Origin of the sequence: Variovorax terrae (genome assembly GCF_022809125.1) — a bacterium.
Lineage (GTDB): Bacteria > Pseudomonadota > Gammaproteobacteria > Burkholderiales > Burkholderiaceae_C > Variovorax_A > Variovorax_A terrae.
Genome location: NZ_JALGBI010000001.1, coordinates 1,179,596 through 1,293,093, shown reverse-complemented (window position 1 = coordinate 1,293,093; position 113,498 = coordinate 1,179,596). Strand labels below are relative to the sequence as shown.

The 113,498-nt window shown below is 69.2% G+C and carries 98 protein-coding genes (1 of these 98 cut by a window edge); 54 read left to right on the top strand and 44 right to left on the bottom strand.

Annotated features, from left to right (window positions below):
* From MMF98_RS06070 to MMF98_RS06045, 6 genes are all read right to left on the bottom strand, one after another.
* Window positions 1-758, bottom strand: partial view of an ABC transporter ATP-binding protein gene (locus MMF98_RS06070; protein WP_243305318.1) — the 5' portion only. 10 nt of this gene lie to the left of the window's left edge; 758 of the gene's 768 nt are visible here — the first part of the coding sequence; its start codon is at window positions 756-758; the stop codon falls past the left edge of the window.
* Window positions 755-1,723: a branched-chain amino acid ABC transporter permease gene (locus tag MMF98_RS06065; RefSeq protein ID WP_243305316.1), complete on the bottom strand. Its 969-nt coding sequence runs from the start codon at window positions 1,721-1,723 to the stop codon at window positions 755-757. The genes MMF98_RS06070 and MMF98_RS06065 overlap by 4 nt, the downstream gene beginning before the upstream one ends.
* A gap of 2 nt (window positions 1,724-1,725) precedes the next feature.
* Window positions 1,726-2,598 carry a branched-chain amino acid ABC transporter permease gene (locus MMF98_RS06060; protein ID WP_243305315.1) on the bottom strand — a complete coding sequence of 291 codons (873 nt, stop codon included), beginning with the start codon at window positions 2,596-2,598 and terminating at the stop codon, window positions 1,726-1,728.
* Window positions 2,599-2,707: 109 nt separating this feature from the next.
* Entirely contained in the window at window positions 2,708-3,877 is a 1,170-nt protein-coding gene (locus MMF98_RS06055; RefSeq protein WP_243305313.1) for an ABC transporter substrate-binding protein, read from the bottom strand.
* A gap of 62 nt (window positions 3,878-3,939) precedes the next feature.
* A complete protein-coding gene (locus MMF98_RS06050; RefSeq protein ID WP_243305310.1) occupies window positions 3,940-4,134 on the bottom strand; it encodes a hypothetical protein in 195 nt (64 codons plus the stop codon).
* A 33-nt stretch (window positions 4,135-4,167) separates the two neighbouring features.
* Window positions 4,168-4,932 (bottom strand): GntR family transcriptional regulator, encoded by a 765-nt coding sequence (locus MMF98_RS06045; protein ID WP_243305308.1) that lies wholly within the window; start codon window positions 4,930-4,932, stop codon window positions 4,168-4,170.
* Between the two features lie 259 nt (window positions 4,933-5,191).
* Between MMF98_RS06045 and MMF98_RS06040 the strand changes: the two genes are divergently transcribed.
* The 3 genes from MMF98_RS06040 to MMF98_RS06030 all read left to right on the top strand — a co-directional run bounded on the left by MMF98_RS06040 (window position 5,192) and on the right by MMF98_RS06030 (window position 8,444).
* Window positions 5,192-6,265 carry an aromatic ring-hydroxylating dioxygenase subunit alpha gene (locus tag MMF98_RS06040; RefSeq protein ID WP_243305307.1) on the top strand — a complete coding sequence of 358 codons (1,074 nt, stop codon included), beginning with the start codon at window positions 5,192-5,194 and terminating at the stop codon, window positions 6,263-6,265.
* A gap of 5 nt (window positions 6,266-6,270) precedes the next feature.
* Complete coding sequence (locus tag MMF98_RS06035) at window positions 6,271-7,227, top strand: PDR/VanB family oxidoreductase (protein ID WP_243305305.1); 957 nt, start codon at window positions 6,271-6,273, stop codon at window positions 7,225-7,227.
* Between the two features lie 101 nt (window positions 7,228-7,328).
* Window positions 7,329-8,444: a 5-methyltetrahydropteroyltriglutamate--homocysteine S-methyltransferase gene (locus MMF98_RS06030; RefSeq protein ID WP_243305304.1), complete on the top strand. Its 1,116-nt coding sequence runs from the start codon at window positions 7,329-7,331 to the stop codon at window positions 8,442-8,444.
* A 102-nt stretch (window positions 8,445-8,546) separates the two neighbouring features.
* On the opposite strand, the gene MMF98_RS06025 is transcribed toward MMF98_RS06030, so the two are convergent.
* From MMF98_RS06025 to MMF98_RS05990, 8 genes are all read right to left on the bottom strand, one after another.
* Window positions 8,547-9,893: a serine hydrolase domain-containing protein gene (locus tag MMF98_RS06025; RefSeq protein ID WP_423837572.1), complete on the bottom strand. Its 1,347-nt coding sequence runs from the start codon at window positions 9,891-9,893 to the stop codon at window positions 8,547-8,549.
* A gap of 72 nt (window positions 9,894-9,965) precedes the next feature.
* Window positions 9,966-10,109, bottom strand: coding sequence for a hypothetical protein (locus MMF98_RS06020; protein ID WP_243305303.1), 144 nt, complete (start codon window positions 10,107-10,109; stop codon window positions 9,966-9,968).
* 210 nt (window positions 10,110-10,319) lie between these two features.
* Window positions 10,320-11,762: an aldehyde dehydrogenase family protein gene (locus tag MMF98_RS06015; protein ID WP_243305301.1), complete on the bottom strand. Its 1,443-nt coding sequence runs from the start codon at window positions 11,760-11,762 to the stop codon at window positions 10,320-10,322.
* 18 nt (window positions 11,763-11,780) lie between these two features.
* Entirely contained in the window at window positions 11,781-13,115 is a 1,335-nt protein-coding gene (gene gudD / locus MMF98_RS06010) for a glucarate dehydratase (protein ID WP_243305300.1), read from the bottom strand.
* Window positions 13,116-13,135: 20 nt separating this feature from the next.
* Window positions 13,136-14,092, bottom strand: a complete 957-nt coding sequence (locus tag MMF98_RS06005; RefSeq protein WP_243305298.1) for a Bug family tripartite tricarboxylate transporter substrate binding protein — start codon at window positions 14,090-14,092, stop codon at window positions 13,136-13,138.
* Between the two features lie 37 nt (window positions 14,093-14,129).
* A complete protein-coding gene (gene kdgD, locus MMF98_RS06000) occupies window positions 14,130-15,041 on the bottom strand; it encodes a 5-dehydro-4-deoxyglucarate dehydratase (RefSeq protein WP_243305296.1) in 912 nt (303 codons plus the stop codon).
* Window positions 15,042-15,118: 77 nt separating this feature from the next.
* The gene (locus MMF98_RS05995; protein ID WP_243305295.1) at window positions 15,119-16,087 is read right to left on the bottom strand and encodes a Bug family tripartite tricarboxylate transporter substrate binding protein; all 969 of its coding nucleotides are present in this window, start codon (window positions 16,085-16,087) and stop codon (window positions 15,119-15,121) included.
* 90 nt (window positions 16,088-16,177) lie between these two features.
* Window positions 16,178-17,008, bottom strand: a complete 831-nt coding sequence (locus MMF98_RS05990) for a FadR/GntR family transcriptional regulator (RefSeq protein ID WP_243305293.1) — start codon at window positions 17,006-17,008, stop codon at window positions 16,178-16,180.
* Window positions 17,009-17,085: 77 nt separating this feature from the next.
* Between MMF98_RS05990 and MMF98_RS05985 the strand changes: the two genes are divergently transcribed.
* The 10 genes from MMF98_RS05985 to MMF98_RS05940 all read left to right on the top strand — a co-directional run bounded on the left by MMF98_RS05985 (window position 17,086) and on the right by MMF98_RS05940 (window position 28,757).
* Entirely contained in the window at window positions 17,086-17,898 is an 813-nt protein-coding gene (locus MMF98_RS05985; protein WP_243305291.1) for an NAD-dependent epimerase/dehydratase family protein, read from the top strand.
* A 23-nt stretch (window positions 17,899-17,921) separates the two neighbouring features.
* Window positions 17,922-18,806 carry an SMP-30/gluconolactonase/LRE family protein gene (locus MMF98_RS05980; RefSeq protein WP_243305289.1) on the top strand — a complete coding sequence of 295 codons (885 nt, stop codon included), beginning with the start codon at window positions 17,922-17,924 and terminating at the stop codon, window positions 18,804-18,806.
* A gap of 40 nt (window positions 18,807-18,846) precedes the next feature.
* Window positions 18,847-19,821, top strand: a complete 975-nt coding sequence (locus MMF98_RS05975; protein ID WP_243305288.1) for a TRAP transporter substrate-binding protein — start codon at window positions 18,847-18,849, stop codon at window positions 19,819-19,821.
* A 66-nt stretch (window positions 19,822-19,887) separates the two neighbouring features.
* Window positions 19,888-20,376: a TRAP transporter small permease gene (locus MMF98_RS05970; protein ID WP_243305286.1), complete on the top strand. Its 489-nt coding sequence runs from the start codon at window positions 19,888-19,890 to the stop codon at window positions 20,374-20,376.
* 3 nt (window positions 20,377-20,379) lie between these two features.
* Window positions 20,380-21,666, top strand: coding sequence for a TRAP transporter large permease (locus tag MMF98_RS05965; RefSeq protein ID WP_243305284.1), 1,287 nt, complete (start codon window positions 20,380-20,382; stop codon window positions 21,664-21,666).
* Between the two features lie 10 nt (window positions 21,667-21,676).
* The gene (gene garD / locus MMF98_RS05960) at window positions 21,677-23,257 is read left to right on the top strand and encodes a galactarate dehydratase (RefSeq protein ID WP_243305282.1); all 1,581 of its coding nucleotides are present in this window, start codon (window positions 21,677-21,679) and stop codon (window positions 23,255-23,257) included.
* A 41-nt stretch (window positions 23,258-23,298) separates the two neighbouring features.
* Window positions 23,299-24,300, top strand: coding sequence for a Bug family tripartite tricarboxylate transporter substrate binding protein (locus tag MMF98_RS05955; RefSeq protein ID WP_243305279.1), 1,002 nt, complete (start codon window positions 23,299-23,301; stop codon window positions 24,298-24,300).
* Window positions 24,297-26,030, top strand: coding sequence for a hypothetical protein (locus tag MMF98_RS05950; protein ID WP_243305278.1), 1,734 nt, complete (start codon window positions 24,297-24,299; stop codon window positions 26,028-26,030). The genes MMF98_RS05955 and MMF98_RS05950 overlap by 4 nt, the downstream gene beginning before the upstream one ends.
* Window positions 26,027-27,670: a hypothetical protein gene (locus MMF98_RS05945; protein ID WP_243305276.1), complete on the top strand. Its 1,644-nt coding sequence runs from the start codon at window positions 26,027-26,029 to the stop codon at window positions 27,668-27,670. Before MMF98_RS05950 ends, MMF98_RS05945 begins: the two co-directional genes overlap by 4 nt.
* Before the next feature lie 94 nt (window positions 27,671-27,764).
* Window positions 27,765-28,757, top strand: a complete 993-nt coding sequence (locus MMF98_RS05940) for a Bug family tripartite tricarboxylate transporter substrate binding protein (protein ID WP_243305275.1) — start codon at window positions 27,765-27,767, stop codon at window positions 28,755-28,757.
* A gap of 79 nt (window positions 28,758-28,836) precedes the next feature.
* On the opposite strand, the gene MMF98_RS05935 is transcribed toward MMF98_RS05940, so the two are convergent.
* On the bottom strand, window positions 28,837-29,706 hold the full coding sequence (locus MMF98_RS05935) for an amidohydrolase family protein (RefSeq protein ID WP_243305273.1): 870 nt from the start codon (window positions 29,704-29,706) through the stop codon (window positions 28,837-28,839).
* Between the two features lie 116 nt (window positions 29,707-29,822).
* Here MMF98_RS05935 and MMF98_RS05930 point away from each other — a divergent pair, with 116 nt between their 5' ends.
* From MMF98_RS05930 to MMF98_RS05835, 20 genes are all read left to right on the top strand, one after another.
* A complete protein-coding gene (locus MMF98_RS05930) occupies window positions 29,823-30,596 on the top strand; it encodes a crotonase/enoyl-CoA hydratase family protein (RefSeq protein ID WP_243305271.1) in 774 nt (257 codons plus the stop codon).
* Between the two features lie 33 nt (window positions 30,597-30,629).
* Window positions 30,630-32,516, top strand: a complete 1,887-nt coding sequence (locus MMF98_RS05925; protein ID WP_243305269.1) for a feruloyl-CoA synthase — start codon at window positions 30,630-30,632, stop codon at window positions 32,514-32,516.
* Complete coding sequence (locus MMF98_RS05920) at window positions 32,513-33,277, top strand: SDR family NAD(P)-dependent oxidoreductase (RefSeq protein ID WP_243305267.1); 765 nt, start codon at window positions 32,513-32,515, stop codon at window positions 33,275-33,277. The genes MMF98_RS05925 and MMF98_RS05920 overlap by 4 nt, the downstream gene beginning before the upstream one ends.
* Window positions 33,278-33,337: 60 nt before the next feature.
* Entirely contained in the window at window positions 33,338-34,471 is a 1,134-nt protein-coding gene (locus MMF98_RS05915; protein WP_243305265.1) for an ABC transporter substrate-binding protein, read from the top strand.
* 98 nt (window positions 34,472-34,569) lie between these two features.
* Window positions 34,570-35,610, top strand: coding sequence for a branched-chain amino acid ABC transporter permease (locus MMF98_RS05910; RefSeq protein WP_243305264.1), 1,041 nt, complete (start codon window positions 34,570-34,572; stop codon window positions 35,608-35,610).
* A 1-nt stretch (window position 35,611) separates the two neighbouring features.
* Complete coding sequence (locus MMF98_RS05905; protein WP_243305263.1) at window positions 35,612-37,399, top strand: branched-chain amino acid ABC transporter ATP-binding protein/permease; 1,788 nt, start codon at window positions 35,612-35,614, stop codon at window positions 37,397-37,399.
* A gap of 1 nt (window position 37,400) precedes the next feature.
* Window positions 37,401-38,135, top strand: a complete 735-nt coding sequence (locus tag MMF98_RS05900) for an ABC transporter ATP-binding protein (RefSeq protein ID WP_243305261.1) — start codon at window positions 37,401-37,403, stop codon at window positions 38,133-38,135.
* 51 nt (window positions 38,136-38,186) lie between these two features.
* Window positions 38,187-39,899 (top strand): acyl-CoA dehydrogenase family protein, encoded by a 1,713-nt coding sequence (locus MMF98_RS05895; protein ID WP_243305259.1) that lies wholly within the window; start codon window positions 38,187-38,189, stop codon window positions 39,897-39,899.
* Window positions 39,900-39,952: 53 nt separating this feature from the next.
* Window positions 39,953-41,710, top strand: coding sequence for a tannase/feruloyl esterase family alpha/beta hydrolase (locus MMF98_RS05890; protein ID WP_243305257.1), 1,758 nt, complete (start codon window positions 39,953-39,955; stop codon window positions 41,708-41,710).
* A 59-nt stretch (window positions 41,711-41,769) separates the two neighbouring features.
* Window positions 41,770-42,240 (top strand): MarR family winged helix-turn-helix transcriptional regulator, encoded by a 471-nt coding sequence (locus MMF98_RS05885; RefSeq protein ID WP_243305255.1) that lies wholly within the window; start codon window positions 41,770-41,772, stop codon window positions 42,238-42,240.
* A gap of 168 nt (window positions 42,241-42,408) precedes the next feature.
* Entirely contained in the window at window positions 42,409-42,717 is a 309-nt protein-coding gene (locus MMF98_RS05880; protein ID WP_243305253.1) for a winged helix-turn-helix transcriptional regulator, read from the top strand.
* A gap of 108 nt (window positions 42,718-42,825) precedes the next feature.
* Complete coding sequence (locus MMF98_RS05875) at window positions 42,826-44,001, top strand: fumarylacetoacetate hydrolase family protein (RefSeq protein WP_243305250.1); 1,176 nt, start codon at window positions 42,826-42,828, stop codon at window positions 43,999-44,001.
* Between the two features lie 79 nt (window positions 44,002-44,080).
* Window positions 44,081-44,431, top strand: coding sequence for an FKBP-type peptidyl-prolyl cis-trans isomerase (locus MMF98_RS05870; RefSeq protein WP_243305247.1), 351 nt, complete (start codon window positions 44,081-44,083; stop codon window positions 44,429-44,431).
* Between the two features lie 160 nt (window positions 44,432-44,591).
* Entirely contained in the window at window positions 44,592-45,152 is a 561-nt protein-coding gene (gene grpE / locus MMF98_RS05865; RefSeq protein WP_243305246.1) for a nucleotide exchange factor GrpE, read from the top strand.
* Window positions 45,153-45,222: 70 nt separating this feature from the next.
* Complete coding sequence (gene dnaK, locus MMF98_RS05860) at window positions 45,223-47,157, top strand: molecular chaperone DnaK (RefSeq protein WP_243305244.1); 1,935 nt, start codon at window positions 45,223-45,225, stop codon at window positions 47,155-47,157.
* A gap of 107 nt (window positions 47,158-47,264) precedes the next feature.
* Window positions 47,265-48,407, top strand: a complete 1,143-nt coding sequence (gene dnaJ, locus MMF98_RS05855) for a molecular chaperone DnaJ (protein ID WP_243305243.1) — start codon at window positions 47,265-47,267, stop codon at window positions 48,405-48,407.
* Between the two features lie 160 nt (window positions 48,408-48,567).
* Entirely contained in the window at window positions 48,568-49,674 is a 1,107-nt protein-coding gene (locus MMF98_RS05850; RefSeq protein WP_243305242.1) for an S-(hydroxymethyl)glutathione dehydrogenase/class III alcohol dehydrogenase, read from the top strand.
* 125 nt (window positions 49,675-49,799) lie between these two features.
* The gene (fghA, locus tag MMF98_RS05845; protein ID WP_243305240.1) at window positions 49,800-50,669 is read left to right on the top strand and encodes an S-formylglutathione hydrolase; all 870 of its coding nucleotides are present in this window, start codon (window positions 49,800-49,802) and stop codon (window positions 50,667-50,669) included.
* A 36-nt stretch (window positions 50,670-50,705) separates the two neighbouring features.
* A complete protein-coding gene (locus MMF98_RS05840) occupies window positions 50,706-52,397 on the top strand; it encodes a phosphoethanolamine transferase (RefSeq protein ID WP_423837571.1) in 1,692 nt (563 codons plus the stop codon).
* A 21-nt stretch (window positions 52,398-52,418) separates the two neighbouring features.
* Window positions 52,419-52,904 (top strand): MarR family winged helix-turn-helix transcriptional regulator, encoded by a 486-nt coding sequence (locus MMF98_RS05835; protein WP_243305238.1) that lies wholly within the window; start codon window positions 52,419-52,421, stop codon window positions 52,902-52,904.
* Window positions 52,905-53,682: 778 nt separating this feature from the next.
* Here the strand turns inward: MMF98_RS05835 and MMF98_RS05830 are convergent.
* The 4 genes from MMF98_RS05830 to MMF98_RS05815 form a co-directional block, all read right to left on the bottom strand.
* A complete protein-coding gene (locus MMF98_RS05830) occupies window positions 53,683-54,888 on the bottom strand; it encodes an aromatic ring-hydroxylating dioxygenase subunit alpha (RefSeq protein ID WP_243305236.1) in 1,206 nt (401 codons plus the stop codon).
* 1 nt (window position 54,889) lies between these two features.
* Window positions 54,890-55,177 carry a 2Fe-2S iron-sulfur cluster-binding protein gene (locus MMF98_RS05825; RefSeq protein WP_243305234.1) on the bottom strand — a complete coding sequence of 96 codons (288 nt, stop codon included), beginning with the start codon at window positions 55,175-55,177 and terminating at the stop codon, window positions 54,890-54,892.
* Between the two features lie 6 nt (window positions 55,178-55,183).
* On the bottom strand, window positions 55,184-56,188 hold the full coding sequence (locus MMF98_RS05820) for a Bug family tripartite tricarboxylate transporter substrate binding protein (RefSeq protein WP_243305231.1): 1,005 nt from the start codon (window positions 56,186-56,188) through the stop codon (window positions 55,184-55,186).
* Between the two features lie 66 nt (window positions 56,189-56,254).
* Window positions 56,255-57,343, bottom strand: coding sequence for a PA0069 family radical SAM protein (locus MMF98_RS05815; protein WP_243305229.1), 1,089 nt, complete (start codon window positions 57,341-57,343; stop codon window positions 56,255-56,257).
* A gap of 280 nt (window positions 57,344-57,623) precedes the next feature.
* Here MMF98_RS05815 and MMF98_RS05810 point away from each other — a divergent pair, with 280 nt between their 5' ends.
* Complete coding sequence (locus MMF98_RS05810; RefSeq protein ID WP_243305228.1) at window positions 57,624-57,971, top strand: DOPA 4,5-dioxygenase family protein; 348 nt, start codon at window positions 57,624-57,626, stop codon at window positions 57,969-57,971.
* Between the two features lie 108 nt (window positions 57,972-58,079).
* On the opposite strand, the gene cydX is transcribed toward MMF98_RS05810, so the two are convergent.
* The 10 genes from cydX to MMF98_RS05760 form a co-directional block, all read right to left on the bottom strand.
* Window positions 58,080-58,202 (bottom strand): cytochrome bd-I oxidase subunit CydX, encoded by a 123-nt coding sequence (gene cydX, locus MMF98_RS05805; RefSeq protein WP_243305226.1) that lies wholly within the window; start codon window positions 58,200-58,202, stop codon window positions 58,080-58,082.
* A 68-nt stretch (window positions 58,203-58,270) separates the two neighbouring features.
* Window positions 58,271-59,425: a cytochrome d ubiquinol oxidase subunit II gene (gene cydB / locus MMF98_RS05800; RefSeq protein ID WP_243305224.1), complete on the bottom strand. Its 1,155-nt coding sequence runs from the start codon at window positions 59,423-59,425 to the stop codon at window positions 58,271-58,273.
* A 4-nt stretch (window positions 59,426-59,429) separates the two neighbouring features.
* Window positions 59,430-61,016, bottom strand: a complete 1,587-nt coding sequence (locus MMF98_RS05795) for a cytochrome ubiquinol oxidase subunit I (RefSeq protein ID WP_243305221.1) — start codon at window positions 61,014-61,016, stop codon at window positions 59,430-59,432.
* 63 nt (window positions 61,017-61,079) lie between these two features.
* Complete coding sequence (gene cydC / locus MMF98_RS05790; RefSeq protein WP_243305219.1) at window positions 61,080-62,783, bottom strand: thiol reductant ABC exporter subunit CydC; 1,704 nt, start codon at window positions 62,781-62,783, stop codon at window positions 61,080-61,082.
* Window positions 62,780-64,441: a thiol reductant ABC exporter subunit CydD gene (gene cydD / locus MMF98_RS05785; protein ID WP_243305216.1), complete on the bottom strand. Its 1,662-nt coding sequence runs from the start codon at window positions 64,439-64,441 to the stop codon at window positions 62,780-62,782. The genes cydC and cydD overlap by 4 nt, the downstream gene beginning before the upstream one ends.
* Window positions 64,442-64,673: 232 nt before the next feature.
* Window positions 64,674-65,789: an acyltransferase family protein gene (locus MMF98_RS05780; RefSeq protein ID WP_243305213.1), complete on the bottom strand. Its 1,116-nt coding sequence runs from the start codon at window positions 65,787-65,789 to the stop codon at window positions 64,674-64,676.
* Window positions 65,790-65,855: 66 nt separating this feature from the next.
* Complete coding sequence (locus MMF98_RS05775; RefSeq protein WP_243305212.1) at window positions 65,856-66,806, bottom strand: NAD(P)H-dependent flavin oxidoreductase; 951 nt, start codon at window positions 66,804-66,806, stop codon at window positions 65,856-65,858.
* A 91-nt stretch (window positions 66,807-66,897) separates the two neighbouring features.
* Window positions 66,898-68,688, bottom strand: a complete 1,791-nt coding sequence (locus MMF98_RS05770) for an acyl-CoA dehydrogenase (protein ID WP_243305210.1) — start codon at window positions 68,686-68,688, stop codon at window positions 66,898-66,900.
* 57 nt (window positions 68,689-68,745) lie between these two features.
* Window positions 68,746-69,678 carry an electron transfer flavoprotein subunit alpha/FixB family protein gene (locus tag MMF98_RS05765; protein ID WP_243305208.1) on the bottom strand — a complete coding sequence of 311 codons (933 nt, stop codon included), beginning with the start codon at window positions 69,676-69,678 and terminating at the stop codon, window positions 68,746-68,748.
* A complete protein-coding gene (locus MMF98_RS05760) occupies window positions 69,679-70,428 on the bottom strand; it encodes an electron transfer flavoprotein subunit beta/FixA family protein (protein ID WP_243305207.1) in 750 nt (249 codons plus the stop codon).
* A 333-nt stretch (window positions 70,429-70,761) separates the two neighbouring features.
* On the opposite strand from MMF98_RS05760, the gene MMF98_RS05755 reads away from it, so the two are divergent.
* The 4 genes from MMF98_RS05755 to MMF98_RS05740 all read left to right on the top strand — a co-directional run bounded on the left by MMF98_RS05755 (window position 70,762) and on the right by MMF98_RS05740 (window position 75,561).
* Entirely contained in the window at window positions 70,762-71,865 is a 1,104-nt protein-coding gene (locus MMF98_RS05755; RefSeq protein ID WP_243307321.1) for an ABC transporter substrate-binding protein, read from the top strand.
* Window positions 71,866-71,930: 65 nt separating this feature from the next.
* Complete coding sequence (locus MMF98_RS05750; RefSeq protein WP_243305206.1) at window positions 71,931-72,986, top strand: branched-chain amino acid ABC transporter permease; 1,056 nt, start codon at window positions 71,931-71,933, stop codon at window positions 72,984-72,986.
* Window positions 72,983-74,815 carry a branched-chain amino acid ABC transporter ATP-binding protein/permease gene (locus MMF98_RS05745; protein WP_423837570.1) on the top strand — a complete coding sequence of 611 codons (1,833 nt, stop codon included), beginning with the start codon at window positions 72,983-72,985 and terminating at the stop codon, window positions 74,813-74,815. Before MMF98_RS05750 ends, MMF98_RS05745 begins: the two co-directional genes overlap by 4 nt.
* The gene (locus MMF98_RS05740) at window positions 74,812-75,561 is read left to right on the top strand and encodes an ABC transporter ATP-binding protein (RefSeq protein WP_243305204.1); all 750 of its coding nucleotides are present in this window, start codon (window positions 74,812-74,814) and stop codon (window positions 75,559-75,561) included. Before MMF98_RS05745 ends, MMF98_RS05740 begins: the two co-directional genes overlap by 4 nt.
* Here the strand turns inward: MMF98_RS05740 and MMF98_RS05735 are convergent.
* The 3 genes from MMF98_RS05735 to MMF98_RS05725 are packed head-to-tail and all read right to left on the bottom strand — an operon-like array spanning window position 75,537 to window position 78,648.
* Window positions 75,537-76,844: a mechanosensitive ion channel family protein gene (locus tag MMF98_RS05735; protein ID WP_243305203.1), complete on the bottom strand. Its 1,308-nt coding sequence runs from the start codon at window positions 76,842-76,844 to the stop codon at window positions 75,537-75,539. The two genes, MMF98_RS05740 and MMF98_RS05735, sit on opposite strands and share 25 nt — an antisense overlap.
* Complete coding sequence (locus tag MMF98_RS05730; RefSeq protein WP_243305201.1) at window positions 76,841-77,665, bottom strand: enoyl-CoA hydratase; 825 nt, start codon at window positions 77,663-77,665, stop codon at window positions 76,841-76,843. Before MMF98_RS05730 ends, MMF98_RS05735 begins: the two co-directional genes overlap by 4 nt.
* Window positions 77,666-77,694: 29 nt before the next feature.
* Window positions 77,695-78,648 (bottom strand): histone deacetylase family protein, encoded by a 954-nt coding sequence (locus MMF98_RS05725; protein WP_243305199.1) that lies wholly within the window; start codon window positions 78,646-78,648, stop codon window positions 77,695-77,697.
* A 65-nt stretch (window positions 78,649-78,713) separates the two neighbouring features.
* Here MMF98_RS05725 and MMF98_RS05720 point away from each other — a divergent pair, with 65 nt between their 5' ends.
* From MMF98_RS05720 to MMF98_RS05700, 5 genes are all read left to right on the top strand, one after another.
* Window positions 78,714-79,634 (top strand): AAA family ATPase, encoded by a 921-nt coding sequence (locus MMF98_RS05720; protein WP_243307317.1) that lies wholly within the window; start codon window positions 78,714-78,716, stop codon window positions 79,632-79,634.
* Between the two features lie 74 nt (window positions 79,635-79,708).
* Window positions 79,709-80,674 (top strand): DUF58 domain-containing protein, encoded by a 966-nt coding sequence (locus tag MMF98_RS05715; protein WP_243307315.1) that lies wholly within the window; start codon window positions 79,709-79,711, stop codon window positions 80,672-80,674.
* Window positions 80,675-80,801: 127 nt separating this feature from the next.
* The gene (locus MMF98_RS05710; RefSeq protein WP_243305196.1) at window positions 80,802-82,796 is read left to right on the top strand and encodes a transglutaminase TgpA family protein; all 1,995 of its coding nucleotides are present in this window, start codon (window positions 80,802-80,804) and stop codon (window positions 82,794-82,796) included.
* A complete protein-coding gene (gene mltB, locus MMF98_RS05705) occupies window positions 82,793-83,875 on the top strand; it encodes a lytic murein transglycosylase B (RefSeq protein ID WP_243305194.1) in 1,083 nt (360 codons plus the stop codon). The genes MMF98_RS05710 and mltB overlap by 4 nt, the downstream gene beginning before the upstream one ends.
* Window positions 83,876-83,880: 5 nt before the next feature.
* Complete coding sequence (locus MMF98_RS05700) at window positions 83,881-84,807, top strand: LysR family transcriptional regulator (protein WP_243305192.1); 927 nt, start codon at window positions 83,881-83,883, stop codon at window positions 84,805-84,807.
* Here the strand turns inward: MMF98_RS05700 and MMF98_RS05695 are convergent.
* Window positions 84,804-85,571: an alpha/beta hydrolase gene (locus tag MMF98_RS05695; protein ID WP_243305190.1), complete on the bottom strand. Its 768-nt coding sequence runs from the start codon at window positions 85,569-85,571 to the stop codon at window positions 84,804-84,806. The two genes, MMF98_RS05700 and MMF98_RS05695, sit on opposite strands and share 4 nt — an antisense overlap.
* A gap of 137 nt (window positions 85,572-85,708) precedes the next feature.
* On the opposite strand from MMF98_RS05695, the gene MMF98_RS05690 reads away from it, so the two are divergent.
* Both MMF98_RS05690 and MMF98_RS05685 read left to right on the top strand, forming a co-directional pair.
* Window positions 85,709-86,683, top strand: coding sequence for a Bug family tripartite tricarboxylate transporter substrate binding protein (locus MMF98_RS05690; RefSeq protein WP_243305189.1), 975 nt, complete (start codon window positions 85,709-85,711; stop codon window positions 86,681-86,683).
* A gap of 38 nt (window positions 86,684-86,721) precedes the next feature.
* Window positions 86,722-87,213, top strand: a complete 492-nt coding sequence (locus MMF98_RS05685) for a cupin domain-containing protein (RefSeq protein ID WP_243305187.1) — start codon at window positions 86,722-86,724, stop codon at window positions 87,211-87,213.
* A gap of 35 nt (window positions 87,214-87,248) precedes the next feature.
* On the opposite strand, the gene MMF98_RS05680 is transcribed toward MMF98_RS05685, so the two are convergent.
* From MMF98_RS05680 to MMF98_RS05670, 3 genes are read right to left on the bottom strand one after another with little or no spacing between them, the layout of a single operon-like run.
* On the bottom strand, window positions 87,249-88,208 hold the full coding sequence (locus MMF98_RS05680; protein ID WP_243305186.1) for an alpha-E domain-containing protein: 960 nt from the start codon (window positions 88,206-88,208) through the stop codon (window positions 87,249-87,251).
* 3 nt (window positions 88,209-88,211) lie between these two features.
* Entirely contained in the window at window positions 88,212-89,735 is a 1,524-nt protein-coding gene (locus MMF98_RS05675) for a circularly permuted type 2 ATP-grasp protein (protein ID WP_243305183.1), read from the bottom strand.
* A 58-nt stretch (window positions 89,736-89,793) separates the two neighbouring features.
* On the bottom strand, window positions 89,794-92,196 hold the full coding sequence (locus MMF98_RS05670) for a DNA internalization-related competence protein ComEC/Rec2 (protein ID WP_243305182.1): 2,403 nt from the start codon (window positions 92,194-92,196) through the stop codon (window positions 89,794-89,796).
* Between the two features lie 124 nt (window positions 92,197-92,320).
* Here MMF98_RS05670 and MMF98_RS05665 point away from each other — a divergent pair, with 124 nt between their 5' ends.
* Both MMF98_RS05665 and MMF98_RS05660 read left to right on the top strand, forming a co-directional pair.
* Window positions 92,321-95,833: a transglutaminase family protein gene (locus MMF98_RS05665; RefSeq protein ID WP_243305180.1), complete on the top strand. Its 3,513-nt coding sequence runs from the start codon at window positions 92,321-92,323 to the stop codon at window positions 95,831-95,833.
* Between the two features lie 3 nt (window positions 95,834-95,836).
* On the top strand, window positions 95,837-96,589 hold the full coding sequence (locus MMF98_RS05660; protein WP_243305178.1) for a type 1 glutamine amidotransferase domain-containing protein: 753 nt from the start codon (window positions 95,837-95,839) through the stop codon (window positions 96,587-96,589).
* Window positions 96,590-96,613: 24 nt separating this feature from the next.
* Here MMF98_RS05660 and MMF98_RS05655 read toward each other — a convergent pair whose 3' ends face one another.
* Window positions 96,614-97,618 carry a PI-PLC domain-containing protein gene (locus MMF98_RS05655; RefSeq protein WP_243305176.1) on the bottom strand — a complete coding sequence of 335 codons (1,005 nt, stop codon included), beginning with the start codon at window positions 97,616-97,618 and terminating at the stop codon, window positions 96,614-96,616.
* Between the two features lie 15 nt (window positions 97,619-97,633).
* Entirely contained in the window at window positions 97,634-98,725 is a 1,092-nt protein-coding gene (locus tag MMF98_RS05650; RefSeq protein ID WP_243305174.1) for a lactonase family protein, read from the bottom strand.
* 349 nt (window positions 98,726-99,074) lie between these two features.
* On the opposite strand from MMF98_RS05650, the gene MMF98_RS05645 reads away from it, so the two are divergent.
* The 3 genes from MMF98_RS05645 (at window position 99,075) to MMF98_RS05635 (ending at window position 103,175) form a co-directional block, all read left to right on the top strand.
* Window positions 99,075-101,678: a circularly permuted type 2 ATP-grasp protein gene (locus MMF98_RS05645; RefSeq protein WP_243305171.1), complete on the top strand. Its 2,604-nt coding sequence runs from the start codon at window positions 99,075-99,077 to the stop codon at window positions 101,676-101,678.
* Between the two features lie 19 nt (window positions 101,679-101,697).
* On the top strand, window positions 101,698-102,612 hold the full coding sequence (locus MMF98_RS05640) for a transglutaminase family protein (protein WP_243305170.1): 915 nt from the start codon (window positions 101,698-101,700) through the stop codon (window positions 102,610-102,612).
* A 107-nt stretch (window positions 102,613-102,719) separates the two neighbouring features.
* Complete coding sequence (locus tag MMF98_RS05635) at window positions 102,720-103,175, top strand: RidA family protein (RefSeq protein ID WP_243305168.1); 456 nt, start codon at window positions 102,720-102,722, stop codon at window positions 103,173-103,175.
* Between the two features lie 109 nt (window positions 103,176-103,284).
* Here the strand turns inward: MMF98_RS05635 and MMF98_RS05630 are convergent, their stop codons facing one another.
* The 6 genes from MMF98_RS05630 to MMF98_RS05605 all read right to left on the bottom strand — a co-directional run bounded on the left by MMF98_RS05630 (window position 103,285) and on the right by MMF98_RS05605 (window position 110,358).
* Window positions 103,285-103,470, bottom strand: coding sequence for a hypothetical protein (locus MMF98_RS05630; RefSeq protein ID WP_243305166.1), 186 nt, complete (start codon window positions 103,468-103,470; stop codon window positions 103,285-103,287).
* Window positions 103,467-105,833, bottom strand: coding sequence for a DNA topoisomerase IV subunit A (parC, locus tag MMF98_RS05625; protein WP_243305164.1), 2,367 nt, complete (start codon window positions 105,831-105,833; stop codon window positions 103,467-103,469). The genes MMF98_RS05630 and parC overlap by 4 nt, the downstream gene beginning before the upstream one ends.
* An 80-nt stretch (window positions 105,834-105,913) precedes the next feature.
* Window positions 105,914-106,771: a lytic transglycosylase domain-containing protein gene (locus MMF98_RS05620; RefSeq protein WP_423837568.1), complete on the bottom strand. Its 858-nt coding sequence runs from the start codon at window positions 106,769-106,771 to the stop codon at window positions 105,914-105,916.
* A complete protein-coding gene (locus MMF98_RS05615) occupies window positions 106,768-107,301 on the bottom strand; it encodes a GNAT family N-acetyltransferase (protein ID WP_243305160.1) in 534 nt (177 codons plus the stop codon). Before MMF98_RS05615 ends, MMF98_RS05620 begins: the two co-directional genes overlap by 4 nt.
* Window positions 107,298-108,353 (bottom strand): histone deacetylase family protein, encoded by a 1,056-nt coding sequence (locus MMF98_RS05610; protein WP_243305158.1) that lies wholly within the window; start codon window positions 108,351-108,353, stop codon window positions 107,298-107,300. The genes MMF98_RS05615 and MMF98_RS05610 overlap by 4 nt, the downstream gene beginning before the upstream one ends.
* A 22-nt stretch (window positions 108,354-108,375) precedes the next feature.
* A complete protein-coding gene (locus tag MMF98_RS05605) occupies window positions 108,376-110,358 on the bottom strand; it encodes a DNA topoisomerase IV subunit B (RefSeq protein WP_243305155.1) in 1,983 nt (660 codons plus the stop codon).
* 113 nt (window positions 110,359-110,471) lie between these two features.
* Here MMF98_RS05605 and MMF98_RS05600 point away from each other — a divergent pair, with 113 nt between their 5' ends.
* The 4 genes from MMF98_RS05600 (at window position 110,472) to MMF98_RS05590 (ending at window position 113,477) form a co-directional block, all read left to right on the top strand.
* A complete protein-coding gene (locus MMF98_RS05600) occupies window positions 110,472-111,689 on the top strand; it encodes an MFS transporter (RefSeq protein WP_243305154.1) in 1,218 nt (405 codons plus the stop codon).
* A gap of 228 nt (window positions 111,690-111,917) precedes the next feature.
* Window positions 111,918-112,043 (top strand): hypothetical protein, encoded by a 126-nt coding sequence (locus MMF98_RS23610; RefSeq protein WP_279343527.1) that lies wholly within the window; start codon window positions 111,918-111,920, stop codon window positions 112,041-112,043.
* 55 nt (window positions 112,044-112,098) lie between these two features.
* Window positions 112,099-112,911 (top strand): SDR family oxidoreductase, encoded by an 813-nt coding sequence (locus tag MMF98_RS05595; protein ID WP_243305152.1) that lies wholly within the window; start codon window positions 112,099-112,101, stop codon window positions 112,909-112,911.
* Window positions 112,908-113,477 (top strand): class I SAM-dependent methyltransferase, encoded by a 570-nt coding sequence (locus MMF98_RS05590; RefSeq protein ID WP_243305150.1) that lies wholly within the window; start codon window positions 112,908-112,910, stop codon window positions 113,475-113,477. The genes MMF98_RS05595 and MMF98_RS05590 overlap by 4 nt, the downstream gene beginning before the upstream one ends.
* Window positions 113,478-113,498 lie beyond the last annotated feature (21 nt).

Here is a 113,498-nt window from a genome sequence, read left to right as displayed (position 1 = left end):
GCTTCTTCTCCATGCCCCAGGTACACCGCCTTGACCTGCGGGTCGTTGGCAATCTGCTCGGGGTCGCCCTCGGTCAGCACCGTGCCGTTGACCAGCACCGTCATGCGGTTGGCAAAGCTGAACACCAGGTCCATGTCATGCTCGATCAGCAGCACCGACACATCGGCCGGCAGCGCCGCCACGGTCTGCAGCAGCTCCTCGCGCTCGCCCGCGGGCACGCCGGCCACGGGTTCGTCGAGCAGCAGCACGCGCGGCTCGCAGGCCAGCGCGATGGCGATCTCCAGCAGCCGGCGCTTGCCGTAGGCCAGCACGCGGGTGGGCTGGTTCATCACGTCGGTGAGGTGGAACTGCTCGAGCAGCACCTCGCAGCGTTCGGCCACGGCCTGGTTGGAGCCCAGCGAGGGCCACCAGCGCGTGCCCAGGCGGCGGTGCTGCGAGACCGTGAGCGCCAGCGTCTGCAGCGGCGTGAGCGTGTCGAACAGCTGGTTGATCTGGAAGGTGCGCACCATGCCGCGGTGCACCCGCTGGTGCGGCGCCAGGCGCGTGATGTCCAGGCCTTCGAGCGTGATGCTGCCTTCGGTCGGTTCGAGCACGCCGGTCAGCAGGTTGATCAATGTGGTCTTGCCGGCGCCGTTGGGGCCGATCAGCGCATGGCGCGCGCCCTTCTTCAGGTCCAGCGTGACGTTGTTGGTGGCGGTGATGCCGCCAAAGCGCATGACCAGGCCGCGCGCGGACAGAACGGTGGGTGCGGCGCTCATGATTGCTTCGCCTTCTTGCCGAACCAGGTCCAGGGGCGCAGCAGCCGCTCGCGCCCGACCAGCACCAGGATCACCAGGAACAGGCCGATCCAGAACATCCAGTACTGCGGCGTGATGGCCGACAGCGTGTCCTGCAGCAGCTTGAACACCACGGCGCCCGCGATGCCGCCGTACAGCCAGCCGGTGCCGCCGATCACCAGCATCAGCATCACGTCGGCCGAGCGGTCGAACGCGAACACGTCGAGCGAGGCAAAGCCCGTGGTCTGCGCCAGCAGGCCGCCGGCGATGCCGGCCACGCCGGCGGAGATGGTGTAGATCACGCCCAGACGCGCCGTCACCGGAATGCCGATGGCCATGGCGCGCAGGCGGTTGTCGCGCACGGCCATCAAGGTGGCGCCGAACGGCGAGTTCACCAGCCGGCGCATCAGCACGAACAGCACGAACGCCACCACCAGCGAATACCAGGCCGCAACCTGGCCCTGCAGGTCGAACTCGAACTTGCCGAGCACCGGGCCCATGACCACGCCCTGCAGGCCGTCGGCGCCGCCGGTCAGCCAGTCGAGCTTGTTGGCCAGCTCCAGCAGGATCAGGCCCACGCCCAGCGTGACCATCAGCCGCGTGAGGTCGGTGCCGCGCATGATGGTCAGGCTGCAGGCCGCGCCCAGCACGGTGGTGGTGGCCGCGGCCACCAGCAGGCCCAGCGTCGGGTCGGGGTTGATGTGCTTGGCGAACAGCGCAGCGCTGTAGGCGCCGAAGCCCAGGAAGGCCGCATGGCCCAGCGAGACGATGCCGGTGAAGCCGAGGATCAGGTCCAGCGACATCGCGAACAGCGCGACGATGGCGATCTCGTTGACGATCAGCGAGTGCTGAGCGACCAGCAGCGGCGCGGCAAAACCGATCAGCCAGACGGCCGGCTCCCAGGCCTTCCAGCGCGAGCCTTGCAGCAATGATTTCTGCGCATTCATGCTCATTTCCCTCCCTTGCGCACGAACAGGCCCTGCGGGCGCCAGATCAGGATCACGATCATGAGGCAGTAGACGATGAAGGCCCCGAGCTTGGGGATGTAGTACTTGCCGGCCACGTCGGCGATGCCCAGCAGCAGCGCCGCCAGCAGCGGCCCGGTGATGGACGAGGTGCCGCCCACGGCCACCACGATCAGGAAGTACACCATGAACTTGAGCGGGAAGGTCGGGTCCAGCCCCAGCACCTCGATGCCCAGGGCGCCGCCCAGGCCGGCCAGGCCCGAGCCCACGGCGAAGGTGGAGAGGAACACCATGTTCACGTTGATGCCCAGGCCCGCGGCCACGCGCTGGTCGTCCACCGAGGCGCGCAGGCGGCTGCCGAAGCGCGTCCTGGCCAGGATGTACTGCAGCCCCACCGTGAGCGCGGCGCAGACCACGATGATGAAGATGCGGTAGTGGCCCATGCCCAGGGTCCAGGGGCCCGAACCGATCTCGGTGCGGCCCTTGAGCCATTCGGGCAGCTGCATGATCTGCTGCGTGGAGCCGATGAAGTAGTCGAAGCCGGCCACGGCCATGAACACCAGGCCGATGGAGAACAGCACCTGGTCCAGGTGCGGACGGCGGTACAGCGGCCGGTACAGCGTGCGCTCGAGCACGGCGCCCAGCAGCGCGGCGCCCAGGAAGGCCAGCGGCAGGCACACCAGGAAGGGCACGCCGGCACGCTGCATCAGCAGCACGGTGATGTAGCCGCCCACCATGGCGAAGGCGCCGTGCGCGAGGTTGATGAAGTTCATCAGCCCCATGGTCACGGCCAGCCCGACGGCGAGCACGAAGAGCAGCATGCCGTAGGCGATGCCATCAAAGAGTATGGTCAGCATGAGTGAAGCGGGATTTCAACGGGGAACACCGTGGAACCGGCTCCGCCGGGCCACTGGTGTTGCCCCCTGCAAGGGGGGAGGCGCAGCGCAGCGGAGCCTGGGGGTGGGCTTACTTTGCCTTCCCGGGATCCTTCACATCCTTGATGACATCGAACTCCACGTTGTACAGCTGGCCGTTCTTCCTCTCGACCTTGCGCAGGTACACGTCCTGCACGATGTCGCGGGTCTGCGCATCGATGAAGATCTTGCCGCGCGGGCTCTCGAAGATCTGGCCCTTCATGGCCGCCAGCAGCGCATCGCCGCCGCCCTGGCCCTTGGTGGCCTTGAGCGCTTCGTAGATCACGCGCATGCCGTCGTAGCCGCCGACCGCCATGAAGTTCGGGCGCATGCCCTTGTTGGCTTTCTCGAAGGCTTCGACGAATTTCTTGTTCATGGCCGAGGGATGGGCCGCCGAGTAGTGGTGCGAGGTGACCACGCCCAGGGCGCCGTCGCCCATGTCGTTGAGCTGGTCGTCGTCGGTGACGTCGCCGGTGGCGATCAGCTTGATGCCGGCCTTGTCCAGGCCGCGCTCCAGGAACTGCTTCATGACGGCCGCGCCCGCGCCCGAGGGCACGAAGACGAACAGGGCGTCGGGCTTGATGTCGCGCACCTTTTGCAGGAAGGGGGCGAAGTCGGGGCTGCGCAGGGGCACGCGCAGTTGCTCCACCACCTGGCCGCCGTTGAAGGTCAGGCGGTCCTTGAAGTATTTCTCGGCGTCGATGCCGGGGCCGTAGTCGCTGACCAGGGTGACGACTTTCTTGATGCCGTTCTTGGGCGCCCAGTCGGCCAGGGAGACCGAGACTTGCGGCAGCGTGAAGCTGGTGCGCACGATGTAGGGCGAGGCTTCGGTGATGCTGGAGGTGGCAGCGGCCATGACGACCAGCGGGGTCTTGGACTGGGTGGCGATGGGGGCGGCGGCCAGGGCGGCCGGGGTGACGCCGAAGCCGCCGAGCACGTTGACTTTCTCGTTGACCACCAGTTCCTGGGCCAGGCGCTTGGTCTGGTCGGGGGTGGCGGCGTCGTCCTTGATGATGAGTTCGATCTTCTTGCCGGCCACGGTGTCGCCGTTCTGGGCCATGTACAGGCGAGCCGCCGCTTCGATCTGGCGCCCCGTGGAGGCTTGCTGGCCCGTCATCGGCAGGATCAGGCCGATCTTGAATTTGTCTTGCGCCAGCACAGCGCCCGACGACAACACCATGGCTGCCAGGGCCGTTGCGCTGAGGAATACTCTTTTCTTCATGGGTGTCTCCAGGATGGTGAATGAACGAGAGGGAAGGATTCGTCGTTGCTTGAACGAGCCCGTCAAACCAGCATGCCGGCGCGGTCAAATACTAAACCCCCGGCACTGTGACCGCAAATGCGCCCCTGCGCAAGTCTGAAATCAGACTGTTTGATATAGCAGTTTGCGATAACCGAATGACCGGTCGGCCGGGTCAGGAATTCACGCGCAGCTGCACTCGCTTCAGCCTGCGCCGCGGCTGGATCGGTGAGCGCCATGCGCGGCGATGAGGGTTGCACCGTCGGCAGCCTTCAGCTTCGCTTGCGGATCAGCCGCACGCCGGGCATCTGGTCCAGGTGCTGGCCCCGCACGGCCTCGCGCAGGTTGCGCTGGGCGATGCGCGAGTGCTCGCGCATGATGGCCTCGGCGCGCGAGCCTTCGCCGTGCTCGATGGCGTCGAGCACCTGGCGGTGCTGGTCCTGCGCCACGATGAGCATGTCGCGCGCCTGGGGCGAGTTGGCCTGCACCACGACGAAGCCCGAGGGCGAGGCGAACGGCAGGCGGGCCACGCGCTCCAGTTCGCGCACGATCACGGCGCTGCCAGCCATCTCGCCGAGCAGGTTGTGAAAGCGCTGGTTGAGCGCCACGTAGCGGGAGAACGCCTCGTCGTTGAGCGCCGGCTGGCGCAGCACGCCGTCGATCCCGTCGAGGCAGGCGCGCGCCTCGCCCAGCAGCACCGCCGCCGCGCCGCGCTCGGCGGCCAGCCGCGCGAGCAGCCCTTCAAGGGTGCCGCGCAGCTCGATCGCCTCGGACACATCGCGCTCGGAGAAGGTGCGCACCGCATAGCCGCCGTTGGGCAGGGTTTCCAGCAGGCCCTCCTGCTCCAGCCGCATCAGGGCGGCCCGGATCGGTGTGCGCGAGACGCCCAGCCGCTCGACGATGGCCAGCTCGGCGATGCGCGTGCCGCCCGGCAGCTCGCCCGCCAGGATCATTTCGCGCAGGCGCAGCTGCGTCTTCACGGCCTGCGAAGCCCCTGCTTCGGGGGCTTCGGCATTGAGCGGGGTGGCGGCGTCCATGGGGTGGTTTTTAACACATTGCTGCATTCCATATGTATACACAACTCAACTAAAAATCAACAAATATTCGACGTTTCCTCTCAAAATTAGCTCTAAAACCCCTATTTCCTGGTCAGTTTTTGAGTTATCGGGATTCTTGATGTATACATTAATTCGGATTTTTTGCATAATCGGCTCGCGCGCCAAGGTGGACAACCCGCCAAAGCCCGCCCAGATTCCGATTCGCCCCCTGCCCTTCATGCGCCCCTAGGAGATGAACATGTTCCCCAAAAATACCTGGTACGTTGCCTGCACCCCCGACGACATCGCCGACAAGCCGCTGGGCCGCCAGATCTGTGGCGAGAAGATCGTGTTCTTCCGCGGCGCCGAAGGCCGGGTCGCCGCGCTCGAGGACTTCTGCCCCCACCGCGGCGCCCCGCTCTCGCTCGGCAAGGTCTGTGACGGCCACCTCGTGTGCGGCTACCACGGCCTGACCATGGGCTGCGAGGGCAAGACCGTCTCCATGCCCGGCCAGCGCGTCGGCGGCTTCCCGCGCATCCGCAGCTACCCCGTGGCCGAGCGCTACGGCTTCATCTGGGTCTGGACCGGCGATGCCGCGCTGGCCGACCCGGCCAAGATCCACCACCTCGAATGGGCCGAGAGCCCCGACTGGGCCTATGCCGGCGGCCTGTACCACGTGAAGGCCGACTACCGCCTCATGATCGACAACCTGATGGACCTCACGCACGAGACCTACGTGCACGCCAGCAGCATCGGCCAGAAGGAGATCGACGAGGCGCCGGTCACGACCAAGACCGAGGGCGACCACGTCATCACCAGCCGCTTCATGGACAACGTGATGGCACCGCCGTTCTGGCAGGCCAACCTGCGCGGCAACGGCCTGCCCGACGACCAGCCGGTGGACCGCTGGCAGGTCTGCCACTTCTCCCCGCCGAGCCACGTGATGATCGAGGTGGGCGTGGCGCTGGCCGGCAAGGGCGGCTACCACGCCGACCCGAAGGACAAGGTCTCCAGCATCGTGGTGGACTTCATCACGCCCGAGACCGAGAAGAGCATGTGGTACTTCTGGGGCATGGCGCGCAACTTCAACGTGAAGGACCAGGCGCTCACCGCCGAGATCCGCGAAGGCCAGGGCCAGGTGTTCGCCGAAGACACCGAGGTGCTGGAAGCGCAGCAGCGCAACCTCGACCTGCACCCCCAGCGCAAGCTGCTGATGCTCAACATCGACGCCGGCGGCGTGCAGTCGCGCCGCATCCTCGACCGCCTGCTCGCGCAGGAGCAGCTCCCGCAACAGCCGCCCGCGCAGGCGGCAGCCCTGGCGCGAGCCGCCTGAACGCCATGAACACACTCCAGGTCCGGGTCGTCCGCAAGATCCAGGAAGCGCAGGACATCTGCGGCTTCGAGCTCGCCAGCCTCGACGGCAAACCGCTGCCCGCTTTCAGCGCGGGCTCGCACATCGACGTGCAGGTGCCCGGCGGGCTGACGCGGCAGTACTCGCTGTGCAACGCCTCGACCGAACAGCACCGCTACCGCATCGCCGTGCTGCGCGACGCGGCCTCGCGCGGCGGCTCCACCGGCATGCACGACGCGGTGCATGAGGGCGACCTGCTGCAGATCAGCGAGCCGCGCAACCACTTCCCGCTCCAGCATGCCCAGCGCACGCTGCTGTTCGCGGGCGGCATCGGCGTCACGCCGCTGCTGTGCATGGCCGAACGGCTGGCCGAGATCGGCGCCGACTTCCGGCTGCACTACTGCACGCGCTCGGCCGAGCGCACCGCGTTCCACGCGCAGATCGGCGCCGCCGCCTATGCGGACCGCGTGCAGTTCCACTTCGACGACGGCCCGGCGGCGCAGAAGCTCGATCTCGCGCGCGAGATCGCGCAGCCCGAGGCCGGCACCCAGCTCTACGTCTGCGGGCCGGCCGGCTTCATAGAGCATGTGGTCGGCACGGCCAAGGCCCTGGGCTGGGGCAGCGAACAGATCCACCTCGAATACTTTGGCGCCGCGCCGCGCGACACGGCGGGCGACGCCGGCTTCGAGGTCAAGATCGCCAGCACCGGCAAGGTCTACGCCATCGCGCCGGACCAGACGGTGGTGCAGGCGCTGCAGCAGCACGGCATCGAGATCCTCACCTCTTGCGAGCAGGGCGTGTGCGGCACCTGCATCACGCGCGTGCTCGAAGGCGAGCCCGACCACCAGGACATGTACTTCACCGACGAGGAGCGCGCGAAGAACGACCAGTTCACACCCTGCTGCTCGCGCGCCAAGAGCCGGCTGCTGGTGCTGGACCTGTGATCCATACAAAAGCATTCCTCGGGTTCGGCACGCAGGCCGCACCGGAAAAGATGCTCTAACATCATCGCCCGAACCGACCGACCACCCAACGGAGACCTCGCATGACCCAACAACTCCCCGCCCGCTACGACCATGTCGGCAGCTTCCTGCGCCCCAAGTACCTGCTCGAGGCGCGCGAGCAGAAAGCCCGCGGCGACATCACGCCCGAGCAGCTGCGCGCCGTCGAAGACAAGGCCATCACCGAGATCGTGAAGTTCCAGGAGGACGTGGGCCTCAAAAGCATCACCGACGGCGAGTTCCGCCGCACCTATTTCCACATCGACTTCCTCGAACAGCTCGGCGGCGTGAAGACCGACATCCCGGTCACCATCCGCAAGCCCGACGGCACCGAAGAACTGGCACCGCCCGTGATGCGCGTGATCGACAAGGTGCGCCACGCCAAGGACATCCAGCTCGCCGACTTCCAGTACCTCAAGAGCCAGGTCGGTGCCGGCCACACGCCCAAGGTCACCATCCCCTCGCCCACCATGCTGCACTTCCGCGGCGGGCGCGCCGGCATCAGCAAGGACGCCTATCCCGAGCTCGACCCTGTGTTCTACGACGACGTGGCCAAGGCCTACGGCGACGAGCTGCGCAGCTTGGCCGCCGCCGGCTGCACCTATGTGCAGATGGACGACACCAACCTGGCCTACCTGTGCGACGAGAAGATGCGCGAGGCCGCCCGCCAGCGCGGCGACGACCCGAACGAGCTGCCGCACCGCTACGCCGCCTTCATCAACAAGGTGGTGGCGCAGAAGCCCGCCGGCATGCTGCTGGCCATGCACCTGTGCCGCGGCAACTTCAAGAGCACGCACGCCGCCGCCGGCAACTACGAGCCGGTGGCCGAGGCCCTGCTCAAGGAAATGGACCTCGATGCCTACTTCCTCGAATACGACGACGACCGCAGCGGCGACTTCAAGCCCCTGCGCTACCTGCCCAAGGGCAAGACCGTGGTGCTGGGCCTGGTGACCACCAAGTTCGGCCAGATGGAAGACAAGGACGACCTCAAGCGCCGCATCGACGAGGCCGCGCGCTACGCGCCGCTGGAGCAGCTCGCGCTGTCGCCGCAGTGCGGCTTCTCCAGCACTGTGCACGGCAACGACATCGCGGTGGAAGCCCAGCGCGACAAGCTGCGCCTGGTGATCGAGACCGCGCGCGAGGTCTGGGGCACGGCCTGAGCCTCCGATAGTCGCTATAGATTCAATAGCAAGAAACGACCGCAGGACCTGGACCTGCGGTCGTTTTCATTTGCAAATCCGATTCGAGAGCGCCAAAATGCCTCAGCGCGGCTTCGACATCAGGTGCCGGGCCAGGGCCTCGAACGCCGGCAGCGTCGTCGGGTCGTTGGCGGCGTTGCTCGCCACGGGGTGCGAGGCGTAGCGCGCGATCACCATCTCGGCCTTCGGGTCGACGTAGATGCGCTGGCCGTGCACGCCGCGCGCCATGAAGGCGCCGTGGTCGTTGTGCGTGACCCACCACATGTCGCGGTAGCTCCAGCCCTGCAGCAGCTCGTAGCCGGCCTTGGCGAAGGCGGCCTTGTCGCCGCCGCCGCGGATGTCGTCCACCACCGCCTTGGGCAGGATCTGCTGCCCGCGAAAGCGACCGTTGTTGCGCAGCATCTCGCCAAAGCGCGCCAGGTCGCGCAGGCCCGTGTTCAGGCCGCCGCCAGCGAACGGGGTGCCGATGGAATCGACCGTCATGTAGGCATCCTGCTCGGCGCCCAGGCGCTGCCAGATGCGCTCGGACAGCAGCTCGGCCACGCTGCGGCCGGTCACGCGCGAGATCACCCAGCCCAATACGTCGGAGTTGACGGTCTTGTAGGCAAAGGCCTCGCCGTGCTGCCCCTGCGGCTGCACCGTCTGCAGGTACTCGTAGTAGCTGCGCGGGCCGGTGTAGTCCTTGGGCTTGGGCAGGGGGCTGCCGGCCTGCGAATAGGCCCAGACCTCGGCCTTCGGGTCGGCGTAGTCCTCGCTGTACTGGAGCCCCGTCGTCATGTCCAGCACCTGGCGCACGGTGGCGTTGCCGAAGGCCGACGCGGCCAGCTCGGGCACGTAGTCGGCCACCCGCCTGGCGGGGTCGAGCCGGCCTTCGGCCACCAGCATCGCGCCCAGCGTTCCGGTCACCGACTTGGTGACCGACATCGCGCCGTGCTGGCCGTCCGCCTTCAGCACGCCGGCATAGCGCTCGTAGACGATGCGCCCGCGGTGCAGCACCACGATGCCGTCGGTGTAGTTGGCGGCCAGCGACTCGGCCCAGGTCATGGGCGCGCTGGCACCGATCGGCGTGAAGCGCACCGCGTCGATGTCGGTGCGCAGCGCGCGGGGCAGCGGCACCGGCGCGCCCAGCCCGCGCGAGACGTTGACCGTGGGCATGAGCTGGCGGAAGTTCGACACGCTCCAGCGCATCGCCGGAAACTGGAAGTAGCTGCCGTCGTCGAAGCGCAGCGTGCGGTCGGCCGGCGGCGGCGAGCCGACCATCCAGCCCAGCTTCGCGGGATCGCTGGCCGTGGCATCGGGGTAGCTGGCGGCGGGGCCGGCCGCCCGGGCCTCAGGCACCATGGCGCCCGAGGCCAGCGCCAGGCAGCAGGCCGCGTGGACCAGGCGCCGGGAGAAAGGAAAACGGTTCATGGCGGGCTTCTCCTTGGGAGGGGGGATGGGTCGGAGGGAACGGCGGGCGGCGCCTCGGATGGCGGCTGCGCATCAGAACACCCGCACCAGGTTGGCGAACCAGCCGGTCCGGATCGGGGCCTTGCCGCCGGGCAGCCGGTCGATGCCCGCGCCCGGAAAAGAGGCGCTGCACCCCGCCGTGCGGCGCACGCCATCAGCATCCCCGTGTATTGCCACGTCGGCCTCCCTGGTGTCACCAGACGAAACCAGTCTAACCCGTTGCCCTCCCGCCGACCACTCTGGCCGTTCAAGCGCCTGTTGTCGCGCCGGTCCCCGCCCGCGGATGGAGCGAGCCGCCGAGGCCGCGCCGGCTGAGGCAAGGCATGGCGCCATGGCTCTGCCAAGCCCCCGCCCGCCAGCCGGCCGTCCAGGGGCCCGACCGCCGCTTCAAGCCTGCGTGTAGGCCGTCTTCACCGTGGTGTAGAACTCGGCCGCGTAGCGGCCCTGCTCGCGCGCGCCGTAGCTCGAGCCCTTGCGGCCGCCGAAGGGCACGTGGTAGTCCACGCCCGCGGTCGGCAGGTTGACCATCGCCATGCCGACCTGGGCATGGCGCTTGAAGTGCGTGGCGTGCTTGAGCGAGGTGGTGGCGATGCCGCCGGCCAGGCCGAACGGCGTGTCGTTGGCGAGCGCCAGGGCCTCCTCGTAGTTCTTCGCGCGCAACACGCTGACCACGGGGCCGAAGATTTCCTCGCGGTTGATGCGCATCGCGGGCGTGGTCTCGCTGAACAGCGCCGGCGCGAGGTAGAAGCCCGGCGCGCCGTCGGCGTTGTGCGCCTGTGCCTGGCCGCCGGCCACCAGCCGCGCGCCCTCGCCCTGGCCGATGGCGATGTACTCCAGGTCCTGCGCGAGCTGCCGTTCGTCCACCACCGGGCCGATGTCGGTGCCGGGCTTGCGCGCATCGTCCACCTTCAGCGTCTTCATGCGCTCGGCCATGGCGGCGACGAAGCGGTCGTGGATGCCTTCGGTCACGATCACGCGCGAGGACGCGGTGCAGCGCTGGCCGGTGGAGAAGAAGCCGCTGTTGACGGCGCAGTTCACGGCCACGCCGAGGTCGGCATCGTCGAGCACCACGAACGGGTTCTTGCCGCCCATCTCGAGCTGGAACTTGGCCAGGCGCGCCACGCAGGCCGCCGCCACCTTCTGCCCGGTGGCGACCGAGCCGGTGAAGCTGATGGCGTCCACGCGCGGGTCGTCCAGCAGCACGGCGCCCACCTCCGAGCCGCGCCCCATGACGAGGTTGAACACGCCTGGGGGCAGCCCGGCGCGCTGCAGGATGTCGGCCAGCGCCCAGGCCGAGCCGGGCACGAGGTCGGCCGGCTTCATCACCACGGTGTTGCCACAGGCCAGCGCGGGCGCCAGCTTCCAGGCCGGAATCGCGATCGGGAAGTTCCACGGCGTGATCAGGCCGACCACGCCGAGCGCCTCGCGCGTCACCTCCACGCCCACGCCAGGCCGCACGGACGGCACGACCTCGCCGCCCAGGCGCAGCGCCTCGCCGGCGAAGAACTTGAAAATGTTGCCGGCACGCACGACCTCGCCGATGGCCTCGGGCAGGGTCTTGCCCTCCTCGCGTGCCAGCAGGTCGCCCAGTTCCTGGCGCCGCGCCAGGATCTCGCTGCCGGCGGTGTCGAGGATGTCGAAGCGCTGCTGCGGCGTGCTCTGCGACCACGCGCCGAAGGCCGCGCGCGCGGCCGCCACGGCCTCGCGCGCCTGGGCGGCATCGGCCTGGGCGTACTCGCCCACCAGGTCGCGCGTGTCCGAGGGGTTGATGTTGCGCGTGGTACGCGCGCCATCGGTCCATTCGCCGTTGATGAGGTTCTTGAACGTCATTGTTTGCTCCATCCAGTCTCAGCGCTCCATGCAGGGGCGCTTGTTGTCAAAAGTCCAGCCCGGAATCAGGTACTGCATCGCCGCCGCGTCGTCGCGGGCACCAAGGCCGTGCTGCAGGTAGAGCTGATGCGCCTTCTCCACTTCGGCCATGTCGAGCTCGATCCCCAGGCCCGGCTTGGCCGGCACCTGCACGTAGCCGTCCACGATCTGCAGCGGCTCCCGGGTCAGGCGCTGGCCGTCCTGCCAGATCCAGTGCGTGTCGATCGCGGTGACGCGCCCGGGCGCGGCGGCGCCGACCTGGGTGAACATCGCCAGCGAGACGTCGAAGTGGTTGTTCGAGTGCGAGCCCCAGGTCAGCCCCCAGTCACGGCAGGTCTGCGCCACGCGCACCGAACCGGCCATGGTCCAGAAATGCGGGTCGGCCAGCGGAATGTCCACGCTCTGCAGCGACAGCGCGTGCGCCATCTGGCGCCAGTCGGTGGCGACCATGTTGGTGGCCGTCGGCAGGCCGGTGGCGCGCCGGAATTCGGCCATCACCTCGCGGCCGGAGAAGCCGCCCTCGGCGCCGCACGGGTCCTCGGCGTAGGCGACCACGCCGCGCATGTCGCGCATCAGGCGGATCGCGTCCTGCAGCAGCCAGCCGCCGTTCGGGTCGAGCGTGATGCGCGCTTCGGGAAAGCGCTCGTGCAGCGCAACGATGGCCTCCACCTCCTGCTCGCCGCGCAGCACGCCGCCCTTGAGCTTGAAATCCTGGAAACCATAGCGCGCCTGGGCCGCCTCGGCCAGCCGCACGATGGCCTCGGGCGTGAGCGCGGCCTCGTGGCGCAGGCGCTGCCAGGCATCGGAGGCCTCCGGCTCGCTGCGGTAGGCCAGGTCGGTGCGGCGCCGGTCGCCGATGTAGAACAGGTAGCCGAGCATCTGCACGCGCTCGCGCTGCTGGCCTTCGCCGAGCAGCGCGGCCACCGGCACGCCGAGAAACTGGCCAAGCAGGTCGAGCAGCGCGCTCTCCACCGCGGTCACCGCATGGATGGCGACGCGCAGGTCGAAGGTCTGCAGGCCGCGGCCGCCGCTGTCGCGGTCGGCAAAGCGCGCCTGCATCGCCTGCAGGATGCGCTGGACCTGCCCGATCGGCTGGCCGACCACCAGTTCGGCGGCATCCTCCAGCGTGGCGCGGATCTTCTCGCCGCCCGGCACCTCGCCGACGCCGGTCCGGCCGGCGTTGTCGGAGAGGATCAGGAGGTTGCGGGTGAAGAAGGGGCCATGCGCGCCCGACAGGTTCAGCAGCATGCTGTCGTGGCCCGCCACGGGAATGACGCGCAGGCCGGTGATGACCGGTGTCGCGGAAGCAGTCATGGGTTGCATCTCCTGGGGTTTCAGTCTGCGCTGATCTTGCGCTGCTCGATGATCTGCTTCCAGCGTGCCGACTCCTGCTGCTGGAACGCCGCGAACTGCTCGGGCGTGCTGGCCACGATCTCGAAGCCGACATCGACGAACTTCTGCCTGAGCTGCGGGTCGTTCAACGCCGCCACCAGCGCGGCATGCAGCCTGGCCTTCACCTCCGGCGGCAGGCCGCGCGGCGCCACCACGGCCTGCCAAGAATAGACCTCGACGCCCTTGACGCCGGCCTCGGCCATGGTCGGCACCTGCGGCAGCAGCGGCGAGCGCTTGTCGCTGGTGATGGCCAGCACCCGCAGCTTGCCGGCCTTGATGTGCGGCAGCACCGCGTTGATGTTCTGGAACGAGGCGTTCACCTGCCCGCCCAGCAGGTCGGAGATGGCCGGCGCGCCGCCCTTGTAGGGCACGTGCACGCCCGAGGCTCCGCTTTGCAGCCAGAACAGCTCCGCCGTCAGGTGGTCCGACGAGCCGTTGCCCGAGGAGGCAAAGGTCAGCTTGTCCGGCGTGGCCTTTTCGGCGGACACCAGCTCGGCCAGCGACTTGTAGGGCGACGCGGCCGGCACGACCAGCACGTTGGGCGCCTGCACGGCCACCGTGAGCAGGTCGAAATCCTTGCCCGCGTCGTAGGCCAGGCCCTTCATCAGGTGGGGCGCGATCACCAGCGGCCCGAGCGAGGTCACCAGCAGCGTGTAGCCGTCCGCCGGAGCGCGCTTGACCTGGGTGGCACCGATGGTGCCGGTGGCGCCCGCCCTGTTGTCCACGATGAAGGTCTGGCCGAGCTTCTCCTGCAGCTTGGGTGCGAGCGAGCGCGCCAGCGTGTCGGTGGAGCCGCCGGGCGGGAACGGCACGATCAGGGTCATCGTCTTGTCCGGCCAGGCCTGGGCCGGCGCGGCCAGGGCGGCGCCGAGCGCCAGCACTGAAAGCAGCTTTTTCATGGGTGTTTCCTTGATGGAGATTCTGCGAGTGCGCGCCCTACTGCGGGCCGAGCTTCTGGATCAGCGCGGCCAGTTGTTCCATCTCGGCGGGCTTGAGGTCGGACAGCGGCGCGCGCACCGGGCCGGCGCCATGGCCGACCAGCTTGGCCCCGGCCTTCACGATGCTCACCGCGTAGCCCTGGCCCTTGTTGCGGATCGCCAGGTAGGGCATGAAGAATTCGCGCAGCAGGCGGTGCTGGGTGGCCATGTCGTCGCGGGCCACGGCATGGTAGAAGTCCATCGCGGTCTTCGGGATGAAGTTGAACACCGCCGACGAGTACACCGGGGTGCCGAGCGCCTTGTAGGCCGCGGCATAGACCTCGGCCGTGGGCAGGCCGCCCAGGTAGGCGAAGCGTTCGCCCATCTTCATGTAGATCGAGGACATCAGCTCGATGTCGCCGATGCCGTCCTTGAAGCCGACCAGGTTCGGGCAGCGCTCGGCCAGGATGGCCAGCGAATCAGGGCCCAGCCGGCAGGCGTTGCGGTTGTAGACGATCACACCGAATTTCACGCTGCGGCAGACCTGCTCGACGTGGGCGATCAGGCCTTCCTGGCCCGCCTCGGTCAGGTAGTGCGGCAGCAGCAGCACGCCATGCGCGCCGGCACGCTCGGCGGCCTGGGCGCACTGGATCGCGAAGCGGGTCGGGCCGCCGGCGCCGGCGATGATCGGCACCTTGCCTCGGCAGGTGTTGACCGCGGTCTGGATGATCTCGGGGTATTCGTCGCCCGTGAGCGAGAAGAATTCACCGGTGCCGCCCGCGGCGAACAGCGCACTGGCGCCGTAGGGAGCCAGCCATTCCAGGCGCTCGGCGTAGCCGCGCGGGTTGAAGTTGCCCTGGGCATCGAAGTCGGTCAGCGGGAACGACAGCAGGCCGTGGGACATGATGGATTTGAGTTCTTGAGGCGTCATGGTGAATGAGGGTTGCGTAATTTGAAAAAGAAGATGAGGTGAGGAACTGAGAGGGCGCGCGGCCGCAGACCCCTGCCCTAGTCGAGCCGGATCTGCGCCTGCGCCACCACCTGGGCCCAGCGTGCGCGCTCGGCGCCGAAGAAACGGTCCTGCTCGGTGGGCGCCATGGTCACGACCTCGGCGCCCTGGCCGGCCAGCCGCGAGCGGATCTCGGGACTGCGGATGATGCGGATCAGCTCGGCGTTCAACCTAGCAATCACCGCGGCCGGCGTGCCGGCCGGCACCAGCGCGCCCTGCCAGGTGCCTGACTCGAAATCGGGCACGCCCTGCTCCGCGATCGTCGGCACGTCGCCGATCAGCGGCATGCGGGTGCGCTTGGACACGCCCAGCACCTTGAGCTTGCCGCCCTGCACCTGCGGCAGCGTGGCCAGCATGCCGTTCATCAGCACCTGGGTCTGGCCCGCCACGGTATCGGAGACGGCCTGCACGCCGCCCTTGTAGGGCACGTATTGCCAGCGCGCGCCGCTGGCGCGCTCCAGCGCCACGCCGGCCAGATGCGGCGCGCTGCCGGTGGCGGTGACGGCGAAGTTGAGCTCGGTTTTCTTCGACAGCGCCACCAGTTCCTTGAGGTTGCTGGCGGGCACCGAAGGATGCACCACCAGCAGGTGCGGCGAATAGGCCAGCATGGTGACACCGCGCAGGTCCCGGCCCGGATCGAACGGCAGCCGCGTGTAGACCGAAGGGCTGATGGCCAGCGCGCCCACATCGCACAGCAGCAGCGTGTAGCCGTCGGGCGCGGCCTTGGCCACCAGCTCGGCACCAACGTTGCCATTGGCCCCGGCCTTGTTGTCCACGATGACAGGCTGTTTCAGCGCTTCGGACAGCGGCTGGCTGATGGCGCGCGCAATGATGTCGGAAGACCCGCCCGGCGGGTACGGCACGACGATGCGCAGCGGCCTGGCCGGCCAGGCCTGAGCCAGCGCCTCGTGCCCGAACGGACCCAGGGCCAGCGAGCCCGCCAGCAGCTTGCGACGATTCAGGTTCATGCGGGAGTCTCCTGTTTGGTCGATATGTTGTACGTCATCATACAACACGAAATCAGCCAAAGGCAAGTCCAACCACCACCCGCCCCGCTGCTAGACCGGGGCGCCGCCCTGCCGCTCTGCCGCCTCGGAGGCCTCCTGCGCCCGGCGCAGGCGCTCGCGGCTGTTGGTGAGATGGATGCGCATGGCGGCGCGCGCCGACTCGGGATCGCGGCGCGCAATCGCCTCGTAGATCTCCTCGTGCTCGCGGTTCACGCGGCGCAGGTACTGCGACAGATGCTCCATCGCAAGCTTCGACGAATTGATGCGGGTGCGCGGAATCAGCGTGGCCCCGAGGTGGCTCATGATGTCGGCAAAGTAGCGGTTGCCGGTGGCATTGGCGATCTGCAGATGGAACCGGAAGTCGGGCGACACGGTATCGCCCGCATCGCCCACATGGGCCTCGAAGGCATCGAGTGCGCGGCGCATCTCGGCCAACTGCTCATCGGTGCGGCGCAGGGCCGCCAGCCCGGCGGACTCGGTCTCCAGGCTAATGCGCAATTCCAGCACCGCCAGTACGTCGACCGCCGTGGCGATGTCGGCCGGATCGATGCGGAAACTCGTCGTGGGCCGCGCCTCCAGCACGAACGTGCCGATGCCGTGATGCGTCTCCACCAGCCCGGCCGCCTGCAGCCGCGACAGCGCCTCGCGCACCACGGTGCGGCTGACGCCGTAGGCCTGCATGATCTCGGACTCGGTGGGCAGCTTGTCGCCCGGCCGCAGCACCTGCGACTGGATCTGGCCGCCCAGGCCCTCGACCAGTTCGTGTGCAAGGCTGCGCGAGCGCCTGCGCGGGCGCTCGGCCAGGCGCCCCGCGGGCCCCGCCGGGGCGGCGGCCGCCACCTCGGGAATATCCGGAGCCGATGCTGTTGACAGATTTGCCATGGACTGATGATAATGACTTTCATGTTGTACGACAACCGATAACATACCTCCAACCCCTCCACCATGGATTGCGAAGAATGACGACGGGACAATCACTCGGCCGGCTCCTGCTCACCGGCGCCGCCGGCGGCCTGGGCCAGATCCTGCGCGACAGCCTCAAGCCCTATGCCCGCACCCTGCGCCTGTCGGACATCGCCGGCATGGCGGCCGCGGGCGCCCACGAGGAAGTCGTGCCCTGCGACCTGGCCGACAAGGCCGCGGTGGATGCGCTGGTCCAGGGCTGCGACGCCGTCGTGCACCTGGGCGGCGTCTCGGTCGAGCGCCCGTTCGAGGAGATCCTGGAAGCCAACATCAAGGGGGTGTTCCACCTCTACGAAGCGGCGCGCCGGCACGGCGTGCGGCGCGTGGTGTTCGCCAGTTCCAACCACGTGACCGGCTTCTACCGCCAGGACGAGACGATCGACGCCGGCGCCGCGCGCCGGCCCGACGGCTACTACGGCCTGTCCAAGTCCTATGGCGAGGACCTGTCGCGCTTCTACTTCGACCGCTACGGCATCGAAACCGTGTGCATCCGCATCGGCTCGTCGTTTCCCGAGCCCAGGGACCGCCGCATGATGTCCACCTGGATGAGCTACCGCGACCTGACCGAACTGGTGCGCCGCAGCCTGTTCACGCCGGGCGTCGGCCACACCGTGGTCTATGGCATGTCGGCCAACCGCAACCTCTGGTGGAACAACCATCTGGCCGCGCACCTGGGCTTCGAGGCCCGGGACAGCTCCGAGGCCTTTCGCGGCCAGGTGGAGCAGCAGCCGCTGCCGGCGCCTGACGCAGCCGTCGCCGTCTACCAGGGCGGCAACTTCGTCAAGGCCGGCCCGTTCGAGACGCTCTGACATCACCCACCGCGAGCATCCCCATGCAGGCCGAACTGGTTGTCGACGCACGCAACGCCACCGGCGAGAGCCCGGTCTGGCGCCCGGATGAGCAGGCGCTCTACTGGGTGGACATCCCGGCGCGCCGGCTGCACCGCTGGCACACCGCCAGCGGCGGGCTCAGCGCCTGGGCCACGCCGGAGATGACCGGCTGCATCGCGCCGCATGCCCAGGGCGGCTGGCTCGCGGCAATGGAGTCGGGCCTGTTCCACCTGGCCCCGGGCAGCGCCGGCGCGCTGGCCGCCCAGCCTCTGGCGGTGGTACGGCACGCCCAGCCCGGCATGCGCTTCAACGACGGTCGCTGCGACCGCCAGGGCCGCTTTTGGGCCGGCACCATGTTGCTCGATATGGCCGCAGGTCGGCATGCCGGGGTGCTTTATTGCTATCAAAACAATAGCGATCTGGCGCCGCGGCTGGACGGCTTCATCGTGCCGAACGGCCTGGCCTTCAGCCCGGACGGCCGCACCATGTACCTGTCGGATTCGCACCCCTCGGTGCAGAAGATCTGGGCATTCGACTACGACACCGCCAGCGGCACGCCCTCGCGTCGCCGCCTGTTCGTGGACATGGCCCCGCTGCCCGGCCGGCCCGACGGCGCCGCGGTGGACGAGGACGGCGGCTACTGGATCTGCGGCAACGACGCCGGGCTGGTGCACCGCTTCACACCCGCCGGCCAGCTCGACCGCTCGCTGCCCGTGCCGGTGAAGAAACCCGCCATGTGCGCCTTCGGCGGCCCTGGCCTGGACACGCTGTTCGTCACCTCGATCCGGCCGGATGGCATCGACCTGTCGGACCAGCCGCTGGCCGGCGGCGTGTTCGCGCTGCACCCCGGCGTGCGCGGCCTGCCGGAGCCGGCGTTCGCCGGCTGACCCCCTTTCCCTTGCCACACCACCAACCTGAGAGGAAGACATGACACTCCAACAAACGCTCCGACATGGCCTCGTGGGCCTGGCTGCCGCACTGGCATTCAGCGCCCACGCCACCGAATTCCGCTCCTCCGACATCCACCCCGACGGCTATCCCACGGTCGATGCCGTCAAGTTCATGGGCGAGCGCCTGAAGGCGCTGACCAACGGCAAACACAGCATCAAGGTGTTCAACAACAGCGCCCTGGGCAACGAGAAGGACACCATCGAGCAGACCAAGATCGGCGCGCTGGCCATGACGCGCGTGAACATCGCGCCGATGAACAACATCTGTGCCTCGACGCAGGTGCCGACCATGCCCTTCCTGTTCCGCTCCAAGGAACACATGCGCCATGTGCTCGACGGCCCGATCGGCGAGGAGATCCTGGCCTCCTGCGCGCCCCAGGGCTTCATCGGCCTGGCCTACTACGACAGCGGCTCGCGCTCTCTCTACACCGCCAAGAAACCGGTGCGCACCCTGGCCGACGCCAAGGGCCTGAAGATCCGCGTGCAGCAGTCCGACCTGTGGGTCGCGCTGCTCGAAGCCATGGGCGCCAACGCCACGCCCATGCCGTTCGGCGAGGTCTACACCGCGCTCAAGACCGGCCTGGTGGATGGCGCCGAGAACAACTACCCGTCCTACGAAAGCTCGCGCCACTTCGAGGTGGCCAAGTACTTCTCGGTGACCGACCACTCGATGGCGCCCGAGATGCTGCTGTTCTCCAAGCGCGTGTGGGACACGCTCGGCCCCGACGACCAGAAGGCGATCCGCCAGGCCGCCAAGGAATCGGTGCCCTACATGCGCAAGCTGTGGGACGAGCGCGAGGAGAAATCGCTGGCCATCGTGAAGGCCGGCGGCGCCCAGATCATCGAGGTCGACAAGGCCTCGTTCCAGTCCGCGATGAAGCCGGTGTATGACAAGTTCATCACGGACGCCAAGCTCAAGGACCTGGTCAAGCGCATCCAGGACACGAAGTAACACCTCCTTCCGCTGCCGTCCGGGCCTGCCGCAGGCCCGGGCCCGGCGGATGCACGACGCTTCACCATGTACACCACCCTCTGCCGCCGGCTCGCCCGGGCCTGCATGTGGCTGGGCATCGCCGGCATCGTGGCGCTGATCTGCGCCGTGTCCTGGCAGGTGTTCGGCCGCTACGTTCTCAACAACACGCCCACCTGGGCGGAGAGCCTGGCCCTGCTGCTGGTGCTCTACGTCACCATGCTGGGTACCGCCGTCGGCGTGCGCGATGCGGGCCACATCGGCCTGGAGTCGCTGCTGATCCTGGCGCCCGAGCGCATCCGCCTGCGGATGGAATACCTGATCCACGCGCTGGTGCTGCTGTTCGGCGCCGCCATGGCCTGGAACTGCGGCTACCTCGCCCTGTCCGTCTGGTCCTACCGCCTGCCCACGCTGTGGATTTCCGAGGGCTGGAAATACATTCCCGCGGCCGTCGCGGGCGTCCTCATCGTCCTGTTTTCGATCGAACACCTGATGGCCCTGGCCCAGGGGCGCGAAGTGGAACCCTCCTGGAATTGATTCATGGCTCTCACCATCCTCTGCGTCAGTTTCACGCTGTTCCTGCTGCTGGGCGTGCCGGTGGCGTTCGCCATCGGGCTGTCAGCCCTGTCCACCCTGCTCTACGAAGGGCTGCCGCTGGCCGTCGGCTTCCAGCAGATGACCTCCGGCATGGGCATCTTCTCCTTCCTGGCGATTCCGTTCTTCATCTTCGCCGGCGAGCTGATGATGTACGGCGGCATCGCCGACCGCATCGTCGCGCTGGCGAAGAACCTGGTCGGCCACGTGCGCGGCGGCCTGGGCATGTCCAACGTGGTGGCCTGCACGCTGTTCGGCGGCGTCTCGGGCTCGCCGGTGGCCGATGTCTCGGCCATGGGCGCCGTGATGATCCCGATGATGAAGAAGGAGGGCTACCACGCGGACTACGCCGTCAACGTGACCACGCACGCGGCCCTGGTCGGTGCGCTGATGCCCACCAGCCACAACCTCATCATCTATTCGCTGGCGGCCGGCGGCAAGGTGTCGATCGCGGCGCTGATCCTGGCCGGCCTGCTGCCCGCCCTGATCCTGACCCTGAGCAACCTGGCCGCCGCCTACCTGGTGGCCGTCAGGCGCGGCTACCCGGCGGGCACGTTCCCGGGCTGGAGCATCGTGGCGCGCTCGTTCGCCGCCGCCCTGCCCGGCCTGTTCGTGGTGGTGCTGATCCTGGGCGGCATCCTGAGCGGCGTCTTCACCGCCACCGAGTCGGCCGCCGTGGCCGTGCTCTACGCCCTGGCCTTGACGATCTTCGTCTACCGCACCCTGAAGTGGGAGCATTTCATCAAGGCTGCGGCCAAGGCGGTGCGCACCACCGGCGTGGTGCTGCTGCTGATCGGCATCTCCAGCACCTTCGGCTACCTCATCAGCCTCTATGGCGTGGCCGAGCTCACGGGGCAGATGCTGTCCAGGATCACCACCGAGCCGTGGATGATCTTCCTGCTCATCAACGTCATCCTGTTCGTGCTGGGCACCTTCCTCGACATGGCGGCCACCATCCTGCTGTGCACGCCGATCTTCCTGCCGATCGCCCAGCACTACGGCATGAGCTCGGTGCAGTTCGGCATGGTGATGCTGATCAACTGCGCGCTCGGCCTGAACACGCCGCCCGTGGGCACGACCCAGTTCGTCGGCTGCGCCATCGGCGGCGTGTCGGTCGGCTATGTGATGCGCACGATCTGGCCGTTCTACGGCGCGCTGATCGCGGCGCTGATGCTGGTGACCTTCGTGCCGGCGTTCTCCATGTGGCTGCCCGGCCTGTTCATGGGCAAATGAGGACCGCCCGATGAATGCCCCGCCGCCGCACCAGCCCCCGCTGCTCATCCGCATGCACGAGGGCGACAACGTCGCGATCGTCGCCAACGAGGGCGGCCTGCCGGCTGGCACCCTGCTGCCCTCGGGCCTCGCCCTGCGCGAGCCGGTGCCGCAAGGCCACAAGGTGGCGCTGGCCGACCTGCCCGCCGGCGCCCCCGTGCTGCGCTACAACGTGGCCATCGGCCATGCGGCAAAAGACATCGCGGCCGGCAGCTGGGTGCATGAACGCCTGCTGAAGATGCCCGAGGCGCGCGAGCTGGACGGCAGCCTGCCCATCGCCACGCGGCGGCCGCCCGCGATGCCGCCGCTGGAAGGCTACACCTTCGAGGGCTACCGCAATGCCGACGGCTCGGTCGGCACGCGCAACATCCTGGCCATCACCACCACGGTGCAATGCGTGGCCGGCGTGCTCGACTTTGCGGTGCGCAGGATCAAGTCGGAACTGCTGCCGAAATACCCGAACGTCGATGACGTGGTCGGGCTGGAACACACCTATGGCTGCGGCGTGGCAATCGACGCCCCGGGCGCCGAAATACCGCAGCGCACGCTGCGCAACATCAGCCACAACCCGAACTTTGGCGGCGAGGTGATGGTGGTGAGCCTGGGCTGCGAGAAGCTGCAGCCCGAGCGCCTGCTGCCGCCCGGCTCCTTTCCCATCGTGGATCAGCGAGAGCCCGCGCTGGACGTGGTCTGCCTGCAGGACGAGGCGCATGTGGGCTTCATGTCCATGATCGACGCCATCATGGACAGCGCCCAGGCGCACCTGCGGCGCCTTGACGCGCGCCGGCGCGAGACCGTGCCCGCCAGCGCGCTGGTCGTGGGCGTGCAATGCGGCGGCAGCGATGCGTTCAGCGGCGTCACGGCGAATCCAGCGGTGGGCTTTTGCACCGACTTGCTCGTGCGCGCGGGCGCGACCGTGATGTTCAGCGAGGTGACCGAGGTGCGCGACGGCATAGACCAGCTCACTTCGCGCGCGGCAAGCCCCGGCGTGGCCCAGGCGATGATCCAGGAGATGGCCTGGTACGACGCCTATCTCGACAAGGGCAAGGCGGACCGCAGCGCCAACACCACGCCCGGCAACAAGAAGGGCGGCCTGTCGAACATCGTCGAGAAGGCCATGGGCTCCATCGTCAAGAGCGGCACCGCACCGATCACGGGCGTGCTGTCGCCGGGGCAAAGGCTGGCGGACCGCCGCATAGACCATGGCCTGGTGTACGCCGCCACGCCGGCCAGCGATTTCATCTGCGGCACCCTGCAGCTCGCAGCCGGCATGAACCTGCATGTCTTCACCACCGGCCGCGGCACGCCCTATGGCCTGGCCGCTTGCCCGGTCATCAAGGTGGCCACGCGCAGCGAGCTGGCGCGCCGCTGGCACGACCTGATGGACGTGAACGCCGGCCGCATCGCCGACGGCACGGCAAGCATCGAAGACGTGGGCTGGGAGCTGTTCCGTCTGATGCTGGACGTGGCCAGCGGCCGCAAGAAAACCTGGGCAGAGCATTGGAAGCTGCACAACGCGTTGGTGCTGTTCAATCCGGCACCGATTACCTGACGGGGCCCCGAGAGCCCCATAACAACGAAGGAGACATAGACATGACACCCATCCAACGAAGACGAATTCTGGCCACCGCCCTCGCGGCGGCCTGCGCGGGCCTCACCGGCCCCGCGGCCTGGAGCCAGGACTACCCGAACCGGCCGGTCAAGATGATCGTCCCGTTCGGTCCGGGCGGCAGCTCGGACCTGGTGGCCCGGCTGGTCGCGCGCGATCTGGAAAAGCAGCTCGGCCAGGCCGTGGTAGTCGAGAACAAGCCCGGCGCCGCCGCCATGATCGGCCTCAATGAACTGGTGCAGGCCAAGCCCGACGGCTACACCATCGGCATCACGAACAGCGGCATGGTGACGCAGCCGCTCTACGGCATTGCGCGCCACAACTACGCCACCGATCTGGACGCCATCGCCCAGGTCGGCGAGGTGCCTTTCGTGCTGGCCGTCAGGGGCGACGCGCCCTGGAAGACCTTCGAGGAATTCGCGGCCTACGCGCGCGCCAATCCGCAGAAGACCAACTACGGCATCACCGGCATCGGCAACACCTCGCACATCGGCCCGGCCCACCTGCAGCAGTTGGCCAAGATCCCGATGGAGCCCGTCAACTTCGACGGCGGCGGCAGCCTGATCACCTCGCTGCTGGGCGGCCACATCCAGGCCGGCGGCATCAACCCGGTCGACATCAAGGAACAGGTCAAGGCCGGCAAGATCCGGGTGCTCGTGGTGTTCGGCGAGCAGCGCCTGGCCGACCCACTGTTCAAGGACGCACCTACCGCGCGCGAGAAGGGCTATGACGTGGTCGTGACCCTCTGGCAGGGCATCGGCGCGCCGAAGAACCTGCCCGAGCCCGTGAGGAAGAAGCTCGCCGACGCTCTCGACAAGGCGCTCAATACGGCGGCGATGCAGGATTCGATCCGCCAGCTCGGGCTGGAGCCCGTCTACATGGGGCCGGCCGCGTTCGCGCGCAAATGGACCGACCAGCAGGCCCACTACAAGCAGGTCGTCACCCAGACCGGCATCCTCCAGATGGTGAGGCAGCAAGTCAAATGACGTTCGACAGCAAGACGCCCTCGGCGGGCGCCAGGGCCGGTGCCCGCGGCTTTGCGGTTCGCGCGCTCGAATTCCACTCCAGCCGCATGTGGCAATGGGCACAGGTCGAGCAGGCGCTGAGCTTCATGCACCAGTTCGACATGAATGCGCTCGTGTTCCATCAGAACGACATCGTCGAGCACCTGGTGTTCCCCGAGGCCTTCTTTCCCGACGAGCTCATGTGGAAGCGCTGGCCGGTGCGGCTGCACTCGATCTACCAGAACCGCCACTACATCAACAAGGTGGCGCGCGAAGCCAAGGCGCTGGGCATCCGCCTGTACCTGCAGATCAAGGAGATCTGGTTCGCCGATGCGCTGCTCGAGATCGTGCCGGGCCTGCGCGGCGCCGACGGCTCGGTCTGCCCGAGCGATCCGTTCTGGTGGAAGTTCCTCGACATCAAGATGTGCGAGCTGGTGCAGGCCGTGCCCGATCTGGCGGGCGTGATCGTCAGCCCGGGCACGCGCGAGAGCAAGGTGTCGATCTCGGCCAACAGCTGCCGCTGCGAACGCTGCGCCGCGCTGTCGCCGGCGGACTGGTACGCCGACCTGCTCGGCGCGATGGAGCGGCCGCTCGCGGCCGCGGGCAAGACGCTCGCGGTGCGCGACTTCTCCTACTCGGCCGACCAGCAGAGCCACATGCTCGACGCGGCACGCCGCTGCTCGCCCGACATCGTGATCTCGCTGAAGAACACGCCGCACGACTACTACCCCACCTTCCCCGACAACCCGCGCATCGGCCACACCGCAGGCCTGCGGCAGTGGATCGAGTACGACACCTGGGGCCAGTTCTTCGGCCTCGGCTTCTTCCCGCTCAGCGTGGTCGAGGACATGCAGCGGCGCATGCGGCACGCGCTGGCCAGCGGGGCCGAGGGCATCTCGCTGCGCACCGACTGGGAGGTGATCACCGACGCGGGCAGCTTCAACAGTCCGAACATCCTCAACGTGATCGGCGGCGCGATGCTGGCGCAGGACGTGGAGCGCGACCTGGACGGCATCTACGCGGCCTGGGCCCGGCACGGCCTGTACTCGCCGATGCGCTCGGCCTCGGAGATGGCGCCGCCGCAGGTGCCGGCGCATCCGCAGGCGCCGGTCTGGCTGCGCGACTACATGCGGGCGTCGTGGCAGGTCATGGAAAAGGCCGCCTACGTGCGCGGCCACCTGTTCCACGAGGATGACCAGTACCCCGAATCGCTGGCCAAGGCCTTCGACATGCTGGTCCACATCCATGGCCGGGACGACTGGGAGCCCGGCGCCTCGCGGCTGCTGGAGCCGACCGACGAGAACCTCGAGATCATCTTCGCGGAAAAGGAGCAGGCGCTCGCCGAGGTGCGCCGGCTCGGCGCCCTGCTGCGGCCGCGCGAACTGGGCCTGCCACCGGCGGTGGCCGCGGAGCTCGAGACCATGCTCGGGCTGTACGAGCACTATGTGCAGGGCTACATGCTGTGCGCGCGGGCGGTGTTCTCTGCCGACCGCGCCCGGCGCTCGGGCGAAGCGGCCTGGATCGAGGCGGCCGGCGCGGCCGTGCCTCCGCTGCGCGAGTTCGCCCGGCAGATCGATGCCGTGCTCGCGGGCACGCACTACCCGCACTATGCCTACTGGCTGCTCGACGTCTCGCGCGTCCGTGCGCTGGCGCTGGACATCGAAGCCCAGCTTGCGCGCCTGGCGGCGCCCACCGAAGAGGTGACGGCATGACGCTGGCGATGCGCGCCGTCGAGATGCATGGCCAGCGCATGTGGGAGCGCGAGCGCGTGCAGCGCGTGCTCGCCTTCATGCAGCGCCACGGCATGAACACGCTGGTGCTGCACGAGTCGGACCTGGTGCACCAGCTCGTCTACCCGCGCGCCTACTTCGATCCCTATGCGCTGTGGAGCGACCTGCCGTCGCGCCGCGGCGAGAACGCGATCTTCAACCGCCGCGCCTACTTTGAGCACCTGCTCGCCATGGCCGGCGCTGCCGGCGTGGCGGTGTGGGTCAACGTCAAGGAGATCGGCTTTTCCGACGAGGTGTTCGCCCTGCACCCCGAGGTGTTCAAGAATGGCGCGATCTGTCCCTCCGAGCCCTTCTGGACGGAGTACCTCGGCCACAAGATGGACGAGCTGTTCGGCGACTTCCCGGCCCTCGCGGGCCTGATCGTGAGCTTCGGCTCGCAGGAAAGCCGCGCCTCGCGTGTGCAGAAGACCTGCCGCTGCGCGCGCTGCCAGGAGGAGCCGCTGGTCGATTGGTATGCCCGCATGATCGCCTGCCTGCACGCACCGATCGCGCGGCACGGCAAGCGGCTCGCGGTGCGCGACTTCGCCTATAAGCCGGCCGACCATGCGCCGCTGATCGAGGCGGTGGACGCCGCGCCCGAGGACGTGATCTTCTGCATCAAGGCGACGCCGCACGACTTCTACCTGGGCTTCCCCGACAACCCGGCGATCCGCCAGGTGCGGCGCACGCAATGGGTCGAGTACGACGTGATGGGCCAGTTCTTCGGCTGGGGCTGCATGCCCTGCCTGGTGCTCGACGACCTGCGCCGGCGCATGGCGCACTGGCAGGCCCATGGCGTCGAAGGCGGCATCTTCCGCATCGAGTGGGAGCGCATCAACGACCTCGACGCACTCGACACGCTCAACGAGATCAACCTCATCGGCGCGGCGGCGCTGGCGCGCGGCCAGGACATCGACGCCGCACAGGCCTGCCGGCGCTGGCTGGCCGAGCGTGGCTGGGATGAAGGCGCCGCCGGCTGGCTGGCCGCCCTGCTCGAACGGACCGAGCCTGTGGTGCGGCGCGCCGCCTACATCGACGGCTTCGTGTCCGCCGACAACAGCATGCTGCCGCGCAGCATCGAGCGGGCCTGGTGGGGCATGGAGAACCGCGACAGCCTGGCCGTCTGGGCCCCCGAGCGGGCCGGCGACCTCCAGCTCGACCGCCGCCGCCTCGAGCGCGCGCTGGCCGAGAAGGACGAGGCGCTCGCGCTGGCGCGCGCCCTGGTGGCCGACGTGCGCCGCGCGGCGCCAGCCGTGGACACCCGGGTCCAGGCCTTCGTCCAGGCGGGCTTCGCGCATTTCGACACCTGGGTCGAGGGGCTCGAGCTGTGCGCCAAGGTCTGCCTGTATGCGCGCTGGCTTGGCGATCCGCAGGCCGGGCACCGCGAGGACGACCACAAGGCGCTGTCCCGCCTGCTCGAAGCCCTTGAACGCCATGCCGACACGGTGCAGGCGCTGGCCCGGACCGGCAGCGTGCCGCACCAGTACATCATGCTGATGGACCCGCGCCGCGCGCACGACATCATCCGCGACGGCCGCCGGATCGAGGCGCAGGCCCTTGCGGTGCTCGGGAGCCCAGCATGAACGGCCGCCAGGACACAGCCCAGCCCACCGGCCGCGCGCGCCCCGCTGGCGCGGCCGGGCTCATGCCTCATTCAACACCCAAGGAGACAACCCCATGCAACGCCGCGCCCTGATCCACACCGCCATGGCCGCCCTGGCCACCCCGCTTGCCGCCCTGCCCGCCCGGGCCCAGGGCGGCTGGCCGACGGCCAAGGCCATCACCTACCTCGTGCCGTTCCCGGCCGGCGGCACCACCGACACGCTGGGCCGGCTCATCAGCCAGCAGCTCGGCACCACGCTGGGCACCAGCGTGGTGATCGACAACAAGGGCGGCGCCGGCGGCAGCGTGGGCTCGGAGATCGCCGCGCGCGCCGCGCCGGACGGCTACACGCTGCTGGGCGGCACCATCAGCTCGCACGCCATCAACGTGAGCCTGTACCCGAAGATCGGCTACGACCCGATCAAGTCGTTCGCGCCCGTCACCTTGATCGGCACCAATCCGGTGGTGCTGGTAGTCAACGCCAACAGCCCGTACAAGAGCCTGAAAGACGTGCTGGCCGCGAGCAAGACGCGCAACGGCGGCCTGTCGTCGGCCTCGGCCGGCACCGGCACCTCGCAGCACCTGGCGCTGGAGCTGCTGGCCTACAAGTCGGGGGTGAAGTTCACGCACGTGCCCTACAAGGGCAGCGGCCCGGCGATCCAGGACGTGATCGGCGGCCAGGTCGACATGATGTTCGACACCACGGTGGTGGCGGCGCCGCACATCCAGAGCGGCAAGCTGCGCGCCATCGCGGTCACCTCGGCGCAGCGGCTGAGTTCGCTGCCCGACGTGCCCACGGTGGCCGAGTCGGGCGTGGCCGGGCTGCAGGACTTCGAGGTGGTGTCGTGGCAGGCCATCTTCGTGCCGGCCGGCACGCCCGCGCCCGTCATCGACCGCCTGCACGGCGAAATTCGCAAGATCCTGGCGCAGCCCGAGATGCAGGCCAGGATGAAGGGCTTCGGCATGGAGCCGGCCGACCTCAGCACCACGCAGATCGCAGCCTTCCAGAAGGCCGAGGTCGAGAAATGGGCCCAGGTGATCAAGGCCGCGGGCATCAAGGCCGAGTGAGTGCCGTTTTTCAGGCGAAAAGCGCCTGATGTCCTCGTCGCCTGGTCGTTTGTTGCTATATTTTCGATAGCAACCGGGATCAGGCCGCCTCCAGCCCCAGCAGCCGCACCGCATTGCCCTTGAGGATGCCGGGCATCACCTCGGGCTTGAAGCCGGCCTCCTCGAAATCCTTCATCCAGCGGTCGGGCGTGATCAGCGGGTAGTCGCTGCCGAACAGGATGCGGTCCTTCAGCAGCGTGTTGGCGTACTGCACGAGCTGCTTCGGAAAGTACTTGGGGCTCCAGCCCGACAGGTCGATCCACACATTGGGCTTGTGCGTGGCCACGCTCAGCGCCTCGTCCTGCCACGGGAAGCTCGGGTGCGCCATGACGATCTGCATGTCGGGGAAGTCGATCGCCACGTCGTCCAGGTGCATCGGGTTGCTGTACTCCAGGCGCAGGCCGCCGCCGCAGCGCATGCCCGAGCCGATGCCGCTGTGGCCGGTGTGGAAGATGGCCGGCAGCTTGTGCGCGTTGATCACCTCGTAGATCGGCCAGGCCATCCTGTCGTAGGGGTGGTAGCCCTGCACCGTGGGGTGGAACTTGAAGCCCTTGACGCCGTGCTCCTTGATCAGGCGCTCGGCCTCGCGCGCGCCCATCTTGCCCTTGTGCGGGTCGATGCTGGCGAAGGCCATCATCATGTCGCTGTTCTTCTGCGCGGCCTCGGCGATCTCCTCGTTGGGGATGCGGCGGCGGCCGAGCTGGGACTCGCTGTCCACCGTGAACATGATCAGGCCGATCTTCTTCTCGCGGTAGTAGTCGATCGTCTCCTGGATCGTGGGGCGCCGGCTGTTGCGGAAGTACTTGTCGGCTGCGCGGTCGTATTCCTCACCGTAGTTGTCGAACGGGTTCCAGCAGCTCACCTCGGCGTGGGTGTGTATGTCGATGGCAACGAGGTTCTTGTGGTCCATGTCAGTCTCCTGGGAGCGGCCCAAAGCTTAGGGTAAACACTGATGAAATGCGGCTACGGCGGCATTGAGTTGGTTATATTTCATAACGATAATTCATTCGACCCTGAAAAGCAACCATGACCAGCAAAGACATCCAACTTGACATGCGCGGCGCCATTGCCGTGATCCGCCTGAGCCGCCCCGCCAAGCGCAATGCGCTGAACGACGGCCTGATCCTGGCCCTGCGCAAGCTGTTCGAGAACCTGCCCGACACCACCCGCGCCGCCGTGCTCGCCGGCGAGGGCGAGCATTTCTGCGCCGGCCTCGACCTGGGCGAACTCCAGGAGCGCGATGCCGGCCAGGGCCTGCACCATTCGCGCATGTGGCACAGCGCGCTGGAGCGCGTGCAGTACGGCCCGGTGCCGGTGATCGCCGCGCTGCACGGCGCCGTGGTCGGCGGCGGGCTCGAGCTGGCCAGCACCTGCCACATCCGCGTGGCCGACGAAACCACCTTCTATGCGCTGCCCGAGGGCTCGCGCGGCATCTTCGTGGGCGGCGGCGGCTCGGTCCGCATCCCCAAGCTGATCGGCGTGGCCCGCATGACCGACATGATGCTCACCGGCCGCGTCTACAACGCGCAGGACGGCGAGCGCGCCGGTTTCGCGCAGTACCTCGTGCCGCCCGGCCAGGCTTTCGACAAGGCGCTGGAACTGGCCGAGCGCGTGGCGCAGAACGCGCCGCTGACCAACTACGCGCTGATGCACGCGCTGCCGCGCATCGCCGAGCAGCCGGCCGACCAGGGCTTCCTCACCGAAGCGATGATGGCGGCCATCGCGCAGAGCGCCCCGGAGGCCAAGGAGCGCGTGCGCGCCTTCCTCGAAGGCCGCGCCGGCAAGGTTGCCAAAGGCTGATCCGCCGCCCACCGAGATTCACCCAGAAGAACCATGAGCGAGACGACCCAACCCCGATACCGCCCGCTGACCTTCGGCGTCACCCGCGTCCTGCTGCGCGAAGGCGCCAACGGCGCGCGCTACCTGCAGGCCGACCAGGCCCTGTCGGATTACGCCCTGCGCATGACCGACCGGCTGCTGTACTGGGCCCAGGCCGTCCCCGGGCGCACCTTCATTGCCCGCCGCGAACGCCAGGCCGACGGCAGCACCGGCGACTGGCGCCACATCTCCTACGGCGAGGCGCTGGCCAGCGCGCGCAGCATCGGCCAGGCCCTGCTGGACCGCGGCTTGAACGCCGAACGGCCGGTGGCCATCCTCAGTGAGAACAGCCTCGAGCACGCGCTGCTGGCGCTGGGCTGCCTCTATGCCGGCGTGCCCTACTGCCCGGTGTCGCCGGCCTACTCCACGGTCAGCCAGGACTACGACAAGCTGCGCCATGTGCTGAACACGCTGACCCCCGGCCTGGTGTTCGCGAGCGATGCGGCGCGCTACGGCCGGGCGATCGCCGCCACGGTCGGCGCCGACGTCGAGGTGGCCGTCCATTCGGGCACCCTCGAAGGCCGCTCCGCCACCGCCTTCGCCAGCCTGCTGGCCACGCCCGCCACCTCGGCCGTGGACGCGGCGATGCAGGCCACCGGCCCCGACACCATCACCAAGTTCCTGTTCACCTCGGGCTCGACCAAGTTGCCCAAGGCCGTGATCAACACGCATGGCATGTGGTGCGCCAACCAGCAGCAGATGCGCCAGTCCATGCCGGTGCTGACCGAGGAGCCGCCGGTGCTGGTGGACTGGCTGCCGTGGAACCACACCTTCGGCGGCAACCACAACGTCGGCCTCACGATCTACAACGGCGGCACGCTCTACATCGACGACGGCAAGCCCACGCCCGCGCTGATGGGCGAGACGCTGCGCAACCTGCGCGAGATCGCGCCCACGGTGTATTTCAACGTGCCGACCGGCTTCGAGGCCATCGCCCACGCAATGAAGAGCGATGCGCAGCTGCGCCAGACGCTGCTGTCGCGCGTGAAGATGTTCTTCTACTCGGGCGCCGCGCTGGCGCAGCCGATCTGGGACAGCCTGCACCAGACCCAGGAAGCCGAGGTCGGCGAGCGCATCGTAATGGGCACGGGCCTGGGCATGACCGAATCGGCCCCGTTCGCGATCTTCGTGACCAGCCCCAACGTGAAGGCCGGCGACATCGGCGTGCCGTCGCCCGGCATCGAGCTCAAGCTGGTGCCGGTGGACGGCAAGACCGAGGTGCGCTACCGCGGCCCCAACATCACGCCGGGCTACTGGCGCTCGCCCGAAGCCACGAAGGAAGCCTTCGACGAGGAAGGCTTCTTCGCCACCGGCGACGCGGTCCGGTGGATCGACGAGCAGGACATCCACCAGGGCCTGAAGTTCGACGGCCGCATCGCCGAGGACTTCAAGCTCGCCACCGGCACCTTCGTCAGCGTGGGGCCGATGCGCGCGAAGATCATTGCGGCCGGCGCCCCCTACATCCAGGACGCCGTGCTGACCGGCATCAACCTCAAGGAAGTCGGCGCGCTGCTGTTCCCGACGGCGGCCTGCCGCGCGCTCAGCGGCCTGGGCGCCGATGCCACGCTGCCGCAGGTGCTGGAAAGCGCACCGGTGCAGGCGCATTTCCAGAAGGTCGTCAACCAGCTCGCCGCGGCCGCCACCGGCAGCGCCAACCGCATCGCGCGCGCTCACCTGATGGCCGAGCCCCCTTCCATCGACAAGGGCGAGGTCACCGACAAGGGCTCGATCAACCAGCGCGCCGTGCTCAAGCACCGCGAGGCCCTGGTCAACGCGCTGCACGGCGGCACGCTGCCTTTCACCCTCATCCCGCAAGACACCCCGCAAGGAAACAAGCCATGAACATCCAGGGACAAGCCGCCCTCGTCACCGGCGGCGCCTCCGGCCTCGGCGAGGCCACCGCGCGCGAGCTCGCCCGCCTGGGCGCGAAAGTCGCCGTGCTCGACGTGAACCTGGCGCTCGCCGAGAAGGTCGCGGTCGACATCGGCGGCGTGGCCTGCCAATGCGACATCACCAGCGCCGACAGCGTGACGGCGGCTCTGGCCCAGGCTGCCGCCGCGCACGGCCCGGCCCGCATCCTCATGAACGTCGCCGGCATCGGCACCGCCAAGCGCGTGGTCGGCAAGGACGGCAGCGCCGCGCCGCTGGAAGACTTCGCCCGGGTCGTCAACGTCAACCTGATCGGCACCTACAACATGACACGGCTGTTCGCCGCCGAGTGCGCGAAACTGGCTCCGCTGGAAGACGGCGAACGCGGCGTGATCCTGTTCACGGCCTCGGTGGCGGCCTTCGACGGCCAGGTCGGCCAGCAGGCCTACAGCGCCTCCAAGGGCGGCCTCGTGGGCATGACGCTGCCGATGGCGCGCGACCTCGCGCAGCACGGCATCCGCGCCTGCACCATCGCACCGGGCCTGTTCGCCACGCCGCTCATGAAGCAGCTGCCCGAGCCGGTGCAGGCCTCGCTGGCCGCGTCCATCCCGTTCCCGCCGCGGCTGGGCAAGCCCGAGGAGTTCGCCCAGCTCGCCGCGCACATCGTGGCCAACACGCACCTCAACGGCGAGGTGATCCGGCTCGACGGCGCGCTGCGCATGGCGCCGCGCTGAAGCGCGCCACACGGCACGCGCCCCCTTTTTTCCGCCCTCAATCCACCAGGAGACATCACCATGAAAATTGCCAAGACCTTGATCACCGCCGCGATTGCCACCCTCGCCGCAGGCGCCGCCATGGCCGACCTCACCATCGGCGTGGTGCTGCCGCTCACCGGCCCCGCCTCGGGCCTGGGCATCCCCATGAAGAACGCCATCGCGCTGTGGCCCCAAAGCATCGCCGGCGAGAAGCTCAAGGTCGTCGTGCTCGACGACGCGACCGACCCCACCACCGGCGTGAAGAACACGCAGCGCCTGATCACCGAGGACAAGGTGGACGTGATCATCGGCTCCGCCGCCACGCCGGTGGCGATCCCGATGGCCGACATCGCAGCGGAATCCGGCACGGTCCAGCTGGCCGCCTCGCCCGCCGGCCTGCCGCCCGGCAAGGACAAGTGGACCTTCCGCCTGCCGCAGTCCAACGGCGTCATGGCCTATGCCATGGTCGGCCACATGAAGAAGCAGGGCATCAAGACCGTCGGCTTCCTCGGCTACACCGACGCCTACGGCGAACTCTGGCTCAAGGACTTCACGGCCGAGGCCGAGAAGAACGGCATCAAGGTCACCGGCGTGGAGCGCTTCGCGCGCGCCGACACCAGCGTCACGGCGCAGGCCCTGAAGCTGACCGCGGGCAACCCCGACGCGATCCTGGTCGTGGCCTCGGGCAGCGGCGCCGCCATGCCGGAGAAGGCCATCGTCGAACGCGGCTACAAGGGCAAGATCTATCAGACGCATGCCGCTGCCACGCGCGACCTGATGCGCATCGGAGGCAAGGACGTGGAAGGCACCTTGGTGGTGTCCGGCCCGGCCGTGATCGCGGAGCAGCTGCCCGACAGCCACCCGTCCAAGAAGCTGGCGATCGACTTCGTGCAGAAGTACGAGAAGGCCTACGGCCCGGGTTCGCGCAACCAGTTCGCGGGCCACAGCTATGACGCGATGATCGTGCTGGAAAAAGCCGTCCCGGTGGCGCTGAAGAAGGCCAAGCCCGGCACCAAGGAGTTCCGCGCCGCACTGCGCGATGCGTTCGAGGGCATGGGCCGCACTGTCGTGGCGCACGGCGTGCTCGACTGGACGGCGCAGGACCACTGGGGCTTCACCAACGAGACCGGCGTGATGCTGAAGGTCGTCAACGGCGACTGGAAGGTCGAATAAGCCTCCGCGCTCCCGCCCCCGGCGGGCCGGCCTTTCGCTTCGGCGATCCGGGGCCGGCCCGCTGGTTTTCCACCTGAGCCCTGCCCACCCTTTCGCCCATGGACATTTCAATCGCCAGCATCCTGATGCTCGATGGCCTCACCAACGGCGCCATCTACGCGCTGCTCGGGCTGGCCATCGTGCTGGTGTTCGCCGTCACCCGCGTCATCTTCATCCCTCAGGGCGAGTTCGTGGCCTACGGCGCGCTCACCCTGGCCATCTTCCAGACCGGCCAGGTGCCGGGCACCGTCTGGCTGCTGCTGATCCTGGCGGCCGTGGCCGCGCTCATGGACCTGGCCACCGCCTGGCGGCGCCACCACCGGGCCGCACCGGCGCTCCAGGCCGCCGGCCGCACCCTGCTGATCCCGCTGGTGGTCTGCGGTCTCTCGTTCTGGGCCGCGCCGCACCAGCTGCCCCTGCTGCTGCAGGCCCTGCTGACGATCTGCATCGTCACCGCCTTCGGGCCGCTGGTCTACCGCGTGGCCTACCAGTCGCTGGCCGGCGCCAGCACCCTGGTGCTGCTGATCGTGTCGGTCGGCGTGCATTTCGCCATGACCGGTCTCGGCCTGCTGTTCTTCGGCGCCGAGGGCTTTCGCAACCCCTCGTTCTGGGACGTCCGCTTTGCCATGGGCCCGCTCAACATCACCGGCCAGACCGTCATCATCGGCGCGGCCTCGCTGGCGCTGATCGTGCTGCTGTGGCTTTTCTTCGAGCGCAGCCTCTACGGCAAGGCGCTGCGCGCCACCGCCGTGAACCGCCTGGGCGCGCGCCTGATGGGCATCTCCACCCAGACCGCGGGCCAGCTCACGTTTGCCATGGCCGGCCTGATCGGCGGGCTGTCGGGCCTGCTGATCGGCCCCACCACCACCGTGTTCTACGACTCGGGCTTCCTGATCGGCCTCAAGGGCTTCGTGGCCGCGGTGATCGCGGGCCTCTCCAGCTACCCGGGCGCGGCCATCGGCGCGCTGTTCGTCGGCGTGATCGAGGCCTTCGGCTCGTTCTGGGCCAGCGCCTTCAAGGAGGTGATCGTGTTCACGATCATCCTGCCGGTGCTGCTGTGGCGTTCGCTGCGCAGCGGCCATTCCGATGAGGAACACTGACATGGCCTCCTCGTCAAGCAAGTTCTCCCTGCGTGCCGCCGGCCTCGGCCTGCTGCTGGCAGCCCTGGTGCTGATCCCGCTGCTGCCGCTGCCCGATTTCTGGATCATCCAGCTCAACTACATCGGCCTGTACAGCCTGCCGGTGCTCGGCCTGGTGCTGCTCACCGGCGTGGGCGGCCTGACCTCGTTCGGCCAGGCGGCGTTCGTCGGCATCGGCGCCTACACCACGGCCTACCTCACGGTGAACACCGGCCTCTCGCCCTGGCTCACGCTGTTCATCGGGCTCGGCATCACCTCGCTCAGCGCGCTGGTGATCGGCTCGATCACGCTGCGCATGTCGGGCCACTACCTGCCGCTGGCCACCATCGCCTGGGCGCTGTCGCTGTACTACCTGATGGGCAACCTCGAAGCCCTGGGCAAGTACGACGGCATCCTCGGCGTCAAGGGGCTCTCGCTGTTCGGCTGGGACATCGGCCAGCGCCGCGTGTTCTTCGTGCTGACCTGGCTGATCGTGCTGCTGGCCGCCTTCGCGCTGGTGCGCCTGCTCGACTCGCGCACCGGCCGCGCCATCCGCGCGCTCAAGAACGGCTCGCAGATGGCCGAGGCCATGGGCATCGACACGCTGCGCCACAAGGTCGGCATCTTCGTGCTGGCGGCGCTGCTGGCCTCGGTGTCGGGCTGGCTGTTCGCGCACTTCCAGCGCACCGTCAACCCCTCGCCGTTCGGCCTCAAGATGGGCATCGAGTACCTGTTCATGGCCGTCATCGGCGGCGCCGCCCATGTCTGGGGCGCGCTCACGGGCTCGGCGTTGACCAAGGTGCTCGAAGACCAGCTCCAGGTGCTGCTGCCCAAGCTCATCGGCACCAGCGGCAGCTACGAGATCATCGTGTTCGGCATTGTGATCGTGCTGGTGCTCAAGTACCTGCCCGACGGCCTGTGGGACTTCATCGATCGCCGGCTACCGCGGCGCCAGCGCGCCGTGGACTGGCAGCAGGCCGCCGCGCTGCCCGGCACGCCCCAGCCCGCGCACGGTGAACTGGTGCTCGAGGTCGAGGCCATCCGCAAGCAGTTCGGCGGGCTGGTGGCGGTCAACGACATCAGCTTCCAGATCCGGGCCGGCCAGATCGTCGGGCTGATCGGCCCCAACGGCGCCGGCAAGTCCACCACCTTCAACCTGATCACGGGCCTGCTCTCGCTCAGCGGCGGCGGCGTGCGCTTTCGCGGCGAAACCATCAGCGGCCTGCCTTCGCGCCAGATCGCCCGGCGCGGCATCTCGCACACCTTCCAGCACGTGAAGATGATCCCCGACATGACCGTGCTCGAGAACGTGGCACTGGGCGCCCACCTGCGCGGCCACCGGGGGGCGCTGTCGGCCATGCTGCGGCTGGACCGCGCAGAGGAACAGCAGCTGTTCAAGGAGGCGCAGCGCCAGCTCGAGCGCGTGGGCCTGGGCGATGCGCTGCACGAGCTCGCCGGCAACCTGGCCATGGGCCCGCAGCGGCTGCTGGAGATCGCGCGCGCGCTGTGCGGCAACCCGGCGCTGCTGCTGCTGGACGAGCCGGCCGCCGGCCTGCGCCACAAGGAAAAGGAAGCGCTCGCCGGCGTGCTGCGCCAGCTGCGCAGCGAAGGCATGAGCATCCTGCTGGTGGAGCACGACATGGGCCTGGTGATGGACGTGTGCGACCGCCTCGTCGTCATGGAATTCGGCACGCACCTGATGGAGGGCACGCCCGCCGAGGTGCAGCAAAGCCCGCAGGTGCGGGCCGCCTACCTGGGCACGGAGCATTGACATGAATACCCCTCTCCTTCGCGTCCAGGGCCTGCGCGCCGGCTACGGCCGGGCCGAGGTCCTGCACGGCATCGACCTGCACGCCGACAAGGGCAGCGTCATCACCGTGATCGGCCCCAACGGCGCCGGCAAGTCCACCCTGCTCAACACCCTGATGGGCGTGCTGCCCGGCCAGGGCGCGGTCGAGTACCAGGACCAGTCCATCGCCACCCTGTCGCTCGAAGAGCGCGTCATGCTGGGCATCGCCCTGGTGCCCGAGAAGCGCGAGCTGTTCGGCACCCTGCCGGTGGAAGACAACCTGGTGCTCGGCGCCTTCCGCCAGGTGCGCCTGGGCAACCGCCAGTGGCGCGACGGGCTGGAACAGGTCTACACGCTGTTCCCGCGCCTCAAGGAGCGCCGCGCGCAGCTCGCCGGCACGCTCTCGGGCGGCGAGCGCCAGATGCTGGCCGTGGGCCGCGCGCTGATGTCGCGCCCGCAGCTGCTGATGCTCGACGAACCCAGCCTGGGCCTAGCGCCGCTGGTGGTCAAGGAGATCTTCCGCACCATCGACGCGCTACGCCAGACCGGCGTGACCATCCTGCTGGTGGAGCAGAACGCGCGCGCCGCACTGGAGGTGGCCGACCACGCCTACGTGCTGGAAATGGGCGAGGTGGGCCTGCAGGGGCCGGCCACCGAACTGGCCACCGACCCGCGCGTGATCGACACCTACCTGGGCGCGGCCCGGGCCGCCGCCTGACCCGTCCTCCCCCGGCCGGCACTCGCCCGCCGGCCCACCCCGACCCCGACGATGACCTACCAGCCCCCGCTCGCCGACATCCGGTTCATCCTGCGCGATGCGCTGCAGGCGCCCGCCCAGTTGCAAGCGCTGGCGCCGTTCGCCGAGGCCGACGAAGAACTGCTGCTGCAGGTGATGGAGGAGTCGGGCAAATTCGTCGCCAGCGCCGTCGCGCCGCTGCAGCGGGTGGGCGATGAGGCAGGCTGCCGCTTCGAGCAGGGCCGCGTCACCACGCCGCCCGGTTCGCGCGAGGCCTACCAGGCGTTCTGGCAGGCCGGCTGGCCCGCGCTGGCCTGCGCGCCCGAAGACGGCGGCCAGGGCCTGCCCTGGGTGCTGGAAGGCGTGCTCTACGAGATGCTGAGCGCCGCCAACCATGGCTGGACCATGGCGCCCGGCCTGCTGCACGGCGCCTACGAATGCCTCAGGCACCACGGCAGCGGCGAACTCAAGGCGCGCTACCTGGCCCGCATCGCCAGCGGCGAGTGGCTGGCCACCATGTGCCTGACCGAGCCGCAGGCCGGCAGCGACCTGGGCCTGGCGCGCACGCGCGGCGCGGCGCAGGCCGACGGCAGCTACCGCGTGAGCGGCACCAAGATCTTCATCTCAGGCGGCGAGCACGACCTGACCGACAACATCGTGCACCTGGTGCTGGGCCGCCTGCCCGAGGCACCGGCTGGCCCCAAGGGCCTGTCGCTGTTCCTCTGCCCCAAGCTGCTGCCCGACGGCGCGCGCAACGCGGTGCACTGCGAGCGCATCGAAGAGAAGATGGGCCTGCACGGCAGCCCGACCTGCGTGATGCGCTTCGACGAGGCCACGGGCTGGCTGATCGGCGAGCCGCATCGCGGCCTCAACGCCATGTTCGTGATGATGAACGCGGCGCGCCTGCACGTGGCGCTGCAGGGCATCGGCCTGCTCGACGCGGCCTGGCAGAAGGCCGACGCCTACGCGCGCGAACGCCGCCAGATGCGCGCGCCGAGGCCCGCCGGCGCCCCCGCAGCCGGCGGCCCGGACCCGATCATCGAGCACCCCGCGATCCGCCGCATCCTCGACGTGCAGCGCGCCTGGATCGACGGCGGCCGGCTGCTGGCCTACCGCACCGGCGTCGAGCTCGACCTCGCTCGCCACCACCCCGACGCCGCGCGCCGCGCCCAGGCGCAGTCCTGGTGCAGCCTGGTCACACCGGTGCTCAAGGCCGCTTTCACGCACCAGGCCTTCCACGGCGCGAGCGACTGCCTGCAGGTGTTCGGCGGCCACGGCTATGTGCGCGAGTGGGGCATCGAGCAGATCGTGCGCGACGCGCGCGTGACCATGATCTACGAGGGCACCAACGAGATCCAGGCGATCGACCTGCTGGTGCGCAAGGTGCTGCCCGATGGCGGCAAGGCGCTGGGCGAGCTGCTGCTGAGCCTGCGCGCCGGGCTCGACGCCGGCCGCGCGGCCGACGCCGACGTGCTGCGCCGCTTCGCCGAGCTGCGCTACCTCACCGCCACGCTGGCCGAGGCCGCCAGGACGCGCCCCCTGCTGGCCAGCGAGGCCGCCGACGACTACCTGCGCGCCGTGGCGCTGGCCCTGCTGGCCTGGGCCTGGACGCAGATCGAGCGCGCCCCCGGCGCCCAGGCGCCGCGCTGGAGCGCACCCGCCGCCGCCCTGCGCGCCCGCGTGCTGCCCGAGTTCGACCTGCGCCTGAAGCTGCTACAGGCGCTGTGCGGGCCGCTGCCCGGCTGAGCGCCCCACACACCGGCTCGGCCCCTCAAGAAAACGCCCCAGGAGACAACGCCATGCGTCCCCACACCGCTCCTTCCTGCCTGCGCTTTGCACTGCTGGCCTCCGCCCTGTTGGCGCTGGCCGGCTGCGCCGGCACCGGCGGCCCCGCCCGGCTGCCGGCCACCCCCGCCCAGGCGGTGCTGGCCTGCGACGCCCTGGCGGCGCGCTTCAGCCACCCGCAGACCCGGCTGGTCTCGGCCGAGCGCGTGGCGGCGGGCCAGCTCAGGCTGCCGGGCATCGCCGAGCCGATGCCCGAGCACTGCGTGGTCAAGGGCCTGATGAACGAGCGCATCGGCCCGGTGGATGGCAAGCCCTACGCCATCGGCTTCGAGATGCGCCTGCCCACGGCCTGGAACGGCCGCTTCTTCTACCAGGCCAATGGCGGGCTCGACGGCTTCCAGACCCCGGCCTACGGCGACATCCTGGGCGGCGGCCCGAGCAGCAACGGCCTGCTCAAGGGCTTTGCGGTGATCAGCTCCGACGCCGGCCACGCCTTCGACCGCAGCACGCCGATCGGCGGCGCCACCTTCGGGCTGGACCCGCAGGCGCGGCTCGACTACGGCTACAACGCCGTGGCCCAGCTCACGCCCATGGCCAAGGCGCTGATCCAGGCCTACTACGGCAAGCGGCCCGACCGCTCCTACCTGGTGGGCACCTCCAACGGCGGGCGCCACGGCCTGGTGGCGGCCTCGCGCCTGCCGCAGGCCTATGACGGCATCCTGGTCAGCACGCCCGGCTACAACCTGCCGCGCGCCGCGGTGGCCCAGGTCTGGGGCGCCCAGCAGTTCGCCGCCATCGCACGCCAGAACCCTGCCACCCAGCGGCCCGATCTGCGCAGCGCGCTGAGCCCGGCCGACCTGGCCCTGCTGGCGCAGCGCATCCTCGCGCGCTGCGATGCGCTGGACGGCCTGGCCGACGGCATCGTGGCCGATCTGGCCGGCTGCCAGGCGGCTTTCAGCGTCGAGCGCGACGTGCCGGCCTGCAATGCCGGCGCCACCCCCAACGGCCAGTGCCTGAGCGGCGCGCAGAAGGCCACGCTGGCGCGCGTGTTCGCCGGCCCGGTGGACACCGCCGGCACGCGGCTGTACTCCGGCCTGGCCTGGGACCCGGGCGTGGCCGGCCGCGACTGGGCCACCTGGAAGTTCGAGTCCAGCGTGGGCCCGCGCGACGCGATCGCGCTGGCCTTCGTGATGACCACGCCGCCGGCCTCGCCCGCCGTGGTCACGGGCCAGGGCAACTCGCTGATCGACTACGCGCTGGGCTTCCCGCTGGACCAGGCGCTGGCCAAGATCTCGGCCACCGACGGCCGCTACCGCGAGTCGGCGCTCGGCTTCATGACCCCGCCCGACCCCACGCTGCGCGACTTCGTGGCGCACGGCGGCAAACTGATCGCCTTCCACGGCGCGGCCGACCCGGTGTTCTCGGTGCTCGATACCCTGCGCTGGTACGACGGCCTGCGCGCCGCCCACGGCAGCGCGGCCGAGCGGCAGGCGCGGCTGTACCTCGTGCCCGGCATGAACCACAGCCGCGGCGGCCCGGCCACCGACCAGGTGGACATGGTGGACGCGCTCGTGAAGTGGGTCGAGCAGGGCCAGGCGCCCGAGGCCCTGGTGGCCCACGCGCGCGGCGCCGGTTCAGCCGTGCCCAACCCCGAGGTGCCCGCCGATTGGAGCCCCACGCGCACGCGCCTTTTGTGCCCGCACCCGCAGGTGGCGCGCTACCAGGGCGGCGACGCTGAGCAGGCGGCGAGCTTTCGCTGCACGGCCCCCTGAGCCGCCGCGCGCTGGTGTAAGGTAGGCGCCATTTCCCGCAACCCGCTGCCCCGCCCCGGATGAGCTCCACCGCCCCCGCCAAGACCCCGCGCGCCAGCGCGGCCGAAACCATCGACGCCGGCTTCCTCGAAAGCCTGGTGGGCTACAACACGCGCCGCGCCATGCTCATGATCACACCCAACTTCATGCAGCGCATGGCGGTGTACGAGCTGGGCATGGCCGATTTCTCGGTGCTCTCGCTGATCAAGCACAACCCGGGCATCACCTCGCGCCAGCTCTGCACCGCGCTCAGCATCCTGCCGCCCAACCTGGTGGGCCTGATCAGCACGCTCGACAAGCGCAGCCTGATCGAGCGGCGGCCGCATCCGCGCGACGGCCGCGCCATGGGCCTGCACCTGCGGCCGGCCGGCCAGAAGCTGATGCGCGACGCCGAGCGCACGGTGCTGGAGCTCGAGCAACTGTCCACCGCCAACCTGAGCCCGGCCGAGCAGAAGACCCTGATCCGGCTGCTGCAGAAAATCTACGCCTGAGCCCCCGGCGCCGGAGGCCCCGTGGTCCGAGGGCGCACGTCTTTCATGCGTTTGCAGCTATGAAACTTGTAGCACGCCGGAATCTGCGATATATTCAGGCCGCCCTTGCCAGCCATGGGCACGCAGCCTGCGCTGCCAGTTCAATCACCGACTCGAGGAGATCGCAGAATGAGTTCCAAGGAAAATGCCGCCGTCAGCCAGTTGCTGGATCTGCTGGAGTCCCGCTATGCCATCCGCGTCCTGTGGGCGCTCCGGGACGGCCATCCCCAGACCTTTCGCCTGCTGCAGGACAGCGTGGGCGGCATCACCCCGAACACCCTGAACACCCGCCTCAAGGAACTGCGCGAGGCCGGCCTCGTCAACCACGCCAGCGAAGGCTACAGCCTCACCCTCTCGGGCACCGACCTGCTCAAGCGCCTGTCCGACCTGCAGGCCTTCGCCGGCAAGTGGGCCGCGGGCCAGGCCAAGAAAAAGTAAGCGGGCCGCGCGCACGCCCCGTGAAGGACAGGCAATCCCTGTCCTTTTCCATTTCCGCGCTCCACTCTTGATTTGATAGCAACCGACGCCCACTGCACGCGGACCTCCATGCAAAATCATCTCGAAACCAGCGCCTGCCTGCCGCGCGACCCTGCGCAGGCCCTGCTGATCGGCCGGCTCTGGCTGCCGGGCGCCGGCCCGGCCCTGGTGCGTGTGCAGGAAGACGGCCTGTACGACCTCTCCCGCCTCGCCGCCACCGCCAGCCAGCTGCTCGACCTGCCCGATGCGGCCGGCGCCGTGCGCACGCACGCAGCCCCACGCCTGGCCGACACCGCCGCCGTGCTCGCGAACAGCGCCGCCGGCACCCGGGACGAGGCCCGCCCCTGGCTGCTGGCGCCCTGCGACCTGCAGGCGATCAAGGCCGCGGGCGTGACCTTCGTGGCCTCGATGCTCGAACGCGTGATCGAGGAGCAGGCGCGCGGCGATGCCGGCCGGGCCGAGGCGGTGCGCGCGGCGGTGGTGTCGGTGATCGGCGACAACCTGGCCAGCGTGGTGCCCGGCTCGCCCGAGGCCCTGGCGCTCAAGGAGGTGCTGGTGGCCCAGGGCCTGTGGTCGCAGTACCTCGAGGTGGGCATCGGCCCCGACGCGGAAATCTTCACCAAGGCGCAGCCGATGAGCGCCGTGGGCACCGGCGCGGAGGTGGGGCTGCACCCCAAGAGCGCCTGGAACAACCCCGAGCCCGAGGTGGTGCTGGCCGTCAACTCGCGCGGCGAGGTCCGCGGCGCCACCCTGGGCAACGACGTCAACCTGCGCGACTTCGAGGGCCGCAGCGCCCTGCTGCTGGGCAAGGCCAAGGACAACAACGCAAGCTGCGCCATCGGGCCCTTCATCCGGCTGTTCGATGCGCAGTTCGGCATCGACGAGGTGCGCCGCTGCGAGCTGTCGATGCGGGTGGACGGCCCCGACGGCTTCGTGATGCACGGCAGCAGCTCGCTCGCCCGCATCAGCCGCGACCCGCTGGATCTCGTGGCCCAGGCCAGCGGCCCCTGCCACCAGTACCCCGACGGCTTCATGCTGTTCCTGGGCACCATGTTCGCGCCCACGCAGGACCGCCATGGCCCGGGCCAGGGTTTCACCCATGTGGTGGGCGACGTGGTGAGCATCGGCACGCCGCAGCTCGGCACCCTGGTCAACCGCGTCAACACCTCGGACCGGGTGGCGCCCTGGCGCTACGGGGCCGTGGCGCTGATGCGCGACCTGGCCCGGCGCGGCCTGCTGGCATAATTTCAAGGTTTTCAAGACCAATGTCCGCGCCCTGCGGACGTTTTCAGCTATTTTTTTGATAGCAACCAAGGAATTCGCCATGATCACCACCCCCTCCGGCCTGCAATACGAAGACACCACCGTCGGCAGCGGCGCCGAAGCCCGGGCCGGCCAGCACGTGCACGTGCACTACACCGGCTGGCTCTACAACGACGGCGCCCAGGGCGCCAAGTTCGATTCCAGCCATGACCGCAACGACCCCTTCGCCTTCTCGCTGGGCGCCGGCATGGTGATCCGCGGCTGGGACGAAGGCGTCGCCGGCATGAAGATCGGCGGCAAGCGCACCCTGATCATTCCGGCCGCGCTTGGCTATGGCGCGCGCGGCGCCGGCGGCGTGATTCCGCCTCACGCCACGCTCAAGTTCGACGTCGAGCTGCTCGACGCGCACTGACAGGCGGCCCGGGGCCCCAGGCCGCCGCCGGGGGCACGGGCCCGCCGGAGCCGGCGGCCGCCCCCGAACCGGGGGGCCGCTTCACAATTCCCCTGCCTTGAAAAGGGGAAACCTGCCCCGACCTAGGCAGGGTTGTCATTTTCTTTCCCGTTTTGCAAGCATGTCCGACACCACACAACCCGAGCAGAATCAACCTCTTGGCGGCGCCCCCAGCCCCGAGGAACTCGAGGCCGCCCAGGCCGCCAACGAGGCCGATGCGCTGAACGAGCTGCAGGCCGAGCTGGCCGCGCTGCAGGCCCGGAACGCCGAGATGGCCGACCAGTTCCTGCGCGCCCAGGCCGACGTGCAGAACGCGCGCCGCCGCGCCGAGGAAGAAGTCACCAAGGCCCGCAAGTTTGCCGTCGAGGGCTTCGCCGACAGCCTGCTGCCCGTGCTCGACAGCCTGGAAGCCGGCCTGGCGATCCAGGGCGGCACGATCGAGCAGATCCGCGAAGGCGCCGAAGCCACGCTGCGCCAGCTCAAGAGCGCGCTGGAGCGCAACAAGGTCATCGAGATCGCCCCCGCCGCGGGCGCCAGGTTCGATCCGCACCAGCACCAGGCCATCAGCGTGGTGCCCGCCGACCAGGAAGCCAACACCGTCGTCACGGTGCTGCAAAAGGGCTACACCATCGCCGAGCGCGTGCTGCGCCCCGCCCTGGTGACCGTGGCCGGCCCGAAATAAACCGCTTGAACTTCCTCAAGTTATCCACAAGTTATTGATACCCCATTTTCAGATATTCCGGAGAAACAACATGGCAAGAATCATCGGCATCGACCTGGGCACCACGAACTCGTGCGTGTCCATCATGGAAGGCAACACCACCCGGGTGATCGAGAACTCGGAAGGTGCTCGCACTACGCCGTCGATCGTGGCTTACCAGGAAGACGGTGAAGTGCTGGTCGGTGCCTCGGCCAAGCGCCAGGCCGTCACCAACCCCAAAAACACCCTGTACGCGATCAAGCGCCTGATCGGGCGCAAGTTCACCGAGAAGGAAGTGCAGAAGGACATCGACCTGATGCCCTACCAGATCGTGGCCGCCGACAACGGCGACGCCTGGGTCGAGGTGCGCGGCAAGAAGATCTCGGCCCAGCAGGTCTCGGCCGACATCCTGCGCAAGATGAAGAAGACCGCCGAGGACTACCTGGGCGAACCCGTCACCGAGGCCGTGATCACGGTGCCCGCCTACTTCAACGACGCCCAGCGCCAGGCCACCAAGGACGCCGGCCGCATCGCGGGCCTGGATGTCAAGCGCATCATCAACGAGCCCACCGCCGCGGCGCTGGCCTTCGGCCTTGACAAGAACGAGAAGGGCGACCGCAAGATCGCCGTCTATGACCTGGGCGGCGGCACCTTCGACGTCTCGATCATCGAGATCGCCGACGTCGATGGCGAGAAGCAATTTGAAGTGCTGTCCACCAACGGCGACACCTTCCTGGGCGGCGAAGACTTCGACCAGCGCATCATCGACTACATCATCGGCGAGTTCAAGAAAGAACAGGGCGTGGACCTGGGCAAGGACGTGCTGGCGCTGCAGCGCCTGAAGGAAGCCGCCGAGAAGGCCAAGATCGAACTGTCCAACAGCGCGCAGACCGACATCAACCTGCCCTACATCACGGCCGACGCCTCGGGCCCCAAGCACCTGAACATCAAGCTCACGCGCGCCAAGCTCGAAGCCCTGGTGGAAGAGCTGATCGAGCGCACCATCGCGCCCTGCCGCACCGCCATCAAGGACGCCGGCGTGAGCGTTTCCGACATCCATGACGTGATCCTGGTCGGCGGCATGACCCGCATGCCCAAGGTGCAGGACAAGGTCAAGGAATTCTTCGGCAAGGACCCGCGCAAGGACGTCAACCCCGACGAGGCCGTGGCCGTGGGCGCCGCCATTCAGGGCCAGGTGCTGTCGGGCGACCGCAAGGACGTGCTGCTGCTCGACGTGACCCCGCTGTCGCTGGGCATCGAGACCATGGGCGGGGTCATGACCAAGATGATCCAGAAGAACACGACCATCCCGACCAAGTTCGCGCAGACCTTCTCCACCGCCGACGACAACCAGCCGGCCGTGACCATCAAGGTGTTCCAGGGCGAGCGCGAGATGGCGGGCGGCAACAAGCTGTTGGGCGAGTTCAACCTCGAGGGCATTCCGCCGGCGCCGCGCGGCACGCCGCAGATCGAGGTCTCGTTCGACATCGACGCCAACGGCATCCTGCACGTGGGCGCCAAGGACAAGGGCACCGGCAAGGAAAACAAGATCACCATCAAGGCGAACTCCGGCCTCTCCGAGGAAGAGATCCAGAAGATGGTGAAGGACGCCGAGCTCAACGCCGAAGAAGACAAGAAGAAGCTCGAGCTGGTGCAGGCCCGCAACCAGGCCGACGCCATGGTGCACAGCGTGAAGAAGAGCCTGACCGAGTACGGCGACAAGCTCGACGCCGGCGAGAAGGACAAGATCGAAGCCGCGATCAAGGACCTGGAAGAAGCCCTCAAGGGCGACGACAAGGCCGCCATCGAGGACAAGAACACCGCCCTCATGACCGCCAGCCAGAAGCTCGGCGAGAAGATGTACGCCGATGCGCAGGCCGCCCAGGCCGCTGCCGGAGCCGCGGCGGGCGGCGGCGCGCAAGCCGAGTCCCAGCCGGTCGACGACAACGTGGTCGACGCCGAAGTGAAGGAAGTCAAGAAGGGTTGAGAACCAGCGTCATGCATGCCGACCATGCATGACCGCTCTTTCGCCGCGTTCGACCGATCCGCCGGATCGTCAACGCGGCGTTTTGCGTCAATGAGTTGAGATACACGATGGCCAAACGAGACTATTACGAAACCTTGGGCGTCCCCAAGAACGCCAGCGAGGAAGAGATCAAGAAGGCGTATCGCAAGCTCGCGATGAAGCACCACCCTGACCGCAACCAGGGCGACACCGCCAAGGACGCCGAGGCCAAGTTCAAGGAGGCCAAGGAAGCCTACGAGATGCTCAGCGACGAGCAGAAGCGCGCGGCCTACGACCAGTACGGCCATGCCGGCGTGGACCCGAACATGCGCGGCCCGGGCGGCCCCGGGGCCGAGGGCTTCGGCGGCTTCGCCGAGGCCTTTGGCGACATCTTCGGCGACATCTTCGGCGGCCAGCGCGGCGGCCAGCAGCGCGGCGGCCGCCAGGTCTACCGCGGCAGCGACCTGAGCTACGCCATGGAAGTCACGCTCGAGGAAGCGGCCCACGGCAAGGACGCGCAGATCCGCATCCCGAGCTGGGACGAATGCGGCACCTGCCACGGCAGCGGCGCCAAGCCCGGCACCAAGCCGATCACCTGCACCACCTGCCACGGCGCCGGCGCCGTGCAGATGCGCCAGGGCTTCTTCAGCGTGCAGCAGACCTGCCCGCAGTGCCACGGCACGGGCAAGATCATTCCCGAGCCCTGCGCCACCTGCCACGGCCAGGGCAAGCTCAAGAACAACAAGACGCTGGAAGTGAAGATTCCCGCCGGCATCGACGACGGCATGCGCATCCGAAGCGCGGGCAACGGCGAGCCCGGCACCAACGGCGGCCCGCCCGGCGACCTGTACATCGAGATCCGCCTGAAGAAGCACGACATCTTCGAGCGCGACGGCGACGACCTGCACTGCGCGGTGCCCATCAGCATCACCACCGCCTCGCTGGGCGGCGAGATCGAGGTGCCCACGCTGGCCGGCAAGGCCGCCATCGACATCCCCGAAGGCACGCAGCCCGGCAAGCAGTTCCGCCTGCGCGGCAAGGGCATCAAGGGCGTGCGCTCCAGCTACCCCGGCGACCTCTATTGCCACATCACGGTGGAAACGCCGGTCAAGCTCACCGAGCACCAGCGCAAGCTGCTCAAGGAACTCGACGAATCGCTCAAGAAAGGCGGCGCCCGCCATTCGCCCAGCGAAGGCAACTGGACCGACAAGCTGAAGAAGTTCTTCGCCTGAGAACACGCGTCCGCGGCCTGCCCCACCCGCCGATCCCGGCGCGTGGGGCATTTTGTTTTCAAACAGGAATCCGGACGCCGCCACCGCAAGCCGCAGTGCGGCGCAGGGGTGTCGGGCCGCGCTTATAGTGCGTGTCTTCCGCCACCTTGAACCGCACGCCATGAAAACCAAAGCCGCCGTCGCCTGGACCTCCGCAGCCCCGCTCACCATCGAAACCGTCGACCTGGAGGGCCCGAAATTCGGCGAGGTGCTGGTCGAGATCAAGGCCACCGGCATCTGCCACACCGACTACTACACGCTCTCGGGCGCCGACCCCGAAGGCATCTTTCCCGCCATCCTCGGCCATGAGGGCGCGGGCATCGTGGTGGACGTGGGCCCGGGCGTGACCACGCTCAAGAAGGGCGACCACGTCATTCCGCTCTACACGCCCGAATGCCGCCAGTGCAAGTTCTGCCTCTCGCGCAAGACCAACCTGTGCCAGCTGATCCGCGGCACGCAGGGCAAGGGCCTGATGCCCGACGCCACCTCGCGCTTCAGTCTGGATGGCAAGCCCATCTTCCACTACATGGGCACCAGCACCTTCAGCAACTACACGGTCGCTCCGGAAATCTCGCTGGCCAAGATCCGTGAGGACGCGCCGTTCGACAAGGTCTGCTACATCGGCTGCGGCGTCACCACCGGCATCGGCGCGGTGCTGTTCACGGCCAAGGTGGAAGCGGGCGCCAACGTGGTGGTGTTCGGCCTCGGCGGCATCGGCCTCAACGTGATCCAGGGCGCGAAGATGGTGGGCGCCGACAAGATCATCGGCGTCGACATCAACCCGGCGCGCCAGGCCATGGCGCGCCAGTTCGGCATGACGCACTTCATCAACCCGAAGGAAGTGGACAACGTGGTGGAGGCCATCCAGCAACTCACCGACGGCGGCGCGGACTACAGCTTCGAGTGCATCGGCAACACCCAGGTGATGCGCCAGGCGCTGGAGTGCACGCACAAGGGCTGGGGCCGCAGCATCATCATCGGCGTGGCCGAAGCGGGCGCCGAGATCAGCACGCGGCCGTTCCAGCTCGTCACCGGCCGCAAGTGGGAAGGCTCGGCCTTCGGCGGCGCGCGCGGCCGCACCGACGTGCCCAAGATCGTGGACTGGTACATGGAAGGCAAGATCAACATCGACGACCTGATCACCCACACCATGCCGCTCGAAGACATCAACAAAGGCTTCGATTTGATGAAGCGCGGCGAATCCATCCGCGGCGTGGTGGTTTATTGACTCGCCCCCAGGCTTCGCTTCGCTGCGCCTCCCCCCGGCCGGGGGCGACACCAGCGGCCCGGCAGAGCCGGTTCCGCGGTGCCTCTGGCGGGGCACCGCTTCTCTGATTCGTTGCGAGTGACTGTATGACTGATGCCCTGAAGACCCTTTCGGAACACCGCTGCTTCGGCGGCGTGCAGCGCTTTCACGAGCACACCTCGCGCGAGATCGGCCTGCCGATGCGCTTCTCGGTGTTCCTGCCGCCGCAGGCCGGGCAAGGCCCGGTGCCGGCCCTGCTCTACCTCGCGGGGCTGACCTGCACCGAGGAGACCTTCATGGCCAAGGCGGGCGCGCAGCGGCTGGCGGCCGAGTTCGGCCTGGCGCTGATCGCGCCCGACACCAGCCCGCGCGGCGCCGGCGTGCCCGGCGAAGCCGAGAGCTGGGACTTCGGCGTGGGCGCGGGCTTCTACCTCGACGCCACGCAGGAGCCCTGGGCCGCGCACTGGCGCATGGAGAGCTGGCTGATGCACGAGCTGCTGCCGCTGCTGGCCGAACGGCTGCCCGTGGACAGCACGCGCCTGGGCGTGTTCGGCCACTCGATGGGCGGGCACGGCGCGCTCACGCTGGCGCTGCGGCACCCGGGCCGGTTCCGCTCGCTGTCGGCCTTCGCGCCGATCTGCGCACCCACGCGCTGCCCCTGGGGCCGCAAGGCCTTCAGCGGCTACCTCGGCCCCGATCCGGCAGCGTGGCATGGCCACGACGCCAGCCTGCTGATGCGCGCCCGGGCAGACGCGCCCTACCCGCAAGGCATCCTGATCGACCAGGGACTGGCCGACAAATTCCTGGACAGCGAGCTGATGCCCGAGGCCTTCGAGCAGGCCTGCGCGGCGGTGGGCCAGCCGCTTTCGCTGCGCCGCCATGCGGGCTACGACCACGGCTACTACTTCATCTCGACCTTCATGGCGGACCACATCGCCCACCATGCGCGCCAGCTGCAGGGGCACGCGCCGGCCTGAGAAAAAGGTCACAAAAACAGCGGACAATGTGGCGCCATGTCGTTGAAGTTGTTCCGCTCCACCGAGTTTTCGTCGTCCTCGCTGTTTTCCATTCCCGAGCAGCGCGAGGCCATGCACCCGGCCTGGCTGATCCTGCTGGCCAGCCTGTGGATCGCCACCGCCTGCAACGTGCCGCTGTGGCGTGAGCTGCTGCGGCTGCCCGAGCTGGACAACCTGCGCGGGCTGGCGTTCGGCGCCGGCTTCGCCGTGGCGATCGCGGCCGCCGTCGGCGCGCTGCTGACGCTGCTGGCCTGGCGCTGGACGCTCAAGCCGGCGATCGCGCTGTTCGTGCTCGCCGCGGCCTTCGGCGCCTATTTCATGATGGCCTACGGCGTGGTGATCGACACCCCCATGGTGACCAACGTGCTGCAGACCAACCCGCGCGAGACGCTGGACCTGCTCAACCTGCGGCTGCTGCTCACCGTGCTGGTGCTGGCGCTGCTGCCCCTGCTGTGGCTCTGGCGCACCCCCGTCAAGCGCGTGCCGTGGCTGCGGCGGCTGTTCCAGAACGCGCTCCTGTTCATCGCGTCCTGCGCCCTGCTGGCGGGCACCCTGCTGCTGATCTTCCAGGACTTTTCGTCGGTGATGCGCAACCACACCCAGGTGCGCTACCTCATCAACCCGCTCAACTCGCTCTATGCGCTGGTCGACCTCGCCAGCAAGCCCTTCCAGCTCGACAGCAACACCTTGCTGCCGCTGGGCGAGGACGCCCGGCTCGCCCCGCTGCCCGGCAAGCCGGCCCGGCCGCCGCTGCTGGTGCTGGTGCTGGGCGAGACGGCGCGCAGCGGCAACTTCGCGCTCAACGGCTATGGCCGCCCCACCAACCCGAAGCTGGCCGGCGAGGATGTTCAGAGCTTTCGCAACGCCTGGTCCTGCGGCACCAGCACGGCGGCCTCGCTGCCCTGCATGTTCTCGCACCTGGGGCGCCAGGCGTTCGAGAGCCGCAAGGCCAACTACGAGAACCTGCTCGACGTGCTGCAGCGCGCCGGCCTCGCCGTGCTGTGGATCGACAACCAGTCGGGCTGCAAGGGCGTGTGCGACCGCGTGGCGCAGGCCGACACCTCGAACCTCAAGGTGCCGGGCCTGTGCGAGGGCGGCGAGTGCTTCGACGAGATCATGCTGAACCAGCTCGACCAGCGCATCGCCGCGCTGCCGGCCGAGCGCCGCGCCAAGGGCGTGGTGATCGTGATGCACCAGATGGGCAGCCACGGCCCGGCCTACTACAAGCGGGTGCCCGCCGCGTTCAAGAAGTTCCAGCCCGAATGCACCAGCAACGCGCTGCAGGACTGCGCGCGCGAGCAGGTGGTCAACGCCTTCGACAACACCATCCTGTACACAGACCAGTTCCTGTCGTCCGTGATCGGCTGGCTCAAGGCCCAGGAGCCGCGCTCGCTGCCCGCCATGCTCTACGTCTCGGACCACGGCGAGTCGCTGGGCGAGAACAACCTCTACCTGCACGGCCTGCCGTACTCGATCGCGCCGGACGTGCAAAAGCACGTGCCCTGGATCACCTGGCTGTCGCCCGCCTTCGCGCAGGCCGGCAAGGTGTCCACCGCCTGCCTCAAGCAGCGGCTCGACGCGCCGCTGTCGCACGACAACTATTTCCACTCGGTGCTCGGGCTGCTCCATGTGCAGACGGCGGCCTACCAGCCGTCGCTCGACATGTTCCGCCCCTGCACCACGCCCTGAGAGGCCAGGAGCCCCTTGCCCATGGCCGCCCCCCGAACGCCCGCCTTCCGCCCCCTGCTGAGCTACGAAGTCAACAGCACCTCCGACGTGCTGCGGCGCAGCGCGTCGATGCGCTTTCGCCGCGAGCACGACGTGAGCCTGATGGAGTGGCGCACGCTGGCGCTGATCGAGTACCTGCAGCCGGTGGCCTTGCGCGACCTGGTGGCCTACTCCAGCACCGACAAGGCGCAGATCAGCCGCATCGTCACCGGCCTCGTGGAGCGCGGCTTCGCCGAGCGGCGCGCCGATGCCGCCGACGCGCGCTCGGCCCGCATCAAGCTCACCGCCGCCGGGCGCAGGATCGTGAAGGGCCTCGGCGAAGCGGCGCGCGACCGCGACCGCGTGCTGCGCAGCGCGCTGACGCAGGCCGAGATCGACCAGCTCGTCAGCAGCCTGGCCAAGCTCAAGGCCAAGGCGCAGGAGTTGGTGGCCAGTGAGGAGGCGCTGCAGGCGGGGGGGCAGGCCTGAGCGGCTGGCAGGTGGGGCTGTTGTGCCTCATGGGCTGGAAATTCTGGATTTTTTGGGCTCAATTGGCCAGAGGTCCTTGTGCTACGGTCGTTTCTTGCTATCGATTCAGGAGTTCTTTGCTCGTTGTCTTAGATGGCTGGCTCGCCTGCAAGCCGGGACTCGCCCCGGCAGGCGACTCACTTTTCTTTGCTTCGCCAAAGAAAAGTAAGCAAAAGAAAGGCGAGCCGCAGTCATGGCCCCTTCGGGGTTCCCTGCGCTGCTCGCGCCAGGTGGGGTCTGGCTAAACTCGCTTCGCTCAAACAACGCCAGCCCTGATCCACCTGCCGCTGCGCTGCTCGGCCATGCCAGGACGGCGTGGGGGAGAAAGACAAAAAACCAAGCCCACAAGAACGCGCCATGGCGCGTCCTGTCAATGAGAGGGGGAGTTGGTTTCCCACCGCCGTTGTGAGGAGGCGAGCAACGCAGGGGCGGGCGGGAAAAGAGGCGAAGATGTTTGAGCCCGCAGGGCGAGTTTCTGAGCCTCCCGCCCGGCCCGAGTAGCGCAGCGTGCCCGAAGCGAAGCGCAGGGCCGACGAACCCGGCTCGCCTTTCTTTTGCTTACTTTTCTTTGGCGAAGCAAAGAAAAGTGAGTCGGCCGCCGGGCCGAGTCCCGGCCTGCAGGCGAGCCAGCCATCTAAGACAACGAGCAAAGAACTCCTGAATCCATAGCAAGAAACGACCGCAGCACAAGGACATCAGCCCGATTTCACCTCGAAATCAAGAAATCTCAAGCCTCAGATCACCCCACCAGCGGATCATGAAAATTCCCCGCCTCGAAGCGAATCATCGCCTCGGCCGGATCAAAGCTCACCCCCGCCGGGTTGCCCCCCGCGGCCAGCACGTCGAGCTGCTGCGCCAGCATGCGGCGCAGCATGGCGATGCCTTTGTCGGTGGTAGCCAGGTGCTCCTCCGAGTGGAAGGTGATGGCGCCCTGCCCCACCTGCGCCTCGTAGTCGCCCGGGTACTGGCGGTGCTCCTCGGGCGTGAGCTCGCGCCACAGCTTGCCGCCCTGGCGCGAGCGGAAGGCGGTGAGCTCGCCTTTCTCGCGCACCCGCGCCACGGTGTAGATGCGGAAATGCGTGTCGTCCATCGGCAGCACGAAGCCGATCGATTCCACCCGTGCGTACTGGCCCACGCGCGGGTTGGGCACCACGCGCAGCGTGGGCAGGCTGGCCTCGGTGACGCGGCGGAAGATCGAGCCGTCGTCCAGCGTGCGCAGCGAGGTCACCTTCACGCCGATCGGCGTGTAGTCGAAACTGATGGTGGGCGCGCGCAGCATCATGTCGGTGAACTGCACGCCCGAGAAGGTGCCGTGCAGCACCAGCACGTGCCAGGGGTCGACCACGTTCTCGTAGTGCTGCAGCCAGTTGCAGTCGATCACCACCGGGCCGCCGCCGCCGATGCTCTGGTCGTCGGCTTCCAGGAACTCGCCCTCGGCCAGGTGTTCGAGCGGCTCGAACTGCGGCAGCACCGGCTGGCGGTCCGGCGGGCCCATGTAGGTCCAGATCAGGCCATAGCGCTCGGCCACCGAGTAGCCTGGCTGCTGCACCTTGTGGCGCATCTTGCCGCCCTCGGGCTCGCAGGGCTGGTCCAGGCACTGGCCCTGCGGGCCGAACTTCCAGCCGTGGTAGCAGCAGCGGATGCCGTCGTCCTCGACCTTGCCGTAGATCAGCGAGGTGCCGCGGTGCGCGCAGCGCGGGTACAGCAGGCCGGGCTCGCCGTTGCCGGCGCGAAACAGGATCAGCGTCTCGCCCAGCACCTGCACCTCGCGCGGCGTGTCGCCAGCGTCCGTGGACAGGCCCACGGGGTGCCAGTAGCGGCGCAGCAGCTCGCCCATGGGCGTGCCGCGGCCCACGCGCGTGAGGTCGTCGCGCGAGGTCGGCGCGGGCAGCTCGTAGGCGTTGCGGATGGGGATGATCGGTCGGGGGTCTTGGCGGGCGTTCATGTCAGAGGTCCAGGGTCAGGGTGTCGGTATGGCTGCGCGAGCAGCAGATCAGCAGGGTCTTGCCGCTGGCCTTCTCGCTGTCGCTGAGCAGCAGGTCGCGGTGGTCGGGCGTGCCGGCCAGCACCCGCGTCTCGCAGGTGCCGCAGATGCCCTGCTGGCAGGAGCTGGGCACGTCGAGCCCCTCGAGCAGCAGCACATCGAGGATGCTCTCGCCCTCGCCCACCGCCACGGTGCGGCCCGAGCGGGCCAGCACCACCTGAAAGGCCTTGTCGGCCGTGGCTTGCGTCATGCGGGTTTACTCCGGCTGGATGCCGGCGGCCTTGAGCATGCCGGTCCACAGGGGAAAGTCGTGGTTGTAGATGGCCTGCAGTTCTTCGGGCGTGCCGGCGATCGGGTCCTGCCCCTGGTCGATCAGGCGCTGTGTCACGTCGGGCGAGCGGATGGCCGCCACGAAAGCCTTGTTGAGCCGGTCGATGACGGGGCGCGGCGTGCCGGCAGGCACGTACACGGCCACATAGCCCGCGAGCTCGAAGCCGGCAAAGCCCTGCTCGCCGAAGGTGGCCAGCTCGGGCAGGCCGCCCGAGCGGCGCGGGCCGGTCATGCCCAGCGCCTTGATGCTGCCGGCCCTCACCAGCGGCCGCGCGCTGACCGGGCTGGAGAAGGTGGTGTCGAGCACGCCGCCGCGCACGTCGGTCAGCGCGGCAACGTCGCCCTTGTAGGCCACGTGCTGCATGTTCAGGCCGTAGCGGGTGCGCAGCAATTCGCCGAACAGGTGTGCGGAGGAGCCCACGCCCCAGGAGCCGAAGCTGATCGGCCGGTTCTGCGCCTTGGCCCAGGCCGCGAATTCCTTGAGGTTGCTGTAGGGCGCCGTGGCCGGGCCGGCGAACATCACGCTGCCCAGCGAGACCATGGTCACGGGCGCGAAACTGGTGGCCGGGTCGTAGGGCAGCTTCTTGTAGACCGCGGCGTTGTTGATGGTGGTGGAGCTGGTGGTGATGAGCACCGTGTAGCCGTCGGGCGCGGCCTTGGCCACGGCATCCGCGCCGACGATGGTGGCGGCGCCGGGCTTGGCGTCCACCACCACCGGCTGGTTCAGCAGGGTGGCCACCTTCTCGGCCATGGCGCGCACGGCCACGTCGATCGCGCCGCCGGGCGCGAACGGCACGACCACGCGGATCGGCTTGGAGGGAAAGGCGTCCTGGGCTCGCAGCGGCCAGGCCAGGCCGGCGGCCGCGGTGGCGGCCAGGGCCTGCAGCGCGCGGCGGCGGCCGGGGGAGGAAGCGAAGGCGTCGTGGGTCATGGGTTGTCTCCAACGGGTTTGTTTTGTTGATAATATCAACCAAATTTGACCCGCGTCAATACCCGATCAGAACAGGTGGCCTTGCCCCGCGCCGCCCGGCGGGCGGAAGGCCCGCAGGTCGAGCGCGATGCGCGCGCGGTTGTAGCCCAGCCGGGCCGTGGCCTTCTCGAAGCGCTGGCGGATCAGCTCGGCCCACAGGCCGCTGCCCTTCATGCGCGTGGCGAAATCGCTGTCGTAGTCCTTGCCGCCGCGCATCTCCTGGATGCGCGCCATGATGCGGTCCGCGCGCAGCGGGTAGTGCAGCGCCAGCCACTCGCGGAACAGCGGGCTCAGCTCCCACGGCAGGCGGATCACGTTGTAGAAGGCGCTGCGCGCGCCGGCGTCCCAGGCGGCCTCCAGCACCTGCTCCATGTCCTCGTTGACGAAGGGAATCTGCGGCGACACGCTCACGCCCACCGGCACGCCCTGCTCGGCCAGCGTGCGCAGGGTGCGCAGCCGCCGGTGCGGCGCGGCCGCGCGCGGCTCGAGCTTGCGCGCGAGCTCGCCGTCGAGCGTGGTGATGGTGACGTAGACCGCCGCGAGCCGCTCTGCCGCCATCGGCGCCAGCAGGTCGAGGTCGCGCTCCACCGCGCTCGATTTGGTGACGAGGCCGAAGGCGTGGCGGGTTTCGTGCAGCAGCTCGATCACGGCGCGCGTGAGGCGCAGCTCGCGCTCCACCGGCTGGTAGCAGTCGGTCACGGTGCCGATGGCGAGGTGGGCGGGCCGGTAGCTTTTCCTCGCGAGCTCGGCGCGCAGCACCTGCGCGATGTTGCGCTTGGCGATGATCCTGGTCTCGAAATCCAGCCCCGGCGACAGGCCGAGGTAGCTGTGCGTGGGGCGCGCATAGCAGTAGATGCAGCCATGCTCGCAGCCGCGGTAGGGGTTGATCGAACGCTCGAAGTAGATGTCGGGCGAATCGTTGCCGGTGATGATGCTTCTGGCGTCTTCCCAGATCACCTCGGTCTGCAGCGGCGGCAACGGCGCCATGGCGCCTTCCTCGAGCGTGCCCCATCCGTCGTCGAACGCGGCGCGCGCGTCCTTCTCGAAACGGTGCGCCAGCCGCGAGGCGGCGCCACGGCCCTTGAGGGCCTGCACGGGGATGCGGACTTCATCCATCGCGGGTGCCTTCCCCGGCAAGCGCCCGGTGCGGCGCGTCGTTGGCCAGGGCCGCCGATGTGCGGCTTTCCGCATTCAAGAAAATACTGTTCATAAATACAGTATATTCAAGGAACATCAATATGCAAGCGGCTTGCAGCCCACCTCCTCTGACAGTTTTCGGTGAGAAACCCGGCGCCCGCCGGGCGCTGAAACGCGGGCGCCGCTTTGGCGGCACAATGGGCGAGACCGGTCCTCCGCAGGCCGCCGCCCGCCTGCGGCGGCACATCGACCCTCAGCCATGATTCCGAGACCCCAGAACCTTTACTCGAACTACCACGCCCATGTCTACTTCGGGCCGTCCACCGTGGAACAGGCGCGTGCGCTGTGCCACGCGGCGGGCGAACAGCTTGGCGTGGCGGTGGGCCGCGTGCACGAGAAGATCGTGGGCCCGCATCCGCACTGGAGCTGCCAGCTCGCGTTCGACCACACGCAGTTCGATGCCGTGATGGCCTGGCTGGAGCAGCACCGGCAGGGGCTGGACGTGCTGGTGCACGGACTGACCGGCAACGACCTCGAGGACCACACCACGCATGCCAGCTGGCTGGGCCGGCCGACGCCGCTGAACCTGCACGTCTTCGGCGGCTGAGCGGCCCCGGCGCAGTGCCCCGGTCGCTCGGGGATTGCTACAAAATCAATAGCACCCGATGACCGCTGCACGCGGACATCCAGGCAAAAACCCTCTGAAACTTCGGTCTCAGGGCTTGTCCATCTTGTCGTGGCGGATGGCCTCGTCCTCCATCAGCTCGAACCACATCGCATTGAGCACCGCAAAGGCCGCCGCCAGGGGCAGGCCCAACAACCAGGAGAAGTACCACATCTCAACAATCCTTTCTCAAGCCCCGCGGGGCAGCAGCGGCATGGAGCGGACCCGTTGCGGGGCCAGGCTCAATACGCATGGCCACGCTCGTCGCGGATGGCCTGCTCGTCCACCTTGCCCCACAGCACCTTGTAGACCCAGGAGGTGTAGGCCACGATCAGCGGGATGAAGATCGCCGTCACCACCAGCATGATGAACAGCGTCAGGTGGCTCGACGACGAATCCCAGACCGTGAGGCTGGCGCGCGGGTTCAGCGAGGACGGCAGGATGAACGGGAACATCGAGACGCCGACGCTGAGGATGATGCCGGTGATGCCCAGGGCGCTGCTCAGCAGGGCCAGCACCGGCCGGCGCAGGCGCAGCCCGAGCAGCGCCAGCAGCGGCCCCGCCAGGCCCAGCAGGGGCGCGAGCCACAGCCAGGGATGCGCAGCGTAGTTGGCGAACCACGCGCCGGCATGCCGCTCGGCGCCCTTGAGCAGCGGGTTGGAGGGGCCGGTCATGTTGGCCGGACCGGTCAGCCGGTAGCCGTCGATGAAGAACCAGAGCAGCACGCCGGCCAGCGCGTACAGCGCCACCGTCAGCAACGCCGCCGCGCTGCCCCAGGCCCGCGAGCGCTCGGCCACCGGCCCCTGCGTCTTGAGCTGCAGCCAGGCGCTGCCGTGCAGCATCAGCATCGCCACCGACACCAGTCCGCACAGCACGGCAAACGGATTGAGCAGGCCGAAGAACGTGCCTTCGTAGAAGATGCGCATGTCGGACTCGATCCGGAACGGCACGCCCTGCAGCACGTTGCCCACGGCCACGCCAAAGATCAGCGCGGGCACGAAGCCGCCCACGCACAAAATCCAGTCCCAGCTCGCGCGCCAGCGCGCGCCTTCACGCTTGCTGCGGAACTTGAAGGCCACGGGCCGCAGGATCAGCGCCACGAGGGTGGCGAACATGGCCAGGTAGAAGCCCGAGAACGACACGGCATAGAGCTGCGGCCAGGCCGCGAAGATGGCGCCGCCGCCAAGGATCAGCCACACCTGGTTGCCCTCCCAGACCGGGCCGATGGTGTTGATGACCACGCGCCGCTCGATGTCGTCGTGCGCGGCGAACGGCAGCAGCATGCCGGTGCCCAGGTCGAAGCCGTCGGTCACGGCGAAGCCGATCAGCAGCACGCCCAGCAGCAGCCACCAGATCATGCGCAGCGTGTCGTAGTTGATGAGTTCATGCAGGATCATGGTGTTACTCCGCAGTGGCGAGGGGGGAGGCGCTGGGCGCGAGCCGCCCAGGCGCCGGGGCGGGATGCTCGTCGGGCCCCTTGCGGATGGCCTTGAGCATCAGCTTCATCTCGATCACGAACAAGGTCGAGTAGATCAGCACGAAGCCGGCGATGGTGAACAGCACGGTGGTCGCGCCCAGGCTGGAGACGGCGGCGGCCGTGGGCAGCACGCCTTCGATGACCCAGGGCTGGCGGCCGAGTTCGGCCACCACCCAGCCGCACTCGGCGGCGATCCAGGGCAGCGGGATGGCCAGCACCGCGACCTTGAGCAGCCAGCGCCGGCGATCGAGCTGGCGCCGCGCCGACAGCACGAAGAAGGTGCCCGTCAGCAGGATGAAGAACATGCCGAGGCCGACCATGACGCGGAACGACCAGTACAGCGGCGCCACCCGCGGCACCGTGTCCCAGGCCGCCTTGGAGATCTGCTCGGGCGTGGCCTGCCGCGGATCGTCCACGTAACGCTTGAGCAGCAGCGCGTAGCCGAGCTCGGGGCCGTTCTCCTCGAAGGCGGCGCGCACCTCGGGCGCAATGGCGGCCGTGCTGCCGGCGGCGCGGATGGCCTGCAGCGCGTCGTAGGCCTTGATGCCCTGCTGGATGCGCAGCTCGGCCAGCTTGACCAGGTCTTCGATGCCCGGGATCTCCGTGGTCAGCGAGCGCGTGCCGATCAGGCCCATCACGGCCGGGATGTGGATCGCGTAGTGGGTCTCGCGCGTCTCCTGGTCCGGGAAGCCGAAGGCCGTGAAGGCCGCGGGCGCGGGCTCGGTCTTCCACATGGCCTCGATCGCGGCCAGCTTCATCTTCTGGTGCTCGGTGGACAGGTAGCCGCTCTCGTCGCCCAGCACCACCACCGACAGCGCCGAGGCCAGGCCGAACGAGGCCGCCACCGTCATCGAGCGCCTGGCCAGCTGCAGGTGCCGGCCCTTGAGCAGGTACCAGGCCGACACGCCGAGCACGAAGATGGAGGCGGTGACGTAGCCCGCCGACACCGTGTGCACGAACTTGGCCTGCGCCACCGGGTTGGTCAGCACCGCGAAGAAATCGGTCACCTCCATGCGCATGGTCTGCGGGTTGAAGGCCGCGCCCACCGGGTTCTGCATCCAGCCGTTGGCGATCAGGATCCACAGCGCCGAGAAGTTGGAGCCGATGGCCACGGCCCAGGTGGCGATCAGGTGGCCGACCTTGGAGAGCTTGTCCCAGCCGAAGAAGAACAGGCCCACGAAGGTGGCTTCCATGAAGAAGGCCATCAGCCCCTCGATCGCCAGCGGCGCGCCGAAGATGTCGCCCACGTAGTGGCTGTAGTAGCTCCAGTTCATGCCGAACTGGAACTCCATGACGATGCCGGTGGCCACGCCCATGGCGAAGTTGATGCCGAACAGCGCGCCCCAGAACTTGGTCATGTCGCGCCAGATGGTGCGTCCGGTCATGACGAAGACCGTCTCCATGATGGCGATGACGATCGACAGGCCGATCGTCAGCGGCACGAAGAGGAAGTGGTAGAGCGCCGTGATGGCGAACTGCAATCGCGACAGTCCAACAATGTCAAGTTCCATGTGGGTTCCCTTTCTGCATGATGTCTGGGTGTTCCGGACTTTTCCCGCTCTGTCCCACGGGGTTCAATCGGGCCGCAGCGCCTGCAGCGCCGCCTCGAAACCAGCCTCGCCCCGCCTCGCCTCGGAAACGATGCGGCCGCCGTGCATCGTCAGCAACCGGTCGGCCAGCGCCGCTTCGCGCCGCACATGTGTGGCCACCAGTATGGCACGCTCCTGCGACAGGCCGTGCAGCCGCCCCAGCACGTCGCGGGCGGTGGCCGCGTCGAGCCCCTCGGTGGGCTCGTCGAGCAGCCACAGCGGCACCTGCCGCAGCAGCAGGCGCGCCAGCGCGAGGCGGCGCGCCTGCCCGCCCGACAGGCCCAGCCCGCCTTCGCCGAGCCGGGTGTCCAGCCCCTGCGGCAGGGCTTGGGCGGTCTCCTCCAGGCCGGCGGCCTGCAGGGCCGCCCAGAGCTGCGCGTCCGCCGCACCGGGGCAGGCCAGGCGCAGGTTGTCGCGCAGGCTGTCCTGGAACAGCTCGGTGCGCTGCGTCAGCAGCGTGTGCGGCAGCGCCCGCACCTGCCCGGCTTGCGGCGCCAGTTCGCCGGCAATCGCCGCCAGCAGCGTCGACTTGCCGGCGCCGCTGGGCCCGACCAGCGCCACATGTTCCCCGGCCTGCAGCGTCAGCGAAATGTCCTGCAGCGCGGCCACGCCTGCGCCTGCATGCGCCACGCCCAGCCCCCGGGCCTGCACGGCGCACCCGGCCGCCAAGCCACCACCCGCTGCGGCTGCCGCGTCCGGTGCCGGCGCGGCCTCAACCATGTTCGGCAGCAGCCGCCGGGCCGCCAGCAGGGTGCGCCCCAGCTCCAGCGCGCCGCGGCGCAGGCCGGCCAGCGGCTCCGCGGCGGTGAGCGCGATCAGCAGGATCAGCGCCGCCCCCGGAACGCCGATCGTCCCGTGCCCCACCAGCAGGCCCGCCGCCAGCAGCGCGCCACACAGCGTCAGCGCCGAGATCACGCCCTGCGCGGCGCCGGCCTGCGCCTCCAGCCGGTTCAGCGCATCGTCGGCGCGCGCCACATAGCGGTCGGCAGCCGCCAGGGCTGCGCACTGGGCCTCGAGGCGCCCGGCCATGGCGAGGTCGGTCTGCCCCGCCACCAGGTCCACGCTGCGCGCGCGCAGCGCCTCGATGCCGTAGGCGCGCCGGCGCGCCGCGCCGCGCGAGCGCCGCGCCACCCATCCCAGCATGGCCACACAGGCGGCGATCAGCCAGAGTGCCATCGCCAGCCCGAGCCAGGCATTGGCCAGCCCGAGCGCCACGCCCGCCGCCAGCGCGGCCACCAGCGCGGAGGCCACGGGCACCATGAGCCGCAGGTAGAGCGAGTCCAGCGCATCGATGTCCGCCGTCAGGCGAAACAGCAGCCGTGCCGGCCGCAGCAGCAGTTGCCGCGCGGCCTCGGGCCGGGCCCAGCCCCTGAACAGCCGCACGCGCAGATCGGCCAGCACGGCCAGCGTCGCGTCATGGGTCACCAGGCGCTCGGCGTAGCGCGCCGCCGTCCGGCCCAGCGCCAGCAGGCGGATGCCGGCCGAGGGCATGAACACGTCGAAGACCAGCGCTGTGGCACTGCTCAGGCCGGCCAGCGCCGTGGCGCTGATGAACCAGCCCGACAGGCCCAGCAGCGCCATGCCCGCCAGCACCGTCGCCGCGGCCAGTGCCGCCCCTGCGAGCAGGGCGCGGCGGCGACCCGCCAGGAACAGGGCCAGCACCGGGCGAAGCTCGTGCCAGAAGCTCATGCCGGCTCCTGCGGCATATCGAGCCGGACCTGGCGGCCCAGGCGCGCCGCCAGCACCGGGTCGTGCGTTGCGACGATCAGTGTGCGGCCGCGGGCCAGTAGCAGCAGGGCCTGCGTCACCTCGTGCGCGGTCTGCGCATCGAGATGGGCGGTCGGCTCGTCGGCCAGCAGTAGGCCGGCCTGCGGCCAGGCCGCCGCGCGGGCCAGGGCCAGCCGCACCGCCTCCCCGCCCGACAGGCCAGCGCCGCCCTCGCCCAGCCCGGTGCCGGGATGCGCCTGCGCCACCCGCTCCAGCGCCGCGGCCTGCAGCGCGGCCCGCACCTGCGCGGCGCCGACGCCCGGCCGGCCCAGCGCCACGTTGGCCTGCACCGAGCCGGCGAACACATGCGGCCGCTGGCCGATCCAGGCCATGCATTCGCGCAGGCCGTCCGCCGTGGCGGCCGACAGCGGCACGCCGTCGATCTCGATGCGGCCGGCCTGCACCGGGGCCAGCCCTGCGATCAGGGCCAGCAGGGTCGATTTACCGCAACCGCTGCCGCCCATGACGGCCACATGCTCGCCGGGTGCCACCTGCAGGCCGAACGCGCCGAACACGGGCGCCGGGGTGCCGGGGTAGGCGAAGCGCAGACCCTCGATGCGCAGCGCCACCGCGGCGGGGCGGTCCGCGCCGAGATGCGCACTGGCGCCACCACTGCCGGGCGCCGCGAGCAGCGCCGGCCGCGCCTCGCCCAGGCGCCGCAGCGCCTGCAGCGCGGCCTCACCCGCGGCCCGGTCGTGCCAGACCGCCGACAGCTCGCGCAGCGGCTCGAAGAACGCCGGCGCCAGCAGCAGGATGAACAGCCCCTCACCCAGCGACAGCCGCCGGCCCCAGGCGCCGAACTCGAGCTGGCCCAACAGGTGAAAGCCTACATAGACGGCCACCATCGCCACGCCGAGCGCCGAGAACAGCTCCAGCACGGCCGAGGACAGGAAGGCGATGCGCAGCACGCGCAGGGTGCGCTGGCGCAGCGACTGCGCGGCGTCGTCCAGGCGCTGCGCCGTGGCCTGCACCGCGTCGAGCGCGCGCACGGTGGCGAGCCCGCGCAGGCGGTCCAGCAGGAAGGCGCTCATGCCGCCCATCTCGACCATCTGGGCCTCGCTGGCCGCCTGGGCCCGCCATCCGACCAGCGCCATGAACAGGGGAATCAGCGGCGCCGCGAGCAGCAGCACCAGCGCCGCCGCCCAGGACAGGGGCGACACCGCCGCCAGGATCAGCAGCGGCAGCACCATCACGCGCAGGCGCGCGGGCTGGTAGCGCGTGAGATAGGGCACCACCGCCTCCGCCTGCTCAGCGATTGCGCTGGCGGCGAGCCCCGAGGCGGGGCGCGCACGGTCCAGCGGCGAGCCCAGGGCCAGTGCCGCTGCCACCTGTTCGCGCAGTTGCGACAGGCCTGCCCGCGCCTGCCGGAACACCCGGCGCAAGCCCCAGCCTTCGAGCGCCGCGCGCAGCAGCCCCAGCAGCAACAGCAGCGCGGCAGGCCCGGCCACGATGCGCCAGCCCGCGGCGTCCTGCGCCGCGGCGTCGGCCAAGCGCTGCACGGCATAGGCCAGGCAGGCCGCCTGCGGCAGCCAAAGCGCGGAGGCCATGGCCTGCAGCAGGCTGCCCCAGCTCCAACCCATCGCCAGCGGCTCCTGCTGGCGGGAGGCCGGGGGTGGCGAGGTTGGGGGTGGTTTGGGCAAGGAAGACGAAGGGGAAAGTGTCGCGGTTGCCGCGGACGGGGCCGCCGCGCCGGGCCCGGACCGTCGTGCCCGCCGCCCTGTCAACCAGATCGCCCGACCATACAGGGGGCACCACCGTTTGCCAAGCCTTCCAAGTGAAAGCCAGGGTTATCCGGCACCCCGCCCGGCCTCTTCAGGCCAGGTGCTCGAAGCCGATCACGCACAGCCCGATCGCCATCAGCCCCACCATCCATTGGAGTACCTGGCGGGTCGAGGGCGGGCGCGCCTCCACCCCCCGGTGCAGCAGCTGGCCGGCCAGGACCGACAGCACGAACGCGGTCAGCATGCCCAGGGCGTTGGCCAGCGGCTGCGTGGGCCAGAGGCGGCTGACCAGCAGGTTCACCAGCAGGCAGACCGGGAAATGCACCAGGAACACCGAGTAGGAGGTCTGGCCCAGCGTGCGCACCAGCGGCGGATGCGGCCAGCGCCGCATCCATTCGCTGCGCTGGGCCCAGGCCAGCATGAGCGCGACGGCGAGCGCGGTGGCGATGCGGGCCCGGAAATCGATGGCCAGTGCCAGCGCCCCCATCGCGGCCATGCCGCCCAGCCAGAGCCACGGCCGAGGCGAGCGGCCGGCCCAGAAGGCCAGCAGGCCGAGCCCGTAGGAGCCGAAGAAGTACAGCCCGGTTTCATCGAGCCCCGGATGCCGGTTGAAGTACAGCAGCGACAGCAGCGCCAGGCCGAGCACCAGCACCACGCCCAGCCGCGCCGTCGTGCCGGGCCAGCGCCGCTGCGCCCAGCGCACGCCGCTGAACAGCAGCACCGTGAGCGCGAACAGCTGGAAGTCGATGGCCACGTACCAGACGCCGGCTGACAGCGCCTCCTGGTTGAGCAAGTCCTGCAGCAGCAGGCCATGCGCGAGCAGTTGCGCGACCGTGGGCACCGACGGCACCGATTCGTCGCGCAGCCCGTGGCGCGCCAGGGCGGCGGCAGCCACGCTCAGGACCAGCGCCGCGAGGTACGGCACGACGAGGCGGCAGTAGCGGCGCAGGATCTGCAGGCCCGGCTGCTCGAACCGCGCCACGCCGGCCGGCGCCAGGCTGGCGGCCGCCAGGAAGCCGCCGATCACGAGGAACACATGCACCGCCAGGCGGCCGTAGTCGTACAGCCAGCTGATCAGCCGGGGCGCGAGCGGATAGGCGATGTCCGACATCGGCCCGTAGAACGCCAGGTGATGCCAGACGATGAGCACGCACGCGAGGCCCTTGAGGGCGTCGATCAGCGGCAGCCGTCCAGGAAGCGCGTGCATGGGCAGGAATGGAGGAAGCTGGCCTTGGCTCCGGTCGAACGGGTTCTGCGGCCGGCTCTGCCTTTTCTAGCGCAGCCGGGCCCGGGCCTCGGCGTACTCGCGCGCCAGGCGGCCGATCAGCTCCGCCGCGGGCAGCACCTGCTCGACCGCGCCGATGCCCTGGCCGCAGCCCCAGATGTCCTTCCAGGCCTTCTTGGCATCGCCGCCGAAGTTCATCTTGCTCGGATCGCTCTCAGGCAGGTTGTCGGGGTCGAGGCCGGCCGCGCGGATGCTGGGCTTGAGGTAGTTGCCGTGCACGCCGGTGAACAGGTTGCTGTAGACGATGTCGTCGGAGTTGCCTTCCACGATGGCCTGCTTGTAGGCCTCGCTGGCGCGGGCTTCTTCGGTGGCGATGAAGGCCGAGCCGATGTAGGCGAAGTCGGCGCCCATGGCCTGGGCCGCCAGCACCGCGCCGCCGGTGGCGATGGCGCCACTCAGCGCCAGCGGGCCGTCGAACCATTGGCGGATTTCCTGGATCAGCGCGAACGGGCTCTTCACACCGGCATGGCCGCCGGCGCCGGCCGCCACCGCGATCAGGCCGTCGGCGCCCTTCTCGATGGCCTTCTTCGCGAAGCTGTTGTTGATGATGTCGTGCAGCACCACGCCGCCATAGCTGTGGATGGCGTCGTTGACGTCGGTGCGCGCGCCCAGCGAGGTGATGATGACGGGCACCTTGTACTTGACCACCATCGCCATGTCGTGCTCGAGCCGGTCATTGGACTTGTGCACGATCTGGTTGATGGCGAACGGCGCAGCGGGCCGGTCGGGGTGGGCCCGGTTGTGCGCGGCGAGGGCCTCGGTGATCTCGGCCAGCCAGTCCTCCAGCTGCGAGGCCGGGCGCGCATTGAGCGCGGGCATGGCGCCGATGACGCCGGCCTTGCACTGCTCGATCACGAGTTTGGGGTTGCTGATGATGAACAGCGGCGAGCCGATGATGGGCAGCGGCAGGTTTTGCAGGGGCGGGGGCAGTCTGGACATGGCGTTGAGGGGGTTAGGCAACCGATTTTGAAAGAAATCGCCCGGATGTCCTTGTCAAGCGGGCGACACGCGCTATCAATTCAATAGCAAATCAGAAGGCGTCGAGGGCCAGCGCGGTCACGCTGCCGGCACCATCGACGATGCTGTCGCGCACGCCGGGGGCCTTGGCCAGCAGGTGTTCCGCGTAGAAGCGCGCGGTGGCGATCTTGGCCTGCATGAAGGCCGTGTCCTGGCCCTGGGCCAGCAGCTCCTCGGCCACCCGCAGCGAGCGGGCCATCTGCCAGCCTGCCACCAGGTTGCCCGCCAGCATCAGGTAGGGCACGCTGCCGGCGAACACGGCATTCGGGCTGGCCTTGGTGTTGCCGGCCACGAAATCCACCACGTCGAGGAAGGCCAGGCGCGCGGCCTTCAGGCGCTTCGCCACGGCCAGGGCGTCATCGCTGCCGCGCTGCGCCAGTTCGGCCTCGGTCGCCTCGATCTGCTGGGCGATGGCCTTGGCCGTCTGGCCGCCGTCGCGCGCGGTCTTGCGGCCCACCAGGTCGTTGGCCTGGATCGCGGTCGTGCCTTCGTAGATGGTCAGGATCTTGGCGTCGCGGTAGTACTGGGCGGCGCCGGTTTCCTCGATGAAGCCCATGCCGCCGTGCACCTGCACGCCCAGCGAGGTGACTTCGAGGCTCATCTCGGTGCTGTAGCCCTTGACCAGCGGCACCATGAACTCGTAGAAGGCCGCATTCTGCTTGCGCACGTCGGCATCGGGATGGTGGTGCGCGGCATCGTAGGCGGCAGCGGCCACCGATGCCATGGCCCGGCAGCCCTCGGTGTAGGCGCGCATGGTCATGAGCATGCGCTTCACATCGGGGTGATGGATGATGGGCGCGCTGGCGTTGATGCTGCCATCCACCGGGCGGCTCTGCACCCGGTCCTTGGCGTAGGCCACGGCCTTCTGGTAGGCGCGCTCGGCGATCGCGATGCCCTGCACGCCGACGGCGTAGCGCGCGGCGTTCATCATGATGAACATGTACTCGAGGCCGCGGTTTTCCTGGCCCACGAGATAGCCCACGGCTCCCCCATGGTCGCCGAACTGCAGCACGGCCGTGGGCGAGGCCTTGATGCCCATCTTGTGCTCGATGCTCACGCAGTGCGCATCGTTGCGGCCGCCCAGCGAACCATCCTTGTTGACCATGAACTTCGGCACCACGAACAGGCTGATGCCCTTCACGCCCTCGGGCGCGCCCTGCACGCGGGCCAGCACCAGGTGCACGATGTTCTCGGCCATGTCGTGCTCACCGTAGGTGATGAAGATCTTGGTGCCGAAGACCTTGTAGCTGCCGTCGGGCTGCGGCTCGGCGCGGGTGCGCACCAGGGCCAGATCGGAGCCGGCCTGCGGCTCGGTCAGGTTCATGGTGCCGGTCCACTGGCCGCTGATCAGCTTTTCGAGGTAGATGGCCTTGAGCTCGTCGCTGCCCGCCGTCAGCAGCGCCTCGATCGCGCCATCGGTCAGCAGCGGGCACAGCGCGAAGCTCATGTTGGCCGAGTTGAGCATTTCGCCGCAGGCCGCGCCGATGGTCTTGGGCAGGCCCTGGCCGCCGAAATCCACCGGGTGCTGCAGGCCCTGCCAGCCGCCTTCGGCGTACTGCCTGAAGGCCTCCTTGAAGCCCGGGGTGGTGGTGACCCGGCCGTCCTTCCAGCTCGAGGGGTTCTTGTCGCCCTCGAAATTCAGCGGCGCCAGCACGCCCTCGTTGAATTTGGCGCACTCTTCCAGCACGGCCTGCGCCGTCTCGAAGCCCGCTTCCTCGAAGCCGGGAATCTGCGCAACCTGGTCGATGCCGGCCAGGTGCCGGATGTCGAACAGCATGTCCTTGACGGGGGCGGTGTAGCTCATGGGATGTCTCCAGATACAACAAGGGCATCGCGAACGATGCCCTTTTCACTTCGCAAATTACAGGGCCGCGACCAGCTCGGGCACGGCGGTGAACAGATCGGCCTCCAGGCCGTAGTCAGCCACCGAGAAGATCGGCGCCTCCGGGTCCTTGTTGATCGCCACGATCACCTTGGAGTCTTTCATGCCCGCCAGGTGCTGGATCGCGCCGCTGATGCCGCAGGCGATGTACAGCTGCGGCGCCACGATCTTGCCGGTCTGCCCGACCTGCCAGTCGTTGGGCGCGTAGCCCGCGTCCACCGCCGCGCGGCTGGCGCCCAGAGCGGCGCCCAGCTTGTCGGCCAGCGGCGTCATCACTTCATTGAACTTCTCGGCCGAGCCCAGGGCCCGTCCGCCGGAGACGATGATCTTGGCGGCGGTCAGCTCGGGGCGGTCGTTCTTGGCGATCTCGCTGCCCTCGAAGTGGCTCTTGCCGCTGTCGGCCACGCCGCTCAGGGTTTCCACCGCGGCCGTGCCGCCGCTGGCGGCCGCCGGGTCGAAGCCGGTGGTGCGCACCGTGATGACCTTCGTGGCGTCCTGGCTCTGCACGGTGGCGATGGCGTTGCCGGCATAGATCGGGCGCTCGAAGGTGTCGGGGCTGTCGACCTTGATGATGTCGCTGATCTGGGCCACGTCCAGTTTGGCGGCCACGCGCGGGGCGACGTTCTTGCCGCCGGCGGTGGCCGGGAACAGGATGTGGCTGTAGCCGGAGGCGACGGCCAGCACCTGGGCGGCCACGTTCTCGGCCAGGCCGTGGGCAAAGGGCTCGCCGTCGGCATGGAGGACCTTGGAGACGCCGGCGATCTGCGCGGCAGCCTTGGCGGCCTCGGCGGCATTGTGGCCGGCCACCAGCACGTGCACGTCGCCGCCGCAGGCCGCCGCGGCGGTCACGGTGTTGAGCGTGGCGCCCTTGATGGAGGCGTTGTCGTGTTCTGCAATAACCAGGGCTGCCATTTAGATCACCTTCGCTTCATTCTTGAGTTTGCTCACCAACGTGGCCACGTCGGGCACCTTGATGCCGGCGCTGCGCTTCGGGGGCTCGCTGACCTTGAGGGTCTTGATGCGCGGGGCCACGTCCACGCCGAGGTCTTCGGGCTTGACGATGTCCATCTGCTTCTTCTTGGCCTTCATGATGTTGGGCAAGGTCACGTAGCGCGGCTCGTTCAGGCGCAGGTCGGTGGTGATGACGGCCGGCAGGCTGATGGAGAGGGTTTCGAGGCCGCCGTCCACTTCGCGCGTGACCTTGGCCTTGCCGCCGTCGACTTCGACCTTGGAGGCGAAGGTGGCCTGGGGCAGGTCGGCCAGCGCGGCGAGCATCTGGCCGGTCTGGTTGCAGTCGTCGTCGATGGCCTGCTTGCCCAGGATCACGAGCTGGGGCTGTTCCTTGTCGACCAGGGCCTTGAGCAGCTTGGCCACGGCCAGCGGCTGCAGTTCTTCGGTGGTTTCGACCAGGATGGCGCGGTCGGCGCCGATGGCCATGGCGGTGCGCAGCGTTTCCTGGCACTGGCTCACCCCGCAGGAAACAGCGATCACTTCGGTGACCACGCCTTTCTCCTTCAGGCGCACGGCCTCTTCGACGGCAATCTCGTCAAAGGGGTTCATGCTCATCTTCACGTTCGCGATGTCCACACCCGTGTTGTCCGACTTCACCCGGACTTTCACGTTGTAGTCCACCACGCGTTTGACTGGTACCAGGACCTTCATTGCTGCGGCTCCATAGAGTTGTTGAATTGACGTTGACGTAAACCTGTTGATTCTATGCGGCACCGCATCAATCCCCGGCTCCCTTGATCTTGCCGGGTGAATCAAAAATAGAACGATCGTTCTTTTTTATTATAGAAGCGATTGCACCGCAAATGGCACGCGGCCGTCCATCTTTGTCGGATCGACGACAGTTCACCGACCACGTGGTCGGTTAATCCGGGTAAGCCATGACGCCGGCCGCCATGCAACGCTCTTATAGTGCACAGCAGCAAATAACCGGAGAAACCCATGCTCAAAAAGCTGCTGATCGTCTCAGCCCTTGGCTTGTCCACCATGACGTTCGCCGTCCACGCGCAGATCAAGGTGGGCGTGACCATCTCCACCACCGGGCCGGCGGCCTCGCTGGGCATCCCGGAAAAGAACGCGTTCGCGATCATGCCGCGCGAGATCGCCGGCAAGAAGGTCGAGTACATCGTGCTGGACGACGCCTCCGACCCGGTGGCCGCCGTCAAGAACGCGCGCAAGTTCGTGTCCGAGGACAAGGTGGACATCCTGCTGGGCTCCTCGATCACGCCCAACAGTCTGGCCATGATCGACGTCGCGGCCGAATCCGAGACGCCGATGATCGCCATCGCCTCCTCGCTGCGCATCGTCGATCCGGTGGACGCCAAGCGCTACTGGGTGTTCAAGACGCCGCAGAACGACGCCCACATGATGACCGCCATGTCGGCCCACATGGCCGACAACGGCATCAAGACGGTCGGCCTGATCGGCTTCAACGATGCCTACGGCGAAGGCGTGATGAGCGAGTTCGGCAAGCTCACCGGCGCGCGCAAGCTCAACGTGGTGGCCACCGAGCGCTACGCCCGCACCGACACCTCCGTCACCGGCCAGGTGCTCAAGCTGATGGCGGCCAACCCCGACGCCATCATGATCGCCGCCTCGGGCACGCCCGCGGCCCTGCCCGCCAAGACGCTCAAGGAGCGCGGCTACAAGGGCAAGATCTATTTCACCGACGGCGTGATCAACGACGACTTCCTGCGCGTGGGCGGCAAGGACCTCGAAGGCGCCTTCCTGCCGGCCGGCCCGTTCGTGGTGGCCAAGCAGCTGCCCGACAGCAACCCGATCAAGAAGGTCTCGCTGGACTTCATCAAGCTGCACGACGCCAAGTACCCGCCCGGCACGGCCAACTCGTTCTCGGCCCATGCCTGGAACACCTACCTGATGCTGCAGCATGCCGTGCCCGTGGCGCTGAAGACGGCGCAGCCCGGCACCAAGGAGTTCCGCAAGGCGCTGCGCGACGCCATCGAGAACACCCGCGACCTGGTCACCACGCATGGCGTCATGAACATGAGCAAGACCGACCACATGGGCTTCGACCAGCGCGCCCGCGTCATGGTGAAGATCGAGAACGGCCAGTGGAAGCTCGTTCAGTAAGTGCCTGAGGCCTTGTCATCGAGGCGCTGCGCGAAAGGCAGCGCCTTTTTCTTGTCTGGAATCCGATGGACGCATCAATCGCCCTGATCCTGGCTCAGGACGGCATCACGACCGGCGCGGTCTACGCGCTGCTGGCCGTCGGCCTGGTGCTGGTCTTTGCCGTCACCCGCGTGATCTTCATTCCGCAAGGCGAGCTGGTCGCCTACGGCGCGCTCACCATCGCCATGCTGCAGGCCGGCAAGTTCCCGGCCACGGTCTGGCTGCTGCTGGCCATGGGCCTGATGGTGTTCGCGACCGACCTCTGGGCGCGGCTGCGCCCGGGCGCCCTGCCCGCCGCGCCCGGCGCCCTGCGCAACTCGGTGCTGGCCAACCTGGCCTGGCCTGCCCTCGCGTATGCCGTGGCGAAGGCCACGCCGCTGGAGACGCTGGCGCTGCCCCTGCAGGTGCTGCTGACGCTGGCCATCGTCGCCCCGCTGGGCCCCATGCTGTACCGGCTGGCCTATGAGCCGCTGGCGCATGCCAGCGTGCTGGTGCTGCTGATCGTCTCGGTGGCAGCGCACTTCGTGCTGCTGGGCTTCGGGCTGGTGATGTTCGGCGCCGAGGGCGCGCGCTCGCAGCCGTTCTCCGAGCTGCGCTTCGACCTCGGGCCGCTGAACCTCACGGGCCAGGGCCTGTCGGTGATCTTCTCGTCGGTCCTCATCATGGCGGCGCTGTCGCTGTTCTTCAGCCTTACAGTGGCCGGCAAGGCGCTGCGCGCCACGGCGGTCAACCGCCTGGGCGCGCGCCTGATGGGGATCGAGGTCGCGCGCTCGGGCCGGCTCGCCTTCCTGCTGGCCGGACTGATCGGCGCCTTCTCGGGCGTGCTGATCGGCCCGGTCACCACGGTGTACTACGACTCGGGGTTCCTGATCGGCCTGAAAGGCTTCGTCGGCGCCATCATCGGCGGCCTCGCCAGCTATCCGGTGGCCGCCGGCGGCGCCCTGCTGGTGGGCCTGATGGAGGCCTATGCCTCGTTCTCGGCCAGCGCCTACAAGGAAGTGCTGGTGTTCACGCTGATCGTTCCGGTGCTGGTCTGGCGCTCGTTCACCAGCCACACCCTGCTGGACGACGAGGAATCATGATGGCGGCCCCCCTGCTCTCCCGCCTGAGGACCGGCCAGGCCGGCATGGCGCTCTGGCTGCTCGCGATGGCCGCCATGGCCTTCCTGCCGGTGCCCGAATTCTGGATCACGCTGGCCAACTACATTGGCCTGTACAGCCTGGTCGCGCTCGGCCTCGTGCTGCTCACCGGCATCGCCGGCATGACCTCGTTCGGCCAGGCCGCCTTCGTCGGCATCGGCGCCTATGCCAGCGCCGTGCTCACCACGGCCTACGGCGCCTCGCCCTGGATCGGCCTGCTGGCCGCCCTGGCACTGACCGTGCTCGCCGCGGCGGCGCTGGGCGCCATCACCATGCGGCTGTCGGGCCACTACCTCCCGCTGGGCACCATCGCCTGGGGCCTGAGCCTGTTCTACCTGTTCGGCAACCTGGAGCTGCTGAAGAAGTTCGACGGCATCACCGGCATCCCGGCCATCAGCCTGTTCGGGTTCGACCTGCACGCCGGCCGCCACATCTACCTCTTGATCTGGGCCATCGTGGCGCTGTCGGTGGTGGCCGTGCTGCACCTGCTCGACTCGCGCACCGGCCGCACCATCCGCGCGCTCAAGGGCGGCGTGGTGATGGCCGAATCCTGCGGCGTGAACACCGCGCGCACCAAGCTGCTGGCCTTCGTGCTGGCGGCGGCGCTGGCCGGCCTCTCGGGCTGGCTCTACGCACACCTGCAGCGCGCCGTCAACCCGACGCCGTTCGGGCTCAACGCCGGCATCGGCTACCTGTTCATGGCCGTAGTGGGCGGCGCGGGCCATGTCTGGGGCGCGCTGGCGGGCGCGGCGCTGATGACGCTGCTGGGCGACTGGCTGCAGGGCCTGCTGCCCCAGTTGCTCGGGCAGAGCGGCAACTTCGAGGTCATCGTCTCCGGCATGATCCTGATCCTGCTGCTGCAGCGCGCGCCCGGCGGCCTCTGGCCGGTGCTGGTCCGCCTCGCCCAGCGGGGCCTGGGCCGCTCGGGCAACGGCGCCGACGGCCGGCCGCCGCTGGGCCTGCGCTTCCCCGGGGCGGCGCAGCCGCTGGCCCGGCGCTCGCAGCCGGCCACCGGCAGCCCGGTGCTGGACGTGCGGCAGGCGCGCAAGGCCTTTGGCGGCCTGGTGGCGGTCAACGACGTGAGCTTCGCGCTGAACGCCGGCGAAATCGTCGGCCTGATCGGGCCCAACGGCGCGGGCAAGAGCACCCTGTTCAACCTCATCAGCGGGGTGCTGCCGCTGACCGCGGGCGAAGTGCATTTCATGGGCGAGCGCGTGGACGGCCAGCCCTCCCGCAAGCTCGCGGCGGCGGGCATGGCGCGTACCTTCCAGCATGTGCGCCTGCTGCCTGCGATGAGCGTGATCGAGAACGTGGCGATCGGCGCCCACCTGCGCGGCCACAAAGGCTGGCTGGCCGGCGTGCTGCGCCTCAACCGCACGGAAGAGGCCAGCCTGTTCGCGGAAGCCCGCACGCAGCTGGACCGCGTCGGCCTGGGCGAGGCGGCCACGCGCGAGGCCGGCAGCCTGGCGCTGGGCCAGCAGCGCATTCTCGAAATCGCGCGGGCCCTGGCCTGCGACCCGGTGCTGCTGCTGCTCGACGAGCCGGCCGCCGGCCTGCGGCACCAGGAAAAGCTGGCGCTGGCCGCCGTGCTGCGCCAGCTGCGCAGCGAGGGCGTGAGCATCCTGCTGGTGGAGCACGACATGGACTTCGTGATGGGCCTGGTGGACCGGCTGGTGGTGATGGATTTCGGCACCCGCATCGCCGAGGGCGAGCCCGAGGCGATCCGCTACAACCCGGCCGTGATCGAAGCCTACCTGGGAGGTGTGGAATGACCGAACCCGCCACCGCCGCGGCCGCGCACCTGCTGCAGGTCAGCGACCTGTCGGTCGACTACGGCAAGGTGCGCGCGCTCACGGGCGCCTCGCTCCACGTGCAGGCCGGCAGCATCGTGACCGTGATCGGCCCCAATGGCGCCGGCAAGTCCACCCTGCTCAATGCCGTCATGGGCGTGCTGCCCGTGGCCGCCGGCGCGGTGCAGTTCGCCGGCCGGCCCGAGCGCGGCACCATCGAGGCCCGCGTCGCCCACGGCATGAGCCTGGTGCCCGAGAAGCGCGAGCTGTTCGCCACCATGACGGTGGAAGACAACCTGCTGCTCGGCGCCTACGTGCGGCTGGACAACCTGGGCCGCGGCGCGGAAGACACGCAGGCCCAGGTCTATCGCCTGTTCCCGCGCCTGGCCGAGCGGCGCCGGCAGCTGGCCGGCACCCTGTCGGGCGGCGAGCGCCAGATGCTGGCGATCGGCCGCGCCCTGATGGGCCGGCCCAAGCTGCTGATGCTGGACGAGCCCAGCCTGGGCCTGGCGCCGCTGGTGGTGAAGGAAATCTTCCACATCATCTCCGGCCTGCGCGAAAGCGGCGTTGGCATCCTGCTGGTGGAGCAGAACGCGCGCGCCGCGCTGCAGGTGGCCGACTACGGCTATGTGCTGGAAACCGGCCGCGTCACGCTCGAAGGACCGGCCGCAGAGCTGATGCACGACAAGCGCGTGGCCAGCACCTACCTGGGCTTGGGCAAGGGCTGATCCGCGGGCCCATCGGCCGGCGGGGCGGCCGCCGCCACCGGCTCGACCCGCACCGGCTGCTGCATGCGCAGCACGCGCTGCGGATACGGCACGTCGATGCCTTCGCGCTGGAACTGGGCCCAGGTCTGGCGGAAGACAGCGCCCTTGAGCGAGGCCTGGCCGTTCTCCGGATCGGCGATCCAGAACATCAGCGTCAGTTCGATGCCGTCTGCCGCGAAGGCGCTGATCACGGCCGTCGGCCCCGGCGCCTTGAGCACGCGCGGCTGGGCCTGCGCCGCCTCCATCAGGATCGCCAGCGCCCGGTCCACGTCGCTTTCGTAGCCGCAGCTCACCACCATCGAGACCAGCAGGTTGCTGTTGGCCAGCGACAGGTTCTCCACGCGGTTGGAGGTGAGCGTCTCGTTCGGCACGATGGCCTCGCGCCCGTTGGAGGCCTGCACCAGCGTGTAGCGCGTGCGGATCGCGGTGACCTGGCCCTCGAAGTTGTCCACGCGCACGTTGTCGCCCACCTTCACGCTGCGCTCCAGCAGGATCACGAAGCCACTGACGTAGTTGGCCGCCAGCTTCTGCAGGCCCAGGCCCAGGCCCACGCCCAGCGCGCCGCCGAAGACCGAGAGCACCGTCAGGTCGATGCCGGCCACCGACAGCGCGAGCAGCACGCCCACCACCAGCAGCACGCTGCGCAGCAGCTTGCTCAGCACCAGCCGCAGGTTCATCTCGATGAACTGCGACTTCATCAGCCGCGCTTCCAGCGCCGACGACAGCCACAGCGCCACCAGCAGGGTGACGAGCACGCCGATGCCGCCTTCGAGCAGGGACTGCAGGCTGGTGCGGTGCTTGCCGATCGGCAGGTAGATCGAATCGAGGTAGGTGGTGATGATGCCGAGCCAGTCGGAGATGATCAGCACGGCCACCAGCCAGCCGCCCCAGCGCAGCACCCGCGACATCCAGCGCGCCGTGGGCGACTGCGGGAACATGCCGGTCAGCAGCCGGGCGATGAAGCGCGAGAACAGCCAGGCCAGCAGCACCGCGAGCGAGAGCTTGAGCAGCGGCACCTTCTCCGTCAGCGCGAGCACCGACTGCCCGAAGAACACGCCCAGGCTCATCACCATGGGGATCACCAGGTCGAACTTGCGGCGCGGGGTGCCGGGGTAGCTGCGCATGATGCCCCGCTGGATCGCGATGCCGGCCACCAGGCTCAGCACCAGCACCAGGGCCTCCAGCCACAGCCCGTTGGCGCGGGCATCGCTGACCAGCTCGGTCAGCAGGCTCGGCATGATCATGAATGCTCCCCCGTTCCGCCCTGGGGCGGGCGCCAGGACGGCGCGCGCTTTTCCACGAAGGCGCTCACGCCTTCCTGGGCGCAGGCGTCCATCATGTTGACCGCCATGGCCTGCCCGGCCAGTTGGTAGGCCGCCTCGATGCCCATCTCGCGCTGCTTGTAGAACAGCTCCTTGCCCATGGCGATGGCCACGCGCGGCTTCTGCAGGATGCTCTGCACCAGGCGCTCGACCTCCGCGTCCAGCTGGTCGGGCGCCGTGACCTGGTTCACCAGCCCGCGCTGCAGGGCCTGCTCTGCGTTGATGAAATCGCCGGTCAGCAGCATTTCCATGGCCTGCTTGGATCCGATGTTGCGCAGCAGCGGCACGCTGGGCGTGGCGCAGAACAGGCCGAAATTGACGCCGCTGACCGCGAACGACGCCTCGCTGGAGGCCACGGCGAGGTCGCACTGGGCCACCAGCTGGCAGCCCGCCGCCGTGGCCATGCCCTGCACCCGCGCGATCACGGGCACCGGCAGCTTCTGGATCGACAGCATCATGCGGCTGCACTGCGCGAACAGCGCGCGGTAGTAGGCCTCGTCGGGCCGGGCGATCATTTCCTTGAGGTTGTGGCCCGGGCAGAACGCCTTGCCGGCCGCGGCCAGCACCACCACGCGCGCATCGCCGTCGCGCGCCACGGCGTCCAGCGCCTGCTGCAGGGCGGCCAGCATCTCTTCGCCCAGCGCATTGAAGTTCTGCGGCCGGTTCATCGTGAGATGCACCACGCCGCGCGGGTCGCGGCTGTGCAGGACCGGGGCGGTCGGGGTGTCGGGGATGTTGCTCATGGGGTGAACCTTCGCGGTCGCGGGTGTCGTCACAGATCGGCCAGCACGCGGATATGCGCTTCCACGCTGCGGGCCAGCGCATCGAGGTGGTAACCGCCTTCGAGGCAGGACACGATGCGGCCGCCGGCATGGCGGCGCGCCACTTCCTGGATGCGCATCGTGATCCAGGCGTAGTCCTGCTCGGTCAGGCCCAATTGGCCGAGATCGTCGTCGCGGTGGGCATCGAAGCCGGCGCTGACGAAGATCATCTCGGGCCGGAAGGCGTGCAGGCGCGGGAGCCAGTGGGCCTCGATCAGCTCCCGGATCTCCATGCCGCGGGTGTAGGCCGGCACCGGCAGGTTGAGCATGTTGCGCGCCGGATGGTCCGTGCCGCCGTAGGGATAGAACGGGTGCTGGAAAAAGCCGACCATCAGCGCGCGCTCGTCGCCGCTCAGGATGTCCTCGGTGCCGTTGCCGTGGTGCACGTCGAAATCCACCACCGCCACCCGGCGCAGGCCGTGGCGCTCGAGCGCGTACTTGGCGGCGATCGCCACATTGTTGAAGAAGCAAAAGCCCATGGCGCGGTCATGGGTGGCATGGTGGCCCGGCGGGCGCACCGAGCAGAAGGCGTTTTCCAGCTCGCCCGCCAGGATGGCGTCGGTGGCGGCCAGCGCGGCGCCGGCCGCCCTCAACGCCGCGTTCCAGGTATGGGGGTTCATCGCGGTGTCGGGGTCGATCTGCGCATAGGGCGGGCCGCCGGCCTCGATCTCCTCGGCCAGCCGGCTGCTCAGGCCGCGCAGGGCCGCCACGTGCATGCGGTCGTGCGCGAGCTCGATGTCGGCCTCGCCGGCCAGGGGCGCCTCGCGCCGGTCCAGCGCATCGCCCACGCCGGCGGCCAGCAGCCGGTCCTCGATCGCATCGAGCCGTGCGGGGCACTCGGGGTGCCCCTCGCCCATTTCATGTTTCCAGCAGTCGCGGTGGGTGAAGTAGCCTGTTTTACCCATGTTCGGAGTCGGTCAAGAATCTCATTTCTTCCGATTTACGGTATGGTCTGGCGATGGATACAAAAATTGACGCCACTCACAAAATCAAGAATCTGCTTGATCAGCTTAACACGGTGATCGTCGGCAAATCGGCCCAGGTGCAGGACTGCGTGGCCTGCCTGCTGGCCGGCGGCCACCTGCTGATCGAGGACGTGCCCGGCGTCGGCAAGACCACCCTGGCGCATGCGCTGGCGCGCGCCTTCGGCCTGCACTTCTCGCGCGTGCAGTTCACCGCCGACCTGATGCCCAGCGACCTGTCGGGCGTCTCGATCTACGAGCGCGGCAAGGAGGCCTTCGTGTTCCACCCGGGCCCGGTGTTCGCCCAGGTGCTGCTGGCCGACGAGATCAACCGCGCCAGCCCCAAGACCCAGAGTGCGCTGCTCGAAGCCATGGAGGAGAAGCAGGTGACGGTCGAGGGCGAGACCCGCGCCCTGCCCTCGCCGTTCTTCGTGATCGCCACCCAGAACCCGCATGACCAGCTCGGCACCTTCGCGCTGCCCGAGAGCCAGCTCGACCGCTTCCTGATGCGCATCTCGCTGGGCTACCCGGACCGCGCGGCCGAGCGCGAGCTGCTGAACGGCAACGACCGGCGCGACATGGTGCAGGCGCTGCACGGCGTGCTGACGCCGGCCGAGCTGCACGTGCTGCAGCAGCAGGTGCTGCAGGTCCACGCGGCCGAGCCGCTGCTCAACTACGTGCAGGACCTGATCGCCGCCACGCGCTCGGGCCGCTGGTTCCTGCAGGGCCTGTCGCCGCGCGCCGGCATCGCCGTGGTGCGCGCCGCCAAGGCCCAGGCCCTGCTCAGCGGGCGCGACTACGTGGCGCCCGACGACGTGCAGGCCATCCTGCCGCAGACCGTGGCGCACCGGCTGGTGCCGGTCAGCGACGCCGGCCGCGGCCCGGTGGAGCAGGTGCGGGCCTTGATCGAGGCGGTACCTCTACCTTGAACGCCCCCCGAAGCGCCTTCGGCGCCTCCCCCCCCGGGGGGCGCCACCAGCGGCCCGGCGTAGCCGGTTCCGCGGTGGCCGCTGGCTGGAATCCCTTGAATCTCGTGCGCGCGCGCTTTCGCCAGTGGTGGCAGTCGCGCCTGCCGCTGGCCGACACCACCACGCTGACCCAGCGCAACGTCTACATCCTGCCGACGCGGCCCGGCTTCATGCTGGGCGCCACGCTGCTGGTGCTGCTGGTCGCCTCCATCAACTACCAGCTCAACCTCGGCTACCTGCTGACCTTCCTGCTGGCCGGCAGCGCCATCGTGGGCATGCACGTGTGCCACGCCACGCTGCGCGGCCTCACGATGCACCTGAGCCCGCCCGATACCCAGTTCATGGGTGCCAGCGCCACGCTGGGCATCACGCTCGTGAACGAGCGCCGCTCGCCGCGGCATGGCATCGGCCTGAGCGTGCTGGAATCGGACCACTGGGCCTGGACCGACGTGCCAGCCCAGGGCAGCGCCAGCGTGCAGGTGGCCTTCACGCCGGCCAGCCGCGGCCTGCACCGCGTGCCACCGCTGACCGCCGAGACGCGCTTTCCGCTCGGCACCTTCCGCGTCTGGACGGTCTGGCGGCCGGCGGCGCAGGTGCTGGTCTATCCCGCGCCCGAGGCCTTCGCGCCACCGCTGCCGCCCGGCGAGCCGCGCTCGGGCGGCGCCGCGGCGGCGCGGGTGCAATCCACCGGTGAATTCGACGGCGTGCGCGCCTACCGGCGCGGCGACCCGCTCAAGCTGGTGGTCTGGAAGAAGGCCGCCAAGGCCGACGAACTGGTGAGCCGCGACAGCCAGCAGGCGCAGCGCCACGAGCTGTGGCTCGACCTCGCGCAGGCCGGCTCCCTGGGCACCGAGCACCGGCTGTCCCGGCTGTGCGCCTGGGTGCTGCAGGCCGACCGGCTGGGAGTGGACTACGGCCTGCGCCTGCCCGGCCTCGAACTGAAGCCGGCGTCGGGCGAAGCCCACAAGCGGCGCTGCCTGGAGGCGCTGGCGCTATGCTGACCCCGGCCGACCGGCAAGCCGCTTCTTTTGCTATCAATTCAATAGCAATGAATGACCACCCGACAAGGACCTTTGGCCGATTTTGCTTGAAATTTGGCTCCCAACCCCGGCACGGAGGCCGCCCCGCATGCTGAGCCGCCTGTCCGCCCTCCCGCGCGACGCGCGCGACACCCTGTTCCTGCTGCTGGTGATCGCCTGGGTCGTGCTGCCGCAGGTCGGCAACCTGCCGCTGTGGTGCAGCCTGCTGGCCGCCGGCGTGCTGCTGTGGCGCGGCTGGCTCGCCGTCACGGCGCGTCCGCTGCCCGGCAAGTGGTGGCTGCTCGGCCTGCTGGCCGCCACGCTGGCCGCCACGCTGGCCACGCACCGCACGCTGCTCGGGCGCGATGCCGGCGTCACGCTGATCGTGGTGCTGCTGGCGCTCAAGACGCTGGAGCTGCGCGCGCGGCGCGATGCCTTCGTGATCTTCTTCCTGGGCTTCTTCACGATGCTCACCAACTTCTTCTTCTCGCAGTCGCTGCTGACCGCCGCCGCCATGCTGGTCGCGCTGCTGGGCCTGCTGACGGCGCTGGTCAACGCCCACATGCCGGTGGGCAAGCCGCCGCTCCTGCAGGCGGCCCGCACCGCCGGCTGGATGGCGCTGCTGGGCGCGCCCATCATGGCCGTGCTGTTCATGCTGTTCCCGCGGCTGGCGCCGCTGTGGGGCATCCCGAGCGACGCCATGAGCGGGCGCAGCGGGCTGTCGGCCAGCATGCAGGTGGGCAACATCGCGAGCCTGGCGCTGGACGAGAGCATCGCCATGCGCATCCGCTTCGAGGACGGCCGGATCCCGCCGCAGCAGGACCTGTACTTCCGCGGGCCCGTGCTGTCGGCGTTCGACGGGCGCGAGTGGCGCCCGCTGGCCTCGCGCTTCTCGCAGCGCAACGGCGTGCCGGCCGCGCTGGAGGTGGTGGGCGCGCCCTACCGCTACGAGGTGACGCTCGAACCCAACAACCGCCCCTGGATCTTTGTGATGGAGGCCGCCGAGCAGCGCCCCGAGCTGCCCGGCGCCGAGCTGGCCATGACGCCCGACCTGCAGTGGCTGAGCAACCGGCCGGTCACCGACCTCACGCGCTACAAGGCCGTCAGCTACGCCGACTTCCGCCACGGCCCGCAGCGCTTCGCGGCCGGGCTGGCCGAGTACCAGCTGCTGCCCGACGGCTTCAACCCGCGCACCCGGGCGCTGGCCGCCGAGCTACGCAACCAGCAGCCGCGCGCCGACAGCGCCGCGCTGGTGGCGGCCGTGCTGGACCGGCTGCGCAGCGGCGGCTACACCTACACGCTGGACCCCGGCGTCTATGGCGCGAACACGGCCGACGAGTTCTGGTTCGACCGCAAGGAGGGCTTTTGCGAGCACATCGCCTCGGCCTTCGTGGTGCTGATGCGCGCGCTGGACATCCCGGCGCGCGTGGTCACCGGCTACCAGGGCGGCGAGCGCAACAGCGTGGACGACTACTGGATCGTGCGCCAGAGCGATGCCCATGCCTGGGCTGAAGTCTGGATGGCGGGGCGCGGCTGGGTGCGCGTGGACCCGACGGCGGCCGTGGCGCCGTCCCGCATCGGCGCGCTGCAGCGGCTGCAGGCGCCGCGCGGCGTGTTCGCCAGCGCCATCGGCACCGTGAGCCCGGGCCTGGCCGAGACCCTGCGCGCCGCCTGGGAGGCCGTCAACAACGGCTGGAACCAGTGGGTGCTCAACTACACCCAGAGCAAGCAGCTCGACCTGCTCAAGAACCTCGGCTTCGAGTCGCCGAGCTGGGAAGACCTGAGCTACGTGCTGATCGGCCTGGTGGTGCTGGTCAGCCTGGGCGGCGCCGCCTGGACGCTGTGGGAGCGCAGCCAGCACGACCCCTGGCTGCGCCTACTGGGCCGGGCGCGCCGGCGCCTGCACGAGGCAGGCCTGGAGATGGCGCCCGCCAGCCCGCCGCGCCAGATCGCCGCCCTCGCGCGCCGGCGCTTCGGCGCGGGCGCCGACGCGCTGGCCGACTGGCTGCTGCGGCTGGAAGCCCAGCGCTACGCCCGGGACCCGCGCGGCAACCTCGCCGCCCTGCGGCGCGAATTCAATCAACTGGCCTGGCCCAAGCCATGACATCCAAGAAACTCCTCCGGGTTGCTACCGTTTTGATAGCATCCTGCGTCCTCTGCACGGGGACCCTCGCCGCCAAAGGTGCCAAAAAGACTCCGGTCTCGGCGCGCCAGCCCGCCGCCGGCCCCGCCTATGCCACGCGCGAGGACGTGATGCGCGAGGCCGACGACATCGCGCAGCGCCGCGACCTCGACCGCGACTGGGTGCGCCAGGCCGTCGGCCAGGCGCGCTACCTGCCGGCGGCGGCGCGCCTGATGCAGCCGCCGCCCGCGGGCACGCCCAAGAACTGGCGCGTCTACCGCAGCCGCTTCGTCGAACCGATCCGCATCGCGGCCGGCGTGCGCTTCTGGCAAGCCCATGCCGGCACGCTGGCGCGGGCCGAGCAAGAGTACGGCGTGCCGGCCGAGATCATCGTCGGCATCATCGGCGTGGAGACCATCTACGGCCAGCAGATGGGCAACTTCCGCGTGATGGACGCGCTCACCACGCTGGCCTTCGACTTCCCCACCTCGCACCCGCGCGCGCGCGAACGCGCCGCGTTCTTCAAGGGCGAGCTGGAGCAATTCCTGAGCCAGGAAAGCCGCATCGGCGGCGACCCGATGGCGCCGCTGGGCAGCTACGCCGGCGCCATGGGCATGCCGCAGTTCATGCCGTCGAGCTGGGTCAAGTACGCGGTCGACAACGACGGCGACGGCCGGATCGACCTCGTCAACAGCCCGTCCGACGTGATCGGCTCGGTGGCCAACTACTTCAAGGCCTTCGGCTGGCAGCCCGGCATGCCGACCCACTACCCGGTGCGCTTCGATGCCGAGCGCCTGGACAAGGAGACGCTGCTGCTGCCCGACATCCTGCCCACCTTCAGCGTCGCCAGCTTCATGGCCAAGGGCGCCGTGCTGGAAGGCGAAGCGCTGCAGCACCCGGGCCCGCTGGCGCTGATCGAGCTGCAGAACGGCGGCGACGAACCGAGCTACGTGGCCGGCACCGAGAACTTCTACGTGATCACGCGCTACAACTGGAGCAGCTACTACGCGATGGCCGTGATCGAGCTGGGGCAGGCGGTCAAGTCGGCGCTGCCGCGTTGACCGCCATGGACCACCGGCATCTCGACGTCTACCTCCTGCGCTGCCTGCAGGCGCTGGTGAGCGAGGCCCATGTCACGCGCGCGGCCGAGCGCATGGGCATCGGGCAGCCCGCCATGAGCGCCACCCTGGCGCGGCTGCGCGTGCTGTTTGCCGACCCGCTGCTGGTGCGCACCCAGAAGGGCATGGTGGCCACGCCCCGTGCGCAGGAGGTGGCCGACCAGGTCCAGCACGCGCTGGAGCTGATCGACCAGGCGCTGACGGAGGGCGCGCCGTTCGACCCGGCCCGGGCGCGCGCGCACTTCCGCATCGCCGCCAGCGAATCGGTGGGCTTCCTGCTGATGCCGGCGCTGATCGCCCGCCTGCGCGCCTGCGCCCCGGCCGTGCAGGTGAGCGTGCATCCCCCCGAGCTGCCGCGCGTGCGCCAGGAGCTGGAGGAAGGCGAGGCCGATCTGGTGGTAGCGTTCCTGCGCAATGCGCCGCAGGGCCTGCGCTCCACCTCGCTGATGCAGCAGAAGCTCTGCGTGATCGCGGCGCAGGACCACCCCGACATCCGCGGCACCCTGTCCCTGGCGCAGTACGTCGGCTCGCCCCACGCCATGTATGCGCTGGGCCGCACCGGGGGCTCGACCATCGAGACCCTGGTCGACGAAACCCTGTCGCGCGCCGGCATGGTCCGCGCCATCGGCGCGCGGCTGCCGTCGACCCTGTCGTCGCCGGCCGTCGTGGCCGGGTCCGACCTGCTGGCCACGATTCCCGAACGCATTGCGCGGCACTTCGCGCAGCAGCTCGCGCTGCAGGTGCTGGCGCCGCCGCTGCCGCTGGACGACGTACACACCTCGATGTTCTGGCACGAACGCATGCAGAACAACCCGGCCCACCGCTGGCTGCGCCAGCAGTTCAAGCAGGTTGCCGCGCCGCTGGCCGCGCCTTAAGCCTCCGGCCGCAGCTGCCGCACCAGGAACTGCGCAATATCGGCCAGTTGTGCCCCCTCGGGATCGGTGTGCCGGCCCGGGTAGAGACGCAGCTCCTTGCGCTCACTGCCGATCTGCGCGTACAGGTCGGCCTGGCCCGCCGGGGTGAACACCTCGTCATCGGTCTTCTGCTGGAACAGCACCGGGCAGCCGATCCTGCGCCCATCGGTCACCAGGCGCTCGCTGCCGGCGCGGCAGGTGCCCCACATCCCCAGCACCGCGGCGCGGATGCGCGCATCGGCGGCCACCACGGGAATGCCGTAGGCCGTGCCCATCGAGATGCCGTACCAGCCCAGCGCGGAAGCATCGACCTCGGGCAGGCGGCACAGCACGTCGGTGACCGCGCGCCAGTCGTCCACCATGGCGTCGATGCTCGTACCCGCGGCCCACAGCTCGCGGAAGGCCTGCCGCACCACCGGCCCGTCCGCGAAGCTGGCGCGGCGCGCGCCATGCACCGGCCCGTCGATGGCCGCCACCACGAAGCCGTGGTCGCCGGCCAGCAGCGCCGCGATGTCCAGCACCAGCTGCGAGGCCTTGTGGCCGCTGCCGCCATGGCCCACCAGCACCAGCGGGGCCGGCCCGGCGGCCTGGCGCGCCGACCAGAGCCGCGCGGGCACGCGGCGGCCCGCCACGTCGAGCGTGAACTCGCGGATGCGCAGCCGCGGATCTTGCACGGCAAGCTCGACCAGGTCGATGGGCAGTTTCTCGTCTTGTTTCGTTTCCATGCCGGGATTCTGCGGCCCGGCGGCATGCATGCAGCGCCATGCGCACATGCGCCGCCGGTGATGGGCAGCGCCGCATGCCGTTCGCATAATCCGCTCGCTTTGACAGACCACAACATTCCACGCTGGAGACCCTGCCCATGACCTTTCGCCTGCCCTCTCCCCTGCTCGGCCTGCTGCTCGCGGCGCTGAGCCTCGCTGCCACGGCCCAGCCCGACAAATACCCCAGCAAGCCCGTGCGCATCGTCGTGGGCTTCCCGCCGGGCAGCGCCACCGATGTCGCCGCGCGCCGTGTGGCCCTGAAACTGACGGCCGATCTCGGCCAGTCCTTCGTGGTGGAGAACCGTCCGGGCGCCAGCGGCAACATCGCGGGGGAAACGGTGGCCAAGGCCGCGGCCGACGGCTACACGCTGTATGCCGGCACCACCAGCGAGATGGCCATCAACAAGCCCGGGGGCATGAAGATGCGCTTCGACCCGGCCCGGGACTTCCTGCCGGTCGGGCTGCTGTTCACGACCAACCCGGTGCTGATCGCCAGCAACGCTTCCAGGCTCACCAGCCTGCCCGGGCTGGTCGAGGCCGCCAAGGCCCGGCCGGGCCAGGTGAACTGGGCCTCGGTCAATGCCTTCCAGCAGGTGGTGATGGCCTCGTTCCAGAAAGCCGCGGCCGTGGACCTCAACATCGTCTACTACAAGGGCACGGCCCTGGCCATGAACGACGTGCTGGGCGGGCAGATCGACGGCATGGTGGGCTACCCCGCCGAAACCGTTGCGCACATCAACAGCGGCAAGGCCCGCGCGCTGGCGATCGCGGGCACGCGCCGCAACCCCTTTCTGCCGCAGACGCCCACGCTGATCGAGCTCGGCTACCCCGGGCTCGACCTGGTCGTCTGGGGCGGCATCTTCGCGCCGGCCGGCACGCCCACCGCCATCGTCGAACAGTTGAACCAGGCCATCGTCTCCGCCAGCAACCAGCCCGACGTGAAGGACGCGCTGGCGCGCACGGGCTCGGAGGTGCGCCTGTACTCGGTACCCGAGTTCAGCAGCTTCGTCACGGCCGAAATCACCAAGTGGGACCGCCTCGTCAAGGCAGCCGGTGTCCGGCTGGGCGAGTAAGCCCTGTTCACCCCCTCATCACGAAAGGAAAGCAACCCATGACAACCACCAAGAACTACGAGATGGAAATCCGGACCGTGTCCCCGCAGCAGATGGAGCAGCGCGTGGCCCGCTTCAAGTCGCTCAAGTACCCGCCCGACCGCTACCCCGACAGCCTGCTGCCCGGCCACGAGCGGCGCAACTACCTGGTCGTCGGCCAGGGGCTGATCGTCGACGGCGGCAAGGACCCGATGTCGGCCATCCCGATCGAGGAAGGCTTTCAGATGTCGTATGTCGAGGCCAAGCCCGGCAATGGCCCGAAGCTGCACAACCACGACACCAACGAAACCTTTGTCGCGCTCAAGGGCCGCTGGCGCGTGATCTGGGGGCTGAACCAGGAGCACTCGGTCGACCTTGACCCGCTGGACGTGTGCGCCATGCCGCCCTTCGTGCCGCGCCGCTTCATCAACCTCGAGCCGGGCGCCGGCAGCGAGTTCGGCCTGCTGCTGGCGGTGCAGCCCGGCAACGTCGCCAAATGCGAGTTCATGTGAAGCGCCCGGGGTGAGCGCGCCACCGGCCCGACGCCTCAGGCCGTCGCCGGAATCAGGAAATCGCGGCTGATGCGCGCGCCCAGCTCGTTCACGCGGTCGAGGAACTGCGTGAGGAAGGCATGCAGGCCCGTGGCGAGGATTTCCTCGATGTGGCCGTACTGCAGGTCGGCGCGCAGCTTGCCGGCGCGCCGCTGGGTTTCGGACGACTGGTCGTTGGCCACCATCGCGAGGTTGCTCACCACTTCGTTGAGGCTGGCGTGCAGCGAGCGCGGCATGTCGGCGCGCAGGATCAGCAGGTCGGCCACGCGCTCGGGCTTGATCACGTCGCGGTAGACCTTGCGGTAGATCTCGAAGCCGCTCACGCTGCGCAGGATCGCGCTCCAGTGGTAGAAGTCGTACTCCTGGTCCTGCTCGGTGGCGGCGCCGAAGAAATCGCTCTGCACCGCGTGGAACTTCACGTCCACCAGGCGCGCGGTGTTGTCGGCGCGCTCCAAAAAGGTGCCCAGGCGCATGAAGTGCAGCGCCTCGTCCATCAGCATGGTGCCTACGGTGACACCGCGCGAGAGGTGCGAGCGGAACTTGACCCACTCGAAGAACTGGCCCGGATCGCGCTCGAATTCACCCGAGCGCAGCATGCGGTTGACTTCGAGCCAAGTCTGGTTCTGCGTCTCCCACACCTCGGTGGTCAGCGTGCCGCGCACGGCGCGCGCATTCTCGCGCGCGGCGCGCAGGCAGGAGATGATGGACGAGGGGTTGTCCTCGTCCTTGACCATGAACTCCATCACCTTGTCGGACGCGACTTCGCCATACAGCGCGCCATAGGACGGCAGCAGCTCGCTGATCGACAGCAGGCCCTGCCAGCCCACCTGCGCCACGGCGGCGGACTGCGGCAGCAGCGAGGTCTGGTAGTTCACGTCCAGCATGCGTGCGGTGTTTTCTGCCCGCTCGGTGTAGCGGGACATCCAGAACAGGTGGTCGGCAGTGCGGCTCAGCATGGTTTAGCTCCTGGGTGCCGATGATGCGGATTGCGATTGCGATTGGAATTGCGAGGGAGACGGGTGCGGCGCCACGCGCGGCCCCTCCTCCAGGATCCAGGTGTCCTTGGTGCCGCCGCCCTGCGACGAGTTCACCACCAGCGAGCCCTCCTTGAGCGCCACGCGCGTGAGGCCGCCGGGCACCATCTGCACCTCCTTGCCGCTGAGCACGAAGGGGCGCAGGTCGATGTGGCGCGGCGCGATGCCGCTGTCCACGAAGGTCGGGCAGCTCGAGAGGCTCAAGGTGGGCTGCGCGATGTAGCCGCCCGGGTTGGCCAGCAGCGCCCGGCGGAAGTCCTCGATCTCGGCCGTGGTGGCTGCCGGGCCCACCAGCATGCCGTAGCCGCCTGCGCCGTGCACCTCCTTGACCACCAGGTCCTTGAGGTGGGCCAGCGTGTACTGCAGGTCTTCCGAATTGCGGCACTGGTAGGTGGGCACGTTGTTGAGGATGGGCTTCTCGCCGAGGTAGAACTCGATCATCTTGGGCACGTAGGGATAGATCGACTTGTCGTCGGCCACGCCGGTGCCCACCGCATTGCAGATGCTCACGTTGCCGGCGCGGTACACCCCGAGCAGGCCCGCGCAGCCCAGCGTCGAGGTGGGGCGGAACACCAGCGGGTCGAGGAAGTCGTCGTCCACCCGGCGGTAGATCACGTCCACGCGCTTGGGGCCGCGCGTGGTGCGCATGTAGACGAAGTTGTCCTTGACGAACAGGTCCTGGCCCTCGACCAGCTCCACACCCATCTGCTGCGCCAGGAAGGCGTGCTCGAAGTAGGCGCTGTTGTACATGCCGGGCGTGAGCACCACCACGGTGGGCTCGGCCGTGGTCGCCGGGCAGGAGGCGCGCAGGGTTTCCAGCAGCAGATCGGGGTAGTGCGCCACGGGCGCCACGCGATGCTGGCTGAACAGGTCGGGAAACAGCCGCATCATCATCTTGCGGTCTTCCAGCATGTAGCTCACGCCGCTGGGCACGCGCAGGTTGTCTTCCAGCACGTAGTACTCGCCCTCGCCCCGGGCATTGGGCGCGCGCACGATGTCGATGCCCGAGATGTGCGAGTAGATCTCGCCCGGCACGTTGACGCCCATCATCTCGGGGCGGAACTGCGCGTTCTGCAGGATCTGGTCGGACGGGATCACGCCCGCCTTGATGATCTCCTGCTCGTGGTAGACGTCGTGGATGAAGCGGTTGAGCGCGGTCACGCGCTGCACCAGGCCCCGTTCCATGCTGGCCCATTCGTGGGCCGGAATGATGCGCGGAATCAGGTCGAAGGGGATCAGCCGCTCGGTACCGGCGCCGTCCTCGTCCTTGGCGCCATAGACCGCGAAGGTGATGCCGACACGCCGGAAGATCAGCTCCGCCTCTTCGCGCCGGGCCCGCATGGTGTCGCCCGGCTGGCGCGCCAGCCACTGGCCGTAGCCCCGGTAATGCTCGCGCACGCTGCCGCTGTCATAGGGCAGCTTCGCATACATCTCGTCGAATTTCTGCATAAGACCATCTCCTGTCGCTAGCTTAGCAAGTTCCAGGCCGGTGTTTTCACCTAGGCTCTCAGGGCACGAGGTGATGCCAGTACCGCCGCCCGGCCTCGCGCTGGCAGCGCAGCCGTTGCGGCTGGTCGGAGTTCCAGGTGGCGGCCCCGCAGTGCACGGAATCCACCACGCGCACGTCGCGCTGCGCATAGCGCTCCAGCACCGCCGGTGCCGGGTGGCCGAAGCGGTTGCGGTAGCCGGCCTGCACCAGCGCGATCTGCGGCTGCACGGCGTCCAGGAACGCGGCGCTGGAGGAGGTGCGGCTGCCGTGGTGCGGCACCAGCAGCACATCGGCCTCCAGCGCGGCGGCGTCCTGCACCAGCCGCGCTTCCTGCGGCGCCTCGATGTCGCCCGCGAGCAGCGCGGTGGCGGCGCCGTTCGAGAGGCGCAGCACGCAGCTCAGGGCGTTGGGCTTGGCCGGCGCTTCGTAGTCGCCGGCCTGCGGGTGCAGCACCTCGAACGCCACGCCATCCCAGTCCCAGCTCTGGCCCGCCACGCAGCGGGTGGCCGGGCGCAGCGCCTGCAACTCGTGGCCGGCCTCGATGGAACTGAGCAGCGCCGCCTGCGGCTGCATCGCGAGCACGGCGGCGGCCCCGCCCGTATGGTCGCTGTCGCGATGGCTCAGCACCAGCGTGTCCACCCGTTCCCCCAGCGCGCGCAGCAGCGGCACCAGCACGCGGTGGCCGGCATCGCTCTCGCGCGAGAAGCGCGGCCCGGCGTCGAACACCAGGGTGTGGCCGGCGGTGCGCACGATCACGGCATTGCCCTGCCCGATGTCGGCCGCCAGCAGCTCGAACTGGCCCGGCGCCGGCCGCGGCGCCTGCCACAGCAGCACGGGCAGCAGCAGCGGCAGGCCCAGCGCGCGCAGGCTCCAGGGCAGGCGCATCGCCAGCAGCAGCCCGCCCAGCACGCCCGCGGCCGAGGCCCACAGGGCCGGCGTCGCGGTGGACAGCGTGGCCCAGGGCCAGCCGGCCAGCCATTGCAGGAACACGGCCAGCGCCTGCAGCGCCCAGGCGGCCGGCCCCCACAGCGGCGCCCACAGCACACCGAGCAGGGCCAGCGGCGTGACCACCAGCGTCACCCAGGGAATCGCCAGCGCATTGGCCAGCAGGCCCACCAGCGAGACCTGGCTGAACAGCAGCAGGGTCAGCGGCGTCAAGGCCAGCGTGATCACCCACTGTTCCCGAAAAAATGAAAGAAATCGGCCCGATGTCCTTGTCGGGCGGTCATTTCCTGCTCCTGAATCCGTAGCAAACAGAACGCCGACCGCGACGAAGCTGAGCCAGAAGCCGGCCTGCAGCAGCGCCCAGGGATCGACCGCCACCACCACGGCCATGACCAGCAGCCATTGCTGCGGCCAGGGCCAGCGCCGGCCGCTCAGGCGCAGCAGCGCCGCCGTGGCCAGCATCCAGAGCGTGCGCTGCGCGGGCACGCCCCAGCCGCTGAACACGGCATAGGCCCCGGCCAGCAGCACGCCGCCGATCCAGGCCGCGCCGGGCGCGGGGAACAGCAGGCACAGGCGGGCCGAGCGCCGCCACAGCCAGCCCACCAGCCCGGCCGCGACCCAGGCGAACATGGTCACGTGCAGGCCCGAGATGCTCATGAGGTGGGCCACGCCGGTGGCGCGAAAGACGTCCCAGTCGGCGCGGTCGATCGCGTTCTGGTCGCCCGTGATCAATGCGGCCAGCACGCCGGCGCTCTTGCGGTCGTCCACGCGCTCGAACACCTCGTCGCGCACCGCCTGCCGGGCGCGCTCCACCGGGTGCCGCCAGGTCTGGCCCAGGCGCCGGGGCGGCGGGTCCTTCGCGCCGCTGCGCACATAGCCGGTGGCCTGCACGCCCTGCTCCCACAGCCACAGCTCGTAGTCGAAGCCATGCGGGTTGCTGCCGCCGTGCGGCGCCTTGAGGCGCACCGTCATCTGCCAGCGCTCGCCGGCCTTCAGGTCGCCAGGCTGGCGCTGCGCGCGCTCGTCGCCATACCAGCCGAGCTCCAGCAGCGGCGGCAGGCGGATAGGCACGCCATCGAGCCGGGCCGATTCCACCGCGAGCCTGAAGCGCAGGCCGCTCTCGTTGCGCTGCGGCATGGCGGCCACCACGCCCGTGACGGCCAGGTCGCGCCCCTCCAGCGCCGGCGGCAGCGCGCCGGCCGTGAAGACCAGCGCGCGCAGGCCGCAGCCGCCAAACGCCAGTGCCGCGAAAGCCACCAGGGCCGTCCACGCCCAGCGGCGGCGGCCACGCCCTGCCCCCGCGCGCATGACGAGCCAAGCTCCCAGCGCCAGCGCCGCCAGAACCAGAGCGGCATAGACCGGCCAGGGCCACAGGGCCGGCTGCTGCAGCTGCAGGGCCGTGCCGGCCACGAAGCCCGCCAGCGCCGCCTCCAGCCCGCCGCATGCGGCGCCCTCCTGATGCCCCGTGTTCTGCATGACGTCATGCTAAACGGGCCAGACGAAAAGTGTGCCGACTGGCTCGGCTCTTGCTAGGATGCAGCTCGGCGAGGGTTTGCTTCGCCGCAACGTCACGAGACCTACCGAGACCGAGGCCCAGCGCATGTCCATCCACGCCGCCCTGAATCACGTCACCCACTACAGGTACGACCGTCCGGTCCAGCTCGGCCCCCAGGTGATCCGATTGCGGCCGGCGCCGCATTGCCGCAGCAACATCATTTCCTATTCGCTGAAGGTCGAGCCCGCCCACCACTTCATCAACTGGCAGCAGGACCCGTTCGCCAACTACCTCGCGCGGCTGGTGTTCCCCGAGAAAACCACCGAATTCAAGGTCACGGTGGACCTCGTGGTCGAGATGTCGGTCTACAACCCGTTCGACTTCTTCCTCGAACCGCAGGCCGAGAACTTCCCGTTCCGCTACACCGAATCCCAGGAGCGCGAGCTCGCGCCCTACCTCGTCACCGAGAAGGCCACGCCGCTGCTCAAGGCCTACCTCGCCAAAATCGACCGCAGCGAGCGCCGCACCATCGACTTCCTCGTCGCCATCAACCAGCAGGTGCAGCAGGACATCCAATACCTGATCCGCATGGAGCCCGGCGTACAGACGCCCGAGGAGACGCTGAAGAACGCCTCCGGCTCCTGCCGCGACTCGGGCTGGCTGCTGGTGCAGCTGCTGCGCCATTGCGGGCTGGCCGCGCGCTTCGTCTCGGGCTACCTGATCCAGCTCACGCCCGACGTCAAGTCGCTGGACGGCCCGAGCGGCACCACGGTCGACTTCACCGACCTGCACGCCTGGTGCGAGGTGTTCCTGCCCGGCGCCGGCTGGATCGGGCTGGACGCCACCTCGGGCCTGCTGGCCGGCGAAGGCCACATCCCGCTGGCCTGCACGCCGCAGCCCTCCAGCGCCGCGCCGATCGAGGGCGCCGTGGACCAGGCCGAGGTCGAGTTCAGCCACCACATGCAGGTCACGCGCATCTATGAATCGCCGCGCGTCACCCAGCCCTACACCGACGCGCAATGGGCTGCCGTATTGGCGCTGGGCGAGGCTGTGGACCGCGAGCTGATGGCCGGCGACGTGCGCCTGACCATGGGCGGCGAGCCCACCTATGTCGCCACCGACGACCGCGACGCGGCTGAGTGGAACACCGATGCGCTCGGCCCCACCAAGCGCGGCTACGCCACCGAGCTGGTGCACCGGCTGCGCGCCGAGTACGGCCAGGGCGGCTTTCTGCATTTCGGCCAGGGCAAGTGGTATCCCGGCGAACAGCTGCCGCGCTGGGCCCTGAGCATCTGCTGGCGCGCCGACGGCCAGCCGGCCTGGAACAACCCCGCGCTGTTCGCCGACGAACGCGAGCCCTCGCACTACACCAGCGAAGATGCGGAACGCTTCACCCAGCGGCTCGCAGCCCGGCTGAACCTGAGCCCCCGCTACATCGAGCCCGGCTACGAGGATGTCTGGTACTACCTGTGGCGCGAGCGCCGCCTGCCGGTGAACGTGGACCCGTTCGACTCGCGGCTCGATGACGAGCTTGAGCGCGCCCGCCTGCGCCGCGTGTTCGAGCAGAAGCTCGACGCCGTGGTCGGCTATGTGCTGCCGCTGCAGGTCAACCCGGGCCCCGGCGCCGCCGGCGCGCCCCGCCTGTCGGGCTCGGTGTGGAGCACCGGCCCCTGGTTCTTCCGCGACGAGCGCATGTACCTGATCCCCGGCGACTCGCCCATGGGCTACCGCCTGCCGCTGGACTCGCTGCCCTGGGTCAGCAAGGCCGACTACCCCTACCTGATCGAGCAGGACCCGACCGCCCCGCGCGATGCCCTGCCGGCGGCCGCCATGCGGCAGGTGCGCCAGGCCGCCGGCGCACCGGGCGACGAGCGCAGCGCCGTACCCTACCTCTCGGGCGCCGGGCCGCAGGGCGAGGCAGCCCGCGTGCAGCAGGACGGCCTGGGCCGCTTCGCCACCCCGGGCAACGCGCGCGAGGCGGGCCAGCCCGAGCCCCGCGGCTTCGTGCGCCCGCCGGGCCGCTTCGAGTCGGCCCAGGGCCACACCCGCACCGCGCTGTGCGTGGAAGCACGCGACCCGCGCCGCGCCAACGGCCCGAAGGCCGAAACCGTGGGCCGCAAGTCCTGCCTGCTCTACGTCTTCATGCCGCCGCTGGCGCGGCTGGAAGACTATCTCGACCTGCTCGCCGCCGTGGAAGGCACGGCCGAGGAACTGGGCGTGAAGATCGTGCTCGAGGGCTACCCGCCGCCGCGCGATGCGCGCCTGAAGCTGCTGCAGGTCACGCCCGATCCCGGCGTGATCGAGGTCAACATCCATCCCGCGCACCACTGGGGCGAACTGGTGGCACACACCGAGTTCCTCTACAACGCCGCTTTCGAGACCCGGCTGTCTGCCGAGAAATTCATGACCGACGGCCGCCACACCGGCACCGGCGGCGGCAACCACTTCGTGATGGGCGGCGCCACGCCCGCCGACAGCCCGTTCCTGCGCAAGCCCGAGCTGCTGGCCAGCCTGATCCTCTACTGGCACAACCATCCGTCCCTGAGCTACCTGTTCAGCGGCATGTTCATCGGCCCTACCAGCCAGGCCCCGCGCGTGGACGAAGCCCGCAACGACCAGCTCTACGAACTGGAGATCGCGCTGCGCGAGATCCGCCGCAACCGCGAGATCCACGGCCAGGACATGCCGCCGTGGCTGGTGGACCGCACGCTGCGCAACATCCTGATCGACGTCACCGGCAACACCCACCGCAGCGAGTTCTGCATCGACAAGATGTACTCGCCCGATTCGGCCACCGGCCGCCTGGGCCTGCTGGAGCTGCGCGCCTTCGAGATGCCGCCGCACGCGCGCATGAGCATCGCGCAGCAGCTGCTGCTGCGCGCCCTGGTTGCGCGCTTCTGGAAGGCGCCCTACCAGGCGCCGGCCACGCGCTGGGGCACCGAGCTGCACGACCGCTTCCTGCTGCCCAGCTTCGTGAAGATGGACTTCAACGACGTGATGACCGAGATGCGCGAGGCCGGCTACGCCTTCGACACCTCATGGTTCGCGCCGCACTTCGAGTTCCGCTTCCCGCTGGTGGGCGAGGTGCAGTCGCGCGGCATCGAGCTCACGCTGCGCAACGCGCTGGAGCCCTGGCACGTGATGGGCGAGGAAGGCGCGCCCGGCGGCACCGTGCGCTATGTGGACTCGTCGCTCGAGCGCATCGAGGTGCGCGTGACCGGCCTCAACGAGAGCCGCTACGTCGTCACCGTGAACGGCCAGGCCCTGCCGCTGCAGCCCACCGGCGTGGCCGGCGAGTATGTGGCCGGCGTGCGCTACAAGGCCTGGAACCCGCCCTCGGCGCTGCACCCCACCATCGGCGTGCACGCGCCGCTGACCTTCGACATCGTCGACACCTGGATGAAGCGCTCGCTCGGCGGCTGCCAGTACCACGTGGCCCACCCCGGCGGACGCAACTACCTCACCTTCCCGGTCAACGCCTACGAGGCCGAGAGCCGGCGCCTGGCGCGCTTCTTCCGCATGGGCCACACGCCGGGCACGCTCGAGGTGCCGCCCGCCACGATCCATGTGCCGGGCAGCCGCGAGTTTCCGTTCACGCTGGACCTGCGGCGGAGCTAGGCGATGGCCACCATCCTGGTTCCACTCCCGGCCAGCGACTTCGACCCCACCGAGGCCGCCGTGCCCTGGCAGGTCTGGCGCGCGCTCGGCCACACCCTCGTCTTCGCCACGCCCGACGGGCGCATGGGCGCGGCCGACCCGCGCATGGTCACGGGCGACGGGCTGGGCCTGCTCGCCCCGCTGCTGCGGGCCGATGCCAACGGCCGGCAGGCCTATGACGCGCTGGTGCAGAGCCCCGAATTCCAGAACCCGCTGGCCTACGGCCAGCTCGCGGCCACGGCCTGCGATGCGCTGTTCCTGCCCGGCGGCCACGCGGTGGGCATGAAGCCCTACCTCGAATCGGTGCTGGTGCAGGCCAAGGTGGCGGCGATGTTCGAGGCCGGCCGGCCGGTGGGCGCGATCTGCCACGGCGTGCTGGTGGCCGCCCGCTCGCGCAACGCCTCGGGGCGGTCGGTGCTGTACGGCCGCAAGACCACCGCGCTGACCCGGCAGATGGAGCTGACAGCGTGGAACCTGACGCGCCTGTGGCTCGGCGACTACTACCGCACCTACCCGCAGACCGTCGAAGAGGAAGTGACCCAGGCCCTGGCGCAGCCCGGGGACTTCATCCAGGGCCCGCCGGCCCTGAAGCGCGACCACCCCGAACGCCTGGACCTGGGCTTCAGCGTGCGGGACGGCAACTACCTCTCTGCCCGCTGGCCCGGCGATGCGCATCGCTTGGCCCATGATTTTGCGGAGCTGTTGCCCGGGCCGTAGCAGTCATCAAAGCGCCGAGCCTCGTCAAAAGGGATCGCCGGGCTCCGCCAGGCGTCCGCCACGGAGGCGGATGTAGGCCGCAATCCGCTCATTCAGGCGAGACGGCCAGTTGGTCATGATGCCTCGGACGCCCATCTTGAGGTAGTCGTCCATGGACGAAGCGGCGTCGATGGTCCAGACATAGTTTCCCTGGACCTGGCCCGCCTTCTCGGCGGCCACTCCAACTTCCATCTTGGCCCCGACCCGGCGCTCCAGGTTGGCCGATATGCCATAGCCATACACGGCCTTGTTCCCTGCAATGGAGTTGATCAGCGCAATGGTGCTTCTAGCCTCTTTCGCCACGAACACCCAGCCACCGCCATCCTCGTCGAACGAGAAATAGATCCTGTCCCGGTATGGGGAGCTTTTTGCGGCCTCCACGGCGCCGCGGATGTAGGCATGGTCCTTCGAGTCGGCGACCCCGACCACCACTTTGCCTCGGTAGCCGGCGCCGAACAGGTGCTGATTGATGGCCGCCACGACGTTGCGGCCGGCCGCGCCACGCACGACATCATCGTTTTTGTTGAAGGAGCGGGCCACCTTCGAATCGATGATGAACAGCGCGATCGATGGATGCGCCGCCAGATTCCGGAGATAGCTCGTGGCGTTTTCATACACGTTGCAGGCAGAGGCTGCGTCCGTGACGCGCAGGGTGACGCTGCTCGACGAATCCGGTTTGTATTCCGGATCCTCATGCATCATCCGTTTGCAAATTCCCGTTTCCTTGAACAGATGGATTGAAATATCAAAGGGCTTGATGCCAATGGTCTGGCATTCGCACATCGTCCTGTGCTGGAAGGTGGTGAGCGCGCCATCCTGCGCAAAATTCAGGTCGGCTTCGATGCCGTTGGCTCCGCCGGCCACGGCCCAGCCGATGTAGCGGGAGTTGTTGATGGCGTGAGCGATGTTGTAGTACAGCGGCTGGGCCAGCGCCTGCATGGACAGCAGCAGGGACCACAGGGCGAAAACAAGGGGGCGGCAATACTTCATTTTTATCTCCCGCCCTCACTCGGTACTGGCGCACGACGTGAATTCGCCCGCCTTGTCGAGCGGACAGCCGTAGACGGCCCCGTTGCTGAAGCTGACGATGTACGCGATCAAGCCCCCCTGCCGGGTGCCGATGACCATGTCGGTCGTGTACTCGAAATCCTCGATGGTGAACACGGAGCAGGCGTTGAGATCCCCGCCCTGGCTCGCCACCGTGCAGACCGAGATCGTGCTGTTCAGCGCATTGGCCGCATAGGCGCGTTTCCCGGCGGGATCGAACGACAGCGCGCTGACCGCCGCAAAGGTGCCCTCGCCATCCGAGTTGCGGCACGACACCAGCCCGCCCGTTGCCGACACGCCGCAGATCGCAATGCTGTTCGTGTCTGCATTCGCAATGTAGGCGTGGCTTCTGGCCGGATTGAAGGTCATGGAGGACGGGGCCGTGAAAACACCGTTCCCACGCTCGGCCACACAGCGCTCAAAGTTTCCGGTGGACGGCGAGACCGTGCAGACCGAAATGGACGCATCCCCACCGCTGTTCAGCAGATAGGCATATTCGCCGGAGGCCGTGGCGAGCAGCCGGAGGGTGGCGGGCCGCCCCAGTCCGCCGGGAAGCGGCACCGTGGCACAGCTCTGCAGGACGCCGTTGCCGGCCACCGCACAACGGACGACGCGGCTGTCCGCCAGGACGACGTAGGCCTGCCGTCCGCTCGCATTGAACGCCACCGACCGGGCGTCCTGGATGGCGCCGCCATCGGTGCTCGGCTGGCACGCGGCGAGGCCCAGGCCCGCATCGAGCGCGCAGCTCGTGAGCGAAGCCCCCGCCGCCTGATCGAACAGGAGCGTCTGGGTCCCCGGGTGGATGGCGACATGGTTGACGGCCGCGAGGTGGGGGTTCTTGCGGTTGCTGCAAGCCGCCATGGAGCCATCGGGCTGCAGGCCGCAGGAGGTCAGTGAGTCGTCGTCATTGACCACGAAGAGACGCACCGCCTCTCCCGCGGCGTCGGCTTGCAGGGCGATGGCCTTGGGGCGATAGAACACGCCATCCTCCTGGCTTGAAAAACCACCGGAGTTGCCGTCCCCCCAGCATCCTGAAATCGACAGCACCATGGAAACCAGCCCCAAACAGCGAGCACGCCACCTCATCTTGAATTCCCTCGTCCCACAACCACTTTTAGAACCATTTTCTATACTTCTATAGAGATGGATTTTTCAAATCAAAACAATTGAGCCATGCAGCTTCAATATCGTCAACCCGGCTTTTTCGCATTGAAGGGAATCGCGCTTTGAATGAAGCATCTCGGCGCCGTGGCTGCTTGCTGCAGCGCATGGTGCATCTCCCATGGCGAGGCCGCCCGGGGCCGAGCGCCGCAAAAGTCGCTTTGGCACAACAACTGCATGAGCCCTGTGGCCTGCTGTTTCGGCGGCTTTACACCTCGGTGTGACAATCCAGCGACAAGTGGAAAAACACAACACCTCCCTCTTCGAAGCCGGCGCGCTTGAAGCCCCCGCCCAGTTGGCCTCGGCCCTGGCGGCTCCTGCCGCGCCCGGCCACTACGACGAACTGCGCGGGCAGCGCCGCGACGATGGCCAGGGCGCTCCCAAATCAGTAGCAGAAAATGACCCGCTGGCGCGGACCTGGAGCCAATTCTTCGAACATCTTGGCACCGACGGCTTCGGCGACCTGGACCGCCGCACCGCCAACCTGGAGCGGCAGGTGCGCGACAACGGCATCACCTACAACGTCTATGCCGACCGCCACGGCCCGCAGCGGCCCTGGTCGCTCGACCTGTTTCCGCTGATCCTCTCGCCCGAGAGCTGGCAGCAGATCGAGGCCGGCGTGCAGCAGCGCGTGCGCGTGCTCGACCGCGTGATGGCCGACGTCTACGGCCCGCAGGAGCTGCTGGCCCAGGGCCTGCTGCCGGCGGCGCTGGTGCAGGGCCATCCCGGCTACCTGCGCGCCATGCATGGCGTGCCGCCGGTGGGCGGCACACACCTGCACATCGCGGCCTTCGATCTGGCGCGCGGCCCCGACGGCAACTGGTGGGTGGTGTCGCAGCGCACCCAGGCGCCCTCGGGCCTGGGCTATCTGCTGGAAAACCGCATCATCACCTCGCGCCTGTTTCCGCAGGCCTTCGAGTCCATGCAGGTGCAGCGCCTGGCCGCGAGCTACCGCGCGCTGGTCGATGGCCTCAAGCAGATGAGCCCGGCCGGCGCCGACTCGCACATCGCCCTGCTCACGCCCGGCCCCTACAACGAAACCTATTTCGAGCACGCCTACCTGGCGCGCTACCTCGGCCTCACGCTGGTCGAGGGCAGCGACCTCACGGTGCGCGACCAGCGCCTGTACCTCAAGACCCTGCAGGGCCTGGAGCCGGTGCACGGCCTGCTCAAGCGGCTGGACGACCAGTACCTCGATCCTCTGGAGCTGCGCTCCGACTCCACCCTGGGCGTGCCCGGGCTGCTGCAGGCCATCCGCGCGGGCAACGTGCTGGTGGCCAACGCGCCAGGCTCGGCCTTCCTCGAATCCACCGCGCTGCTGGGCTTCCTGCCGGCGCTGTCGCGCCACCTGCTGGGCGAGGAGCTGCTGCTGCCCGCCCTGCCCACCTGGTGGTGCGGCGAGCGCGCGGCCCTGGAGGAGGTGCTGCCGCAGCTGCGCGACTGCGTGATCAAGCCCACCTACCCGGGCTCGGCCAGCCACGGATCGTTCAATGCCGTGGTGGGGCGCACGCTGTCGCGCCGCGGGCTCGACGAATGGAGCGGCCGCATCCTGCGCCAGGGCGACGAGCACACGGTGCAGGCCTACCTGCCGCTGTCGCAGATGCCCACCTGGCAGGACGAGCGCATCGCGCCGCGCTCGGCCATGCTGCGCGTGTTCGCGCTGTGCGACGGCCCGCAGTCCTGGCACGTGCTGCCCGGCGGGCTGGTGCGCATCGCCACCGCGGGTGAGGAGATCGCCTCCATGCAGCGCGGCGGCAGCAGCGCCGACGCCTGGGCGCTCACGCGCGGCGAGGTCGACCACACCACGATGCTGCAGCCGCCGCTGACGCCGGCCGCGCTGGCGCACCGCAAGCGCCTGGTCACCAGCCGTGCCGCCGAGAACCTGTTCTGGCTGGGTCGCTACACCGAGCGCGCCGAGAACACCCTGCGCCTGGCGCGCCTCACGCTCGAATGCCTCAATGGCGAAGACCAGTCCTCGCCGCCGCTGCTGGCCTGGCTCAACGCGCTGGCCACCGGCAATGCCCTGGTGCGGCCCGGCGTGCCGTCGGCCGCCCAGGCGCGGCGCGTGTTCGAACGCTCGCTGATCGCGGGCCTGGGCGATGCCGACGTCACCAGCGTGGGCTACAACCTGCGCGCGCTCAAGGGCGCGGCCTCGGCCGTGCGCGAGCGGCTGTCGCCCGAGCAGTGGAACGTGATCGTGCGCGCCGAGCACGAGTTCTTCCTGCGCTGCGCCGGGCAGGCCGAGGACGGCGACTACTCCCCGGTGGAGGCATTGCGCGTGCTCGAATCGGCCAGCAGCTACATGGCGGCCATGACCGGCGCGCAAACCGACCGCATGACGCGCGACGACGGCTGGCGCTTGCTGTCCATCGGCCGCCACCTGGAGCGCCTGGGCTTCCTCGCCTCGGCGCTGGCCGAGGGCTTCGAGACCGGCTCGGTGCACGGCGACGGCGGCTTCGAGGCCATGATCTCGCTGTTCGACAGCACCATCACCTTCCACGCGCAGTACCAGCAGCGGCGCGACGTGGCCGCCCTGCTCGACCTGCTGGTGCTCGACCGCGACAACCCGCGCTCGCTCGGCTGGGTGGCGCAGACCCTGCGCGGGCGCCTGGCCAAGCTGGCCGGCAGCGCGCCGGGCGAGCTGAGCGAACTGGCCCTGGGCGTGCCCGACCCCGGCGCCTGGGCGCTGGCGCCGCTGTGCGAGCCCGGCGCCGACGGCGCCCACCGCGCGCTGGTCGAGCGGCTGCAGCAGTGCACCGCGGCGGCCTACCGCGTGTCCGACGAGATCGGCTCGCTGTACTTCACGCACTCGGGCGAGGCCCGCTACAGCGTCGGCGCCTGAGCCCCCCGCGAGGCCCACCATGCTGCTGCACATCGTCCACGACACCCGATACGCCTACACGCCGCCCGTGGAGACGGCGCAGCACATGGCGCACCTGAAGCCGCGGCAGACCGCCACGCAGCAGCTGCTGCGCCACACGCTGACCGTCGAGCCTGCGCCGGCGCAGCAGACCGAGGCGCTCGATGTCTACGGCAACACGCGCTCCTTCTTCTCGCTGCAAAGCGTGCACGACGAACTGCTGGTGCGCGCCGACAGCGTGGTGTCCACCCGCGCCCCCGCGCCGCCCGCGAGCAGCCCGCCCTGGGAGCAGGTGCGCGAGCGTTTCCGCTACCACGCGGGCGCGGCCTACGACGGCGCGGCCGAGTTCGTGTTCGCCTCGCCCTGCGCGCCGCGCCACGAGGCCTTCGCGGCCTATGCGCGGCCGAGCTTCGGCGCCGGCGTGCCGCTGCTGCTGGCCGCGCACGACCTGATGGAGCGCATCCACGGCGACTTCACCTACGAATCGCAGAGCACCGAAGTCAGCACCCCGGCGCTGGAGGCTCTGGCGCAGCGCAAGGGCGTGTGCCAGGATTTCGCCCACATCATGGTGGCCTGCCTGCGCGCCATGGGCCTGAGCGCGCGCTACGTCAGCGGCTACCTGCTGACCGAGCCGCCGCCCGGCCAGCCGCGCCTGATCGGCAGCGACGCCTCGCACGCCTGGGCCTCGGTCTACGTGCCCGGCGCCGAAGGCGGCAGCGGCGTCTGGTGCGACTTCGACCCCACCAACAACCGTGCCCCGGGCGAGGACTACGTGACGCTGGCCACGGGCCGCGACTTCTCCGACGTGTCGCCCGTGCGCGGCGTGATCCACGGCGGCGCGCGCCACACGCTCGACGTGGCCGTCACGGTGCAGCCGTTGGCACAGCCGCTCGCGCAGGCCCGGCCTACAATCTGACGCACCGCCCGCGCTGCGCGGCACACCCGGACTGCTATCGATTCAATAGCAACCGATGACCATCCGGCGCGGACATCCGGCCGATTTCATTCAAAAAAGGAAGCATCATGAGCGTGTACGACAAACTCAAGGAACTGAACATCAGCCTGCCGCCCGTGGCCGTGCCCGCCGCCGCCTACGTGCCCTTCGTGCAGACCGGCAACCTGGTGTTCCTGTCCGGCCACATCGCCAAGAAGGACGGCAAGGCCTGGGCCGGCCAGTTCGGCCGCGACATGACGACCGACGAAGGCAAGGCCGCCGCGCGCGCCGTGGCCGTGGACCTGCTGGGCACGCTGCACGCCGCCGTGGGCGACCTGAACAAGGTCAAGCGCATCGTCAAGCTCATGAGCCTGGTGAACTCCACCGGCGACTTCACCGAGCAGCACCTCGTCACCAACGGCGCGAGCGAGCTGTTCGGCCAGGTGTTCGGCGACAAGGGCGCGCATGCGCGCAGCGCCTTCGGCGTGGCGCAGATTCCGATGGGCGCCTGCGTCGAGATCGAGCTGATCGCGGAGATCGGCTGACACCCGCGCCTGGAGCGACGTGGTGTCGCCCGACGCCATTCGGGGCACGCACCAGAGCATCTGCTCGCGCTCCTTGCCCAGGCGCACGCAGCAGCACCTCACCTGAAAACTACCCCTTGCGCTTGCGCTCCAGCGCGCGCTTGACCTGGCGGCTCTGCTGGCGCTGCGCCTCGGCCTGCTCGCGCGCGCGGCGGCGCTTGCCGACCACGGTGGCGATGGTGCGGGCAATGCCGAAGGCGATGGCGAAGCCCAGCGCGGCCACCACCACGCTCGACAGGCTGAGGCCGTCCATCATTCCACCCTCGCCACGGTCGTGGGCTTGAAGCCGAGGTCGGCCGCCTTGCCCTTGCGCCCGCGTGCGGCGCGGGCGTTGTTGAGGCTGCGGATTTCGAGTGTCTCTTCGCGCTCCTTGCCGCCGCGGCCGATGCCTTCGATGCGCACGCTGCGCGTGTAGGCCGCCGCCCCGGCCAGGGCGTCCTTGGCATCGAGGTCGATCAGCATCAGGCCGCGGCCGCCCTTCTCCATGGCCTTGAGCTCGGCGATCTCGAAAGTCAGGATGCGCCCGCCGGTGGAGGCGCAGGCCACATGCGTGGCCGCTGCCAGCGGCTGCGTGCCCGCCGCGGTGCTCACCGGCAAGCCGGCCACTGGCGAGGGCCGGCACACGGTCTCGCCTTCGCCCACGCTGATGAAGGCCTTGCCACCCTTCTGGCGCGACACCATGCTCTCCACCGTGGCCAGGAAGCCGTAGCCGCCCGAGCCCGACAGCAGCAGCGTGGCGCCCGCTGGGCCCGCGAAGTAGTGCGCGAGCTGGGTGCCCGATTCGAGTTCGATCAGCGTGGTGACGGGTTGGCCGTCGCCGCGCGCGCCGGGCAGCATCGCCACCGCCACCGAGTACACGCGGCCGTTGCTGCCGAACACCAGCAGCTGGTCCACCGTGCGGCACTCGAAGGTGCCGTACAGCCCGTCGCCGGCCTTGAAGGCAAAGCTCGCGGCCTCGTGGCCGTGGCCGCTGCGCGCGCGCACCCAGCCCTTTTGCGAGACCACCACGGTCACCGGCTCGTCCACCACCTTGACCTCGGCCACGGCCTTCTTCTGCTCCTCGATCAGCGTGCGGCGCGGGTCGGCGAACTGCTTGGCGTCGGCCTCGATCTCCTTGATCAGCAGGCGGCGCAGCGCGGCCGGGCTGCCGAGGATGTCTTCGAGCTTCTTCTGCTCCTCGCGCAGGCCGGCGAGCTCCTGCTCGATCTTGATGGCTTCGAGCCGTGCGAGCTGACGCAGGCGGATTTCAAGGATGTCCTCGGCCTGCCGGTCGCTCAGGGAGAAGCGCGCGATCAGCGCCGCCTTGGGCTCGTCGGACTGGCGGATGATGGCGATCACTTCGTCGATGTTGAGCAGCACGAGCTGCCGCCCTTCGAGGATGTGGATGCGGTCCAGCACCTTGTTCAGGCGGTGCTGCGAGCGGCGCGCCACCGTGGCCTGGCGGAACTCGATCCACTCCACCAGCATCTGGCGCAGCGACTTCTGCACCGGCCGGCCGTCCAGCCCCACCATCGTGAGGTTGATGGGCGCCGAGGTCTCCAGGCTGGTGTGCGCCAGCAGCGCGGTGATCAGCTCCTGCTGTTCGATGCGGCTGGTCTTGGGCTCGAACACCAGGCGCACCGGCGCGTCCTTGGAGGATTCGTCGCGCACCACGTCGAGCACGGCCAGCACGCTGGCCTTGAGCTGGATCTGCTCCTGGCTCAAGGCCTTCTTGCCAGTCTTGACCTTGGGGTTGGTCAGCTCCTCGATCTCTTCGAGCACGCGCTGCGAGCTCACGCCGGGCGGCAGCTCGGTGACCACCAGTTGCCACTGGCCGCGCGCGAGGTCTTCGATCTTCCAGCGCGCGCGCACCTTGAGGCTGCCGCGTCCGCTGCGGTAGGCCTCGGCGATGTCGGAGGCGCTGCTGATGATCTGGCCGCCGCCCGGATAGTCGGGGCCGGGCACCAGCGTGAACAGCTCGTCGTCGCCGAGCTGGGGGTTGCGGATCAGGGCCACGCAGGCCTCGGCCACCTCGCGCAGGTTGTGGCTCGGGATTTCGGTGGCCAGGCCCACGGCGATGCCGCTGGCACCGTTGAGCAGCGCGAACGGCAGCCGCGCGGGCAACTGGCGAGGCTCCTCGGTCGAGCCGTCGTAATTGGGCGCGAAGTCCACCGTGCCCTCGTCGATCTCGTCGAGCAGCAGGCTGGTGATGCGAGCCAGCCGCGCCTCGGTGTAGCGCATGGCCGCGGCGCCGTCGCCGTCGCGGCTGCCGAAGTTGCCCTGGCCGTCGATCAGCGGGTAGCGCTGGGAGAAATCCTGCGCCATGCGCACCAGCGCGTCGTAGGCGGCCTGGTCGCCGTGCGGATGGAAGCGGCCCAGCACGTCGCCCACCACGCGCGCGCTCTTCACGGGCTTGGCGCCGGTGTTGCCGTTGGGCCCGCCGAAGCCCAGGCCCATGCGCGACATCGAGTACAGGATGCGCCGCTGCACCGGCTTCTGGCCGTCGCACACGTCGGGCAGCGCGCGGCCCTTGACCACGCTCAGCGCGTATTCGAGGTAGGCGCGCTGGGCATAGCTGGCCAGGTTGAGCGAGTCGTCGGATTCGCCCGAGGAGAAATCGAGAGTCGGTTGGTTGCTCATTGAAGAATCAGGGCCTGTTCACACGGTCCATGCCGGGAGACCAAGGCCTGCTCACACTGTTTTTTCAGTGCCCGCAGGCCCTAGTCGCGTTCAATCTTGAATTCGGAAGACACGGGCGCCGCGCTGACCGCGCCGCCCAGGGGGGCCACCATGTTGCCGCGCCCGGGCACGCTGCCCGGCAGCTCCATGCGCACGCGCCGGGGCGTGGACATCATGGAGGGCGGCTTCAGCATGGTGTAGAGCTGCATCACCGTCTTCACATAGTTCTGCGTTTCCTTGTAATTGGGAATCTGGTTGCCCGCGCGCTGCACCGCGCCCTCGCCCGCGTTGTAGGCGGCCAGCGCCAGCTCGAGCCGGCCAGGGAACATGGCGATCAGGTCGCTCAGGTAGCGCGCGCCGGCGCGGATGTTGATACGCGGATCGGTCAGCTTCTTCTCGACCGGGGCGGTGCGGTCGCCCTGCACGCCGTAGCGCTGCGCCGTGGCGGGCATGATCTGCATCAGCCCGACCGCGCCCTTGGGCGAGACGGCGCCGGTGTCGAAGCCGGATTCGGTGGCGATCAGCGCCTGCAGCAGCTCGTAGTCGATCTTGTGCAGGTCCGAGGCCTCGCGCAGCACATGCTTGATCGCCTTGTAGCTCGGCGACACCTCGAAGAAGGCGATCAGCCGGGGCCCGGCGGTCGGCACGCTGACCGCGCGCGGCGTGCCCGCGCCCCGGGCCGCCGCGCCGGGGGCCACGCCCTGGGCGGTGTCGAAGCTCTCGTCGCCGCGGAAGAACAGCTCGTAGCGCTCGTCCTCGCGCTCCGCGGCGAAATGCGCCACGCCCTTCTCGTCGACATAGCCCCACACGTCGGCATGCGCCGGCTGCTGCAAAATTGATAGCAATCCAAGACCCGCCAGCAAGGACCTCCAGCCTATTTGATGCCAGAATCGGCTCATGCGAAGAGCTCCCGGCCGAGGCCGCGTCGGGCGGCGAATTCGGGCTGCAGCATGGACATGACGATCAGCGAGTCGTAGCCGCCGCCTTCCGAGCGAGCCACGCGCACCGCCTCGCGCAGGCGGCCCTCGACCACGAAGCCCTCGCTGTCGTACAGCGCCTGGGCCCGGGTGTTGTGGGCCTTCACGTCCAGCCACAGCCGGTGCGCGCCGAGGTCGTCGAACGCCACCTTCTTGGCCACGCGCAGGGCGGCGCGGCCGAAGCCCGCGCCCTGCGTGCGCACCACCATGCGCTTGAGCTCCAGCGACTGGTGCGGGCTGCGACAGCCGATCAGGATCAGGAAGCCCTCGGCGTCCAGGTCCGGGCCGCCCTCGATGATGAAGTGCCGGAAATCGGGAAAGCGGATCGCCGCCTCGTGCTGAGTGCGCTCCCAGGGCGTGATGAAGGGCTGGTTGGCCTGGTCCTGCTCGAGCGAGAGCACGAACTCCAGGTCGCTCTGCATGGTGGGGCGCAGGCGCACACGGCTGCTCATGCCACGGCCCCCTGCCGAGGGCGGGCCAGCCCGCCGAGCACCGCCAGCAGGTGCGCTCCGACGGCCTCGACCGCGTAGCCGCCCTCCTGCACCAGCAGGCAGGGCAGGCCCAGCGCGGCCAGGCTGCGGCCGATGGCGGTGAATTCGTCCGTGCCCAGCGAGAAGCTGCAGATCGGGTCGTCGGCGCTGGTGTCGAGCCCGAGCGAGACCACCAGCAGCTCGGGCGCGTAGGCGCTCACGCAGGCCAGCGCCTCGCGCAGGGCCACCAGCCAGTCGGCGTTGCTCGTGCCGGCCGCCAGCGGCAGGTTGAGGTTGCAGCCCAGGCCCGCGCCTTCGCCGCGCTCGTCGGCATGGCCGAGGTAGAACGGGTACTCGGTCAGCGGGTCGCCATGGAGGCTCACGAACAGCACGTCGCTGCGGTCGTAGAACAGGGCCTGGGTGCCGTTGCCGTGGTGGTAGTCGAGGTCGAGCACGGCCACGCGCGCCGCGCCGCCGTCGAGCGCGGCCTGCGCCGCCACGGCCGCGTGGTTGACGAAGCAGTAGCCGCCGAAGAAATCGCGCCCCGCATGGTGGCCCGGCGGACGCGTGAGCACGTAGGCGCTGGCGCCCGCCCCTTGCCCGGCCAGTGCGTCCAGCCCGCTGAGCGCGGCCTGGGCGCCCCAGTAGGCGGCCTCCCAGGCGCCGGCGGTCAGCGGCGTGCCGTTGTCCATGGAGTACAGGCCGAGCTGGCCCGAGAAATTGCGCGGCTCGATGTCGTGGCGCAGCGTGCGCACCGGCCAGACCGCCGGAAACGCCTCGCCCGTGCCGCCCAGCGCTTGCCACTGCGCGTAGGCGCCCTGCAGGAAGCGCAGGTAGGCCGGGCTGTGCACGCGCTCGAGCGGCGCCAGGCCGTGGTCGCGCAGGGGCCGCTCCGTGCCCAGGCCGCTGTGCTGCAGCGCCTGCCACAGTTGCGCGGCGCGTTCGGGCCGGTCCACGGCAGGCACCAGCCGGCCGCGGAAAAATTCCTGCTGCGGCGCATGGGCGGCGTGCCTTGCGTTGTAGACGATGTTCATGCGGGGCGGTTCTCGCGTGCGCTCAGATGTCGACGTCCACCGCGTCGCCGTGCAGCTCCATGAGCTCGCGGCGGGCGGCGGCTTCGCCCTTGCCCATGAGTTTGGTGATCAGGTTCTCGGTCTGGCCGAAGTCCAGGCTGCCGAGCTGCACCGGCAGCAGGCGGCGGGTGTCGGGGTTGAGCGTGGTTTCCCACAGCTGCCCCGCGCTCATCTCGCCCAGGCCCTTGAAGCGGCTGATGCTCCAGCTGCCTTCGCGCACGCCTTCCTTGCGCAGCTTGTCCAGGGTGGCCGCCAGCTCGCCTTCGTCCAGCACATAGACCTTGGAGGCGGGCTTCTTGCCGCGTGCCGGCGCATCGATGCGGAACAGCGGCGGGCGCGCCACGAACACGTGGCCGGCCTCGATCAGCTTGGGGAAATGCCGGAAGAACAGCGTCAGCAGCAGCACCTGGATGTGCGAGCCGTCGACATCGGCATCGCTCAGGATGCAGACCTTGCCGTAGCGCAGGCCGGACAGGTCGGGCGTATCGTTCGGGCCATGCGGATCGACGCCGATGGCCACCGAGATGTCGTGGATCTCGTTGTTGGCGAACAGCCGGTCGCGCTCGACCTCCCAGGTGTTGAGCACCTTGCCGCGCAGCGGCAGGATGGCCTGGCTCTCCTTGTCGCGGCCCATCTTGGCGCTGCCGCCGGCGGAGTCGCCCTCGACCAGGAAGACTTCGTTGTGGCTGGTGTCCTTGCTCTCGCAGTCGGTCAGCTTGCCGGGCAGCACGGCCACGCCCGAGCCCTTGCGCTTCTCGACCTTCTGGCCGGCGCGCTGGCGCGTCTGCGCGGCCTTGATGGCCAGTTCGGCCAGCTTCTTGCCGTAGTCGACGTGCTGGTTGAGCCACAGCTCGAGCGCCGGGCGCACGAAGCTCGACACCAGGCGCACGGCGTCGCGCGAGTTCAGGCGCTCCTTGATCTGGCCCTGGAACTGCGGGTCGAGCACCTTGGCGCTCAGCACGTACGAGGCGCGCGCGAACACGTCCTCGGGCAGCAGCTTCACGCCCTTGGGCAGCAGCGAATGCAGCTCGATGAAGCTCTTCACCGCGTTGAACAGGCCGTCGCGCAGGCCGCTTTCGTGCGTGCCGCCGGCGCTGGTGGGAATGAGGTTGACGTAGCTCTCGCGCACCGGCTGGCCGTCTTCGGTGAAGGCCACGCACCAGTCGGCGCCCTCGCCTTCGGCGAAGTTGTCGGCGTTCTTGTCGGCATGGCCGCTGCCTTCGAACAGCGGGATGACGGGGTCGCCATTGAGCGTCTGCACCAGGTAGTCGCTCAGGCCGCCCTTGTAGAGCCACTGCTGCGTTTCCCTGGTCTTCTCGTTGACCAGCGTGACGCTCACGCCAGGCATCAGCACGGCCTTGCTGCGCAGCAGGTGCGTGAGTTCGCCCATGGGCAGCGCGGCGGTTTCGAAATACTTGGCATCGGGCCAGGCGCGCACGGTGGTGCCCTGCTTGCGCTCGCCGGCCTCGAGCTTGCGCACCTCGAGCGGCTCGATCACGTCGCCGCCGCTGAAGGCCAGCCTGGCGGCCGAGCCCTCGCGGTGCGTCACCACCTCGAGCCGCTTGGACAGCGCGTTGGTCACCGACACGCCCACGCCATGCAAGCCGCCCGAGAAGCTGTAGGCGCCGCCCGAGCCCTTGTCAAACTTGCCGCCGGCGTGCAGCCGGGTGTAGACCAGCTCGACCACCGGCGCCTTTTCTTCGGGATGCAGGCCGAAGGGAATGCCGCGGCCGTCGTCCTCGACGCTGACCGAGCTGTCGGCATGCAGCGTGACCTTGATCTTCTTGCCGTGGCCCGCAAGCGCCTCGTCGGCCGCGTTGTCCAGCACTTCCTGGATCACATGCAGCGGGTTGTCGGTGCGGGTGTACATGCCCGGGCGCTGCTTGACGGGCTCCAGCCCCTTGAGCACGCGGATCGAACCTTCGGAATAGTCGGAGGGCAGTTTGCCTGCCTGATTCGTAGCCATGGGGCGGATTGTAGTGGCTTGCCGCCCAAACCACTGGATACAAATACAGCCACCTGGCCGGCACACCCCGGAGGCCGCCTGCAGCCTCGGCCCGAAATCGCTACATTCTGCGCATGAGTTCACAACCCAAACAACTGTCGATGGCCCAGCTGCTGGTCTGCGGCGCGGCCATCGTGACCCTGTCCATGGGCATCCGCCACGGCTTCGGGCTCTGGCTCCAGCCGGTGACCCAGGCCAACGGCTGGAGCCGCGAGACCTTCGCCTTCGCCATCGCCCTGCAGAACCTGACCTGGGGCTGCGCCGGCATCTTCGCGGGCATGCTGGCCGACCGCTTCGGCGCCTTCCGCGTCATCATCGGCGGCGCGCTGCTCTATGCGCTGGGCCTGATGGGCATGGCGCATTCGCCCACGCCGCTGCTGTTCGCGGGCACGGCGGGCGTGCTGATTGGCGCGGCGCAGGCCGGCACCACCTACGCGGTGATCTATGGCGTGATCGGCCGCAACGTGGCGGCCGACAAGCGCTCCTGGGCCATGGGCATCGCGGCGGCGGCCGGCTCATTCGGCCAGTTCCTGATGGTGCCGACCGAGGGCTTCCTGATCAGCAGCTTCGGCTGGCAGCAAGCGCTGACGCTGCTGGGCTTCGCCGCCCTGCTCATGGTGCCGCTGGCCTGGGGCCTGCGCGAGCCGGGCTTCGCCGGCGGCGCCGCGCCGCGGCGCGAGCAGACCATCGGCCAGGCGCTGCGCGAAGCCTTCAAGTACCCGAGCTTCCAGCTGCTGATGGCGGGCTACTTCGTCTGCGGCTTCCAGGTGGTGTTCATCGGCGTGCACATGCCCAGCTACCTCAAGGACAAGGGCCTGTCGCCCCAGGTGGCCAGCTACGCGCTGGCGCTGATCGGCCTGTTCAACGTGTTCGGCACCTACATCGCGGGCACGCTGGGCCAGCGGCTGGCCAAGAAGAACATCCTGGCCTTCATCTATTTCGCACGCGCCGTGGCCATCAGCCTGTTCCTGCTGGCGCCGCTGTCGCCGGCGAGCGTCTACCTGTTCTCGGCCGTGATGGGCCTGCTGTGGCTGTCCACCGTGCCGCCCACCAATGCGGTGGTGGCGCAGATCTTCGGCGTGGCGCACCTGTCGATGCTGAGCGGCTTCGTGTTCTTCAGCCACCAGATCGGCAGCTTCATGGGCGTCTGGCTGGGCGGCTACCTGTATGACCGCACCGGCAGCTACGACGTGGTCTGGTACATCGCGATCGCGCTGGGCATCTTCGCGGCCCTGGTCAACCTGCCGGTCAAGGAAAACGCGATCCGGCGCACCGCGCCCCAGGGGGCTTGAAATGAAACACCCCCGAAGCGCCTGCGGCGTGATGCCGCTGCCAGAGGCAGTGGCTCTTCGAGTCCGTCCAGACCTGCGCAGGCAGGTCTGGAGCCGCGGCCTCTCAGCCCCCTCAAGGGGGCTCACCCAGCGGCCCGGCCAAGCCGGTTCCGCGGGTGCACTGGCATGGCCTGCTCCGCGGCCTTTGGAGCCGCTGCGGGCGGCGCGTAGCGCTCATGGAGCGCTGAGATGACAACAGGCCGCAAGCTGCTGGCCTACGGCACCGCGCTGGCGGTGCTGCTGGCAGTGTTTGCCCTGTACACGCGGCCCGACTTCCTGGTCACACTCGCCAACCAGGTCTGGGCCTGCTTTTAGGGCCTGGTTCAGACGTTTTTGGCCTGAGGTCCAGGCAGATAGGTCATTTCCTGCTATGAAAACCATAGTGATCACCGGTGCGTCGGATGGCATCGGCGCCGAGATGGCGCGGCAACTGGCGCGCACGCACGGGGCCGGCGCGGCCCTGGTGCTGGCGGCCCGCAACGAGGAGGCGCTGCAGGCCGTGGCCGCGCAATGCCGCGAGCTGGGCGCGCAGGTGCTGGTGGTGAAGACCGACGTCTCGGTCGAGGCCCAATGCCGCGCCCTGATCGCGGCCGCCATGCAGGCCTTCGGCCGGCTCGATGCGCTCATCAACAACGCGGGCGTGTCGGCCCAGGCGCTGTTCTCGGACGTGCGGGCCGAGGACCTGGCCTGGTACGAGAACCTGATGCGCGTCAACCTGTGGGGCAGCGTCTGGTGCACCCACGCGGCGCTCGCCCACCTGAAGGCCACGCGCGGCCAGATCGTCGCCGTGTCTTCGCTGGCCGGCCTGATGGGCGTCCCGGGGCGCACCGCCTACAGCGCCACCAAGTTCGCCATGACCGGCTTCTTCGAGGCGCTGCGCGCCGAACTCAGGGGCGCGGGCGTGAGTGTCACCACGGCCTACCCCGGCGTGGTGGCCACCCAGATCCGCTACCGCGGCTACAACGCCCAGGGCGTGGCCGCCGGTGCCAGCGGGCTCAAGGAGGACGACGCCATGAGCACCGAGGAATGCGCGCGCCTGATCCTCGAGGGCATGGAGCGGCGCCAGCGCGAGGTGGTGATGACGGCCAGGGGCCGGCTCGGCCGCTTCATGAAGCTCGTGGCGCCCGGCCTGGTGGAGAAGATGGCGCTGGCCGCGCTCAAGGACGAGGTCAAGCCGCATTGAGCACGCAGTCTCCCGCCCCGCCGCCGGCGCACGGCAGCGAAGCCCCCTCCGCCTGGGTCCGGCGCTGGTCGCACCTCGTGCCCGCGCACGGCACGGTGCTCGACGTGGCCTGCGGCCTGGGCCGCCACATGCGCTGGTTTGCGCAGCACGGCCACCCGGTGGTCGGCGTCGACCGTTCGCCGCAGGCCATCGAGGCCGTGGCGCCGCTCGGCCAGGCCCTGCTGGTCGACATCGAAGGCGGGCCCTGGCCCCTGGCCGGCCGCCGCTTCGAGGGCGTGGTCGTCACGAACTACCTCTGGCGGCCGCTGCTGCCGGTCATCGCCGCCAGCGTCGCGCCGGGCGGCGTGCTGCTCTATGAAACCTTCGCAGCCGGCAACGAAACCGTGGGCAAGCCCGCGCGCCCGGATTTCCTGCTGCGCCCCGGCGAACTGCTGCAGGCCTGCCAGGGCCTGCGCGTGGTGGCCTACGAAGACGGTTTCCTGGAAGCGCCCGCGCGCTTCGTGCAGCGCATCGCCGCCGTGCGCGAAGGCCCCGCCGGGGAACCGCCGGCGCGACACCGGCTCTGAGTAAAATGCTCGTTTACCGTT

Excerpts from the sequence above, each read along its gene's own strand:
- MMF98_RS05990 (WP_243305293.1), bottom strand. The coding sequence starts at position 17,008 with ATGGCAAATCTGTCAACAGCATCGGCTCCGGATATTCCCGAGGTGGCG.
- kdgD (WP_243305296.1), bottom strand. The coding sequence starts at position 15,041 with ATGACGCCTCAAGAACTCAAATCCATCATGTCCCACGGCCTGCTGTCG.
- MMF98_RS05660 (WP_243305178.1), top strand. The coding sequence starts at position 95,837 with ATGGCCACCATCCTGGTTCCACTCCCGGCCAGCGACTTCGACCCCACC.
- MMF98_RS05870 (WP_243305247.1), top strand. The coding sequence starts at position 44,081 with ATGATCACCACCCCCTCCGGCCTGCAATACGAAGACACCACCGTCGGC.
- MMF98_RS05695 (WP_243305190.1), bottom strand. The coding sequence starts at position 85,571 with ATGGAAACGAAACAAGACGAGAAACTGCCCATCGACCTGGTCGAGCTT.
- MMF98_RS05700 (WP_243305192.1), top strand. The coding sequence starts at position 83,881 with ATGGACCACCGGCATCTCGACGTCTACCTCCTGCGCTGCCTGCAGGCG.
- MMF98_RS05905 (WP_243305263.1), top strand. The coding sequence starts at position 35,612 with ATGGCCTCCTCGTCAAGCAAGTTCTCCCTGCGTGCCGCCGGCCTCGGC.
- cydD (WP_243305216.1), bottom strand. The coding sequence starts at position 64,441 with ATGGGTTGGAGCTGGGGCAGCCTGCTGCAGGCCATGGCCTCCGCGCTT.
- MMF98_RS05930 (WP_243305271.1), top strand. The coding sequence starts at position 29,823 with ATGACCAGCAAAGACATCCAACTTGACATGCGCGGCGCCATTGCCGTG.
- MMF98_RS05955 (WP_243305279.1), top strand. The coding sequence starts at position 23,299 with ATGACACCCATCCAACGAAGACGAATTCTGGCCACCGCCCTCGCGGCG.
- MMF98_RS06040 (WP_243305307.1), top strand. The coding sequence starts at position 5,192 with ATGTTCCCCAAAAATACCTGGTACGTTGCCTGCACCCCCGACGACATC.
- MMF98_RS05825 (WP_243305234.1), bottom strand. The coding sequence starts at position 55,177 with ATGACGCAAGCCACGGCCGACAAGGCCTTTCAGGTGGTGCTGGCCCGC.
- MMF98_RS06025 (WP_423837572.1), bottom strand. The coding sequence starts at position 9,893 with ATGAACCGTTTTCCTTTCTCCCGGCGCCTGGTCCACGCGGCCTGCTGC.
- MMF98_RS05600 (WP_243305154.1), top strand. The coding sequence starts at position 110,472 with ATGAGTTCACAACCCAAACAACTGTCGATGGCCCAGCTGCTGGTCTGC.
- MMF98_RS05655 (WP_243305176.1), bottom strand. The coding sequence starts at position 97,618 with ATGAAGTATTGCCGCCCCCTTGTTTTCGCCCTGTGGTCCCTGCTGCTG.
- MMF98_RS06055 (WP_243305313.1), bottom strand. The coding sequence starts at position 3,877 with ATGAAGAAAAGAGTATTCCTCAGCGCAACGGCCCTGGCAGCCATGGTG.
- MMF98_RS05750 (WP_243305206.1), top strand. The coding sequence starts at position 71,931 with ATGGACGCATCAATCGCCCTGATCCTGGCTCAGGACGGCATCACGACC.
- MMF98_RS05830 (WP_243305236.1), bottom strand. The coding sequence starts at position 54,888 with ATGAACGCCCGCCAAGACCCCCGACCGATCATCCCCATCCGCAACGCC.
- MMF98_RS05740 (WP_243305204.1), top strand. The coding sequence starts at position 74,812 with ATGACCGAACCCGCCACCGCCGCGGCCGCGCACCTGCTGCAGGTCAGC.
- MMF98_RS05900 (WP_243305261.1), top strand. The coding sequence starts at position 37,401 with ATGAATACCCCTCTCCTTCGCGTCCAGGGCCTGCGCGCCGGCTACGGC.
- MMF98_RS05710 (WP_243305196.1), top strand. The coding sequence starts at position 80,802 with ATGCTGAGCCGCCTGTCCGCCCTCCCGCGCGACGCGCGCGACACCCTG.
- dnaJ (WP_243305243.1), top strand. The coding sequence starts at position 47,265 with ATGGCCAAACGAGACTATTACGAAACCTTGGGCGTCCCCAAGAACGCC.
- MMF98_RS05725 (WP_243305199.1), bottom strand. The coding sequence starts at position 78,648 with ATGGGTAAAACAGGCTACTTCACCCACCGCGACTGCTGGAAACATGAA.
- MMF98_RS05980 (WP_243305289.1), top strand. The coding sequence starts at position 17,922 with ATGCAGGCCGAACTGGTTGTCGACGCACGCAACGCCACCGGCGAGAGC.
- MMF98_RS05730 (WP_243305201.1), bottom strand. The coding sequence starts at position 77,665 with ATGAGCAACATCCCCGACACCCCGACCGCCCCGGTCCTGCACAGCCGC.
- MMF98_RS05995 (WP_243305295.1), bottom strand. The coding sequence starts at position 16,087 with ATGAACCTGAATCGTCGCAAGCTGCTGGCGGGCTCGCTGGCCCTGGGT.
- MMF98_RS05835 (WP_243305238.1), top strand. The coding sequence starts at position 52,419 with ATGGCCGCCCCCCGAACGCCCGCCTTCCGCCCCCTGCTGAGCTACGAA.
- MMF98_RS05680 (WP_243305186.1), bottom strand. The coding sequence starts at position 88,208 with ATGCTGAGCCGCACTGCCGACCACCTGTTCTGGATGTCCCGCTACACC.
- MMF98_RS05675 (WP_243305183.1), bottom strand. The coding sequence starts at position 89,735 with ATGCAGAAATTCGACGAGATGTATGCGAAGCTGCCCTATGACAGCGGC.
- MMF98_RS05915 (WP_243305265.1), top strand. The coding sequence starts at position 33,338 with ATGAAAATTGCCAAGACCTTGATCACCGCCGCGATTGCCACCCTCGCC.
- MMF98_RS05615 (WP_243305160.1), bottom strand. The coding sequence starts at position 107,301 with ATGAGCAGCCGTGTGCGCCTGCGCCCCACCATGCAGAGCGACCTGGAG.
- cydX (WP_243305226.1), bottom strand. The coding sequence starts at position 58,202 with ATGTGGTACTTCTCCTGGTTGTTGGGCCTGCCCCTGGCGGCGGCCTTT.
- MMF98_RS05760 (WP_243305207.1), bottom strand. The coding sequence starts at position 70,428 with ATGAAGGTCCTGGTACCAGTCAAACGCGTGGTGGACTACAACGTGAAA.
- MMF98_RS05920 (WP_243305267.1), top strand. The coding sequence starts at position 32,513 with ATGAACATCCAGGGACAAGCCGCCCTCGTCACCGGCGGCGCCTCCGGC.
- parC (WP_243305164.1), bottom strand. The coding sequence starts at position 105,833 with ATGAGCAACCAACCGACTCTCGATTTCTCCTCGGGCGAATCCGACGAC.
- MMF98_RS05745 (WP_423837570.1), top strand. The coding sequence starts at position 72,983 with ATGATGGCGGCCCCCCTGCTCTCCCGCCTGAGGACCGGCCAGGCCGGC.
- MMF98_RS05935 (WP_243305273.1), bottom strand. The coding sequence starts at position 29,706 with ATGGACCACAAGAACCTCGTTGCCATCGACATACACACCCACGCCGAG.
- MMF98_RS05890 (WP_243305257.1), top strand. The coding sequence starts at position 39,953 with ATGCGTCCCCACACCGCTCCTTCCTGCCTGCGCTTTGCACTGCTGGCC.
- MMF98_RS06030 (WP_243305304.1), top strand. The coding sequence starts at position 7,329 with ATGACCCAACAACTCCCCGCCCGCTACGACCATGTCGGCAGCTTCCTG.
- MMF98_RS05880 (WP_243305253.1), top strand. The coding sequence starts at position 42,409 with ATGAGTTCCAAGGAAAATGCCGCCGTCAGCCAGTTGCTGGATCTGCTG.
- cydC (WP_243305219.1), bottom strand. The coding sequence starts at position 62,783 with ATGAGCTTCTGGCACGAGCTTCGCCCGGTGCTGGCCCTGTTCCTGGCG.
- MMF98_RS05640 (WP_243305170.1), top strand. The coding sequence starts at position 101,698 with ATGCTGCTGCACATCGTCCACGACACCCGATACGCCTACACGCCGCCC.
- MMF98_RS05885 (WP_243305255.1), top strand. The coding sequence starts at position 41,770 with ATGAGCTCCACCGCCCCCGCCAAGACCCCGCGCGCCAGCGCGGCCGAA.
- MMF98_RS05925 (WP_243305269.1), top strand. The coding sequence starts at position 30,630 with ATGAGCGAGACGACCCAACCCCGATACCGCCCGCTGACCTTCGGCGTC.
- MMF98_RS05630 (WP_243305166.1), bottom strand. The coding sequence starts at position 103,470 with ATGATGGACGGCCTCAGCCTGTCGAGCGTGGTGGTGGCCGCGCTGGGC.
- MMF98_RS05670 (WP_243305182.1), bottom strand. The coding sequence starts at position 92,196 with ATGCAGAACACGGGGCATCAGGAGGGCGCCGCATGCGGCGGGCTGGAG.
- MMF98_RS05635 (WP_243305168.1), top strand. The coding sequence starts at position 102,720 with ATGAGCGTGTACGACAAACTCAAGGAACTGAACATCAGCCTGCCGCCC.
- MMF98_RS05605 (WP_243305155.1), bottom strand. The coding sequence starts at position 110,358 with ATGGCTACGAATCAGGCAGGCAAACTGCCCTCCGACTATTCCGAAGGT.
- MMF98_RS05685 (WP_243305187.1), top strand. The coding sequence starts at position 86,722 with ATGACAACCACCAAGAACTACGAGATGGAAATCCGGACCGTGTCCCCG.
- MMF98_RS06035 (WP_243305305.1), top strand. The coding sequence starts at position 6,271 with ATGAACACACTCCAGGTCCGGGTCGTCCGCAAGATCCAGGAAGCGCAG.
- MMF98_RS05810 (WP_243305228.1), top strand. The coding sequence starts at position 57,624 with ATGATTCCGAGACCCCAGAACCTTTACTCGAACTACCACGCCCATGTC.
- MMF98_RS05940 (WP_243305275.1), top strand. The coding sequence starts at position 27,765 with ATGCAACGCCGCGCCCTGATCCACACCGCCATGGCCGCCCTGGCCACC.
- garD (WP_243305282.1), top strand. The coding sequence starts at position 21,677 with ATGAATGCCCCGCCGCCGCACCAGCCCCCGCTGCTCATCCGCATGCAC.
- MMF98_RS05970 (WP_243305286.1), top strand. The coding sequence starts at position 19,888 with ATGTACACCACCCTCTGCCGCCGGCTCGCCCGGGCCTGCATGTGGCTG.
- MMF98_RS05985 (WP_243305291.1), top strand. The coding sequence starts at position 17,086 with ATGACGACGGGACAATCACTCGGCCGGCTCCTGCTCACCGGCGCCGCC.
- MMF98_RS05910 (WP_243305264.1), top strand. The coding sequence starts at position 34,570 with ATGGACATTTCAATCGCCAGCATCCTGATGCTCGATGGCCTCACCAAC.
- MMF98_RS05610 (WP_243305158.1), bottom strand. The coding sequence starts at position 108,353 with ATGAACATCGTCTACAACGCAAGGCACGCCGCCCATGCGCCGCAGCAG.
- MMF98_RS05620 (WP_423837568.1), bottom strand. The coding sequence starts at position 106,771 with ATGAGCCGATTCTGGCATCAAATAGGCTGGAGGTCCTTGCTGGCGGGT.
- MMF98_RS05650 (WP_243305174.1), bottom strand. The coding sequence starts at position 98,725 with ATGGTGCTGTCGATTTCAGGATGCTGGGGGGACGGCAACTCCGGTGGT.
- MMF98_RS05755 (WP_243307321.1), top strand. The coding sequence starts at position 70,762 with ATGACGTTCGCCGTCCACGCGCAGATCAAGGTGGGCGTGACCATCTCC.
- MMF98_RS05795 (WP_243305221.1), bottom strand. The coding sequence starts at position 61,016 with ATGGAACTTGACATTGTTGGACTGTCGCGATTGCAGTTCGCCATCACG.
- MMF98_RS05965 (WP_243305284.1), top strand. The coding sequence starts at position 20,380 with ATGGCTCTCACCATCCTCTGCGTCAGTTTCACGCTGTTCCTGCTGCTG.
- cydB (WP_243305224.1), bottom strand. The coding sequence starts at position 59,425 with ATGATCCTGCATGAACTCATCAACTACGACACGCTGCGCATGATCTGG.
- MMF98_RS05665 (WP_243305180.1), top strand. The coding sequence starts at position 92,321 with ATGTCCATCCACGCCGCCCTGAATCACGTCACCCACTACAGGTACGAC.
- MMF98_RS05690 (WP_243305189.1), top strand. The coding sequence starts at position 85,709 with ATGACCTTTCGCCTGCCCTCTCCCCTGCTCGGCCTGCTGCTCGCGGCG.
- MMF98_RS05945 (WP_243305276.1), top strand. The coding sequence starts at position 26,027 with ATGACGCTGGCGATGCGCGCCGTCGAGATGCATGGCCAGCGCATGTGG.
- MMF98_RS05840 (WP_423837571.1), top strand. The coding sequence starts at position 50,706 with ATGTCGTTGAAGTTGTTCCGCTCCACCGAGTTTTCGTCGTCCTCGCTG.
- fghA (WP_243305240.1), top strand. The coding sequence starts at position 49,800 with ATGACTGATGCCCTGAAGACCCTTTCGGAACACCGCTGCTTCGGCGGC.
- MMF98_RS05950 (WP_243305278.1), top strand. The coding sequence starts at position 24,297 with ATGACGTTCGACAGCAAGACGCCCTCGGCGGGCGCCAGGGCCGGTGCC.
- MMF98_RS05775 (WP_243305212.1), bottom strand. The coding sequence starts at position 66,806 with ATGTCCAGACTGCCCCCGCCCCTGCAAAACCTGCCGCTGCCCATCATC.
- MMF98_RS05975 (WP_243305288.1), top strand. The coding sequence starts at position 18,847 with ATGACACTCCAACAAACGCTCCGACATGGCCTCGTGGGCCTGGCTGCC.
- gudD (WP_243305300.1), bottom strand. The coding sequence starts at position 13,115 with ATGACTGCTTCCGCGACACCGGTCATCACCGGCCTGCGCGTCATTCCC.
- MMF98_RS06065 (WP_243305316.1), bottom strand. The coding sequence starts at position 1,723 with ATGAATGCGCAGAAATCATTGCTGCAAGGCTCGCGCTGGAAGGCCTGG.
- MMF98_RS06005 (WP_243305298.1), bottom strand. The coding sequence starts at position 14,092 with ATGAAAAAGCTGCTTTCAGTGCTGGCGCTCGGCGCCGCCCTGGCCGCG.
- MMF98_RS05770 (WP_243305210.1), bottom strand. The coding sequence starts at position 68,688 with ATGAGCTACACCGCCCCCGTCAAGGACATGCTGTTCGACATCCGGCAC.
- dnaK (WP_243305244.1), top strand. The coding sequence starts at position 45,223 with ATGGCAAGAATCATCGGCATCGACCTGGGCACCACGAACTCGTGCGTG.
- MMF98_RS05765 (WP_243305208.1), bottom strand. The coding sequence starts at position 69,678 with ATGGCAGCCCTGGTTATTGCAGAACACGACAACGCCTCCATCAAGGGC.
- MMF98_RS05895 (WP_243305259.1), top strand. The coding sequence starts at position 38,187 with ATGACCTACCAGCCCCCGCTCGCCGACATCCGGTTCATCCTGCGCGAT.
- MMF98_RS23610 (WP_279343527.1), top strand. The coding sequence starts at position 111,918 with ATGACAACAGGCCGCAAGCTGCTGGCCTACGGCACCGCGCTGGCGGTG.
- MMF98_RS05875 (WP_243305250.1), top strand. The coding sequence starts at position 42,826 with ATGCAAAATCATCTCGAAACCAGCGCCTGCCTGCCGCGCGACCCTGCG.
- MMF98_RS06045 (WP_243305308.1), bottom strand. The coding sequence starts at position 4,932 with ATGGACGCCGCCACCCCGCTCAATGCCGAAGCCCCCGAAGCAGGGGCT.
- MMF98_RS05850 (WP_243305242.1), top strand. The coding sequence starts at position 48,568 with ATGAAAACCAAAGCCGCCGTCGCCTGGACCTCCGCAGCCCCGCTCACC.
- grpE (WP_243305246.1), top strand. The coding sequence starts at position 44,592 with ATGTCCGACACCACACAACCCGAGCAGAATCAACCTCTTGGCGGCGCC.
- MMF98_RS05815 (WP_243305229.1), bottom strand. The coding sequence starts at position 57,343 with ATGGATGAAGTCCGCATCCCCGTGCAGGCCCTCAAGGGCCGTGGCGCC.
- MMF98_RS05780 (WP_243305213.1), bottom strand. The coding sequence starts at position 65,789 with ATGCACGCGCTTCCTGGACGGCTGCCGCTGATCGACGCCCTCAAGGGC.
- MMF98_RS06015 (WP_243305301.1), bottom strand. The coding sequence starts at position 11,762 with ATGACGTTCAAGAACCTCATCAACGGCGAATGGACCGATGGCGCGCGT.
- MMF98_RS05820 (WP_243305231.1), bottom strand. The coding sequence starts at position 56,188 with ATGACCCACGACGCCTTCGCTTCCTCCCCCGGCCGCCGCCGCGCGCTG.
- MMF98_RS05595 (WP_243305152.1), top strand. The coding sequence starts at position 112,099 with ATGAAAACCATAGTGATCACCGGTGCGTCGGATGGCATCGGCGCCGAG.
- MMF98_RS06060 (WP_243305315.1), bottom strand. The coding sequence starts at position 2,598 with ATGCTGACCATACTCTTTGATGGCATCGCCTACGGCATGCTGCTCTTC.
- MMF98_RS05735 (WP_243305203.1), bottom strand. The coding sequence starts at position 76,844 with ATGATCATGCCGAGCCTGCTGACCGAGCTGGTCAGCGATGCCCGCGCC.
- MMF98_RS06050 (WP_243305310.1), bottom strand. The coding sequence starts at position 4,134 with ATGGCGCTCACCGATCCAGCCGCGGCGCAGGCTGAAGCGAGTGCAGCT.
- mltB (WP_243305194.1), top strand. The coding sequence starts at position 82,793 with ATGACATCCAAGAAACTCCTCCGGGTTGCTACCGTTTTGATAGCATCC.